The 113175-nt window shown below is 64.3% G+C and carries 107 protein-coding genes, 3 tRNA genes and 1 pseudogene (2 of these 111 only partly in view); 39 read left to right on the plus strand and 72 right to left on the minus strand.

All coding sequences use genetic code 11. From position 1 onward, the window contains the following. Window positions 1-2690, minus strand: the 5' portion of a protein-coding gene (gene dnaE / locus GGD66_RS05475; RefSeq protein WP_092257207.1) for a DNA polymerase III subunit alpha. Its footprint begins 814 nt before the window's first position; 2690 of the gene's 3504 nt are visible here — the first part of the coding sequence; its start codon is at window positions 2688-2690; its stop codon lies off the left edge, out of view. 487 nt (window positions 2691-3177) lie between these two features. Further along, window positions 3178-3900 (minus strand): outer membrane protein, encoded by a 723-nt coding sequence (locus tag GGD66_RS05480; RefSeq protein ID WP_018320197.1) that lies wholly within the window; start codon window positions 3898-3900, stop codon window positions 3178-3180. A 253-nt stretch (window positions 3901-4153) separates the two neighbouring features. On the opposite strand from GGD66_RS05480, the gene GGD66_RS05485 reads away from it, so the two are divergent. Further along, window positions 4154-4474, plus strand: a complete 321-nt coding sequence (locus GGD66_RS05485) for a DUF3551 domain-containing protein (RefSeq protein ID WP_183257043.1) — start codon at window positions 4154-4156, stop codon at window positions 4472-4474. A 1-nt stretch (window position 4475) separates the two neighbouring features. Next, window positions 4476-4742 (plus strand): DUF3551 domain-containing protein, encoded by a 267-nt coding sequence (locus tag GGD66_RS05490; protein WP_018320195.1) that lies wholly within the window; start codon window positions 4476-4478, stop codon window positions 4740-4742. A gap of 50 nt (window positions 4743-4792) precedes the next feature. Here the strand turns inward: GGD66_RS05490 and GGD66_RS05495 are convergent, their stop codons facing one another. Further along, window positions 4793-5431: an HD domain-containing protein gene (locus tag GGD66_RS05495; RefSeq protein WP_026202315.1), complete on the minus strand. Its 639-nt coding sequence runs from the start codon at window positions 5429-5431 to the stop codon at window positions 4793-4795. 44 nt (window positions 5432-5475) lie between these two features. Further along, window positions 5476-5937: a carboxymuconolactone decarboxylase family protein gene (locus tag GGD66_RS05500; protein WP_018320193.1), complete on the minus strand. Its 462-nt coding sequence runs from the start codon at window positions 5935-5937 to the stop codon at window positions 5476-5478. Window positions 5938-6045: 108 nt separating this feature from the next. Between GGD66_RS05500 and GGD66_RS05505 the strand changes: the two genes are divergently transcribed. Next, a complete protein-coding gene (locus GGD66_RS05505) occupies window positions 6046-7455 on the plus strand; it encodes a PLP-dependent aminotransferase family protein (RefSeq protein WP_183257044.1) in 1410 nt (469 codons plus the stop codon). Window positions 7456-7477: 22 nt separating this feature from the next. Here the strand turns inward: GGD66_RS05505 and map are convergent, their stop codons facing one another. The 3 genes from map to GGD66_RS05520 form a co-directional block, all read right to left on the minus strand. Continuing rightward, window positions 7478-8227 (minus strand): type I methionyl aminopeptidase, encoded by a 750-nt coding sequence (map, locus tag GGD66_RS05510; RefSeq protein ID WP_183257045.1) that lies wholly within the window; start codon window positions 8225-8227, stop codon window positions 7478-7480. Window positions 8228-8352: 125 nt separating this feature from the next. Next, complete coding sequence (locus GGD66_RS05515; protein ID WP_183257046.1) at window positions 8353-9252, minus strand: GNAT family N-acetyltransferase; 900 nt, start codon at window positions 9250-9252, stop codon at window positions 8353-8355. Window positions 9253-9305: 53 nt separating this feature from the next. After that, complete coding sequence (locus GGD66_RS05520) at window positions 9306-10682, minus strand: FAD-binding oxidoreductase (protein ID WP_183257047.1); 1377 nt, start codon at window positions 10680-10682, stop codon at window positions 9306-9308. Window positions 10683-10790: 108 nt separating this feature from the next. Here GGD66_RS05520 and GGD66_RS05525 point away from each other — a divergent pair, with 108 nt between their 5' ends. Both GGD66_RS05525 and GGD66_RS05530 read left to right on the plus strand, forming a co-directional pair. Then, a complete protein-coding gene (locus GGD66_RS05525) occupies window positions 10791-11699 on the plus strand; it encodes a LysR substrate-binding domain-containing protein (RefSeq protein WP_183257048.1) in 909 nt (302 codons plus the stop codon). A gap of 142 nt (window positions 11700-11841) precedes the next feature. After that, complete coding sequence (locus GGD66_RS05530; protein ID WP_183257049.1) at window positions 11842-13149, plus strand: hypothetical protein; 1308 nt, start codon at window positions 11842-11844, stop codon at window positions 13147-13149. 48 nt (window positions 13150-13197) lie between these two features. Here GGD66_RS05530 and GGD66_RS05535 read toward each other — a convergent pair whose 3' ends face one another. Continuing rightward, on the minus strand, window positions 13198-13977 hold the full coding sequence (locus tag GGD66_RS05535) for a helix-turn-helix transcriptional regulator (protein WP_183257050.1): 780 nt from the start codon (window positions 13975-13977) through the stop codon (window positions 13198-13200). A 110-nt stretch (window positions 13978-14087) separates the two neighbouring features. Between GGD66_RS05535 and GGD66_RS05540 the strand changes: the two genes are divergently transcribed. Continuing rightward, on the plus strand, window positions 14088-15167 hold the full coding sequence (locus GGD66_RS05540; RefSeq protein ID WP_183257051.1) for a zinc-binding alcohol dehydrogenase family protein: 1080 nt from the start codon (window positions 14088-14090) through the stop codon (window positions 15165-15167). 86 nt (window positions 15168-15253) lie between these two features. Here the strand turns inward: GGD66_RS05540 and GGD66_RS05545 are convergent, their stop codons facing one another. The 10 genes from GGD66_RS05545 to GGD66_RS05590 form a co-directional block, all read right to left on the minus strand. Beyond that, a complete protein-coding gene (locus GGD66_RS05545; protein ID WP_092257239.1) occupies window positions 15254-15958 on the minus strand; it encodes an ABC transporter ATP-binding protein in 705 nt (234 codons plus the stop codon). 7 nt (window positions 15959-15965) lie between these two features. Then, window positions 15966-17246 carry a lipoprotein-releasing ABC transporter permease subunit gene (locus tag GGD66_RS05550; RefSeq protein WP_018320183.1) on the minus strand — a complete coding sequence of 427 codons (1281 nt, stop codon included), beginning with the start codon at window positions 17244-17246 and terminating at the stop codon, window positions 15966-15968. 90 nt (window positions 17247-17336) lie between these two features. Then, window positions 17337-18656 (minus strand): proline--tRNA ligase, encoded by a 1320-nt coding sequence (proS, locus tag GGD66_RS05555; RefSeq protein WP_018320182.1) that lies wholly within the window; start codon window positions 18654-18656, stop codon window positions 17337-17339. A 144-nt stretch (window positions 18657-18800) separates the two neighbouring features. Continuing rightward, a complete protein-coding gene (locus GGD66_RS05560; RefSeq protein ID WP_183257052.1) occupies window positions 18801-20363 on the minus strand; it encodes a CopD family protein in 1563 nt (520 codons plus the stop codon). After that, window positions 20363-20893 (minus strand): YcnI family protein, encoded by a 531-nt coding sequence (locus GGD66_RS05565; RefSeq protein ID WP_183257053.1) that lies wholly within the window; start codon window positions 20891-20893, stop codon window positions 20363-20365. Before GGD66_RS05565 ends, GGD66_RS05560 begins: the two co-directional genes overlap by 1 nt. A gap of 29 nt (window positions 20894-20922) precedes the next feature. Next, window positions 20923-21459 carry a copper chaperone PCu(A)C gene (locus GGD66_RS05570; protein ID WP_092257248.1) on the minus strand — a complete coding sequence of 179 codons (537 nt, stop codon included), beginning with the start codon at window positions 21457-21459 and terminating at the stop codon, window positions 20923-20925. 27 nt (window positions 21460-21486) lie between these two features. Next, the gene (locus GGD66_RS05575) at window positions 21487-21984 is read right to left on the minus strand and encodes a TlpA disulfide reductase family protein (protein WP_092257251.1); all 498 of its coding nucleotides are present in this window, start codon (window positions 21982-21984) and stop codon (window positions 21487-21489) included. Then, entirely contained in the window at window positions 21981-23192 is a 1212-nt protein-coding gene (locus GGD66_RS05580; protein ID WP_092257255.1) for a sialidase family protein, read from the minus strand. Before GGD66_RS05580 ends, GGD66_RS05575 begins: the two co-directional genes overlap by 4 nt. A gap of 26 nt (window positions 23193-23218) precedes the next feature. After that, complete coding sequence (locus tag GGD66_RS05585; protein WP_092257258.1) at window positions 23219-25621, minus strand: TonB-dependent receptor; 2403 nt, start codon at window positions 25619-25621, stop codon at window positions 23219-23221. A 96-nt stretch (window positions 25622-25717) separates the two neighbouring features. Next, window positions 25718-26092 (minus strand): DUF2946 family protein, encoded by a 375-nt coding sequence (locus tag GGD66_RS05590; RefSeq protein WP_092257261.1) that lies wholly within the window; start codon window positions 26090-26092, stop codon window positions 25718-25720. Window positions 26093-26574: 482 nt separating this feature from the next. Here GGD66_RS05590 and GGD66_RS05595 point away from each other — a divergent pair, with 482 nt between their 5' ends. The 4 genes from GGD66_RS05595 (at window position 26575) to GGD66_RS05610 (ending at window position 30691) form a co-directional block, all read left to right on the plus strand. Continuing rightward, window positions 26575-26979 carry a globin gene (locus tag GGD66_RS05595; protein WP_183257054.1) on the plus strand — a complete coding sequence of 135 codons (405 nt, stop codon included), beginning with the start codon at window positions 26575-26577 and terminating at the stop codon, window positions 26977-26979. Window positions 26980-27118: 139 nt separating this feature from the next. Next, window positions 27119-28141, plus strand: coding sequence for a sugar ABC transporter substrate-binding protein (locus tag GGD66_RS05600; protein ID WP_183257055.1), 1023 nt, complete (start codon window positions 27119-27121; stop codon window positions 28139-28141). 6 nt (window positions 28142-28147) lie between these two features. Continuing rightward, window positions 28148-29650, plus strand: coding sequence for a sugar ABC transporter ATP-binding protein (locus tag GGD66_RS05605; protein WP_183257056.1), 1503 nt, complete (start codon window positions 28148-28150; stop codon window positions 29648-29650). Window positions 29651-29662: 12 nt separating this feature from the next. Beyond that, window positions 29663-30691, plus strand: a complete 1029-nt coding sequence (locus tag GGD66_RS05610; protein ID WP_092257272.1) for an ABC transporter permease — start codon at window positions 29663-29665, stop codon at window positions 30689-30691. 271 nt (window positions 30692-30962) lie between these two features. Here the strand turns inward: GGD66_RS05610 and GGD66_RS05615 are convergent. From GGD66_RS05615 to GGD66_RS05635, 5 genes and pseudogenes are all read right to left on the minus strand, one after another. Next, window positions 30963-32004, minus strand: a pseudogene (locus GGD66_RS05615) (ABC transporter ATP-binding protein). Next, window positions 31997-32977 carry an ABC transporter ATP-binding protein gene (locus GGD66_RS05620; RefSeq protein ID WP_183257057.1) on the minus strand — a complete coding sequence of 327 codons (981 nt, stop codon included), beginning with the start codon at window positions 32975-32977 and terminating at the stop codon, window positions 31997-31999. The pseudogene GGD66_RS05615 and the gene GGD66_RS05620 overlap by 8 nt, the downstream one beginning before the upstream one ends. Beyond that, entirely contained in the window at window positions 32974-33795 is an 822-nt protein-coding gene (locus tag GGD66_RS05625; protein ID WP_018320167.1) for an ABC transporter permease, read from the minus strand. Before GGD66_RS05625 ends, GGD66_RS05620 begins: the two co-directional genes overlap by 4 nt. Before the next feature lie 274 nt (window positions 33796-34069). Next, on the minus strand, window positions 34070-34993 hold the full coding sequence (locus GGD66_RS05630) for an ABC transporter permease (protein WP_183257160.1): 924 nt from the start codon (window positions 34991-34993) through the stop codon (window positions 34070-34072). 60 nt (window positions 34994-35053) lie between these two features. Then, entirely contained in the window at window positions 35054-36643 is a 1590-nt protein-coding gene (locus tag GGD66_RS05635) for an ABC transporter substrate-binding protein (RefSeq protein ID WP_183257161.1), read from the minus strand. Between the two features lie 281 nt (window positions 36644-36924). Here GGD66_RS05635 and GGD66_RS05640 point away from each other — a divergent pair, with 281 nt between their 5' ends. Next, window positions 36925-37809 carry a hypothetical protein gene (locus GGD66_RS05640; protein WP_183257058.1) on the plus strand — a complete coding sequence of 295 codons (885 nt, stop codon included), beginning with the start codon at window positions 36925-36927 and terminating at the stop codon, window positions 37807-37809. Between the two features lie 223 nt (window positions 37810-38032). Here the strand turns inward: GGD66_RS05640 and mtnK are convergent, their stop codons facing one another. Continuing rightward, the gene (mtnK, locus tag GGD66_RS05645) at window positions 38033-39322 is read right to left on the minus strand and encodes an S-methyl-5-thioribose kinase (RefSeq protein ID WP_183257059.1); all 1290 of its coding nucleotides are present in this window, start codon (window positions 39320-39322) and stop codon (window positions 38033-38035) included. Between the two features lie 35 nt (window positions 39323-39357). Then, window positions 39358-39615, minus strand: a complete 258-nt coding sequence (locus GGD66_RS05650; RefSeq protein WP_183257167.1) for a hypothetical protein — start codon at window positions 39613-39615, stop codon at window positions 39358-39360. Here GGD66_RS05650 and GGD66_RS05655 point away from each other — a divergent pair. Together GGD66_RS05655 and GGD66_RS05660 are read left to right on the plus strand one after the other, a co-directional pair. Further along, window positions 39593-40042 (plus strand): YidB family protein, encoded by a 450-nt coding sequence (locus tag GGD66_RS05655; protein ID WP_018320159.1) that lies wholly within the window; start codon window positions 39593-39595, stop codon window positions 40040-40042. The two genes, GGD66_RS05650 and GGD66_RS05655, sit on opposite strands and share 23 nt — an antisense overlap. A gap of 32 nt (window positions 40043-40074) precedes the next feature. Next, complete coding sequence (locus tag GGD66_RS05660) at window positions 40075-40338, plus strand: GlsB/YeaQ/YmgE family stress response membrane protein (RefSeq protein ID WP_183231712.1); 264 nt, start codon at window positions 40075-40077, stop codon at window positions 40336-40338. Between the two features lie 90 nt (window positions 40339-40428). On the opposite strand, the gene GGD66_RS05665 is transcribed toward GGD66_RS05660, so the two are convergent. From GGD66_RS05665 to GGD66_RS05775, 23 genes are all read right to left on the minus strand, one after another. Further along, window positions 40429-40776 (minus strand): hypothetical protein, encoded by a 348-nt coding sequence (locus GGD66_RS05665; RefSeq protein WP_028141470.1) that lies wholly within the window; start codon window positions 40774-40776, stop codon window positions 40429-40431. 47 nt (window positions 40777-40823) lie between these two features. Then, a complete protein-coding gene (locus GGD66_RS05670) occupies window positions 40824-41099 on the minus strand; it encodes a DUF1467 family protein (RefSeq protein WP_018320157.1) in 276 nt (91 codons plus the stop codon). A 9-nt stretch (window positions 41100-41108) separates the two neighbouring features. Then, window positions 41109-41513 (minus strand): methylmalonyl-CoA epimerase, encoded by a 405-nt coding sequence (gene mce, locus GGD66_RS05675; protein ID WP_018320156.1) that lies wholly within the window; start codon window positions 41511-41513, stop codon window positions 41109-41111. A gap of 13 nt (window positions 41514-41526) precedes the next feature. Beyond that, the gene (locus tag GGD66_RS05680; RefSeq protein ID WP_018320155.1) at window positions 41527-43197 is read right to left on the minus strand and encodes a ribonuclease J; all 1671 of its coding nucleotides are present in this window, start codon (window positions 43195-43197) and stop codon (window positions 41527-41529) included. Next, a complete protein-coding gene (locus GGD66_RS05685) occupies window positions 43197-44003 on the minus strand; it encodes a biotin--[acetyl-CoA-carboxylase] ligase (protein ID WP_183257060.1) in 807 nt (268 codons plus the stop codon). The genes GGD66_RS05680 and GGD66_RS05685 overlap by 1 nt, the downstream gene beginning before the upstream one ends. Before the next feature lies 1 nt (window position 44004). Beyond that, complete coding sequence (gene nuoN, locus GGD66_RS05690) at window positions 44005-45441, minus strand: NADH-quinone oxidoreductase subunit NuoN (RefSeq protein ID WP_092257304.1); 1437 nt, start codon at window positions 45439-45441, stop codon at window positions 44005-44007. A 22-nt stretch (window positions 45442-45463) separates the two neighbouring features. Beyond that, window positions 45464-46972, minus strand: coding sequence for an NADH-quinone oxidoreductase subunit M (locus GGD66_RS05695; RefSeq protein ID WP_179738791.1), 1509 nt, complete (start codon window positions 46970-46972; stop codon window positions 45464-45466). After that, the gene (nuoL, locus tag GGD66_RS05700; RefSeq protein WP_183257061.1) at window positions 46973-49069 is read right to left on the minus strand and encodes an NADH-quinone oxidoreductase subunit L; all 2097 of its coding nucleotides are present in this window, start codon (window positions 49067-49069) and stop codon (window positions 46973-46975) included. Window positions 49070-49077: 8 nt separating this feature from the next. Continuing rightward, complete coding sequence (nuoK, locus tag GGD66_RS05705; RefSeq protein ID WP_008547737.1) at window positions 49078-49386, minus strand: NADH-quinone oxidoreductase subunit NuoK; 309 nt, start codon at window positions 49384-49386, stop codon at window positions 49078-49080. After that, window positions 49383-50021 (minus strand): NADH-quinone oxidoreductase subunit J, encoded by a 639-nt coding sequence (locus GGD66_RS05710; RefSeq protein WP_018320150.1) that lies wholly within the window; start codon window positions 50019-50021, stop codon window positions 49383-49385. Before GGD66_RS05710 ends, nuoK begins: the two co-directional genes overlap by 4 nt. 9 nt (window positions 50022-50030) lie before the next feature. Beyond that, window positions 50031-50525 (minus strand): NADH-quinone oxidoreductase subunit NuoI, encoded by a 495-nt coding sequence (gene nuoI, locus GGD66_RS05715; protein WP_191093171.1) that lies wholly within the window; start codon window positions 50523-50525, stop codon window positions 50031-50033. An 8-nt stretch (window positions 50526-50533) separates the two neighbouring features. After that, window positions 50534-51601, minus strand: coding sequence for an NADH-quinone oxidoreductase subunit NuoH (gene nuoH / locus GGD66_RS05720; protein ID WP_092257313.1), 1068 nt, complete (start codon window positions 51599-51601; stop codon window positions 50534-50536). A gap of 10 nt (window positions 51602-51611) precedes the next feature. Then, window positions 51612-53687 carry an NADH-quinone oxidoreductase subunit NuoG gene (nuoG, locus tag GGD66_RS05725; protein WP_092257316.1) on the minus strand — a complete coding sequence of 692 codons (2076 nt, stop codon included), beginning with the start codon at window positions 53685-53687 and terminating at the stop codon, window positions 51612-51614. A gap of 5 nt (window positions 53688-53692) precedes the next feature. Continuing rightward, complete coding sequence (nuoF, locus tag GGD66_RS05730) at window positions 53693-55018, minus strand: NADH-quinone oxidoreductase subunit NuoF (protein ID WP_018320146.1); 1326 nt, start codon at window positions 55016-55018, stop codon at window positions 53693-53695. 15 nt (window positions 55019-55033) lie between these two features. Continuing rightward, complete coding sequence (locus GGD66_RS05735) at window positions 55034-55240, minus strand: hypothetical protein (RefSeq protein ID WP_092257322.1); 207 nt, start codon at window positions 55238-55240, stop codon at window positions 55034-55036. Next, window positions 55240-55851, minus strand: coding sequence for an NADH-quinone oxidoreductase subunit NuoE (gene nuoE, locus GGD66_RS05740; protein ID WP_018320144.1), 612 nt, complete (start codon window positions 55849-55851; stop codon window positions 55240-55242). The genes GGD66_RS05735 and nuoE overlap by 1 nt, the downstream gene beginning before the upstream one ends. A 12-nt stretch (window positions 55852-55863) precedes the next feature. Continuing rightward, entirely contained in the window at window positions 55864-56829 is a 966-nt protein-coding gene (locus tag GGD66_RS05745) for an FkbM family methyltransferase (protein ID WP_092257325.1), read from the minus strand. Continuing rightward, window positions 56829-58025, minus strand: coding sequence for an NADH-quinone oxidoreductase subunit D (locus GGD66_RS05750; protein ID WP_018320142.1), 1197 nt, complete (start codon window positions 58023-58025; stop codon window positions 56829-56831). Before GGD66_RS05750 ends, GGD66_RS05745 begins: the two co-directional genes overlap by 1 nt. Window positions 58026-58027: 2 nt before the next feature. Then, complete coding sequence (locus tag GGD66_RS05755) at window positions 58028-58642, minus strand: NADH-quinone oxidoreductase subunit C (protein WP_183231717.1); 615 nt, start codon at window positions 58640-58642, stop codon at window positions 58028-58030. An 11-nt stretch (window positions 58643-58653) separates the two neighbouring features. Beyond that, a complete protein-coding gene (locus GGD66_RS05760; RefSeq protein ID WP_026202310.1) occupies window positions 58654-59241 on the minus strand; it encodes an NADH-quinone oxidoreductase subunit B family protein in 588 nt (195 codons plus the stop codon). Then, window positions 59232-59597, minus strand: a complete 366-nt coding sequence (locus GGD66_RS05765; protein ID WP_018320139.1) for an NADH-quinone oxidoreductase subunit A — start codon at window positions 59595-59597, stop codon at window positions 59232-59234. The genes GGD66_RS05760 and GGD66_RS05765 overlap by 10 nt, the downstream gene beginning before the upstream one ends. Window positions 59598-60165: 568 nt before the next feature. Further along, window positions 60166-62421 carry a TonB-dependent siderophore receptor gene (locus tag GGD66_RS05770; protein ID WP_177237144.1) on the minus strand — a complete coding sequence of 752 codons (2256 nt, stop codon included), beginning with the start codon at window positions 62419-62421 and terminating at the stop codon, window positions 60166-60168. Window positions 62422-62598: 177 nt separating this feature from the next. Continuing rightward, on the minus strand, window positions 62599-63114 hold the full coding sequence (locus GGD66_RS05775) for a MarR family winged helix-turn-helix transcriptional regulator (RefSeq protein WP_092257331.1): 516 nt from the start codon (window positions 63112-63114) through the stop codon (window positions 62599-62601). Between the two features lie 215 nt (window positions 63115-63329). Here GGD66_RS05775 and GGD66_RS05780 point away from each other — a divergent pair, with 215 nt between their 5' ends. The 6 genes from GGD66_RS05780 to pepT all read left to right on the plus strand — a co-directional run bounded on the left by GGD66_RS05780 (window position 63330) and on the right by pepT (window position 68347). Further along, on the plus strand, window positions 63330-64520 hold the full coding sequence (locus tag GGD66_RS05780) for an aromatic ring-hydroxylating dioxygenase subunit alpha (protein ID WP_092257334.1): 1191 nt from the start codon (window positions 63330-63332) through the stop codon (window positions 64518-64520). A gap of 62 nt (window positions 64521-64582) precedes the next feature. Next, window positions 64583-65878 (plus strand): MFS transporter, encoded by a 1296-nt coding sequence (locus GGD66_RS05785; RefSeq protein ID WP_183257062.1) that lies wholly within the window; start codon window positions 64583-64585, stop codon window positions 65876-65878. A gap of 142 nt (window positions 65879-66020) precedes the next feature. Next, window positions 66021-66224 (plus strand): hypothetical protein, encoded by a 204-nt coding sequence (locus GGD66_RS05790; protein ID WP_018320134.1) that lies wholly within the window; start codon window positions 66021-66023, stop codon window positions 66222-66224. 160 nt (window positions 66225-66384) lie between these two features. Then, window positions 66385-66461: transfer RNA gene (locus GGD66_RS05795), tRNA-Asp, on the plus strand. A gap of 203 nt (window positions 66462-66664) precedes the next feature. Then, window positions 66665-66994: an HU family DNA-binding protein gene (locus tag GGD66_RS05800; protein WP_018320133.1), complete on the plus strand. Its 330-nt coding sequence runs from the start codon at window positions 66665-66667 to the stop codon at window positions 66992-66994. A gap of 102 nt (window positions 66995-67096) precedes the next feature. Continuing rightward, window positions 67097-68347: a peptidase T gene (gene pepT / locus GGD66_RS05805; protein ID WP_092257337.1), complete on the plus strand. Its 1251-nt coding sequence runs from the start codon at window positions 67097-67099 to the stop codon at window positions 68345-68347. A gap of 61 nt (window positions 68348-68408) precedes the next feature. Here the strand turns inward: pepT and GGD66_RS05810 are convergent, their stop codons facing one another. Next, on the minus strand, window positions 68409-69296 hold the full coding sequence (locus tag GGD66_RS05810) for a hypothetical protein (RefSeq protein ID WP_018320131.1): 888 nt from the start codon (window positions 69294-69296) through the stop codon (window positions 68409-68411). 350 nt (window positions 69297-69646) lie between these two features. Here GGD66_RS05810 and GGD66_RS05815 point away from each other — a divergent pair, with 350 nt between their 5' ends. The 6 genes from GGD66_RS05815 to GGD66_RS05840 all read left to right on the plus strand — a co-directional run bounded on the left by GGD66_RS05815 (window position 69647) and on the right by GGD66_RS05840 (window position 76828). Next, on the plus strand, window positions 69647-69868 hold the full coding sequence (locus tag GGD66_RS05815; RefSeq protein ID WP_018320129.1) for a hypothetical protein: 222 nt from the start codon (window positions 69647-69649) through the stop codon (window positions 69866-69868). Window positions 69869-69989: 121 nt separating this feature from the next. Further along, the gene (locus tag GGD66_RS05820; RefSeq protein WP_183257063.1) at window positions 69990-70352 is read left to right on the plus strand and encodes a hypothetical protein; all 363 of its coding nucleotides are present in this window, start codon (window positions 69990-69992) and stop codon (window positions 70350-70352) included. Window positions 70353-70406: 54 nt separating this feature from the next. Continuing rightward, window positions 70407-71681, plus strand: coding sequence for a divalent metal ion exporter subunit IhpA (gene ihpA / locus GGD66_RS05825; protein WP_092257350.1), 1275 nt, complete (start codon window positions 70407-70409; stop codon window positions 71679-71681). Beyond that, a complete protein-coding gene (gene ihpB, locus GGD66_RS05830; RefSeq protein WP_183257064.1) occupies window positions 71678-72652 on the plus strand; it encodes a divalent metal ion exporter adaptor subunit IhpB in 975 nt (324 codons plus the stop codon). The genes ihpA and ihpB overlap by 4 nt, the downstream gene beginning before the upstream one ends. Then, window positions 72645-75863: an efflux RND transporter permease subunit gene (locus GGD66_RS05835; RefSeq protein ID WP_183257065.1), complete on the plus strand. Its 3219-nt coding sequence runs from the start codon at window positions 72645-72647 to the stop codon at window positions 75861-75863. Before ihpB ends, GGD66_RS05835 begins: the two co-directional genes overlap by 8 nt. 2 nt (window positions 75864-75865) lie before the next feature. Further along, window positions 75866-76828, plus strand: coding sequence for a cation diffusion facilitator family transporter (locus tag GGD66_RS05840; protein WP_183257066.1), 963 nt, complete (start codon window positions 75866-75868; stop codon window positions 76826-76828). Between the two features lie 205 nt (window positions 76829-77033). On the opposite strand, the gene GGD66_RS05845 is transcribed toward GGD66_RS05840, so the two are convergent. After that, complete coding sequence (locus GGD66_RS05845; protein WP_183257162.1) at window positions 77034-77894, minus strand: class I SAM-dependent methyltransferase; 861 nt, start codon at window positions 77892-77894, stop codon at window positions 77034-77036. Between the two features lie 371 nt (window positions 77895-78265). Between GGD66_RS05845 and GGD66_RS05850 the strand changes: the two genes are divergently transcribed. The 3 genes from GGD66_RS05850 to GGD66_RS05860 all read left to right on the plus strand — a co-directional run bounded on the left by GGD66_RS05850 (window position 78266) and on the right by GGD66_RS05860 (window position 80825). Then, window positions 78266-80122, plus strand: coding sequence for a caspase family protein (locus GGD66_RS05850; protein WP_183257067.1), 1857 nt, complete (start codon window positions 78266-78268; stop codon window positions 80120-80122). A 145-nt stretch (window positions 80123-80267) separates the two neighbouring features. Continuing rightward, complete coding sequence (locus GGD66_RS05855) at window positions 80268-80630, plus strand: hypothetical protein (protein WP_018320121.1); 363 nt, start codon at window positions 80268-80270, stop codon at window positions 80628-80630. Window positions 80631-80748: 118 nt separating this feature from the next. After that, window positions 80749-80825 (plus strand) — tRNA-Val (locus GGD66_RS05860). A gap of 99 nt (window positions 80826-80924) precedes the next feature. Here GGD66_RS05860 and GGD66_RS05865 read toward each other — a convergent pair. The 3 genes from GGD66_RS05865 to clpX form a co-directional block, all read right to left on the minus strand. After that, complete coding sequence (locus GGD66_RS05865; RefSeq protein ID WP_092257367.1) at window positions 80925-81329, minus strand: GFA family protein; 405 nt, start codon at window positions 81327-81329, stop codon at window positions 80925-80927. A 72-nt stretch (window positions 81330-81401) separates the two neighbouring features. After that, window positions 81402-83825 (minus strand): endopeptidase La, encoded by a 2424-nt coding sequence (gene lon / locus GGD66_RS05870; protein WP_018320119.1) that lies wholly within the window; start codon window positions 83823-83825, stop codon window positions 81402-81404. Between the two features lie 326 nt (window positions 83826-84151). Further along, window positions 84152-85423: an ATP-dependent Clp protease ATP-binding subunit ClpX gene (clpX, locus tag GGD66_RS05875; protein ID WP_018320118.1), complete on the minus strand. Its 1272-nt coding sequence runs from the start codon at window positions 85421-85423 to the stop codon at window positions 84152-84154. A 178-nt stretch (window positions 85424-85601) separates the two neighbouring features. Here clpX and GGD66_RS05880 point away from each other — a divergent pair, with 178 nt between their 5' ends. Then, window positions 85602-85823, plus strand: a complete 222-nt coding sequence (locus tag GGD66_RS05880; protein WP_143109056.1) for a hypothetical protein — start codon at window positions 85602-85604, stop codon at window positions 85821-85823. Between the two features lie 68 nt (window positions 85824-85891). Here the strand turns inward: GGD66_RS05880 and GGD66_RS05885 are convergent, their stop codons facing one another. From GGD66_RS05885 to GGD66_RS05895, 3 genes are all read right to left on the minus strand, one after another. Then, window positions 85892-86527 carry an ATP-dependent Clp protease proteolytic subunit gene (locus tag GGD66_RS05885; protein WP_183257068.1) on the minus strand — a complete coding sequence of 212 codons (636 nt, stop codon included), beginning with the start codon at window positions 86525-86527 and terminating at the stop codon, window positions 85892-85894. A 305-nt stretch (window positions 86528-86832) separates the two neighbouring features. Continuing rightward, entirely contained in the window at window positions 86833-88194 is a 1362-nt protein-coding gene (gene tig / locus GGD66_RS05890; protein WP_092257370.1) for a trigger factor, read from the minus strand. Between the two features lie 172 nt (window positions 88195-88366). Beyond that, window positions 88367-88451: transfer RNA gene (locus GGD66_RS05895), tRNA-Leu, on the minus strand. Window positions 88452-88605: 154 nt separating this feature from the next. Here GGD66_RS05895 and GGD66_RS05900 point away from each other — a divergent pair. Continuing rightward, entirely contained in the window at window positions 88606-89934 is a 1329-nt protein-coding gene (locus GGD66_RS05900) for a multicopper oxidase family protein (protein WP_183257069.1), read from the plus strand. A 204-nt stretch (window positions 89935-90138) separates the two neighbouring features. Here GGD66_RS05900 and GGD66_RS05905 read toward each other — a convergent pair whose 3' ends face one another. Then, the gene (locus GGD66_RS05905) at window positions 90139-91638 is read right to left on the minus strand and encodes an NAD(P)H-hydrate dehydratase (RefSeq protein ID WP_183257070.1); all 1500 of its coding nucleotides are present in this window, start codon (window positions 91636-91638) and stop codon (window positions 90139-90141) included. 382 nt (window positions 91639-92020) lie between these two features. Here GGD66_RS05905 and GGD66_RS05910 point away from each other — a divergent pair, with 382 nt between their 5' ends. Next, window positions 92021-92359 (plus strand): P-II family nitrogen regulator, encoded by a 339-nt coding sequence (locus GGD66_RS05910; RefSeq protein ID WP_007603495.1) that lies wholly within the window; start codon window positions 92021-92023, stop codon window positions 92357-92359. A 151-nt stretch (window positions 92360-92510) separates the two neighbouring features. Then, window positions 92511-93920, plus strand: a complete 1410-nt coding sequence (gene glnA / locus GGD66_RS05915) for a type I glutamate--ammonia ligase (protein WP_018320110.1) — start codon at window positions 92511-92513, stop codon at window positions 93918-93920. Between the two features lie 83 nt (window positions 93921-94003). Here the strand turns inward: glnA and GGD66_RS05920 are convergent, their stop codons facing one another. From GGD66_RS05920 to GGD66_RS05930, 3 genes are all read right to left on the minus strand, one after another. Then, window positions 94004-95122 carry a type II asparaginase gene (locus GGD66_RS05920; protein WP_183257071.1) on the minus strand — a complete coding sequence of 373 codons (1119 nt, stop codon included), beginning with the start codon at window positions 95120-95122 and terminating at the stop codon, window positions 94004-94006. An 81-nt stretch (window positions 95123-95203) separates the two neighbouring features. After that, entirely contained in the window at window positions 95204-95965 is a 762-nt protein-coding gene (locus tag GGD66_RS05925; protein ID WP_018320108.1) for a slipin family protein, read from the minus strand. Then, window positions 95962-97383, minus strand: a complete 1422-nt coding sequence (locus GGD66_RS05930; RefSeq protein ID WP_183257072.1) for a nodulation protein NfeD — start codon at window positions 97381-97383, stop codon at window positions 95962-95964. The genes GGD66_RS05925 and GGD66_RS05930 overlap by 4 nt, the downstream gene beginning before the upstream one ends. A 237-nt stretch (window positions 97384-97620) precedes the next feature. Here GGD66_RS05930 and GGD66_RS41265 point away from each other — a divergent pair, with 237 nt between their 5' ends. Together GGD66_RS41265 and GGD66_RS05940 are read left to right on the plus strand one after the other, a co-directional pair. After that, window positions 97621-97881 carry a helix-turn-helix domain-containing protein gene (locus GGD66_RS41265; protein ID WP_246788767.1) on the plus strand — a complete coding sequence of 87 codons (261 nt, stop codon included), beginning with the start codon at window positions 97621-97623 and terminating at the stop codon, window positions 97879-97881. A gap of 267 nt (window positions 97882-98148) precedes the next feature. Further along, window positions 98149-98535, plus strand: a complete 387-nt coding sequence (locus GGD66_RS05940) for a hypothetical protein (protein ID WP_177237145.1) — start codon at window positions 98149-98151, stop codon at window positions 98533-98535. 151 nt (window positions 98536-98686) lie between these two features. Here the strand turns inward: GGD66_RS05940 and GGD66_RS05945 are convergent, their stop codons facing one another. The 5 genes from GGD66_RS05945 to GGD66_RS05965 form a co-directional block, all read right to left on the minus strand. After that, a complete protein-coding gene (locus tag GGD66_RS05945) occupies window positions 98687-100291 on the minus strand; it encodes a TRAP transporter large permease subunit (protein WP_183257073.1) in 1605 nt (534 codons plus the stop codon). After that, on the minus strand, window positions 100288-100827 hold the full coding sequence (locus tag GGD66_RS05950) for a TRAP transporter small permease subunit (RefSeq protein WP_092257388.1): 540 nt from the start codon (window positions 100825-100827) through the stop codon (window positions 100288-100290). Before GGD66_RS05950 ends, GGD66_RS05945 begins: the two co-directional genes overlap by 4 nt. A gap of 304 nt (window positions 100828-101131) precedes the next feature. Next, the gene (locus GGD66_RS05955) at window positions 101132-101368 is read right to left on the minus strand and encodes a hypothetical protein (protein ID WP_094892050.1); all 237 of its coding nucleotides are present in this window, start codon (window positions 101366-101368) and stop codon (window positions 101132-101134) included. Window positions 101369-102485: 1117 nt separating this feature from the next. After that, window positions 102486-103259 carry a gamma-glutamyl-gamma-aminobutyrate hydrolase family protein gene (locus tag GGD66_RS05960; protein WP_177237146.1) on the minus strand — a complete coding sequence of 258 codons (774 nt, stop codon included), beginning with the start codon at window positions 103257-103259 and terminating at the stop codon, window positions 102486-102488. Between the two features lie 91 nt (window positions 103260-103350). Then, window positions 103351-104061 carry a hypothetical protein gene (locus tag GGD66_RS05965; protein ID WP_183257074.1) on the minus strand — a complete coding sequence of 237 codons (711 nt, stop codon included), beginning with the start codon at window positions 104059-104061 and terminating at the stop codon, window positions 103351-103353. Between the two features lie 141 nt (window positions 104062-104202). On the opposite strand from GGD66_RS05965, the gene GGD66_RS05970 reads away from it, so the two are divergent. Beyond that, entirely contained in the window at window positions 104203-105339 is a 1137-nt protein-coding gene (locus GGD66_RS05970) for an AI-2E family transporter (RefSeq protein ID WP_210321465.1), read from the plus strand. 61 nt (window positions 105340-105400) lie between these two features. Here the strand turns inward: GGD66_RS05970 and GGD66_RS05975 are convergent, their stop codons facing one another. The 6 genes from GGD66_RS05975 to GGD66_RS06000 all read right to left on the minus strand — a co-directional run bounded on the left by GGD66_RS05975 (window position 105401) and on the right by GGD66_RS06000 (window position 109082). After that, window positions 105401-105697: an antibiotic biosynthesis monooxygenase gene (locus GGD66_RS05975; protein ID WP_035673823.1), complete on the minus strand. Its 297-nt coding sequence runs from the start codon at window positions 105695-105697 to the stop codon at window positions 105401-105403. 103 nt (window positions 105698-105800) lie between these two features. Next, window positions 105801-106040 (minus strand): hypothetical protein, encoded by a 240-nt coding sequence (locus GGD66_RS05980; protein ID WP_018320097.1) that lies wholly within the window; start codon window positions 106038-106040, stop codon window positions 105801-105803. A gap of 59 nt (window positions 106041-106099) precedes the next feature. Beyond that, window positions 106100-107320 (minus strand): diguanylate cyclase, encoded by a 1221-nt coding sequence (locus tag GGD66_RS05985; protein WP_018320096.1) that lies wholly within the window; start codon window positions 107318-107320, stop codon window positions 106100-106102. A 229-nt stretch (window positions 107321-107549) separates the two neighbouring features. After that, window positions 107550-108029 carry a 30S ribosomal protein S9 gene (gene rpsI / locus GGD66_RS05990; RefSeq protein ID WP_018320095.1) on the minus strand — a complete coding sequence of 160 codons (480 nt, stop codon included), beginning with the start codon at window positions 108027-108029 and terminating at the stop codon, window positions 107550-107552. A gap of 1 nt (window position 108030) precedes the next feature. Beyond that, the gene (rplM, locus tag GGD66_RS05995; RefSeq protein WP_011087726.1) at window positions 108031-108495 is read right to left on the minus strand and encodes a 50S ribosomal protein L13; all 465 of its coding nucleotides are present in this window, start codon (window positions 108493-108495) and stop codon (window positions 108031-108033) included. Between the two features lie 158 nt (window positions 108496-108653). Further along, window positions 108654-109082: a PaaI family thioesterase gene (locus GGD66_RS06000; RefSeq protein ID WP_018320094.1), complete on the minus strand. Its 429-nt coding sequence runs from the start codon at window positions 109080-109082 to the stop codon at window positions 108654-108656. An 85-nt stretch (window positions 109083-109167) separates the two neighbouring features. Between GGD66_RS06000 and GGD66_RS06005 the strand changes: the two genes are divergently transcribed. The 4 genes from GGD66_RS06005 (at window position 109168) to GGD66_RS06020 (ending at window position 112682) form a co-directional block, all read left to right on the plus strand. Then, complete coding sequence (locus GGD66_RS06005) at window positions 109168-109992, plus strand: enoyl-CoA hydratase (protein WP_183257076.1); 825 nt, start codon at window positions 109168-109170, stop codon at window positions 109990-109992. A gap of 123 nt (window positions 109993-110115) precedes the next feature. After that, the gene (locus GGD66_RS06010) at window positions 110116-110700 is read left to right on the plus strand and encodes a CoA-binding protein (RefSeq protein WP_038973477.1); all 585 of its coding nucleotides are present in this window, start codon (window positions 110116-110118) and stop codon (window positions 110698-110700) included. Window positions 110701-110849: 149 nt separating this feature from the next. Further along, window positions 110850-112130, plus strand: a complete 1281-nt coding sequence (locus GGD66_RS06015) for an O-acetylhomoserine aminocarboxypropyltransferase (RefSeq protein ID WP_104462877.1) — start codon at window positions 110850-110852, stop codon at window positions 112128-112130. Window positions 112131-112337: 207 nt separating this feature from the next. After that, on the plus strand, window positions 112338-112682 hold the full coding sequence (locus GGD66_RS06020) for a hypothetical protein (protein WP_183257077.1): 345 nt from the start codon (window positions 112338-112340) through the stop codon (window positions 112680-112682). On the opposite strand, the gene GGD66_RS06025 is transcribed toward GGD66_RS06020, so the two are convergent. Continuing rightward, window positions 112683-113175 carry the 3' end of a COX15/CtaA family protein gene (locus tag GGD66_RS06025; RefSeq protein WP_092257407.1) on the minus strand. It continues 590 nt past the right edge of the window, so 493 of the gene's 1083 nt are visible here — the last part of the coding sequence; its start codon lies beyond the right edge, outside the window; it ends in the stop codon at window positions 112683-112685.

Here is a 113175-nt window from a genome sequence, read left to right on the forward strand (position 1 = left end):
AAGACGCGGGCGCGGTTCGGCTCCAGCGTGTCGAACGCGCCGGCGGCGGCGAGACTTTCGATGATGCGCTTGTTGATCGCGCGCGGATTGACCCTTGCCGCGAAGTCCGCGAGCGAGGTGAACAGCCCGCGCTTGGTGCGCTCCTCGATGATCTGCTCGATCGCCTGGATGCCGACGCCCTTGAGCGCTGCGAGCGCATAGTAGATGACCTTGTCGCCGACCTCGAAGGTCGCGCCGGAGCGGTTGATGTTCGGCGGCTCGACCTTGATGCCGAGGCGCTGCGCCTCGGAGCGGAATTCGGAGAGCTTGTCGGTGTTGTTGAGATCGAGCGTCATCGACGCCGCGATGAACTCCACCGGATAATGCGCCTTCATATAGGCGGTGTGATAAGACACCAGCGCATAGGCCGCCGCGTGGCTCTTGTTGAAGCCGTAGTCGGCGAACTTCGCCAGGAGCTCGAAGATGGTCTCGGCCTGCCCCTTCGGCACGCCGTTCTTCACCGCGCCCGCGACGAAGATGTCGCGCTGCTTGTCCATCTCGGCGCGGATCTTCTTGCCCATGGCGCGGCGGAGCAGGTCGGCGTCGCCGAGCGAATAGCCCGACATCACCTGCGCGATCTGCATCACCTGTTCCTGGTAGATGATGACACCGAAGGTCTCCTTCAGGATCGGCTCCAGCACGGGATGCAGATACTCCGGCTCCTCGTCGCCGTGCTTGCGCGCGCAATAGGTCGGGATGTTCGCCATCGGACCCGGGCGATACAGCGCCACCAGCGCGATGATGTCCTCGAAACGGTCGGGGCGCATGTCGACGAGCGCGCGCCGCATGCCCTGGCTTTCAACCTGGAACACGCCGACCACCTCGCCGCGCGCCAGCATCTGGTAGCTCTCGGCATCGTCGATCGGCAGCGTCGCGAGATCGACGTCGATGTTGCGCGGCTTGAGCAGCTTGCAGGCGACGTCAAGCACCGTCAGCGTCTTCAGGCCGAGGAAGTCGAATTTGACGAGGCCCGCGGGCTCGACCCATTTCATGTTGAACTGGGTCACCGGCATGTCGGATTTGGGATCGCGGTAGAGCGGCACGAGCTCGCTCAAGGGACGATCGCCGATCACGATGCCGGCGGCATGGGTCGAGGCGTGGCGGGTGAGGCCTTCGAGCCGCTGGGCGATGTCGAAGGCGCGCGCCACGATCGGATCTTCGTCGCGGAACGCCTGGAGTTTTGGCTCGCTTTCGATTGCGGCCGCGAGCGTGACGGGCGCGGCCGGATTCTGCGGCACCAGCTTGGTCAGCTTGTCGACCTGGCCATAGGGCATCTGCAGCACGCGGCCGACGTCGCGCAGCACGCCGCGCGCCTGCAGCGTTCCGAAGGTGATGATCTGCGCGACCTGGTCGCGGCCGTAGCGCTCCTGGACGTACCTGATCACCTCGCCGCGGCGGTCCTGGCAGAAGTCGATGTCGAAGTCCGGCATCGAGACACGTTCGGGATTGAGGAAGCGCTCGAACAGCAGGCCGAACTTGATCGGGTCGAGGTCGGTGATGGTCAGCGCCCACGCCACCAGCGAGCCTGCGCCGGAACCGCGGCCCGGCCCGACCGGAATGCCCTGGCCCTTCGCCCATTTGATGAAGTCGGACACGATCAGGAAGTAGCCCGCGTATTTCATGCGCATGATGACGTCGAGCTCGAACGCCAGGCGCTTGCTGTAATCCTCGTCCGTCGTGCCCTGCGACAGGCCGTGGACCCGCAGGCGATTGGCGAGCCCCTCCTCCGCCTGGCGCTTCAGCTCCGCGGCCTCGACTGCGGCGGCATCCGAGCTCGAGGCGGCGCCGACGGTGAAGAACGGCAGGATCGGCTTGCGCGTCATTGGGCGGAACGAGCAGCGCTCGGCGATCTCCACCGTCGAGGCCAGCGCCTCCGGAATGTCGGCGAACAGCACCGCCATCTCGGCGCGGGTCTTGAAACGATGATCCGGCGTCAGCTGCTCGCGCTCGGTCTCGGCGATCAGCCGCCCGCCGGCAATGCACAGCAGCGCGTCATGCGCTTCGTAGTCGTCGGTCGCAGCGAAATACGGCTCGTTGGTCGCGACCAGCGGCAGTCCCTTGGCGTAGGCGATGTCGATCAGGCCGCTTTCGACGCGCCGCTCCTTCTCGGTGTTGTGGCGTTGCAATTCGATGTAGAGGCGATCGCCGAACAGGCCGGCCAGACGCTCGCAGCGCAGGGCGGCAAGCTCGGCATGACCGCCGGCAAGCGCCAGCGAGATCGGCCCGTCGGGTCCGCCCGTCAGCGCGATCAGCCCTTCGGTCTCGCCCTCGAACCAGTCGAGCTTGACGAACGGCGCGTGGCTATCCGGCGACTCGAGGAAGGCGCGCGAGTTGAGCCGCATCAGGCTGCGATAGCCGCGCTCCTGCGCGGCCAGCAGCACCACGCGCGACGGCCCCATCGCGTTGCGCGCATTCGGATCCTGGTCGCCGAAGTCGATGGCCAGCTCGCAGCCGACGATCGGCTGGATGCCGGAGCCCGCCATCTTGTCGGAGAACTCCAGCGCACCGAACAGATTGTCGGTGTCGGTCAGCGCCAGCGCCGGCTGGTGGTCCTTCTTGGCAAGCTCGGCGAGCTTGGCGATCTTGATCGAGCCCTTGAGCAGCGAATAGGCCGAGTGAACGTGAAGGTGAACAAATCCGGCGCTCGGCATGGTCGCGTGACGGCCTCTTGCAGATGGAATGGAGCGGTCGCCGGCTCCTCAAGGCATCATGCACTCGCCATCTGCCTTCGCTTGCCGACTCGCCTTGCAATGGTGAGGTGTCGCAGCTTCAGAGTCCACGCCGGAGCGGCCAATTGGCCGCGTCGTCCCGCTTTTCCCCAAGGGGGGCACCGGTCGGGAGAGCATCGGTTTACAAACCGCTGCCCCTAGAGCTGCGGTATGACCTGCGCCCAGATCGCGATCATCCCGACGAACAGCGTGATCGACGCCAGTGCGGCGGCCTCTTCCACGAAAACCCTGAACATGGCTTGCTCCCTTGTTGGAACGTATGCAGAACATTGTTCTCATTTCGTTCTCAAGAGTCAAGCGTGGCGGACGACCTCCAAAGGCAATGGTTAACTCGCTGAATTCACGCAATAAAAAAGCCCCGGCCTAAGCCGGGGCTTTTCGAGGACCGCTCGATGACGAGCGATCAGTCTCAGTAACGGCCGAGGATCGGGCCGCCGAACTTGTAGTTCAGGCGGACGAGACCCATGTCGACGTCCTGCTTGACGCGCTCGACAGCGCCGCTGGCAAAGGTGATGTCGTGGTCGCCGAGGAAGATGTGGTTGTACTCGACGCCGACCGTCCAGTTCGGAGCAAAGCCATACTCCAGGCCCGCGCCAACCGTGGCGCCCCAGCGGGTCTCGTCAGCCCGGTCGAGGTTCGCACCCGTAACAGTGCTGTAGACGTCGTACTTGTTGCTGACGACAGCCGCACCGCCCTTTGCGTAGAGCAGGACGTTGTTCCAGGCGTAGCCAACCTGGCCGGTGATCAGACCGAACGAGTCGACGCGCGTACGATTCCGGAATCCGGTGATGCCGCTGATGTTGTCACCCGAGAAGTCGGCCCAGTTGCCCTGGCCTTCGAGGCCGAACACGAACTGGCCGGACTGCCAGCGGTAACCGACCTGACCACCGACCGTGCCGCCGGTCGAGTTGTGCGAGCCTTCCGCACCGAAGTTAACCAGGTTCCACGACGTGTCCGCCGAACCGCCGCCGCCGTTGACGCCGATATAGAAGCCGCTCCAGTCATAGACCGCGGCGATCGCCGCCGGCGGTGCCTTGGTGTACGGCCGAGCTGCGAGGTCAGCAGCCAGCGCCGGCGCAGTCGCGCTCAGCGCGACAAGGCTCACAGCGGCAAGCAACAAATTCTTCTTCATTTGAGTCCCGTTCCAGTTTCGTCGTTAGGCCCCCTGGCCGCAGCGTGGTCATAACAGTGATCGACGGAATTGCTGTAACCTCGACGCAACAGTTCGCTCCAAAGGCCCGCGCTTCATTAATGAAGATTTATCAGCGCGTTCTGGAAACCCTTTGAAATAAGTGTTTTCTGTAGTTCCATTGTCGGCGACACGAGATAAATTGCATGCGCGCGTAACAACGTCGCGCGCACATTCGCGTGATGGAGAATTGAAGATGCGCAGACGAATTGCCCTCCCCATTGTCGCCACACTTTCGCTCGCACTCGCCACATTCGCATTCGTGTCGAGCGCATCAACACCCGCGCGCGCGTTCGGCACGCATCATCCATTCTGCCTCACCGGCGATGAATGGCCGGGCCTGAGCAATTGCAGGTTCGACACCTACGCGCAGTGTCAGGCGAGCGCATCGGGACGCGCGCTGACCTGCATCGCCAATCCGTATTTCGTCGGACAGAGCGACGACCCCTACGCCTATCAGAATCGTCCGCGCGCGCAGACGCAGGGCTATTCACCGGGCTACTTCCTGCCGCGCTGAGATGCGCTGCGCTCGACTCGCACTGGCCGTGATCGGCCTGCTTCTCGCGGGCGGATCTGCATGCGCGCAGACTTATGATCCGAGCTATCCCGTGTGCATGCAGATCTACGGCCAGGTCGGCTATTTCGACTGCCGCTACGGCTCGCTCGAGCAGTGCCGATATCTCGCCGTCGGGCGTTCGGCGACATGCGTGATGAACCCGTATTTTCCGCTGAAGAAACCAACGCGCCCTCGCCGCTCGAGCCCGCCGCCTCGCCCCGGATCCTAACCGTTTAGTTTCCGGCGGAGATAGGGCGGCGTAGGCGTGCGGCGATCGGCTCAGCTCTGCCAGGGCGTGCTGCGGATGCGCGTGCACGCATTCGGCTTGCGGAAGCTGGGATCGTGATCCTCGATGTAGTCGAAATTGACCGTCCCGAACGTCGTCTGCGGCTTCTTCAGCGCCGAGCAGGTCTGCACCTTCAGGAACTCGTTCTTGAAGTCACCGCGTGGAAACGCCGAGATCACCTGGCCGCGCTGCTCCGGCGTGTAGTCGTCATACCCAATGCCGACGACGTCCACCAGGACACCCGCGTTGGTGAGCGCGATTTCCGGCCGCATGAATTGCGGAATGCCGGGCGTGGTGTGCAGCGCGATTGCCTCCCACACCAGATCGGCTTGCGGCTCGGCGATGCCGCGCGCCCGCAAGAACTCACGCGCAGCGTCGGCTCCGTCAACCTCAAATCGCTTTGTCTGCGTGTGGTAATGGTCGACGAGGCCGAGATCGTGAAACAACGCCGCGACATAGAGAAGTTCGGGATCGAATTTCAGCTGCTGACGCAGCCCCTTCATGGCGCCGAAGACGTAGACCCGGACGGAATGGTTGAAAAGCATGTCGTCTTCGTAGCTGCGCACCAGTTCAGCCGCCTCGCGCGCCAGCTTGCTGTCGGGGATTTTGACGCCGGAAATCACACTCATCATCTTCAAGCTCCTGCTTTGCGTTTCGGCTGATGCCGCGCGATCCGTCAGGCCGCCTTCTCGAGCGCGGCCTGCGGAGTATTTCGGAAGCTGATCGACATGCGATTGTAGGCATTCATCAGGCTGATTGCGATCGTAAGATCGACAAGCTCGCGCTCGCTGAAGACCTTGCGGGCGGCTTGATAGGCCTCATCGGGCACGTTGGTCTCGGCGACGCGGGTGACAGTCTCGGCCCAGGCGAGAGCCGCGCGCTCGCGGTCGTCGAAGAGATCGCCGCCCTCGGCCCAAGCCTGCAGCAGCGCGAGCTTTTCGACCTTCACACCGCTCTTCAGCAGATCCCGCGTGTGCATGTCGAGGCAGTAGGCGCAGTTGTTGATCTGCGAGATGCGCAGGTAAGTGAGGGTCACCAGCGTCGCGGGAAGCCCGCTCTGCATCACGTAGCCATAGACGCCGCCCAGTGCCTTCGCGCCTGCCGGCGCAATGTGGTTGTAGTTGAGACGTTCACTCATCCGCTTTCTCCTTGATCATCGAGGAAGCCCCTCTTTCCTCCCTCAGATGCCCCTGTCGTGGTCTATAAAAAAGAACCAAGAACGCGAGAAAATCGTGTACCAAGGATCATGACCAGATCGCTGCGGTTGAAGCTCGACCGGTCGGCGAAGACGCCGCTGGCGGAGCAAATCCACAGGGGGATCAGGGCCGCCATCGAGCGCGGCGTGCTCGCCCCGGGCGCGCGCCTGCCCTCATGGCAGGATTTGGCGGCCCAGCTTGGCGTCGCGCGCGGCACCGTGCGCTCAGCCTATGAAAAGCTCTCATCGGCCCAACTGATCATCGCGGCCCGCGCGACAGGCACGCACGTCGCCGACCGACCGTCCATTCCCGTGCGGCGGGACAAGGCGCCGGACCCAGGCTCGTTCATGGAGATGTACCAGGAGCTCACGGCGGGGCCGGCGATCTTCCAGATGGGCGTGCCTTCGCAGGAGACCTTTCCTGCGACGCTGCTCGCGCGAATGCGCGCACGGGCAATTCGCGTCGAGATGAGCGCACCTGCGATCTACCCCGATCCGCGCGGCGAGCTGGACTTGCGCCGCGAGATCGCGGCCTACCTTGCGCTGGCGCGCGGGATCGAATGCGCACCGTCCCAGATCATCATCACCAGCGGCTTCAGCGGCGGCCTCGGCCTGGCGCTCCGTGTCCTCGACCTCGGGCAAAGGAAGAGAGTCTGGATGGAGGATCCCGGCTTTCCCTTCACCCGGCACGGCCTCGAACTTGCGGGATTGTCGATCGTGCCAATCAAGGTTGACGCAGATGGGATCGATGTCGATGACGGCCTGCAACAAGCGCCCGACGCCGCGCTGGTTGTCGTGACACCGGGGCAGCAGGCGCCGCTCGGATCCACGCTGTCACTGGCACGTCGATCGCGCCTGCTCGACTGGGCGACCCAAAACAACGCGTGGGTGATCGAGGATGACTATCTCAGCGAACTTCAGCTCAAGGGCCGGGCCACGCCGGCGCTCGCCTCGCTCGATCGCGCCGGCCGCGTCATTCACATTGGCTCCTTCAGCAAGACCGTAACCCCTGCCCTACGGCTTGGCTTTGTCGTTGCACCGGCCGCTCTGGCGTCGCGATTTGCCGAGACTGCGGCGTGCCTCGCGCCGGCACCCGGACCAGCGGTGCAGCTCGCCACGGCAGACTTCATCCGCGAGGGCCATTATCTGCGGCATCTGCGGCGCACCAAGCGCGCCTACACCGCGCAAGGCGATGCATTGCTGAAGCAGCTTCGAACGCGCACCACGAACGTTGCGATTGCAGGACTGGCCGCGGTCCTGCGCTTGCCGGACGGAGCGCCTGATCTCGCCATCGCCAGGCAAGCTGCATCGTTCGGACTGGCGCCCACGCCGCTCTCGCTCTGGTATGCCTCGAAGGCTTCGGCGCGTCCGGGACTGTTGCTGGGCGTCGCGACGTCTCCACTCAAAAGGATCGACGCGTCCTGCGACCGGCTCCTTCAGATCATCCACCGTCTGACATGATCCGACTCCGACCTCGGCGGCCTTAACCCGCCCTCGTCACGATCAAGGGTCCGTTGCGGGTGGCGACAACCGTGTGCTCGTATTGAACGGTCGGCGCCTCGGGGCTGCTGTAGAGCGTCCATGGGTCGTCGCCATTCTCCGCCCATTCGGCACCCATGGAGAGGAACGGCTCGATGGTGAACACGAGGCCATCCTTCATGATGCGGCGTTCGGAGCGGTCGGGCCAGGTTGCGATCTCCGTCGGCTCCTCATGGAGCGACAGGCCGACGCCGTGACTGGCCAGATTCCTGACCAGGCTGTAGCCGTTCTTTCGCGCAAATGTCCCGATCGCCTGGCCGATCCCGGCAATCGGCCTGCCGGCGCCAACCTGTTGCAGGCCGGTCCACATCGCCCGCCGGCCGTCCCGGCAAAGACGTTCGATCGCGCGGTTTACGGGGGGAACGGCGAACGAGGCTCCCGTATCGGCAAAGAAGCCGTTCTTCTCGGCTGACACGTCGATGTTCACGAGGTCGCCGCGCGCGATCCGCCGTTCGCCCGGAATGCCGTGAGCGATCTCCTCGTTCACGCTGATGCAGGTCGCCCCGGGAAAATCATAGGCCAGCTCCGGCGCCGAACGCGCGCCAGCGGCCTCCAGCAACTTTCGTCCGATCTGGTCGAGCTCGGAGGTGCTCATGCCCGGCTCAATCGCCTTCCCCATCGCCTCCAGCACATTGGCGACGATGCGACCGATCTCTTTCAGGCGCGTCAGGTCGTTGTCATCGGAGATTGTCATGTCAGGGCTCTTGTCCGGGAGGCCCGGACAGGCAAGGTCGGCTTGCAAACGCAGCAGGTACGCCAGAATCGTTCGCGCAGCCGCGTCAGCGTTCCGCCAACGCGGGATCGCAAGTCCTGCCAGACCTACATGAAGCCCGGATTGCGCGGAAGGTAACTAACCCAATCTCCGAACTGTCGATTGGACATCAGCAGCATCGGGAACGTCAGATGCATGCCGTGGTCGGTCGCCACCTTGAGCGCCGGCTCGCTCGAACCCGGCAGGAAGGCCGAGATGGTTGCAACATCGCTCCGCGCCGCCAACGAAAGCGCAGCCGCAAAGGCGGGGCCAACCAGATCCGGCCGGCGGACCGCGAGCGGGCCAATGTGTCCATCTGAAATATAGACATACCCGATTGACTCACGGCCGGCGTGAATGGTGAACCCGTTCGTCGTGCTGTCGCCGAGGAGATATCGATGATGCTTCGCTCTGGAGACGCCGAGAGCGCTGACATCGATCGGCACAAGGTCCTCGAACCGGGCCGTCGCGGCGGCAAGTGGTTCAAGACGGAGCAGCGGCTCGGCCAGCCGCGACGCCAAGCGCTTGCTGGGCACGCTGACCATGTAGATCAGACAGCGCGGAAATAGTCCGTGACGGATGTAGAGGCCCTGCGACACGTTGTTGAAGGCGAAGGTGATCAACGCTTTGACGGATGCTCCGCGCGTTACCGCGTGAGCGAATGACTTGCCGAGCAATTGATTGCCAATGCCGTCGCTCTGGCGATCAGGCGCCACGAACAGCTGCGCCAAGAACCAAAGCTCGCCACATACCCAACTCCACGCGAAGCCGACAATGTCTCCATCGTCCTCCGCAACCCATAGACCTTCGGGATCATCCGCAAGCGAGAAGGCTTGAAAATGCTGCGGGCGAGAGGAAGCCATCTTGCCGAACCCCCGCCGTTCCGTGAGTTCGTTGATGCTGGCGACCACGAGCTCGTCGGCTCTCGCCAAATCGTCGCTACAAGCGGGTCGGCACACGACAGCCATTCTCGAATTCTCCCGAAGACGGCCATGAGAGCGACGAAATCCTCAACCGGCCATCAGGCCAGGGGCCGGATGTTCTGGTTCATCCGGAAGAAGTTCGTCGGGTCGTATTTCGCCTTGATCCGCTGCAGGCGCCGGTAGTTCGGTCCATAGGCGGCCGCGACAGGATCGCCCGTCTCGTCATCGTCGAGATAATTGACATAGCGGCCGGAGGCGAAGAAAGGTCGCATCCTTTCGTAGGTGTCGCGCGCCCAGGACATGCAGCGGCTGGTATCGCTGGCCTGCATCCACTGCGCGAGAATCAGGAAATTATAGCCCTCCTGCCGATGCGGGAATGCCGTATCCTCGGCATCGACGCGGGCCGCCGCGCCGTGGACGTGTTCGACCAGGAACTGCCCCATGGGAGTCGGGCAGCGCGCGAAGCATTCGATCATGGTCGCAATCGCGCCATCACTGAGCTCCGCGAGGAAGTTCGATTTCCAATAGTTGAAGGCGCCTTTCGGATAGTTGGCGTCGAGCATGCGGTTGAGGTCGCAATAGGGAATCGGCCCGACTGCATCCAGGATCGGAGTCCCGAACTGTTTCAGCGGCCGCACCGCTCGTTCGGCATCCGCCAGCGGTCCGCAGTGACTGGTGACCAGGACCGCGACCTCCGTGCCGGAGCCGTCCGGCGCATGCGTCAGGGATGCAAACAGCATGTGCTCGTCCGCGAGCGACCGCGTGCTGGTCCGGAAGAATTCGAGCACCTCACGGGAGCGTTCGATGGGATGGACAATCGGACCGCCGGTGATGATTGGTCCGACCGGATGAAGATCGTATTCGAGACTGGTGGCGATCCCGAAGTTTCCGCCGCCGCCGCGGAGGGCCCAGAACAGATCGGGCTCCTCCTGCCTGCTGGCGCGCAAAACCTTGCCATCGGCGGTGACGAGTTCGACGGCCCGCAGATTATCCAGTGCCAGACCGTACTTGCCCATCAGCCAGCCCAGTCCTCCGCCAAGGGTCAGGCCGGCAATCCCGGTGGTCGAGACCACGCCGCCGGTGACCGCAAGTCCGTGAAGTTGCGTTTCGCGATTGACCTCGCCCCAGGTGGCCCCGCCCTGCGCCCAAACGGTCTTGCCAACAGGGTCGACCCGGACACCCTTCATGGGCGAGAGGTCAATCATGATCCCCCCGTCGATGGTCGCGCGTCCTGCTACATTGTGGCCGCCGCCGCGAACGGCGACCTCGAGGCCGAGCTTGGTCGCAAGAGCGACGGCGTCGACGACGTCGGCCACGCTGCGGCACCTGGCGATCAATGCCGGCCGCTTGTCGACCAGCCCGTTATGGACCTTTCGCGCTTCGTCATAGCCCTCGTCCGCCGGTTTGAGGAGTTGTCCTCCAAACGAGGTGCCAAGATCGGCGGCAGCGCTTGCGACAGATGCGATGGACGACATGACCTGATCTCCTCAGCTTGACCCGCCATATCCTTGACCGCGCACTATCTCCGCGCAAATCCGAAGAATTCAGGTGACGGTGAATTAGTTTCACCTAGACTGGACGGCATGCACAAGCTCCCGCCCCTGATCGAGCTTCGGGCTTTTGAAGCCGCCGCCCGCCATCTGAGCTTCAAGAAGGCAGCGGCAGAACTCGGCGTGACGCCAACGGCGATCAGCCACCAGATCGGGTTGCTCGAGCTTTATTGCGGTCGCGCTCTGTTCCGCCGCAGACCGAGGCCGCTCTCGTTGACCGATGCCGGAGCGCGGCTTTTCCCCGCCATACGCGGCGGGCTCGAGGTGTTTGCCGCGGCCATTGCGAGCGTCAAGCAGGAAGGCGCCCAACAGCCTCTCCGGGTGACGACGACCAACGCATTCGCCAGCCGCTGGCTCGTGCCCCGCCTGCCCCTGTGGCGCAAGTTGCATCCCGACGTGCCGCTGGAGGTCATCGGCACTGACACGGTGCTCGATCTGCAGGCCGGAGACGGCGACGTCGCCATTCGCTACGCGACCAGCCGAGTACGGCCGACAGACGGCATCGTCGAAGATCTCTTCACCGATACATTCTGGGCCGTCTGCAGTCCGCACCTGCTTGCAACGGGGCGCTTGATGCGACCGGTCGACCTCGCAAATCACGTCCTGATCCACTCTTATTGGTCGCCGGCCGATCGTGAGCCGCCCACCTGGCAGCGATGGCTCTCCGCGGCTCAGCGCAGATGGCGTGCTGTGCCCCCGTTCAAGGACATGCAGCATCTGAGTTTCCGCGAGGAATTGCACGCCATCGAGGCGGTGATCGCGGGACAAGGAATCGGAGTGTTCAGTGATGTGCTCACGGCACACGACCTCGCCGCCGGTACGCTCGTGAAGGCGTTCAAGTTGAGCTTGCCTGGCTACGGCTTCCATGTGGTCAGCAAGGCAGGCCATCCGCGCGAGAGAACCATCCGCGCCTTTTCGGAATGGTTACGGTCAAATCCTTGATCCGCGTCCCTGTGCCGTTCGAGATGTCCACTCCGGATCCCGGCGAAAAAAACGTGGACCGCCATGCCACCGCAAGTTGTGACCACGCCGATCGTCGTATAGCGTCAGTCACGGTCCCTCACCATACGTAGTCGATCGCTCCATGCTCGCCCGAATATTGCTTCTGCTGGCCTTGCTGTCGCTTCCCGGCGCATTGCGTGCCGAAGGAACCCCGGCCGAGAAACCCGGCTTTGCCTCCAGGCTGACGATCTATCTCGCCAAAGGCGCGCCCGACGCGTGCGGGCCGGGCTGCGACCACTGGATCGCGATCGAGGGCCAGATCGATCAGGACGCAGCGTCCCGCATTCGCCGCTTCCTCGCCGGCGTCAAGGACCTGCAGCGCCCGATCTACCTCCATTCGCCCGGTGGAAACGTTGAGCAGTCCTATGCCATCGCCCGGCTGCTGCGCAGCCGCAAGGCGATCGCCCGGGTTGGCCGGACGATCGCGACGGCGTGCGCCGCGGGCACGCAGATCGACGCCGCATGCCTGAAGATCAAGAATGCAACCGGCGAGGTCGAGGCCGAACTCAGCACCTATCACGCGATGTGCAACTCGGCCTGCGGCTACCTGTTTCTCGGAGCGACCTCTCGCGAGGTTGCGCCCGATGCCGCGCTGGCGGTCCATAACTCCAGGCTGATCCTCCGGTTTCGAGGCGATCCGCCTCCGGAAGTGGTCGCCGAAGCGCGGCGGCGGCGGATCGCCGGCGCCGACCGCGACCGCGCCGCGTTCATTGCGGCGATGGGAATCAGCCGCGAGCTCGATGCGCTGATCAGCACTGTGAAGTTCGAAAGCCTGCACGTGCTGACGCGGCCCGAGCTCTACCGGTTCGGGATCGACACGCGACCGTTGGCCGAGACGATGTGGCGGCTGGAAAAGGGAGCGCGACCGTTCATCAGCAAGATCGCCGCGGTGAAGAAGGAGAGCGACGCCTCGTTCCGGACCATGGAATGGCGCCTGTATTGCGAAAACAAGAAGCGCGTGCCGCTGATGTTCGCGGGTGAGATCGACGCATCGGCCGCCGGCAAGAAAACGATCCTGATCGCGGCCAGCGCCGACATGAGCAAGGAAGCCGGAGGGCCTCCGGTGCGGTTCGGGAAGTACGAGGTCTGGAACGGCGCCGTCGACCCCGACATGGTCAAGGCAGTGCTGGCCTCGCACTCCCTGCAGGTCCGGGAAACCACGCCGGAACTAGAGGGAAAGGCTGACGTCACGAGCTTCAACATCGACACGACCGGTTTGGCGTCGGTGTGGACGCAGCTCGGGACGTCGTGCACCTCAGTGGCGACAGGCCCGACAAAACCCTGGCCGGCGAATTCTCTGCAGCCGACACCCTGGACGGACAGTCCATGGACAGCAGGCGGTACCCTGCCGAACGCCAGCGCAACGCCCGCGGCCACGCAGTCGCCGTAGCGCGCAGGCTTGCAAAGCAGTCTTCAAGAGCTGGAGCCTGCCCCTCCCTCAGTTCTCGACCGGCGTGTAGATCACCAGCTTCAGTGCGGGATCGTCGTTGGCCTGGAAGCTGGTGTGCTCGAACCGGAGTACACCCCTGGTCGGATGGTTCATGGTCTTGAGACCCGCGGCGGTGTTGCGGATGTCGTGGGCTTCCCACCATTTGACGAATTCCGGACTGCCCTGGCGCAGCCGCGTCAGCAGTTCAGCGAATGCGGGATCGCCGGCCCAGACATCGTGATTGGCGCGGAACATCGCGACCATGCTCCTGGCGACGTCGGTCCAGCTCGCGCCGTAGAATTTTCGCGTCTGCTTGTTGGTCATCACCAGCAGCAGCGTATTGCGATCCTGCTCGGGCAACTGACCGAAGGCAAAGACCTCTTCGGCCGCCGCGTTCCAGGCCAGCACATCCCAGCGGCGCCCGGTGATATAGGCCGGCTGGGGCAGGCTCTCGATCATCCGCCGAATGGGCGACGGCACGATCTCGCGCGTGAACGCCCCCCTGGCGCCGTCGCGCGCCAGCGCCTTCAAATGCGCGTGCTCGGTCTTGCTGAGGCGCAGCGCGCGGGCCAGCGCGTCGACGGTGGTCACCGACGGGCTGACGGTGCGGCCCTGCTCGAGGCGGATGTACCAGTCGACGCCGATGCCGGCGAGCTGCGCGACCTCCTCGCGGCGCAGCCCCGCGGTGCGCCGGCGCCCGCCGATCGGAAGGCCGACCGTCTTCGGCGACAGCTTTTCGCGGCGAGACCTCAGGAAGTCGCCGAATTCAACGCGGCGCGGATCGGCCATGATGTCACTCCCACATGGAGGGCCCCGGGAATACTAGGATAATACCAGGCCTTCTTGCCCTCTCCAAGGCGGCGCATATGGGTTTCACCGCGACTTTGAGGTGAACATCCATGAAAGCAGCCGTACTCAAATCCTTTGGATCGCCGCTGGTGATCGAGCATGTCCCGGAGCCAATCATCGGAACCGGTGAGGTTGTCGTCGACGTCGTCGCCACGCGCGTGCTGTCCTACATGAACGAGGTATTTGACGGGACGCGCAATTACGCGCTCGATCTACCTGTTATCCCCGGTCCTGGCGGCATCGGCCGGGTGCGCGCGATCGGCCCGGATGCCACCAAGCTCAGCGTCGGCGACTGGGTGTTTTGCGACCCGACGGTGCGCTCGCGCGATGATGTCGTCGCGCCCGATATCGCCCTCCAGGGGCTCACGGCCGCCGGCCCCGGCGGCATGCTTCTGCAGAAGCATTTTCGCCACGGCTCCTTCGCCGAGCAAATGAGGGTGCCGACCGAGAATGTGAAGCGGCTCGGTGCGATCACGTCCGAGGAAGCGACGCGTTGGTGCGCGCTGGGCACGCTGCTGGTGCCTTACGGAGGCTTCCTCGCTGCGAACCTTAGACCAGGCGAGACCGCGCTGGTGAGCGGGGCCACCGGCAATTTCGGCAGCGCCGCCGTCTCGGTCGCGCTCGCGATGGGCGCAGCCGGCGTGGTCGCGCCCGGCCGCAACGAGAGAATCCTGGCCGACCTCGTCCGCCGCTTCGGCAACCGCGTGAGGCCGGTCAAGCTTACGGGCAACGAAGAGCACGACCGCGAGGCGATGAAGCGCGCAGCGCCCGGCCCGATCGATTGCGTGTTCGACATCATGCCGCCCTCCGTGAGCACCGAGGTTGTGCGTGCGGCGATCATGACGGTGCGCCCCTATGGACGCGTCGTGCTGATGGGCGGCGTCGGCATGGCCGGCGGCGCGGGCCTTGAGCTGCCCTACCCCTGGATCATGCGCAACTGCATCAGTATCCACGGCGTCTGGATGTACCCGCCCGAAGCCGCGAGCCGTCTGATCGCGCTGGTGCGCGCGGGGCTGCTCAGGCTGGAGGAATATGAGACGACGGCCTTCGACCTCGACCATGCCAACGAGGCGGTGGCGCACGCCGCGGCCAATGGCGGGCCATTCAAGCTGACGGTGATCCGGCCTTGAGTCTCAGGGTGCGGCGAAATGGCGATTTTTTTCGCGAGCCCCGCCAAGCACCTGGCTACTGTGCATGGGGTTGTTTTCGCGATTTTCTATTCGAGCTCGATCACCTGGCCGTTCGACAGCGAGACGCGCCGGTCCATGCGCCCGGCGAGCTCCATGTTGTGGGTCGCGATCAGCATCGAGACCTTGGTCGCCTTGACCAGCTGCATCAGCGCCTGGAACACATGATCTGCGGTGTGCGGATCGAGGTTGCCGGTCGGCTCGTCCGCGAACAGGACGCGTGGCGCGTTGGCCACCGCGCGCGCGATCGCGACGCGCTGCTGCTCGCCGCCGGACAGCTCGGCCGGGCGATGGGTGATGCGGTCGCCGAGGCCGAGATAGCCCAAAATCTCCTTGGCGCGCTTGACGCTCTCGGACTTTTTGAGGCCGCGGATCATCTGCGGCATCATCACGTTCTCGAGCGCCGAGAATTCCGGCAATAGCCGGTGCGACTGGTAGACGAAGCCGATATCGGTGCGGCGCAGCTGGGTGCGCTCGATGTCGGGCAGCTGCGAAGTCGGCGCGCCCGAGACATAGACCTCGCCGGAATCGGGCGCTTCCAATAGCCCCGCGATATGCAGCAGCGTCGATTTGCCCGAGCCTGACGGCGCCACCAGCGCCACCGACTGGCCGGCCCACAGCGCGAGCTTGGCGCCATCGAGGATCGTCAGCGGCACCTCGCCCTGCAAGTACTGCCGCTTTATCTCGTGGAGATAAATGACCGGAACGTCTTCCGCCCCCTGCTGCTGCTCCATCAACCCCTCACTCGTACCGCAGCGCTTCGACGGGATCGAGGCGCGCGGCGCGCCACGACGGATACAGCGTCGCCAGGAACGACAGCGTCAGCGCCATGATGACGACGGCCGTGGTCTCGCCGACGTCGATCTCGGCGGGCAGTTTCGACAGGAAATAGAGCTCTGGCGAGAACAGCTCGGTGCTGGTCAGCCATGACAGGAATTGCCGGATGGATTCGATGTTCAGGCAGATCACGAGGCCGACGACAAAGCCGACCAGCGTGCCGACCACGCCGATCGAGGCGCCCGTGATCAGAAAGATGCGCATGATCGAGCCTTGCGAGGCGCCCATTGTGCGCAGGATCGCGATGTCGCTGCCCTTGTCCTTCACCAGCATGATCAGGCCGGAGACGATGTTGAGCGCTGCGACCAGTACGATCATGGTCAGGATCAGGAACATCACGTTGCGCTCGACCTGGAGCGCGTTGAAGAAGGTCGAATTGCGCTGCCGCCAATCCACCAGGAACACCGGCCTGCCCGCAGCCTCCGTCACGGCCTGGCGAAAGGCGACGATCTGATCGGGATTGGTGGTGAAGACCTCGATCGAGGTGACGTCGTTGCTGCGGTTGAAATAGGCCTGCGCTTCCGCGAGCGGCATGAACACGAAGCCGAGATCGTATTCGGACATGCCGATCTCGAACACGGCGACGATCTTGTACGGCTTGATGCGCGGTGTCGTGCCCATCGGGGTGACCGCCCCCTTCGGCGCCACCAGCGTGATGCTGTCGCCGGCATGCAGTGACAGCTGATCGGCGAGGCGCCGGCCGATCGCGACGCCCTGCCCGTCGTCAAAGCCCTCGAGCGAGCCCTGCTTGATGTTCTTGGCGATCGAGGTGAGGTTGTTGAGGTCGTCGGAGCGGATGCCGCGCACCAGCACGCCCGAGGCGTTCCAGGGCGAGGACGCCAGCGCCTGGCCGTCGACCACGGGCGCTGCAAGCCGGATGCCTTTGACCTGGCTGAGGCGGTCGGCGACGTCCTTCCAGTCGGTCAGCGGCGATTCCAGCGGCTGCACCAGGATGTGCCCGTTCAGCCCCAGGATCTTGTCGAGCAGCTCTTTGCGGAAGCCGTTCATCACGGCCATGACGATGATCAGCGTCGCCACACCCAGCATGATGCCGAGAAAGGAGAACCCGGCGATGACCGAGATGAATCCCTCCTTGCGGCGCGCCCGCAAATAGCGCGCCGACAGCATCCACTCGAATGGCGCAAAAGGCGCGGTTTGCACGGTTTCGGTCATGGTCTCATCCATCGCTCGATAATCCCATGATTCGGGGTCAATTGTGGCCGGATTGGCGGCCGCGATATCGGGCGATGAACAATATTCAGCCGACCAGGCTTATCAGCCCACAAGTCTTGCGACCGCGTCCGCAGGCGACATGGTCTCGCGGGAGCCGTCGGCTCGCCGCTTGATCTCGACCTTGCCGTCAGCGAGCCCCTTCGGGCCGATCATGATCTGCCAGGGGATACCGATCAGGTCGGCGGCGGCGAATTTGGCGCCGGCGCGCTGGTCGGTGTCGTCGTAGAGCACGTCGACGCCCTTGGCGGTGAGCTCGGCATAAAGCTTCTCGCAGGCCGCATCGACGGCGGCATCGCCCTGCTTGAGATTGAGAATCGACACGCGGAACGGCGCGACAGCCTCCGGCCATTTGATGCCGGCATCGTCATGGCAGGCCTCGATGATCGCGCCGAGCAGGCGCGAGACGCCGACGCCGTAGGAACCACCATGGATCGGCACATCGACGCCGTCGGGACCCGCCACCAGGGCCTTCATCGCGTCGGAATATTTGGTCCCGAAATAGAAGATCTGGCCGACCTCGATGCCGCGGGTGTTCACCCGCTTGTCCGCCGGCACTTCCTGCTCGAAGCGCGCGGCGTCGTGGACGTCCTCCGTGGCGGCGTAGACCGAGGTCCATTGCTTGATGATCGGCGTCAGGTCGCTGTCGTAGTCGACGTCCTCGCCCGGCACCGGCAGGTCTAGCACATCGCGATTGATGAACACACCGGATTCGCCGGTTTCGGCCAGCACGATGAACTCGTGGCTGAGATCGCCGCCGATCGGGCCGGTCTCGGCGCGCATCGGGATCGCCTTCAGCCCCATCCGCGCAAAGGTGCGCAAATACGCCACGAACATCTTGTTGTAGGCGACGCGCGCCGCGGCTTCGTTGAGATCGAACGAATAAGCGTCCTTCATCAGGAACTCGCGGCCGCGCATCACGCCGAAACGCGGACGCTGCTCGTCGCGGAATTTCCATTGGATATGATAGAGATTCAGCGGCAGGTTCTTGTAGGACTTCACATAGGCGCGGAAGATCTCGGTGATCATTTCCTCGTTAGTCGGCCCGTACAAGAGCTCGCGCTTGTGGCGGTCGGCGATGCGCAACATCTCCGGACCATAGGCGTCATAGCGGCCGCTCTCGCGCCAGAGATCGGCAAGCTGGAGCGTCGGCATCAACAGTTCCAGCGCGCCGGAGCGGTCCTGCTCCTCGCGCACGATCTGCTCGATCTTCTTCAGCACGCGGAAGCCGAGCGGCAGCCAGGCATAGATACCGGCGGCCTCCTGCCGGATCATGCCGGCGCGCAGCATCAGCCGATGCGAGACGATCTCCGCCTCTTTCGGATTTTCCTTCAGGATGGGCAGAAAGAACCGCGACAACCGCATGGTAATACTCTGGGAATCAGTGATGGGTTGCAGTGAAACCGGATTGAGAGCGAAAACACAAGACCGGGAGTGAGGAAAAGCCGCTAACGCAACGGAATTCCTGTCATTTTTCCGTCGGACTTCAGGTTCAGCCCGAGCTGCGTCTCACGGCGGCGTGACGTCGAGTTCATCTTCGAGCGTGATCTGCTCGAAGTCGGTCACCAGCGCGTCGATCCGCACGTGCCAGCGGCCGGCAAAGGGCAGCTCGACCTTGCGCACATGCCAATAGCCATCGGGCCCGAGCGAGGCCCTTCGCTCCATCGGCTCGATGCCGCGCTCGGGCAGGCTCAGGGTCAACGTCGCCTCCTTGGCCGCCAGCGGCGTCCCCTCGCCGGTCATGAGCTGGAGCACGACATCATTGGCCCCCGCCTTGCCTGGCGAGACCAGGACCTGGAACATCGCCTTGTCGCTGTGGATGTGGATCCCCAAAGGCGTCTCCGGCACGATCGTCCGCGGCGGCGGCGTGAAGCGCCAGCCGGCGACCACCGCCAGGATGGCGAGAGCAATCGTACCTTCCAGCACGATCGAGCGCTTGAGCGCGGGCGTCCCTGTCTCGTTCCGGGCCAGGGCCGGAGTCAACCGGAACCGATTGAGCGCGGCCAGCGCCAGCAATCCCGTAACCAGAACTAGCTTGACCGAGAGGATCAGCCCGTAGCTAGTCTCGACCAGCGCTCCAGGCTTTTCGAGCTGCACGATCGCGAGTGCGAGGCCGGTCAAGGCCAACACGCCGACCGCGAGCGCAGCAATGCGGGAAAAGCGGTTCACAATCGCGAGCGTCGCAATCGTCGGCTTCGACACCAGCGCCACGAGCGGCGCGAGAGCACCGATCCAGATGGTGACACCGAGGCCATGAAGAAAGATTGCAGGCCGGGTCAACGCCTCAGGCGGGGCCGTTGCGGCGTGCCCGGTCATGGCGAGCGACAGACCGACGCCGACCAACGCCATGATCGCAAGCGCACGCGCGTACCACGCACTGCGCAGCGCCATCAACGCGAGTAGCATCGCAAGCAGGGCAACCAGCAGCGCAGGGCCGGCGCTGGTCGCGAGGGCGACTTTCCAGGGAGCAGCGGTCGCGAGGGCTGTCAGCGGCAGCCCGAGGAGACCGAGGCCCAAGGCGCCGACGGACGCCAGCGCGCTCGGGAGACCGAGGACGAGCGCCATGCGCGGGACAGCCATGCCGGTCATCGACCACGCAACCCAGCGCGCGAAGAACACGCCGCCGACGCCGACGAACAGCCCAACGTACAGGCCGACGCGCGCCAGCCAGATCAGCGCGTTCAACCCGCTATCCTCAGCGGCGGCAGGCTTCGTCGCGGTCGGCATGCCGATCGAGAAGATCATCGATCCGGTGACGGGATGGCCGTCCTGCGAGATCACGCGATAGCTGACGACCGCGGTCCCCTCAGGCAGATCCGCCGGCATCGCGACCGAAATCGTCTCGCCCGATGCGCTGACGCGCGCATCATCCCGCGCCCTGCCCGCACCATCGATCAGCCGGATCGCGCCCGGCGTTACCGCCTCGTTGAAACGCAGCTCCACCGCCTTGGGCGCGGCCGCGAGCATGCTGCCGCTCGCCGGTTCGACCGAGAGCAGCGCCGCATGCGCCGACGCACCGCTTGCGAAGCCGGCAACGAGGAGCAGCGTCGCAAGCGCGGCGAAGAGGCGCATCAGGGTTTTGGCAACAGTTTCACGCCCGGCGCCGGCGACTTGCCTTCGGACTTACCCTCATGTGAATGCCCTGCCCCCGCCGCCGGAATTTCGATCCAGCGGCTGACGCCAGCCTCGCATTCCTGAACGACGGGGAAGTACAGCACCGTGTTCGGCTTCAGGCTGTCGGTCAGGAACGTGCTGAGGACAAATTCGTCATAGTTCTTGTCCGGCAGCTTGCCGCCGGACCACGCCACCTCCTTGACGCCGGAGGAGAGCTTGTTGCCGTGATAGTCGTACTCCGCGGCATATTTGCCCTCGATGACATCGATGGTCCAACCGGCCTTCGGCATCGGCTTCACCGCGATCACCCCTTCTGGAATCTGCACCCGGATCTTCACCGTCGGCGAGCCCGCGCAGCCATGCGGCACGGTGAAGACGGCCTTGTAGGACGTGCCGACCGTGGCTTGCTTGGTCTCGATCGACACGTGCGCCGCCGCCGGCGAGGCGGCGAGCGCGGCAACCAGGATCAGGCAGGATTGCTTCGACATGTTCGGTCTCCCGAGAGTCCAGATCCGTCTCATTTCATCTTCATTCCCGAGTGATCCGGCATTTTCTTCATGTCCATATGACCTGAATGCCCGGCATCGCCAGGCGCCTGCGCGCCGACGCCCTGGACGTCGAGTGAGACCGCGACCTTGCCGGCCTTCTCGAATTGCAGCGTCACCGGCACCTTGTCGCCCTGCTTGAACGCGCCCTTCAGCTCCTGGAGCATCAAATGATTGCCGCCGGGCGCGAGCTTCACCGTCTTGCCGGCATCGATGGCGAGCCCCTTGTCGAGCGGGCGCATCTTCATCACGCCATTGTCCATCGCCATCTCGTGAATCTCGGCCTTGCCCGCGATATCGGCGGACACGCTGACCAGTCTGTCGGCCGCCGTGCCCTTGTTCTCGATGGTCAGATAGCCGCCGGCGACCTTCGCGCCGCCCGGCGTCGCCCGGCTCCAGGCCTGCGAGACGACGAGATCGCCGGCCTTGACGTCGTCGGCGACCGCCGGTGCTGCGGAGATCGCGAGAGCGAACGCAGCGAACAGCACGTTTTTCGAGATTGTCTTCATATCGGTATTCCCTTTGCAGACTGAACTTCAGTGTTTTGAGCGTTGTTGCGCTGACCATTTTTCGAGATCGGCAATTTCAGCCGAGCCTTCGATGGTCGTGACGGTCCCTTCCCGGGAGATGAGCATGGTCCTGGGGATGTCGCCCTGCCAAGCCGGATCGATCTCGAACCGCAAGCGCTCGACAAAGCCGTCGTTGAAGATGAAATTTTCGGTCGACGACAGACCCGCCTTGTCGAGCATCGATTGCGTGGCGGCCGGCAGGTTCGGCACGAGATCGGCGCTGACAGTGACGACGTCGACGTCAGGATGATCCTTGGCAAACTGGCCGAGCAGCGGCAGCTCGACCTTGCAGGGGCCACAGGTCACGCCCCAGAAATGCACGAGCACGGGGCGGCCGGCGTGCCCCCTAAGGACGCTTTGCCAAGTGCCGCGTTCGAATGGCTTCAAAGCGGGAGATGCGGCAAGCGCAGCCACTGAAGCGATCAGAACGACAAGACCCGCAATGCCTACAAATCGAAATCTCATGGTTGGTCCTCGATAGCCTTGAGCCGATAGCCATCCGCCTTCGTCATCCACGACAGGTAAGTCTGCTTGCCGTTGGAGACGAGCAAAGGATGGTCGGACGTGTCGGTCGTGCTCGATATCGTCTTCGGCGGCGACCACGTCTCGCCATCGTCGCGGGAGATCGTCATCTGGACGGAGGTCTTCTCGCCGTCGAACTCCTTCCAGACCATCACCGTTCCCGCCGCGCCCGCGAGCACGAAGGGGCGCGTCGGATTGCGATCCGGCCGCCCCAACGCCATCGGCGAAGAGAACGTGCGGCCTTCGTCGCGCGAGTGCGCGTAGAACAGTCCCTTCCGCGCCTTTCCGTTGGTGTACCAGGCGACGTGATAGGTGCCGTTCGGCGCAACGGTGAGGCTCGGCCCATGGTGTGGGCAGGCATTGATCTGCCAGTCGTCGTTGCTGACCCGGCGGACTTCGCCTGGCGTGGCGACGTCCGTGAAGGTCATCACCGCGTGGTCGCGCACGCCGCCCTCAAAAATGTTCCTGAAGATTGCGACCGGCCGCCCGGACGCAGCGAATGCCAGCCCCAACCGGCAGCATTCGCAGGTGCCCTCACGCGCCAGCTTCGCGTCTGCGTAGGTGGTACCGCCGTCGCTGGACGACGTGAAGAACAGCCCGGCCCCCTCGTACTTCTGTCCCGCTTCCTTCGCAAAAATGCGATTGCGCTTGTCCAGCCACGCCGCAAAGACCGTTCCATCCTGATCGAGCGCCAGCGCCTCGAAACGTTGGCTCTCGTTGCTGGCGGTGATCGGCTTCAGCTCCGCGAAGCTTTTCCCGCCGTCGGCCGAGCGCGTGGTGAACACCTGACCGTTGAAGGCCTCGTCCCTGAAGGTCGAGAACGCGAGCGCGATGCCCCCCTTGCGGTCGACCACGATCTTCGGCCGCGCATCCGGCCCCCAATCGAGGTTCAGCCGCTTCGTCGTGACTTGAGTGGGCGTCGAGAAACTTCGGCCCTCGTCCTGCGAACTTGCGACCGAGACCTGCCCTCCCGCCATCCAGACCAGCCACAGCGTCCCGTCCGGACCGAAGGCGGGCGTCGCCTTGGTCGCACAGCGCAGCGTCGGCTCCTCGCACGCAGCTTCGGACGCGTGCTTGCCGTGCATCTGCCCCAGCGCCGCACCTTGCAGGCATGCGAGAGCGGCTATCGCGAGCAAGCCAGTTCGGATCATGGCCCTATTCCCTTCGAGAGCCCGGATTATTTGAAGGCCACCTTCATACCTGCAACGAACAGGCGTGGCGAGCCCGCATAGATCGACCCCGGTGCCGTGCTTGCGAGCGTGTTCCCTGGAATTTGCAGGCCGGCCGCCGTCACGGTGTTTGCGATGTTGTTTGCCGACGCAACATAGGTGCGATCGAATACGTTCCTGACCTCAAGAAACAGATTGAGTGACTTGAAGGTGTCCGACACCAAGTCGGTCTTGTAATGGACGTTCACATTGACCAGTTCGTAGCCCGGCGCCTTCAGCAGATTCGCGTTGTCCATGTAGAAAGAGTCCTTCCACTGGACCTCGACGAAGCCACCGAGACCTGCCAGCGACCCGGCGAACTCGTCGTAGCCAATTCGAGCCGTCAGCTCGTTAGGCGAGATACCGGGAATTTTATTGCCGGCACGGTTGAAGCTGAAGACGGCGCCATTGGTGATGTTCTCGACATATTCGGTGTAGACCTCGTCGAGATAGGTGTACGCCGCCATGAACCGCCAGCCCGGAGAGAACTTCCAGTCGGCGGCAAGCTCGAGGCCCCGATGCTCCGATCGCGGCGCGTTGAACGAGTAGTTTACACCCGCGACCGACGTCGCCTGGTTGACGATCTCGTTACGGAAAAACTCGTAAAAGCCGGTCGCGCTGAGCTTGAACGCGCTGTTCGGCGTCCAATCGAAACCGAGATCGTAGCCAAGATTCTTCTGGGCCTGGAGCTGGGTATTGTTGCCCGGCAATCCCGTCTGAGCGACGAAAAGATTTGAGACCTGCGGTGTGCCATACCCCGTGGCAACGCGTGCCCGGAACAGCCATTCGTTGTTGAGGTTGTAGAGCAACGCCAACTCTGGCGCAGTATTTTGAAACTGCCGGTCCGCGGTCGTCGGCGTCGTCGTGGTGATGCCGGTGGGACCAGCATATGAATAGGCCGTGTTGGTGCCCTTGAGCAAGGTCGTCTCCCAACCGATGCCCGCAACGGCCGTTAGCGACGATGTAAGCTTGAGCTCTTCCCTGGCACGAACACCATAATTGGTCGTCTCGCTGTAGAGATTGCTCGACAGCCTGCCGAGCGTCGCGTTGCCTCCCGGCATCACGTTTCGCGTATCGCTCGATGCCGTCAGGGTGTTGTAGAAGGCGCCGAAGAACGCGGTGGACTCCAGGCCGAGAATCTCTCCTCGCTTGGTGAGATCACTCATGTAGTTGTAGGACGGGAAGTCGCCGATCGAGCTGGTGGAGCCAGTTGGCTGACTGATGTTCCGGTCGTCGAACACGAACTGGTTGCGCCAGGTCGTATTGTTGTCGAAATCGTGCTCCCACCGGCCCCCGACGATGGTGCGGCGGTCGTTGCGGCCGAGCCCGGCCTGTACGGCCGTCTCCGTATCGGTCCCGGCGGTCGCGTTGAAGCCATTGTTGAACAGCCTGACCGTACCGCATCCGGGCGCCGCCGTGGCACCGGTCGCACAGCCCTGCTGGAAGGGATTGGTGTAGAATTGGTTCAGCGACTGTCGAAGCGGCAGCCGCGCGCTGAGATCGTTGTTGATGATCTTGACCGTGAAGCGGTCGTCCGGCGTCGCCTTGAGCGTGCCGAGGAAGTTGACGGTCTGCGTATTGAACCAACTATTGCCGATATAGCCGTCGCCTCGGGTGTCGCTCGCAAACAGAGAACCCTCGAAATTCCCGACCTTCTTGCCGGCCGCAAGGTAATTGTTGAGGTAGCCATAGCTGCCGCCGTCGACGCCGTATTCGACGCCGTCGATCGTGCCGCCCGGCCGTGTGCGGAAATTGAGCGCGCCGCCGGTCGCATAATTGCCGTAGAGCGCCGATGAGGGGCCGCGGATCACGTCGATCGCGCCATAGGCATGGGGATCGATCAGGTCGCTACGCGACAGTCCGTCCGGCTGCGTGACGGGGAAACCGTCGTCGAAGATCACGAGATTGCGGATGCCGAAACCGTTTCGGGCGTTGGATCCGCGAATCGAGATGCCGAAATCGCGCGGACCATTACCCTGCTTGATCGAAATGCCCGGACTGTCCCGCAAGACGTCGCTGACCGAAAACGAGGGCCGGTTGTCGAACTGGCTGCGATCGATGGTCGTCGCGGTCTGACCGGCCGGCGCCTGATTGAGACCGGCCCGCACTGCGCCGGCGGACATTGTGTTGTTCTGCCCCTGGGCGCCATCGGTCGCGTTCGGCGCGACCGGCCTCGCTGCGCGCGCCGCCGAAGTGGAGCGCTGCCGCGTTGACCGGGTGATTGGCTTGGGACGGGACGTCTTGGGCGCCTCGACCGTCACCGCGGGAATCGCTTCCGAGGCAGCCTGGGCGAGCGCGTCTGAACCGATCGGGGACACCAGTCCGAAAAGCACGGGCAAGCCCGCGCGCCCGATCGCACGAATGCGTAACATCTCTTGAATTCCTGACATCCGGCACCTCGACCGGTCCATTGAGCACGCCCATCGGCACAGCAACGGCGCGCGCCAATGGTTCGGTTTGTCGCTACGTCAGGAAAATTGAGGTGGGGCGCGGGCCTGGGCGCTCGACCCCCTGGGAGCGGCGATGGCGGACGCATCCGCCGGCTGCCACACCACGCGCGCGGCATGGCGGAAGGGAATCGAGAGTGCCGCGTGCGTCGGCGAATCCAGCGACGCGCCCGCCTGGGCCAGGCAACACAGGGCGCACGCACCCGCATGCGCGGTCGGGGTCCCCGTCCGTTCGTCGAGGCCACCCTCCTCGCTCACGCTGTGGCAGATGACGGCGGCAGACAGCGGATCGGCGATGGCTTGGCCCGTCGCCCAGCACGCGGCAATCGGCGCCAGCACCTGCATCACCAAGGCGAGCAGGACCAGGGGTAGGAATTTCTGTAACCGCGCGCGCATCCGCCGAACCGTTCGTTCGTCTGCTAACTAAACACCGCGCCGGGCCCAAGTCGAGATCAGTTCCGCCGCCTTCTTGGCCCAGCGCAAATTTGTCGGAAAAGCGTGGTCCGGACGACCTCACCATGGGCTCGGGGGCCGGCATTTGAGCCAAATCAAACGGCCCGACATCCACAGATTTCTTATATTTGTCATATACTTGCGGGGAAAAAAGCCCGATCATTTCGTCTATTGCTCGAATTTTGAACATTCGTTGCCGAAAATGATGACAAGTGAGAAAAGTTGATCTAGCATCCCCCTTGCTCAGGCTGGCCGTGAGGTCGAAGTCTGGTGGTCCAAGTCTCGGGAGGAGCCCCTGGCGCGCAAAACGCAGCGTCGCCCCGTCAATCAAGAGCAAATCTTAGAATCGGGGATAATAGGGTCGACACAATTTTTGAGCGGGGCCAGGGCCCCGCTCTTTTTTTGTCCGCATGGCACTTCCGCCGATGAATATGCCCTCCAATCCAGTCGAACTCAGCTTTGAACTCGCGGCCTCGCGCTGCGCGGATCTCACGCCCCTCGTCTACCAGCGCCTGTTCGACGAGCATCCCGAAACGCAGGCGATGTTCCGCTCGGAGGGCTCTGACCTCGTGAAGGGATCGATGCTCGCGCTGACGATCGAGGCGATTCTCGATTTCGCCGGGATGCGTCATGGGCATTTCCGGCTGATCGCCTGCGAGGTCGCCTCACACGACGCCTATGGCACGTCGCCCCAGCTGTTCACCACCTTCTTCACCATTATCAGGGATACGCTGCGCGATCTGCTCGGCGATGAATGGTCGATCGAGATCGCGCAAGCCTGGGACAAATTGCTCGTCGACATCGACGCACTCGCCGGCACGACGGCCTGACGCTTTGCGCTGCACCAACGCGGCGTGCTGCGATGGCGCGTGTGATTGCAGATTGAGTGGCATCAACTCTTGTGAGACACTTTCGACATCGGTTGCGCAATCAATGACGCGCCGACGATAAAATTTATGGGAGCGAGCGATGTCCGGGACGAAAGATTTCTCGACGACGAGGCGCGATCTTCTTCAGGCGGCTGCGGCCGCCGGCGCCGGAGCTGCCCTCCTCGGCAGCATGGGCATAAACCCCGCATTGGCCGCCGAGGTCGGGCGAAGCGAGAAGCCGCTGAAGGCGGCGTTCTCCAATGCGGGCCTGCAGGCCACATGGTGCGCGCAAGGAAAGCAGGCCGCCGAATTCTGGGGCAAGCTATTCAACGTCGAGGTCACCTGGTTCGACGGCCAGCTCGACGCCGTGAAGCAGCGCGCGGCCATCGACAACATGGCCTCGCAGAAATGGGACTTCGTCGCTATCCAGGCGTTCGGTATCGGCACCCTCACCCAGCCCGTGCAAAAGATGATCGACGCCGGCACGGCCGTGATCGACATGGACACGCTGATTGCGCCGCTCGACCAGATCAACGTCCACTCCTTCCTCGCCCCCGACAACGAGTTCATGGGCGCCTCGGTGACCCAGGCGCTGTGCAACGCGATGGGCGGCAAGGGCAAGATCATCATGACGCAGGGCGCGCTCGGCCACACCGGCGCGCAAGGGCGCGCAAAGGGCTTCACCAACACGGTGAAGCAATTCCCCGGGATCGAGGTGCTCGACACCCAGCCGGCCGACTGGGACGTCTCCAAGACCGCGCGCCTCTGGGAAACATATCTGACCAAGTATCCGCAGATCGATGCGGCGTTCTTCCACAATGACGACATGGCGCTCGCCGCCGCCAACATCATGAAGGCACGCGGCCGCACCAACATCCTGATCGGCGGCGTCGATGCCATGCCGCCGGCGATTCAGGCGGTGAGCGAAGGACGCATGTTCGCGACCGTCCGCAATCCGTCCTGCCGCATCCATGGCGGCGCCATCATCGCGGGCGTCTCGGCCGTGGTCGGCGGCGAGAAGAGCGGACAGGGCATTCCCAAGAACGTCGTCACCGACGGCCCGGTCGTGACCAAGGCCAATGCCGCCGGGATGCAGTGGATGCAGGATCACTTCCTGATCTGAGCTTTCATGCCCGAGGTGCGTTCGCCCATCCTTGAACTGCAGGGCATCACGAAGAGCTTCGGCGGCGTCGAAGCGCTTCGTGGTGTCGACTTCGCGCTCCATCCCGGCGAGATTCACGGTCTCGTCGGCGAGAACGGCGCTGGAAAAAGCACGCTGATGAAGATCATCGCCGGCGTGCATACCGAATTCTCCGGCCGCTTCCTGATCGACAGTCAGGAGACGCATTTCCGTTCGGCGCGCGATGCGCACGCGGCCGGCATTGCCATGGTGCACCAGGAGCTCAGTGTCGCGCCTGATCTCACGGTCGCCGAGAACGTCTTCCTGGGCAACCAGCCAACCAACGCCCTTGGCCTCGTGCAATGGCGGCGCATGGCGCGCGAGGCCGGCGAGCAGCTCGCCCGCTTCGGCATCGACGTCGATCCGATGAGTAGGCTGGGTGATTTGCCCATCGGGCTGCAGCAGCTGATCGAGATCGCGCGCGTGCTGTTCTCCGGCGCCCGCATCGTGATCCTGGACGAGCCGACCTCCGCCCTCTCCCCGCCCGAGGTCGAGCGGCTGTTCGCAACGCTGCGGCGGCTGCGCGAAGAAGGCACCAGCATCGTCTTCATCTCGCATTTCATCGAGGACATCCTGCGCGTGTCCGACACAGTGACTGTGTTCCGCAACGGGCGGAAGGTCGCCGAGACGGCCAGCGCCGCCACCAGCAAGGGCGCGCTGATCGAGGCCATGATCGGCCGCGGCGGCGAAGCGCTCGAGCACAGCTACACCGACGACCTGATGCTGCCGCAGCCGAGCGACAGCGCGGTGGTTCTGAAGGTCGACCAGCTGACGCTCGCCCGCAGCCTGAAGGACATCTCCTTCGAGGCCCGCGCCGGGGAGGTGCTCGGCATCTACGGCTTCATGGGCTGCGGCCAGCAGGAGCTGTCGCGCATCCTGTTCGGCAAGCTGAAGCCTGATAGCGGCACGCTTCTCGTCGAGGGTCAGCCAAAAACCTTTGCCAGCACGGCGGCGGCGCGACGCGCCGGCGTGGCGCTGGTGCCCGAGAGCCGCCGCGACATGCTGTTCCACCAGGAGCCGGTCTACAAGAACATCTCGATCAGCATTTTGGACCGCATCTCCTCCCTGCTGCTCAAGCCGGCGCAGGAGCGCGATATCGCGAAGCGTCAGGTCGAGCAATTGCAGATCCGGCCGCCGGTGGTCGGCCTCGATCTCGGCATGCTCTCCGGCGGCAACCAGCAGAAGGTGGCGCTGGCAAAATGGCTGACCTATCCGCCCAAGCTCCTGGTGCTGTGCGAGCCAACCCGCGGCATGGACGTCGGCGCCAAGAACGACGTCATCAACATCGTTCGCGACCTCCGCGCCAAGGGGCTTGCGATCATTGTGCTGTCGACCGAGCCGGAAACGGTGCTGTCGCTGGCCGACCGCATCCTCGTGCTCAAGCGCGGCGCACTGGTGCGGGAATTCAGGAACGAGCCGGTCAGCAAGGACCGCCTGCTGGAAGCGGCGTGACGGAGAAGCACAATGACGAGCAGTGAGACGGCTTTGGCGGCGGGGCAGCGGGCGCGCGGGCTGGCGCCCTTCCTGCGCTCGCAGATGCGCAACATCGCCCCGTTCCTCACCCTGATCTTCCTGTCCGGCTTCTTCGCCTTTGCCAGCCCCTCCTTCGCGACGCTCGACAATCTCGGCAACATCCTCACGCAAGTGTCGGTCACCGGCATCATCGCCGTCGGCCTCACCTTCGTGATCCTGTGCGCCGAGATCGACCTCTCGATCGCCAGCATCGCCAATGTCACGGGCATCGCGGTCGCCTACTTCACGCTGCAGGAATCCTACGTCAACATCGCCAACATTCCCCTCCCCGGCGCGGTCGCCATCTTGCTATCGATCCTGCTCTGCGCCTTGCTCGGCCTCGTCAATGCGCTGGGGCTGACCGTGATCGGCATCCCCTCCTTCATCATGACGCTGGCGATGATGCAGATCGCGGCCGGCATCTCGGCGCTGCTGGTGCGCGGCCAGATCGCCTACAAGGTTCCGAGCCTGATCACCACGCTCGGCTCAGGCTCGATCGGCGGCATCCCCTGGCTCGTCATCATCGCCGCGCTGATGCTGCTCGGCGGGCATCTGGTGCTGACCTACACGCGCTTCGGCCGCTACGTCTACATGGTCGGGGGCAACCGCGAGGCGGCCGAATATTCCGGCCTCAACGTCAAGCTCATCCTAGGCGCGGTGATGGTGATCTCGGCGGTGTGCTCGGGCATCGGCGGCATGCTCGGCGTCGCCCATTTCGGCAGCGCGCAGCAGAACGAGTTCGACACCTATCTGCTCGACTCCATCGCCGCCGTCGTGGTCGGCGGCACCAGCCTGTTCGGCGGCCGCGGCGGTATCGGCAACACCATCGTCGGGCTGTTCGTTCTCGGTGTTCTCAATAACGGCCTCGACCACGTCAACATTGACAGCTTCCTGAAGATCCTGATCCGCGGCCTGATCCTGCTGGCAGCGCTGGTGATCAACGTCTACGCGCAGCGGCTGAGGGAAAAGGCGGCGGACTAGACAGCCCTCAAAACAAAAAACGCGAAAACAACCCCATGCACAGTAGAAACTGTAAGAAAATTCAGCTGCTTATCGAAGCCGCAAGTGCGTGAGCCCACCGCACCGGGATTGACCCGTCGGGCAAAACAGAAGCAGAAGCGACAATGACCCCGTCATCCCTAAGGTGCGGAGCAGGCGATGCGACAGCATCGCATGCGGAGCCTCGAAGGATGAACGGCCACGCTGCCAGCCGGGCCGTCGCCCTTCGAGGGCCGCTGAAGAAGCGGCCACCTCAGGGTGAAGGTGATAGGGCAAGGCTCGCTGCCCCGATCTCGTCTGCCCGCCAGCACCTCACCGCGTGTCCATCGGCTCGCGTCTCCAGCAGCGGCCCCGGCTCGCGGCGGCACACCGCCTCCGCATAACGGCATCTTGGGCTGAAGGCGCAGCCGTTCGGCGGATTGAGCGGGTTGGGAAGGTCGCCGCCTGTGGTCGCCAGCGGGGCATGATGTAGCGGATCAGGAATCGCGGCGATCAGGGCCTGCGTATAGGGATGCGCCGGGCGCTCGAAGATCTCGCGCCAGTGGCCGTTCTCGACGATGCGGCCGAGATACATCACGGCGACGCGGTCGCTCATGTGCTCGACGACGCCGAGATCGTGGCTGATCATGATGTAGGACAGGCCGAGCGTGTCCTTCAATTCCAGCAGCAGATTGATGATCTGGGCGCGGATCGAGACGTCGAGCGCCGAGACCGGCTCGTCGCAGATGACGATTTTGGGGTTGAGGATCAGCGCGCGGGCAATGCCGATGCGCTGGCGCTGACCGCCGGAGAATTCATGCGGGTAGCGGCCCGACTGTTCGGGCCGCAAGCCGACATGCCGCAGCATGGTCGCGACGCGATCCTCGATCTCGCTTTTCGCGGTGACGCCGTGCACACGCAGCGGATCCTCTAACGTGCGGCGAACGGTCTGACGCGGATTGAGCGAGGCGTAGGGATCCTGAAACACCATCTGCACGGTGCGCGCCAACGCCTTGCGATCGCCGGATTGCCTGCTCCTCACGACCTGCCCGTCCAGCACGATGCGGCCGCGCGTCGGCGTCAGCAGGCCAAGGATCGAATGCGACCGTCGACTTGCCGGAGCCGGACTCGCCGACGAGGCCGAGGCATTCGCCGCGCTTCAGCTTGAGATCGACGCCATCGACGGCCCGGAGCATCCGCTTGCCGCGGCCCAGCAGGCCGCCGCCGAGCGGAAAGTGAACCGCGAGATCCTCGACGCTGAGGATGAGGTCATCGTCCGGCCTTCGCTCACCCAGCATGTTTTGCGGCTCATGCATGGTGATGACACCTGACCAGACCGCCCGCCGCCAGCAGATCGGTCTCCGGCGCGACTCTTCGGCAAATATCCGTCGCCTGCGCGCAGCGCGGATTGAACCGGCAGCCATCAGGGAAATTCGTGATCGCCGGGACGACGCCGGCGATCTCCTTGAGCCTGGTGCGGCCGAGCGCAGCGCGGCTGCCGAGCCGCGGCAGCGAGGCGACCAGGCCTTGCGTATAGGGGTGCGAGGGCGCTCGAAAAATATCGGCCGAGCCGCGCTCCTCGACGATCCGGCCGGCATACATCACGGCGACGCGGCGGCAGACGTTTGCGACCAGGCCGAGGTCGTGGCTGATCATCAGGATCGCCGTTCCCCGCTCGGCGCACAAATTCCGCATCAGCTCGATGATCTCGGCCTGCACGGTCACGTCGAGCGCGGTGGTTGGCTCGTCGGCGATCAGGAGATCCGGACCGCAGGCGAGCGCGATGGCGATCATCACGCGCTGGCGCATGCCGCCGGAGAGCTGGTGCGGGTAATCGTTGACGCGGCGCTCGGGCGCAGGGACGCGGACGCTCGACAGCGCCTCGACCGCCAGCCGATTGGCTTCCCGCCAGCTCTTGGCCTTGTGGAGCACGAACATCTCGGCGATCTGCCGGCCCACGGGCGAGACCGGGTTCAGCGCCGTCATCGGCTCCTGGAAGATCATGGCAATGCGGTTGCCGCGCAGCTCCCGCTGCCTGGCGGCGGAGAGGTGCTGGATCTCCTGCCCCTCGAACCGGATGACGCCGCCGCCGATCGAGAGCGGCGGCCGCAACAGCCCGATCAAGGCGAGCGCCGTGATGCTCTTGCCGCAGCCGGATTCGCCGACGAGGCCGAACGTCTCGCCGCGCGAGATGCGGAACGAAACGCCCTCGGCCGCCGCGACGCGCCTCGATCCGTCGTCGAGATCGATGCGCAGGTCCTCGACTTCGATCAGCGGTGCGCCGGTCATGTCCGCCGGCTCCGCGATTGGGGATCGAGAATGTCGCGCAGGCCATCGCCGAGCAGGTTGAGGCCAAGCACCGTCAGGAAGATGGCGAGGCCCGGAAATACCGAGAGCCACGGCGCCGTCGTGATCTGCTCGCGGGCTTCCGACAGCATGCTGCCCCAGCTTGGAAACGGCGGGCGAACGCCGAGGCCGAGGAACGACAATGCGGCTTCGGACAACACCGCGCTGCCCATGCCCAGCGTGCCGATAACGATGATGGGGCCCAGCATGTTCGGCAGCAGCTGGGTGATCATGATGCGCAAATCGCCGTAGCCGAGCACGGTCGCAGCCTGCACATAGCCCTGGCTCCGCAGCGACAGTGCCGAGGCCCGCGCAATCCGGCACGTGAAGGACCAGTTGGTCAGCCCGAGTGCGATCAACAGGCTGGTCAGGCCGGGTCCGAGCACCGCCATGATCGCCAGCGCGAAGATCAGCGAGGGGATCGCGAGCATGAGATTGGTCAGGGCGTTGACGACATCGTCCCACCAGCCGCCAAAATAGCCGGCGCTCAGCCCCAAGGCCACGCCGATGACGCTGTTGATGAGCTGCGAGATGATACCGACCGTCAGCGAGACCCGCGCGCCATACACGACGCGGGAATAGATGTCGCGGCCCTGGTCGTCGGTCCCGAACCACCAGGTCCAGCTCGGGGGCTCCTCCGCATTCATCAGATTGGCGTCCATGACAGGATCGGTGTGCGCCAGCCAGGGCGCGAGCAAACCGACCAGGATCGCCAGCGCGAACAACACCCCACCGATGACGAGATTGGCGCGGAGCTTCATTGCAAGCGCTCCACCGCGAAAAGGATAATCGTGTGTGGCTTTAGCGAGAACTCGCCGCGGGCGCGTTTGGCCTCTCCCGCTTGCGGGGGAGGCCGACGCGCTCGGAGAGCGCGGCGGGTGGGGGCTCTCGCCACACAGGGAACCCCGATGCGGAGACACCCCCACCCCAACCCTCCCCCGCAAGCGGGAGAGGCGGCGCAGCACCCGTGACGCCACACCGCGCGCCTCGTATGCGATTGCCTTCCCGTCCAAGCGTGATGGAGCCCGCCCGCGCTCATGCGTATCTGATCCTGGGATCGATCACGCCGTAGAGTACGTCGATCAGCAGATTGATCGCGAGAAAGGCCAGCACGACGACGAGAATGGAGCCCTGGACCGCCGGAATGTCGCGCTGCAAGACACTGTCGACCAGCAATGAGCCGATGCCCGGCCATGAGAACAGTTTCTCGACCACGACCGCCTGCCCCATCAGGCCACCGAATTGCAGGCCGACGGTGGTGAGAATGATGACGAGCGCGTTGCGCATCACATGCCACTTCACCACCCGCGTCTCGCTCATGCCCTTGGATCGCGCGGTGCGGACGAAATCGGCGGTCATGATCTCGAGGACCGCGGCGCGCGTCGTCCGGGCAAACAGCGCCATCGGCGAGACGCCGAGCGTCACCGCCGGCAGGAGCAGATATTTCAGTCCGCCATCGCCATAGCCGAAACTCGGCAGCCAGCCGAGCTTCAACGCGAACAGGTACATCAGAACCAGTCCGAGCCAGAATTTTGCGATGGAAAGGCCCGATACCGCGACGACCATGGCAAGCGTATCGACGATTCCGCCCGGTCGCAGTGCCGCGATGAAGCCAAGCGGCACGCCGATCACGACCGAGAACGCCATGGCTGCGAAGATCAGTTGCAGCGTCGGCCATGCCCGCTTGGCGATCATGGTGGTGACAGGCTCGCGGGTCCGGAACGAGGTTCCGAAATCACCGGTCGCGAGCTTGGCAATGTAGGCGCCGAAACGCACGTAAACGGGATCGTCGAGGCCGAGCTGCTTCTTCATGCGCAGCTCGACCTGCGGATCGCTGTCGTCACTCATGGAGGAGACGATGCTGCCGGGAACCACGCTGAACAACACGAAGACCAGCAGCACGACGGCAAGCACGGTCGGAACGGTTTGCAGCAGGCGACGGAACAGGAAGGAGAGCATCGGCACTTTTCCTCTCTCCCTCCATCGTCTGTGGCGACGGAGGGAGCGCGAGAGCGCATGTCACTTCGCGGGCGAGGTCTCGTCGACCCAGAGGTCTTCGACGTTCTGATGGGTCAGCTCCGTCGCGTTGAGCTGAATCCCCTTGAGCCACGGCTGCACCGCCATGACCGCCTTGTTGTAGTTGAAGAACCAGACCGGTGCCTCCTCATAGAGCAGCGCATTGGCCTTTTGCAGCAGCTGGGCGCGCTTTGCTGGGTCGTCGGCCTGCCCGGCCTCGTCGACGATCTTGTCGAAATCGGCGTTCTTGAAGATCATGTAGTTGCAGGCTGGCTGCGGCGTCGACGAGTGGAAGCATTTGAGGGCCGCCTGCGGATCCGGACCGCTCGCCTGGGAATAGATAAAGGCCTGGTAGTCGCCGGTGCGAACCACCTCCGCCAGCACCGCGGTCTCGACCTGCTTGACCTTCGCCTTGATGCCGACCTTGTCCAGCATCGGAATCACGGCCGAGACGATCGGCAAGCCCCAGCTCTCGTTCTGGCTGGTGGTCCATTCGAACTCGAAGCCGTTGGGATAGCCGGCCTCGTTAAGCAGCTGCTTGGCCTTGGCGGGATCGTAAGCGTACGGCTTCATCGCCTTGTCGTAGGCGGGCGAGGTCAGCGGCAGCCAACTGGTGGCCCGATAGGCCTTGCCCTTGACCAACTTGTTGATGATCAGGTCGGTATCGATCGCGTAGTTGATCGCCTGTCTCACGCGCTTGTCGGCGAACGGCTTGAATGACGGATTCATCCCCATGTAGCGGGTGAAGACCTCGGCGACCTCGACGATGGTGCCCTTGAGATTGGCGTCGGACTGATAGGCCACATATTGCGCGGGCCCGAGCACCGAGGTGTCGACCTCCTTGTTGCGGAAGGCGACATCGCGCGCCGCGGCCTCGCCCATGATCGACACGACGATCTTGTCGGCGTAGGGCTTGCCGGGCTTGTAGAACCGGTCCCACCGCTCCAGGACAATGCGCGATCCCGGTACGTGCTCGACGAATTTGAAGGGCCCGAGACCGATCGGCTTCTGGATAAAACTCTCCTTGGCGCCCTCGTCGGCGGGATAGATCGAGGTCAGCGCGGTGAAGAAGTAGAAGCCGGGATCGACCTTCTCGGTCAGCTTCATCTCGACGGTGAAGTCGTCGATCTTCTTCAGCCCGGAGATTTCCTTGGCCTGGCCCTTCTCGACCGCGGCCGCGCCCTCGATCACGCGGACAAACCGCGCGCCGGGATAGGCCTTGGTGCCGTCCATGATGCGGGTGTAGGACCAGATGATATCGTCGGCCGTCATCTTCCGGCCATTGTGGAAATAGGCGTCGTCGCGCAGCTTGAAGGTGTGAACGAGACCGCCGCCCGAGACCACATCCTCCTTGGCAAGCTCCAGGACCGGCTTGCCCTCCGCGGAATTCCAGATGTACAGCGAGCGGTGCAGCGCCTTGGCGTAGATCTCGTCCTGGGCGCGCTGCGTGGTGTGAATGTCGAGGCTGGTGAAACTCGAGCCATAGGGCGCGGTCATCCGGATGGTTCCGCCCTTGCGCGGCGTCTGGGCCTCCGCAGATCCAGCGAGCGCCAGTCCCAAGCCCGCGACGATCGCCATCATCCTGAACATCATGTGTGTCCCCACCAGCGCAGGTATTCCGATCAGGGATTTGATCATTCGTAGCCCGTCGAATGCAAGCTTCGTTTTTGATGGAGACCAATGTCAGTTCCGGACGGCGGCCGTTCGGCGATGCCTTCGGGGCCGGTTGCATCCGGCCGGCGATGCAAGCCCTCGATTGACGCGGTGCGTCATCGAGCAACGGGAATAGTGAACATTTTCCGTAATCGACGCGACCAAGCTCAGGATCGTTATCTGAGCCCCAGGGATCGCGGAAAACAAGGATCGCGCAAAAAATGACCCGCCGAACGCTAGGTATCCTACTCGCCGGCAGTCTGGTCGCCGCGACAGCGGCGATGGCGATCCCCGTCACGCCGGACCCTGCCCGCGACGGCCCGACGAAAAACATTCAAATCAATTGGTCCCACACCAAGCGGTCAAACGGGTTTGTCGACGATACATGGTGGGCACTCAGGGGCCGTTGCGCCCCGGACTATCTTGGCGAGCGCCTGCTCTGCGACACTGTCGGGCTTCTGACACAAGCCACGAGCCGGACATTCGAGGCCAAGATGTCCGACGACATGGGCCTGCCGCTGGTCGACCGTTGGACCCTGATGACCGCGAAGAATTCGCCTTTCATGAGGTCGGCTCACGTCGAGACGCCGCTCGGTCTCGAGGCCGTGCTCGGCTTCTATCGCGCTGCACTCGAAAAGCGCGGCTGGACCGAGAACGACGGTGCCGTCGTCGCGCCCGACAGGGCCGTCGTCGTCTTCACGACGTCGGACGGGCCGGCGCTGCTCCGGCTCGTCCGTCAGGACAACACAACGATCGCCGACCTTGCGCTACGCAAGCCGTTGGCCGCCACGGCCAAAATCCGGCCGGCGCCGGGACAAGTGATGTTGTTGCTCGGCAACAAGACGGATGAAGCGGCCGACATCACCGTCAATGAGCGAACCATCCGACTGGCGGCTCACGCCGGAGAAAAACTGATCGATTTCGACGCCGCCGCGGATGAGTTGCCTGATAGCCAGAAAATTGATCTGCCGCCGGGCCAGTACAAGGTCACCCTGAAGCTCAAGGGCAGCGCGGCCCAGACGCGTGAGTTCGAGGTCGCGGTCAACGAGACCTGGGGTCTGCTGGTCGGCCCCGAAGGCGCGCCGCTGCCGATGCGAATGTATTGAGCGCGCGCTGGCGTGTTGGACCGTCATCCTGAGGTGCGAAGCATGCGATGCGAACGCAGCGCGTGCTGAGCCTCGAAGGATGAACGGCCGCGATGCAGCCGGGCTGTCGCCCTTCGAGGCCTTCGCTACGCTCCGGCACCTCAGGGTGACGATGAAACATTTGCGCCTGTTGCACCGCTTTGTCATTGCGAGCGCGGAGGCGCGCTCCTCGCCATGAACTCTCTCAACCCGTTAGCTCGGGCTTCCAGTCCCGCAGTTTTCGCGCCGCACCCGTCACATCGCTAATCGTCCGAAACGTCTCCGTCTCCACCATCATCGCCCGTGCGAGCCGCACCGCGCGGGCTTCGCTGACGGCGCGCTTTTTCGGATCTTCGATCAACTCGAAATCGATGTTGTGGGCGAGGCCGAAGATGCGGCGGATGGTCTTAGCGGCCGCGAAGCCGACGGTGTCGGCGAACAGGCGTTGCATGTAGACCTGCCGCTCGGCCTCCAGGCGCGCAGCGCCCTGCGCGCCGGCAAAGAGTGAGACCGGATAGGCATCGCCAGTGCCATTCGCCCGCCAGAGGTCGAGGAATTTGCCGGCGAACTCGTTCCAGACCTGCTCGATCGTCTCCAGCACCCAGGCCTCGAACGCGGCCCGCTCGCCCGGTGCGCGCTCGTGGCCGGCGGAGGCAAAATAGGCCATCACAAGGTTGGCCAGCACGGCGCCGACGTCGAACCCCATCGGGCCATAGAATGCGAATTCCGGATCGATCACCCGCGTCTGTTTGCCCGTCACCATGATCGAGCCGGTGTGGAGGTCGCCGTGGAGCAGCGCCTCGGGGCTTGCCATGAACTTCAGCTTCAGCCGGGAGATCGCGACATGCAGCTCCATGTCATCGCGCAGGCTTGCAGCGAGCGCATCGAGATACGGCGCAGTCCAGCGGTTTTGCTCGGCGATGCGGTAGGGATCGGTGAAGATCAGATCCTCGGTGATCTTGCAGAGCGCATGATTGCCGGCGAAGGCCGCAATGCCCTCCTTCTTCTCGGCCGCGGACAGCGCGAGGTCGGAGGTGAAGAACAGCGTTCGCGCCATGAAGGTGGTGATGTCACCGACGAAGCCCGGATATTGCGTTCCCGCAACCAGCCCCTTGCGCATGATGATGTGGGGTTCGAGCAGCTCCATCACCGTCAGCGCCAGGGCCTCGTTGTGATGCAGCAAAGCCGGCACGAGGCCGGGCGCGAGCTGGGCCTGTCGGGACAGAGCCAGATATTCGTAATGGGCCCGCGACAGCGGCAGCGGCCAGCTTTCGCCGACGAGGCGGACATAAGGCAGCGCCTGCTTGACGGCGACGCCGCCGCGCCCGCCCTTCATGATGAAGACGAGATTGAGATTGCCGTCGCCGACCTCGGTAATCTCCCATGAGGCCGGCTCGCCGCCGAGGAGTGCGGCGATATCGGGAAGGCCTGCGAGATAATCCCGCAGCGCCGCTTCATGCAGAATTCGATAGTCCCCCGCCCGGTCCCCGGTCATGACGATCCCACCCCATGCTTGGCATGGCCTGGTCGTTACTCCCGCTTCTGGCAAGCTTGGGCGATCCCGGCCATTCTTTTGGTCGGATCGTAATCGCAATCAAAGCGGTCCGCCACCCGTGTATCGCCGGCACACCCCGGGACCAGTTGCACCGAAAGTTCTTCGTGTCGGACGACCAAGCCGGACGTCGCGAGCCCACCATTTGCCGATTTTTGGAACACAAGCGGGCTGAGGCAGTTTTGCGTGTCTGAGATTTTGAAGGAGTTAGCGATGAGCCGCGGAATGCCCTCCATGACTGCCCTTCTGGCGATGCTGGCCATGGCCGGCTATCAGAACCGCGACAAGTTGGCAGAGCTGCTGAAAGGTGCGACCGGCGGCTCATCCGCGGGCGGTCAGCAGCCGCCTGGGGGAGTGCTTGGTAATCTCGGCGGCATGCTCGGCGCGGGCGGGATCGGGGGCCTGCTCAATGGCGGCATTGGCGAGCTCCTGGAGCGGTTCAACCAGAACGGCCAGGGCGAGGTCGCCGATTCATGGGTGAAGCCCGGACCCAACAAGGAGATCTCGTCGCCTGAGCTGAGGAATGCGATCGGCTCCGACGTTCTGGAGAAGCTCGAACAGCAGACGGGACTCTCGCAAGACGAGATCCTCACAAGGCTATCCCGGGAATTGCCCTCGGCGGTCGACAAGTACACGCCGGACGGACGTCTGCCTGAGGCATAGCTGTTGCCGCTTAACCTGGAAGAGGTGTGGAAATGGGTATTCTCTGGACAATCATCATCGGCTTCGTCGCCGGCGTGATCGCCAAGTTCATCATGCCTGGCGACAACGAGCCGTCCGGCTTCATCCTGACGACCATCTTGGGGATCGTCGGCGCCTTCGTTGCGACTTACCTCGGACAGGCGCTCGGATGGTATCGTGCCGAGGAAGGTGCCGGACTGATCGGTGCGGTCGTCGGCGCGATCATCGTGCTGTTCGTCTACGGGCTCTTCGCCGGCCGACAACGCCGAGCGATCTAGCCCGCCTGCGCGAGCGGCTGATCGGGCGTGCGCGAACTCGCGCCGCATCGAGCAGGCGGCGGCGCGCTCATGCCTGCCAGCGCCGGATCGTTACTCCCGCTCCAGGAAGCTCGACCCGATCTCGGCCTTTCTTTTGATCGGATCGTAATCGCAATAGACGCTGTCCGCCACCAGCGTGTAGCTGGCGCTGACCGTGTATTTGTCGAGCTTGGCCGAGTTCAAGCCGATCACCGAGGTGCTCTTGCCTCCGTTCCATTTGAACGGCGTCGAGCTTTTGGCCTGCTCGCAGGCCATCACCGCCTCGTTGAAGACATAGCCCTCGACGAACGCCTTCAGGGTGCGCACCTGCGCGGCCATCCGCCATTCGAAATAGCCGATGGCACCGATGCCGGCGACGATCAGCACCAGAAGTGCAATGACGATCCTCTGAAAAGTCATTCGGTCCCCCAAACAATGTCGTCAGCAAAAACGTCTAGCAAGAACGTCTAGAAAGGCATTCCCATCAATTTCGACAGGCGCTCGATCGAGAGATAGCCGGCGTGATAGGCGACCATGCCGAGGCCGTAGATGATCGCCGAGATGATGGTGGTCCAGATCAGCTTGCGGCCCATCCGCGTCAGGATCGGCGCACCGGGGTCGGTGCCGGGCGCCCCGACGCCATCCTCGTGCTGGCTGCGTACGCCGAACGGCAGCGTCAGGAACAGCGCGACCCACCAGATGACGAAGTAGATTGCGATCGCGGTTGAGATCTGGATGGCCATGGTTCGGCCTTATGCCTGCTCGATCTCGACCAGCGCGCCGGAAAAATCCTTCGGGTGCAGGAACAGCACCGGCTTGCCATGGGCGCCGATCTTCGGCACGCCGTCGCCGAGCACCCGCGCGCCCTCCTTCACCAGCGTGTCGCGCGAGGCGATGATGTCGACGACCTCGTAGCAGACATGGTGGATGCCGCCGTCGGGGTTACGCTCGACGAATTTTGCGATCGGCGAGGCCTCGCCGAGCGGTTCGATGAATTCGATCTTGGTGTTGGGCAGCGTCGCGAACACGGTGATGACGCCGTGCTCGGGCAGCGGCACGGCTTCCGAGATCTGAGCGCCGAACGCGGCGCCATAGATCCTGGCGGCCTTGACGGCGTCCTTGGTCGCGATCGCGACATGGTTGAGCCGGCCCAGCATGTGTCTTCTCCCCTTACACTGTCAGTACGTGTACCAGACAGGGGGGCTTTTTGCCCCAATGTTCGTTGATCACGGCCCGGACAGCACGTCGCACCGACTCGCCCAATGCGTCGGGGTCGCGGCGGCGCGCCTTCGGCAGGCCCTCGATGGTGGAGACCACGGCATCGAAGACGAGGTCGTCGAAGGGCTCGCCTGCCCTGTTCTTCTCGGGGATGCCGACCAGATCGACCTCGGGATCGTCGGCCAGCTCGCCCTGCTCGGTCATGGCAATGGCGACGAAGGCACAGCCGGAAAACGCCATGCGCCGCCGCTCGACCACGGCGCGGGACTTGGAGTCCTCCAGGATCGTGCCGTCCTTGTAGAGGCGGCCGGAAGGCACTTCGCCAATGATGCCGGGATCACCCGGGCCGAGCTTGATCAGGTCGCCGTTGCGGACCACCAGCACGCGCGGCACGCCGGCGGCGCGCGCGAGCTTGGCGTGCTCGTTCAGGTGCAGCGCCTCGCCGTGGACGGGGATCAGGAGCTGCGGCTTCACCCAGCCAATCATGTCGCGCAATTCGTCGCGGCGGGGATGGCCGGAGACGTGGACCAGATGGTCGCGGTCGGTGATGATCTCGACGCCCTGCAGCACGAGGTTGTTGATGATCGAACCGACCGCCTTCTCGTTGCCCGGGATGGTCCGCGAGGAAAAGATGACGCTGTCGCCGCGGTTGAGCGTGATCTCGGGATGGTCGTCATTGGCGATGCGCGCCAGCGCCGCGCGCGGCTCGCCCTGGCTGCCGGTGCACAGCGCCAGCACCTTGTCCTGCGGCAGATGGCCGTAAACCTCGGGCGAGCGGAAATTCTGCACGCCATCGAGATAGCCGCATTCGCGCGCGACCTGCACCACGCGCTCCATGGCGCGGCCAACCACGACGACCTCGCGGTCGGCGGCCCTGGCAGCGGCAGCGACGGCCTTGATGCGCGCGACGTTGGAGGCGAAGGTCGTGACCGCGACGCGGCCCTTGGCCGATTTCACCAGGTCGATGATGGTGCGGGCGACCTCGGCTTCCGAGGGCGAACGGCCGTCGCGCACCGCGTTGGTGGAATCGCCGATCAAGGCGAGCACGCCTTCCTCACCGAGCTCGCGCAGCCGCTTCTCGTCGGTGGGCGCGCCAAGCGTCGGGGTCGGGTCGATCTTCCAGTCGCCGGTGTGCAGCACCGTGCCGGCTTCGGTGTGGATCGCCAGCGCATGCGCCTCCGGAATCGAATGCGCGACGGGGATGAACTCGACATTGAACGGGCCGACGTCGACGCGGCCCCCGGACGGCACCACCGTCACCGGGATCTTCGGCGCGTTGCGCTCGGCGGCACATTTGGCCTCGAACAGCGCAGCACTGAACTGCGTCGCATAGATCGGGCATTTCAGCTTCGGCCAGAGATCGATGATGGCGCCGAAATGGTCCTCATGGGCGTGGGTCAGCACCAGGCCCATCAAGTTCTTGCGCTCCTTCTCCAGGAAGCTGATGTCGGGCATGATCAGGTCGATGCCCGGCAGATGCTCTTCGTCTCCGAAGGAGACGCCGAGATCGACCGCCATCCAGGCGCGCTGCTGGCGGTTGCCGAGGCCGTAGATCGACAGGTTCATGCCGATCTCGCCGACACCGCCGAGCGGCGCAAACACCAGTTCGTCGGGCTTGGCCATCACGCAGCTCCCACGGAGGCGGCCGAGCCGAAGAACACCTCACCCGCGGCGACCGGTACCCGGCGGCCCTCCGCGGTACGGACGATCAGGCAGCCGGTGTCGTCGATGGTGTCAAAAATGCCTTCCAGCGTCATCGTCCCCGTGTGGATTGCGACCCGCTCGCCGAGGCCGGCGGCGCGCTCCAGCCACAGCTTGCGGATCTCGGCAAAGCCGCTTCCATTGTCCCAGATGCCGCGGAACTCGACCCAGGCGTCGGATAGTGCCGAGAACAGCTCCTCGGCACTGATCTGCACCCCGAGCGCCGCCAACGACACCGCGGGCGTCGGCACGCCCTCGGGCGCTGCAACGACATTGGTGCCGATGCCGACGACGACGGCAAGGCGGTCGCCGATGGCTTCGGCTTCGAGGCCGATGCCGACGAGCTTCTTGCCCCCGGCCAAGACGTCGTTCGGCCATTTCAGGGCGTAGCGCGGACGATCAGGGCCGAGGCGGATTGCGGCCTCGAGGCTGACCTTCTCCAGCGCGGCCTCCTCGGCCAGCCCGGCGGCAAAGCCGAGGGTGGCGGCGACGGCCGGCGCGACGTCTATGACCTCGAGGATGCTGGCGGCGAGATTGCCGCGGGGCGCGATCCAGGCGCGTTGACGGCGGCCGCGGCCGGCGGTCTGCTCCGACGTGACGAACCACATCGGGCCGAGCTCTCCGGCCCTCGCACGTTCGATCGCCTCGGTATTGGTCGAGCCGGTCCGCTCGAACGCCGCGAGCCTGTAGCCCGCGGACGATGCGCGAGGACCGAGCGCGAAATTCATCCTAGAACAGCGACTTTGCCGCGGCGGAGGCGACGCTCACCACGGGACCTGCGAACAGCGCGAACAGGATGTTGAACAGGCCGAAAACCGCCAGCACCGTCTTCACCTCGACGCGCACCGGATCGACCTGGCCGGCCGGCTCGTCGAAATACATCGTCTTGACGATGGCGAGGTAGTAGTAGGCGCCGACCACGCTGGTCAGCACGCCGACGACCGCGAGCGTGAACAGGTTCGCCTTGATGGCGGCGACGAAGACGTACCATTTGGCAAAGAAGCCGGCGAGCGGCGGAATGCCCGCGAGCGAGAACAGCAGCATCGCGAACATGAAGGCGAGCAGCGGATTGGTGCGCGACAGGCCGGCGAAATCGCTGATCTGCTCGACCGCCTGGCCGTTGCGGCGCATGGCGAGGATGATCGAGAACGAGCCCAGCGTCATCGCGACATAGATCACGATGTACATCAGGACGCCTTGCGCGCCCTCGACGGTGCCGGAGGCAAGGCCGACCAGCGCGAAACCCATGTGGCCGATCGAGGAATAGGCCATCAGGCGCTTGATGTTGCTCTGGCCGATCGCGGCGAAGGAGCCGAGCGCCATCGAGGCGATCGCCACGAACACCAGGATCTGCTGCCACTGCGAGACGATGCCCGGGAAAGCGGTGAGCGTGACGCGGGTGAACACGGCAAGCGCGGCGACCTTGGGCGCCGACGCGAAGAAGGCAGTGACCGGGGTCGGCGCGCCCTCATACACATCAGGCGTCCACATGTGGAACGGCACGGCCGAAACCTTGAAGCAGAGGCCGACGAGCAGGAAGACCAGACCGAAGACGAGGCCGACATTCGAGATCGTCGCGGCCGCCGCGATGCCGGTGAAGCTGACCGTGCCAGTGAAGCCGTAGATCAGCGAGGCGCCGTACAGCAGCATGCCCGAGGACAGTGCGCCGAGCACGAAATACTTCAGGCCGGCTTCGGTCGACTTGGCGTTGTCGCGGTTCGAGGCCGCGACGACATAGAGCGCCAGCGACATCAGTTCGAGGCCGAGATAGAGCGAGATCAGGTCGCCGGCCGAGATCAGCACCATCATGCCGAGCGTCGAGAGCAGCACCAGGATGGCGTATTCGAAGATCCGGCGCGACGGGTCGGACAGGAATTCGGTCGACAGCACCAGCGTCACCGCCGAGCCGATCAGGGCCAGGATCTTCATGAAGCGGGCGAAGTCGTCGACGATGAAGCTGCCGCCGAAGGTCACCTGCTTGCCCGCGGGCAGCATGTATTCGAGCACGCCGACCACGACCAGGAGCACGACCGCCAGCGAGGTGACGGCACCGGTCGTCCCCTGCCCGCGATAGGCGCCCAGCATCAGCAGAGCCATGGCGCCGACCGCGAGCACGATCTCGGGCAGCACCGGCGCCAGTTGATAACCTGCAGTCTCAAAGCTCATGGCGATATCCTGACCTGCCCGATCACTGGAGCAGTGCGGCGGCCTTCACGGCCGTCACAGCGGTGTTGTAGTTGTTGACGAGTTGCTGGACCGAAGCGGCCGACATGTCGAGCACCGGCTTCGGATAGACGCCGAACAGGATCGTCAGCGCGATCATCGGGAACAGCGTCAGGCACTCCCGGAAGGTGAGATCCTTCATGCTCGCCAGCGATGGCTTGACCAGCGCCCCGAACACGACCTTGCGGTAGAGCCACAGCGCGTAGCCGGCCGAGAGGATCACGCCGAAAGTGGCGAAGAACGCGGTCGGGATCGAGACCTTGAAGGTGCCGAGCAACGTCATGAACTCGCCGACGAAGCCTGATGTGCCGGGCAGACCGACATTGGCCATGGTGAAGACCATGAAGGTCAGCGCGTAGAGCGGCATCCGGTTGACGAGGCCGCCATAGGCCGCGATCTCGCGGGTGTGCAGGCGGTCGTAGACGACGCCGACGCAGAGGAACAGCGCCCCGGAGACGATGCCGTGCGAGATCATCTGGAACATGCCGCCGGCGACGCCCTGCATGGTGCCGGCGAAGATGCCCATGGTGACGAAGCCCATATGCGCGACCGAGGAGTACGCGATCAGCTTCTTCATGTCCTCCTGCATCAGGGCCACCAGCGAGGTGTAGATGATGGCGATGGCCGAGAGTGTGAAGATCAGCGGCGCGAAGTCGTGCGAGGCCAGCGGGAACATCGGCAGCGAGAAACGCAGGAAGCCGTAGCCGCCCATCTTCAGCAGGATCGCGGCGAGGACCACGGAGCCCGCCGTCGGCGCTTCGACGTGCGCGTCGGGGAGCCAGGTGTGCACCGGCCACATCGGCATCTTCACCGCGAAGGAAGCGAAGAAGGCGAGCCAGGCCCAGGTCTGCAGCGACCGCGGCACGGCAGTGTGCATCAGCGTCGGAATGTCGGTGGTGCCGCCGTTCCAGTACAGCGCCATGATGGCGAGCAGCATCAGGACCGAGCCGAGCAGCGTGTAAAGGAAGAACTTGAACGATGCGTAGACCCGGCGCGGACCGCCCCAGACGCCGATGATCAGGAACATCGGGATCAGGCCGCCTTCGAAGAACAGGTAGAACAGCACGAGATCGAGCGCCGAGAAGGTGCCGACCATCAGCGTTTCCAGGATCAGGAACGCCATCATGTATTCGCGGACGCGGTTGGTGATCGCCTTCCAGCTCGCGATGATGCAGAACGGCATCACGGCGGTGGTGAGGATCACCAGCGGCAGCGAGATGCCGTCGACGCCCATGTGGTAGGTGATGCCGGTGGCGAGCCAGTTTGCCTTCTCGACGAACTGGAAGTCGGGATTGGCCGGGTCGAACCGCATGACCAGGATCACCGACACCGCGAAGGTGATCAGCGTGGTCCAGAGCGCGATCCAGCGCGAGTTGCGCTTGGCCGCCTCGTCATCGCCGCGGCTGAGATAGACGATCAGCGCGCCGACCAGCGGCAGGAACGTCGTGACCGATAGGATGGGCCAGGTTGTCATTTACTGGCCTCCAAAGCCGAACATGAACCAGGTGATCAGGCCGGCGGCGCCGATCAGCATGGCGAATGCGTAGTGATAGAGATAGCCGGTCTGGATCTTCACGACGTTGCGGGTGACGTCCAGGACGCGAGCCGAGACGCCGTCGGGACCGAGGCCGTCGATGATGAAGCCGTCGCCCTTCTTCCAGAGCTGATAGCCGATCCACTTCGCCGGACGGACGAAGATGATGTCGTAGAGCTCGTCGAAGTACCATTTGTTGAGCAGGAACTGGTACAGCATCGGCTGCTCTTTAGCGAGCTGCACAGGGATGTACGGCCGGCGGATGTAGAACAGGTACGAGACGAGGAAGCCCAGCACCATCATCACCGTCGGCAGGAAGGCGATGGTCTCGGGGATGTGGTGCATCTCCTCGATGATCTGCGGGTTCATCTTCACGGATTCGCGGAAGAACTCCTCGATGCCGTGACCGGCGAACAGCTCCTTGAACGGGAAACCGGCGACGATGGAGCCGACTGCGAGCACGCCGATCGGGATCAGCATCCAGATCGGAGCCTCATGCGCGGCCTCATAGTGATGCTCGTCATGCGGCTCGCCATGGAAGGTCTTGAAGATCAGGCGCCAGGAGTAGAACGAGGTCAGGCCGGCGGCGACGACCGTCATCAGGAAGCCGTACATCGCAAATGGAATGTGCGAGGCGTAGGCGGACTCGATGATCGCGTCCTTGGAGAAGTAGCCGGCGGTGAGCGGGAATCCGGTGAGCGCCAGCGTGCCGACCACCATCACCGCATAGGTGTAGGGGATCTTCTTCCAGAGCCCGCCCATGTTGCGGATGTCCTGCTCGTGGTGCATCGCGTAGATCACCGAGCCGGAGCCCAAGAACAACAGCGCCTTGAAGAAGGCGTGCGTGAACAGATGGAACATGCCGACCGAATAGGCCCCTGCTCCCATCGCCACGAACATGTAGCCGAGCTGCGAACAGGTCGAATAGGCGACGATGCGCTTGATGTCGTTCTGCACGAGGCCGATGGTCGCGGCGAAGAACGCGGTGGTCGCGCCGAAGAACATCACGACGGCCTGCGCATTCGGGGCGAGCTCGAACAGCGGCGACAGGCGCGCCACCATGAAGACGCCGGCGGTGACCATGGTCGCGGCGTGGATCAGCGCCGACACAGGCGTCGGGCCTTCCATCGCGTCCGGCAACCAGGTGTGCAGCAGGAACTGCGCCGACTTGCCCATCGCGCCCATGAACAGCAACAGGCAGGTCAGGGTCAGCGCATCGGCGTGCCAGCCGAGGAAGTTGATGGTCTTGCCGGTGAGGCCGGGCGCGGCATGGAAGATCGTCTCGAAATCGGTCGAGCTGGTCAGCATGAAGATCGCGAAGATGCCGAGCGCGAAACCAAAGTCGCCGACGCGGTTGACCACGAAGGCCTTGATCGCCGCCGCATTCGCCGACGGCTTCTGGTACCAGAATCCGATCAGCAGATAGCTCGCCAGACCCACGCCTTCCCAGCCGAAGAACAGCTGCACAAGGTTGTCCGCCGTCACCAGCATCAGCATGGCGAAGGTGAACAGGCTGAGATAGCCGAAGAAGCGCGGCCGGTTCGGGTCCTCGTCCATGTAGCCGATGGAATAGAGGTGCACGAGCGAGGACACGGTCGTCACCACCACCAGCATCACGGCGGTGAGCGTGTCGACCCGCAAGGTCCACCAGACCTGAAGATCGCCGGAGAAGATCCAGGGCAGCAGCTGGACCCTGATGTCGTGGTGCATGAAGCCGACATCGACCAGCGTCATCCAGGACAGCGCGGCCGAGACGAACAGCAACGCGGTGGTGATCAGCTCGGCACCGCGCGACCCTGCCGCGGCCGGCTCGGTCGGGCCGTGGCCGTGATCATCGTGGGCGTCGTCGTGATGGCTCTCGTGGATGACGGACGCATCCTCGTTGATCGTATCGGACGCATGGGCGTGCGCGTGGCCGTGGTCGCCATGATGCTCGACCTCGTCGCCCGACGGGTTGCGGGCATGCGCGCCGAACAGCGCGATCAGGCCAGCCAGAATGGCGCCCAGCAGAGGCAGAAAGACAATTGCCTGAACCATGACTGAGCTCAGCCCTTCATCAGATTGACGTCCTCAACCGCGATCGAGCCGCGGTTGCGGAAATAGACCACCAGGATGGCGAGACCGATCGCGGCTTCAGCGGCAGCGACGGTGAGCACCAGAAGCGCGAAGACCTGGCCGACGATGTCGCCGAGGAAGGTCGAGAACGCGACGAGGTTGATGTTGACCGAGAGCAGGATCAGCTCGATCGACATCAGGATGACGATGATGTTCTTGCGGTTCAGGAAGATGCCGAGGATGCCGAGCGTGAACAGGATCGCGCCGACCGCCAGATAGTGTCCGAGCCCGATCGTCATTTCACCCACTCCGCCGCGTCAGAGTCCTGGAGCCCCTGCCCCGGCGCCACCTTGCGCATCGCCATCGCCATATCGGGCGTGCGCGCGTTCTGAACGTTGATGTCCTGCCGCTTCACGCTCGCCTTGTGCCGCAGCGTCAGCACGATGGCGCCGATCATGGCGACCAGCAGCACCATGCCCGAGAGCTGGAAGTAGTGGATGTACTTCGTATAGAGCACCAGCCCGAGCGCCTCGGTGTTCGATACGTTGGCCGGGATCGCCGCCGTGATCGTCTTGGCGACGCCGGGGTTGATGACCCAGAAGCCGACGGTGAGCAGCAGCTCGAACAGGAAGATGCCGCCGATCACCAGGCCGACCGGCAGGTACTCGATGAAGCCCTCGCGCAGCTCGGTGAAGTCCACGTCGAGCATCATGATCACGAACAGGAACAGCACCGCGACGGCGCCGACATAGACGACGATCAGGATCATCGCCAGGAATTCGGCGCCCATCAGCACGAACAGGCCGGAGGCGTTGACGAAGGCCAGGATCAGGTACAGCACGGAGTGCACGGGATTGCGCGAGACAATCACCATCACGGCCGAGGCGACACAGACGCCGGCGAAGAGATAGAAGAACAGCGCGGGAAGGATCATGCCCTCACCTCACCGGTACGGCGCGTCGAGCTCGATCGCTTTCGCGATCTCGCGTTCCCAGCGGTCGCCGTTGGCGAGCAGCTTGGCCTTGTCATAGAACAGTTCCTCGCGGGTCTCGGTCGCGAACTCGAAGTTCGGACCTTCGACGATGGCGTCGACCGGGCAGGCCTCCTGGCAGAGGCCGCAATAGATGCACTTCACCATGTCGATGTCGTAGCGCACGGTGCGGCGGGTGCCGTCGTTGCGGCGCGGGCCGGCCTCGATGGTGATGGCCTGTGCCGGGCAGACGGCTTCGCACAGCTTGCAGGCGATGCAGCGCTCTTCGCCGTTCGGATAGCGGCGCAGCGCATGCTCGCCGCGGAAGCGCGGCGAGATCGGGCCCTTCTCGAACGGATAGTTCAGGGTCGGCTTCGGCTGGAAGAAATAGCGCATGGCGAGGAAGAACGCCGAGACGAATTCCGACAGCAGAAGCGAGCGTGCAGTGGCGTTGACGTTGATACCCATGACGGCCCTCACTTCGGCGCGATGCCGGCGAAATGCAGCACGCCGGCCACCACGATCACCATCGCCAGCGACAGCGGCAGGAACACCTTCCAGCCGAGGCGCATCAATTGATCGTAGCGGTAGCGCGGCACGATCGCCTTTGCCATCGCGAACAGGAAGAACATGAAGAAGACTTTGAGCGAGAACCAGATGATCCCCGGCACCCAGTTGAAGGGCGGCAGGTCGACCGGCGGCAGCCAGCCTCCGAGGAACAGGATCGTCGCCATCGCGCACATCGTGACGATCGCGACATACTCGCCGAGCATGAACAGCAGATACGGCGTCGAGCCGTACTCGACCATGAAGCCGGCGACGAGCTCGGATTCGGCTTCCACGAGGTCGAACGGCGGGCGGTTGGTCTCCGCCAGCGCCGAGACGTAGAACACCACGAACATCGGGAACAGCGGCCAGACGTACCAGTTCAGGATGGTGAGCTGCGGCAGTCCGATCAGGCTGGCGAGCCCGCGGACATGCTGGGCCTCGACCACGGCCGACAGGTTCAGCGTGCCGGCGCAGAGCAGCACGGTGATGATGACGAAGCCGATCGAGACTTCATAAGACACCATCTGCGCCGCCGAGCGCAGCGCGGCCAGGAACGGGTATTTCGAGTTCGACGACCAGCCGGCCATGATGATGCCGTAGATCGACAGCGACGAGATCGCGAAGATGAAGAGGATGCCGACATTGATGTCGGAGATCGCCCAGCCGAGATTGGTCGGGATCACCGCCCAGGCGGCGAGCGCGAGCACGCACGACACCAGCGGGGCCAGCAGGAACACGCCCTTGTTGGCGCCGGCCGGAATGATCGGCTCCTTCAGCACGAACTTCAGAAGGTCGGCGAAGGATTGCAGCAGGCCCCAGGGGCCGACCACGTTCGGGCCGCGCCGGATCTGCACCGCCGCCCAGATCTTGCGGTCGGCGAGCAGGATGTAGGCGATCGCCACGAGCAGGACGACGAGCACCAGGACGCTCTGCGCGACCATGATGATCAGCGGCCAGAGGAACCCGGTCCAGAATGCGCTTTCGAAGAATTCCATCAGATCACGCTCACTCCGCTGCGGTCAGCATGTGCCCGGAGGCGAGGCGCGAACATTCCGCCATTACGGCGGACGCACGCGCGATTGGGTTGGTCAAATAGAAGTCCTCGACCAGCGGCTTGAACGGCGCCTTCTCGGGCGAACCGCCCTTCCCCGCCAGCTTTTTGATCTGGTCGGCCGAGCCGGGCTCGATCTGGTCGAGGCGGATCAGGTGCGGCACGGCCTTGAAGATCGCCTGGCGCAAGGCGGCCAGCGAGTCATAGCCGAGCTTCTTGCCGAGCGCCTCCGACAGCGCGCGGACGATCGCCCAGTCCTCGCGGGCTTCGCCCGGCGGGAACGCGGCGCGGCCCGTCATCTGCACGCGGCCTTCGGTGTTGACGTAGATCGCGGACTTCTCGGTATAGGCAGCCGCCGGCAGGATCACGTCGGCGCGATGCGCGCCGCGGTCGCCATGGGTGCCGATATAGACAACGAAGGTACCATCAGGCGCGTTGATCTCGTCGGCGCCGAGCAGGAACAGCAAGTCCAGCGTGCCGAACGTCGTCATCTGCGCGGCGTTCAGGCCCCCGCCGGTTGCGGAGAAGCCGATATCGAGCGCGCCGACGCGCGAAGCGCTCTCGTGCAGCACGCCAAAGCCGTTCCAGCCGTCCTTGACCGCACCGACATCGAGCGCGAGCTTGGCGGCGGCGGCGAGAATGGCGGCGCCGTCGTGACGCGAGGCCGCGCCCGCGCCGACCAGGATGATCGGATTCTTGGCGTTCTTCAGCACGTCCATGAACGAGTGCTTGCCGGCCGCGAGCTCACCGAGCGTATCGGTGCCCGCGCCGAGATGGTCATAGTCGTAGGTCAGATCGACCTTCGGGCCGATCACGCCGACCTTGAAGCCGCCGGCACGCCAGCGCTTGCGGATGCGGGCGTTGAATACGGCCGCCTCTTTCCGCGGGTTCGCGCCGATGATGAGCAGCGCATCCGCCTGCTCCACACCCGCCAGCGTCGGGTTGAAGATGTAGGAGCCGCGACCGAGCGCGGGGTCAAAGGCGTCGCCGCCCTGCACCGCCAGATTGCCCGAGCCGTACTTGGCGAGAAGATCCTTCAGCGCGAACATCTCCTCGACGCCGGCGAGGTCGCCGGCGATCGCGCCGATGCGCTTGCCGTCGGTGCGTGCTGCCTTGGCGGCGATCGCGGCGAAAGCCTCGGTCCAGCTCGCCGCGCGCAGCTTGCCGGCCTCGCGGATGTAGGGCCGGTCCAGGCGCTGGGTGCGCAGGCCGTCGACGACGTGGCGGGTCTTGTCGGAGATCCACTCCTCGTTGACGGCCTCGTTGATGCGCGGCAGCACGCGCATGACTTCGCGGCCGCGGGTGTCGACGCGGATCGCCGACCCGACGCCGTCCATCACGTCGATCGACTGGGTCTTGCCCAGCTCCCAGGGACGCGCCGCAAAGGCATAAGGCTTCGAGGTCAGCGCGCCGACCGGGCAGATGTCGACGAGATTACCTTGAAGCTCCGAGGTCAGCGCGTGCTCGAGATAGGTCGTGATCTCCATGTCCTCGCCGCGCCCCGTCGCGCCCATCTCGGGGGCGCCTGCGACTTCCGCCGAGAAGCGGACGCAGCGCGTGCACTGGATGCAGCGGTTCATCGAGGTCTTGACCAGCGCACCGAGATATTTGTCCTCGACCGCGCGCTTGTTCTCGGCGAAGCGGCTGGTGTCGACACCATAGCCCATCGCCTGGTCCTGCAGGTCGCACTCGCCGCCCTGGTCGCAGATCGGGCAATCCAGCGGATGGTTGATCAGAAGGAACTCCATCACGCCTTCGCGTGCCTTCTTCACCATCGGCGAACGCGTCGAGATCTCCGGCGGCTCGCCCTTGGGGCCCGGACGACAATCGCGCACGCCCCAGGCGCAGCTCGCGACCGGCTTCGGGCCGCCCTTCACCTCGACGAGGCACATCCGGCAATTGCCGGCGATCGACAGCCGCTCGTGATAGCAGAAGCGCGGAATCTCGGCGCCGGCCGCCTCGCACGCCTGAAGCAGCGTGTACTCGGCGGGGACATCGATCTCTTTGCCGTCGATGATGAGCTTGGTCATTCTTCTTACTCCGCCGCGACCATGTTCACGGGATCGCGGACGCCGATATCGTCGACATCGGCCTTATGCGAATACTGGTCGATGCGCGCTTCGATCTCGTGACGGAAATGCGCGATCAGGCCCTGGATCGGCCATGCCGCGGCATCGCCGAGCGCGCAGATGGTGTGGCCTTCGACCTGCTTGGTGACTTCGAGCAGCATGTCGATCTCGCGCTTGTGGGCGCGGCCTTCGGCCATGCGGGTGAGCACGCGCCACATCCAGCCCGTACCCTCGCGGCACGGCGTGCACTGGCCGCAGCTCTCGTGCTTGTAGAAATAGGAGATGCGGGCAATGGCGCGGATCAGGTCGGTGGACTTGTCCATCACGATCACGGCCGCGGTGCCGAGGCCCGAGCGCAGCTTGCTCAGGCTGTCGAAATCCATCGGCGTGTCGATGATCTGCTCGGCCGGCACCATGCGCACCGACGAACCGCCGGGGATCACGGCCTTGAGGTTGTCCCAGCCGCCGCGGATGCCGCCGCAATGCTTGTCGATCAGCTCACGGAACGGGATGCCCATGGCCTCTTCGACGTTGCAGGGCCGCTCGACATGGCCGGAGATGCAGAAGAGCTTGGTGCCGACATTGTTCGGACGACCGATGCCGGCGAACCAGGCCGCGCCGCGGCGCAGGATGTCCGGCGCGACCGCGATGGACTCGACGTTGTTGACGGTGGTCGGACAGCCGAACAAGCCGACATTGGCCGGGAACGGCGGCTTCAGGCGCGGCTGGCCCTTCTTGCCTTCGAGGCTTTCGAGCAGCGCGGTCTCTTCGCCGCAGATATAGGCGCCGGCGCCGTGGGCGACGTAGATGTCGAACGGCCAGCCGTTGACGTTGTCCTTGCCGACCAGCTTGGCTTCATAGGCCTGGTCGATCGCGGCCTGCAGGTGCTCGCGCTCGCGGATGAACTCGCCGCGGACATAGATGTAGCAGGCATGCGCGTTCATCGCGCAGCTCGCGATCAGGCAGCCCTCGATCAGGAGATGCGGATCGTGCCGCATGATCTCACGATCCTTGCAGGTGCCGGGCTCGGATTCGTCGGCGTTGACGACGAGATAGCTCGGCCGGCCGTCGGTCGATTCCTTCGGCATGAACGACCATTTCAAACCGGTCGGGAAGCCGGCGCCGCCGCGGCCGCGCAGGCCTGACGCCTTCATCTCATTGATGATCCAGTCGCGGCCCTTGTCGATGATGTTCTTGGTGCCATCCCAGGCGCCGCGGCGCCGCGCACCCTCGAGCCCCCAATCGTGGAGGCCGTAGAGGTTCTTGAAGATGCGGTCCTTGTCCTCGAGCATATCAGTGCTTTCCGATCAACGAATGGTCTGCTTGTAGGCAAGTCCGGCGGCGCAGACGGCGAAGGTCAGCGCCCAGAGCAGACTGGATTCCAGCGACGCGTTCAGGCCGAAACGCTGCAGCAGGAAAATGAAAGCGGCCGCCACGGCGGCGTGCAACGCGATGAAGCCCCACTTTTTCATGGCATCGCTCTCCTGCACGGAAGGCTGCGAGAGATCACCCATCAGGTGCTCTCCTTCAGCGTGGTCGGCCCGGTGATCGGCGCCGAAAACTGGCGGCCGTTCTGCGGACCGGGCTTGGGCGGATTGCCCGAGGCGAAACCGTCGAGCACCTTGCCGAAGCTTTCCTTGGTCAGGTCCTCATAAGTGTCCTTGCCGATCAGCACCATCGGCGCGTTCACGCAGGCGCCCAGGCACTCGACCTCTTCCCAGCTGAAATTGCCGTCCTTGGAGAGATGGAAGGGCTCGTGATGGATGCGGTGCTCGCAGACGTGGATCAGATCCTCGGCGCCGCGCAGCCGGCACGGCGTGGTGCCGCAAACCTGGACATGGGCCTTCTTGCCGACGGGGGCGAGCTGGAACATGGTGTAGAAGGTCGCCACCTCCAGCACGCGGATGTAGGGCATGTCGAGCATGTCGGCGATGACGCGGATCGCGGCTTCCGAGACCCAGCCGTCGTGCTGCTCCTGGGCCCGCCAGAGGATGGCGATGACGGCGGAGGCCTGACGTCCCGCCGGATATTTCGCGATCTGCTGCTTGGCGAATGCGAGGTTCTCCTCCGTGAACGCAAAGCTCGCGGGCTGGACTTCCTTCGGTGCTAATCGGCGAACGGACATCTCTTCAATCTCTCACTGCATGCGGCGCGCTGTTTTCGCATTCAGGGCTTCGATCCTGTCCTGCCAAAATGCGCTTGCGGTGCCGAAAACGTTGTAGCCGACATGGGTCGAGACCTTGATGCGGTCGAGGATCGACAGCTCGGTCACGGTCTCCATCCGGTTGCTGCGCGGATCGAACACGATCAGCTTCAGCGGGGTCTGTTCGAGGATGAAGCGCGACACTGCATGAGAGCGGTCGCTGCCGTGCTCCTCGCACATGATGACGCTGTCGGCCTGGAGCAGACGCGCGCCGCCCTTGATCGCCTCGATCTCGACGCCCTCGACGTCGAGCTTGATCAGGTATTTGCCGGCGCTTGCCACCTTGCCGTCCTCGATCAGATTGTCGAGTGCGATGACCGGCACGTCCTCACCGCCCGCGGAGGGATCGCCGGCGATGCTGAAGGCCTCGTGCTTGGTGCCTGAGAGACGCGCGGTGCCGCGGGTGGCGCCGATCGCGCATTTCATGGTCTCGAAGCGATTGCCGTTGACGCGGGCGTTGTTGGCGAGCTTCGGATAGTTCTGCCCCGACGGCTCGATCGCGATCGCCTTGTGCGAGCCGAACGGCTTGCTCGACACCAGCACCGACCAGTAGCCGTAATTGGCACCGCAATCGAGCAACGTGTAGTCGACGTCGACGCTATCGGCGAACAGCAGCTCGAGCTCGTCTTCGTAGTTGTAGGAGCGGTTGAGCAGCTTGCTCCAATAGCCGTCGCCGTAAGGGAACTCGAACACGGCGTCGGGATTGAGCCTGATCGCGATGTTCCGCTCGGGCAGCGTCTTCCGCAGCAAATTCGCGCAGGCGATGTAGCCCATATGCGAGAAGTGCGAGGAGATCTTCGATCCCGTCACCAGCGCCAAGGCAGCCGTCCGCTCCCACAGGTTGGCCCCTTCAAGGGCCCCTGAGGCGCGGTCAAACTGGATTGGCGCCTGCTGCCCCATCACCGATCGACCTCTCCGAACACGATGTCGAGCGAGCCGAGGATCGCCGAGACGTCGGCGAGCAGATGGCCGCGGCAGATGTGATCCATCGCCTGCAGATGCGCAAAGCCCGGCGCGCGGATCTTGCACTTGTACGGCTTGTTGGTGCCGTCGGAGATCAGATAGACGCCGAACTCGCCCTTGGGCGCCTCGACCGCGGCGTAGACTTCGCCGGCCGGCACGTGAACGCCTTCGGTGTAGAGCTTGAAGTGGTGGATCAGCGCTTCCATCGAGCGCTTCATCTCGCCACGGCGCGGCGGCGCAACCTTGTTGTCGGCGACGACAACGGGGCCCTTCCCGTCGGGCGCGTTCAGCTTCTGGATGCACTGCTTCATGATGCGGATGGACTGACGCATCTCTTCCATGCGGATCAGATAACGGTCGTAGCAGTCGCCGTTCTTGCCGATCGGAATGTCGAAATCCATCTCGGCATAGCATTCATAGGGCTGCGACTTGCGCAGGTCCCAGGCCGCGCCCGAGCCGCGCACCATCACGCCCGAGAAGCCCCACTCCCAGGCCTCCTTCAGCGGCACCACGCCGATGTCGACGTTGCGCTGCTTGAAGATGCGGTTGGCGGTGAGCAGGCGGTCGAGATCGTCCACGACTTTCAGGAACGGATCGCACCAGGCCTCGATGTCGTCGACCAGCTTCTGCGGCAAATCCTGATGCACGCCACCGACGCGGAAGTAAGCCGCATGCATGCGGCTGCCCGAGGCGCGCTCGTAGAACACCATCAGCTTCTCGCGCTCTTCGAAGCCCCACAGCGGCGGGGTCAGCGCGCCGACGTCCATCGCCTGCGTGGTGACGTTGAGCAGATGCGACAGGATGCGGCCGATCTCGCAATAGAGCACGCGGATCAGCTGGCCGCGGCGCGGCACCTCGATGCCGAGCAGCTTTTCGGCCGCCATGCAGAAGGCGTGTTCCTGGTTCATCGGCGCGACGTAGTCGAGCCGGTCGAAATACGGGATCGCCTGGAGGTAGGTCTTCTGCTCGATCAGCTTCTCGGTGCCGCGGTGAAGCAGGCCGATATGCGGATCGACGCGCGCGACGACTTCGCCGTCCAGCTCCAGCACCAGACGCAGCACGCCGTGCGCGGCCGGATGTTGCGGACCGAAATTGATGGTGAAGTTGCGGAGATTTTCAGGTTGCTCGTTCATGATCAGACCTTCGGTCCCGCTTTTTCATCCCCCGGAAGCACCGGATAATCGGCCCCCTCCCACGGAGACAAAAAGTCGAACTTGCGGAATTCCTGGTTGAGCCGGACGGGCTCGTACACCACCCGCTTCTCCTGGTCGTCGTAGCGGACCTCGACGAAACCCGTGGTCGGGAAGTCCTTGCGCAGCGGATGGCCCTCGAACCCGTAATCGGTGAGGATGCGGCGCATGTCGGGATGGCCGACGAAGAACACGCCGTAGAGGTCGTAGGCCTCGCGCTCGAACCAGTCGGCGCCGGGGAACAATTCAATCAGCGACGGCACCTGGGTGGTCTCGTCGGCCTGGGCCTTGAGGCGGATCCGCGCGTTCAGGGTCGGTGACAGGAAGTGATAAATCACGTCGAAGCGCTTCTCGCGCGAGGGATAGTCCGCGGCCGTGATGTCGGTGAAGTTGACGAAGCGACAGTTCGGATCGTCGCGGAGGTACTTGACCACCTCGACGATCTTGCTGGCCTCGACATCAACCGTGAGCTGGTTGAAGGCCACCGAATGACCGATGGCGGCGCCCGGAAGCGCGCTAACGATCGTCTGCCCCAGTGCGTCGAGCTTGGCGTCGTCCATGACGTAAAACCTTAGCGTTCGATGGTGCCGGTGCGCCGGATCTTCTTCTGCAGCAGCAGCACGCCGTAAAGCAGCGCTTCCGCCGTGGGCGGGCAGCCCGGCACATAGATGTCGATCGGCACGATGCGGTCGCAGCCGCGCACGACCGAGTAGGAATAGTGATAGTAGCCGCCGCCGTTGGCGCAGGAGCCCATCGAGATGACGTAGCGCGGCTCGGGCATCTGGTCGTAGACCTTGCGCAGCGCAGGCGCCATCTTGTTGGTCAGCGTGCCGGCGACGATCATCACGTCGGACTGGCGCGGCGAGGCACGCGGCGCGAAGCCGAAGCGCTCGACGTCGTAGCGCGGCATCGACACCTGCATCATCTCGACCGCGCAACAGGCGAGACCGAAGGTCATCCACATCAAGGAGCCGGTGCGGGCCCAGGTGATGAGGTCGTCGGTCGCAGCCACGAAGAAGCCCTTGTCGGACAGCTCGGAATTGACCTCGAGAAAGAACGGATCATTGGCCCCGACCGGCCGGCCGGTCGACGGATCCAGGATGCCCTTGGGGGCCGGCGCGATAGCCGGACCTGTGGACGACACGGGGTTCAATCCCATTCGAGTGCTCCCTTCTTCCATTCATAGGCGAACCCGACCGTCAGCACGGCGAGGAACACCACCATGGACCAGAAGCCGGTCGCGCCAAGCTTGCCGAACGCCACCGCCCAGGGAAACAGGAACGCCACCTCGAGATCGAAGATGATGAAGAGAATGGCGACCAGATAGAAGCGGACGTCGAACTTCATGCGCGCGTCGTCGAAGGCGTTGAAACCGCACTCATACGCCGACAGCTTTTCCGGGTCCGGCTGCTGGAACGCCACGACGAAGGGCGCGATCAGCAGCACGAGGCCAATGAGGCCCGCTACCCCTATAAAGACGACGAGTGGAAGGTAGTTCTGCAGAATGCCGCTCATGGCGAGCCCTTTTTCCCGCAGCCTCGGGACAGCCACGGATTCGTCCGATTTGGAATTATTCTGAGCCTTAGCGCAGTGCACCAATGGGCGCAAGACACGCTCTTTTCAGGCCCTTTGCCGCCCCCAGAACGGTGAAAATCCCGGAATCACCCCGCGTTGGTATGGAGCAGATCGTCAGGGCCAGCAAGGGCGGTTCGGGCCCGCGGCCGTGGCGTCTGCTGTTTGGGAAGGCCCACTTTATGTAGGCCGCGGCGCGGCAAAATACACATTAAAACGACGATTGCCGCTGGTCGGCCGCATTCCCACCCACCAAGCCCGCAGCCGCTCCGAGCAGCCTATCCACAGGCAAGGCAGGCACGAGCCATGCATCGCGCGGGGGGCGAGCCCCGCCTCAGGCGATATATTGCAGTCCGGCCGGGGTCCAGCCGCGAGCGCGGCGACGGCGACATCCTGGGCCGTCGCGCGCGCCGCGCTCGGATGAGCTTCGGGCTGGGGGGCATAGCCCGGGAGCTCATCTATCTCGTGAGGAAGAGCGGCGGCGCCAGATGGCGCTGCCCTTTTCCCGCCCTCACCATTTGTAGGAGACGCTGGCGGTGACACGCCGGCGATCGCCGTAGAAGCACGACGTGGCCGACGCGCAGCTCGCGACATAGATCTTGTCGGTCAGGTTGATCACGTTCAGCGCCGTACGCCAGTTCTGCCATTCATAGTGGAGCGCGAGATCGCCGAGCACGACTGCGGGAACTTCGAGGGTGTTTGCAGCATCCGCCCAGGACGGGCCGATGTAACGCACGCCACCGCCAAAGCCGAACCCTTCCAACGGTCCATCCTTGAAGGTGTAGTCGGCCCATCCCGATACCAGAAGCTGGGGCGTATTGGTCGGCGTCTTGCCGACGAGGGTCGGGTCGAGGTCTTTGCTGTTGAAGAGATGATAGGACGTGAAGGCGCCGATGAACTTCAGCTCCTTCGTGGCATTGGCCACCGCTTCCAGCTCGATGCCGCGCGAGGTCACCTCGCCGGTCTGGTTCTGCAAGACCGGAACGCTGCCCGGTAATGTCGTCGCGACGTTTTGACGGACCAAATCGAAAGCCGAAACCGTGAAATAGCCATCGAAGCCTTTTGGCGCGACCTTCACGCCGATTTCGGCCTGCTTGCCGGTCTCCGGCAGGAACAGCTGGTTCGTCGCATTGAGGCCGATGATCGGATTGTAGCTCGTCGAATACGAGACGTAGGGCGCGATGCCGTTGTCGAAATTGTAGATCAGTCCGGCGCGGCCGCTGAACCTGCTGTCGTCACGGCTGGCAACGGTTGCGCCGGTGTCCCGCGCTTCTTGCGTCGTTTCGACCCAGTCATTGCGGCCGCTCAGCACCAGCGTGAAGTTGCCGAGCTTCATCTGGTCCTGGAGATAGGTGCCGGCCTGCTTCTGTGTGATGAGGAAGTTACGGAACGGCGCGCTCGGCAACGCAACCTCGGCTCCCCCATAGGCCGGATTGAAAACGTTGATCGAGGGTACGCCGAATCCGAAGGCTTGATAATCGTCGATCTGGTAGCCTCTCAGATCGACGCCGAACAGCATTGTGTGTCTGACCGGACCGGTGTTGAAGCGATACTCGAGCTGATTATCGAGATTGGCCTGGTTGGCGGTGTTCTTCGCGTACCAATTATATCGTCCCATCGTGGCGGTGTTGATGCTGTCCCAACCGTTGCCGACATAGCCGCGGTAGCTGATGTCGACATGCGCAAAGCGGGCGTTCTGGCGGAACGTCAGGTCGTCGGTAAGATTGCGCTCGAACTGATAGCCCAGCATCTCCTGCTCGCGCGTGAATTTGTCGACGGTTGGATCTCCGACGAAGAAGCTCGTGGGAATCTTGCCGAACGGCGCGTTCGTCACCGTGCCCTGGTAGGGCAGGAAGTTGATGCCGCGGGTGTCCTGCTTCGAGGCAGACGCAAGCACCGTGAAGCTCGTGTCGGCATCCGGCTTCCACGTGAACGACGGTGCGATGAAGTAGTTGTTGTCCGGCGTGAAGTTGACCTGCGTGCCGCCGTTCTGGACCTGGCCGACCACGCGCGCGAACAGTTTGCCGTTCTCGGGGCTCGTCGCGACCGGACCGCCCATGTCGAAACTGACATAGGCATTGCCGAAATTATTGACGCCGGCCTCGATGTAGCGGATCGGCTCGGCCGGCGGCATCTTGCTGATGACGTTGACGATGCCGCTCGGGCTTGATCCCCCGTAAAGCACCGCCGACGGACCGCGCAATACCTCGACCCGCTCCATGTTGGGGGTCTGCAGTTTCCAGCTGGCATAGGACGTGTAGAACAGCTGCATGCCGTCGAGAAACAGTCCGATGTCCTCGGACTTGAAGCCGCGGATCAACCACCAGTCGTTGCGGGTATCCGTGCCGAAAGTCCCTGCGCGCACGCCGGCAGTGTAGCGCAGGACCTCATCGAGCTTGTTGGGCTTCTGGTCGCGGATCTGCTCGGCGCCGATGACGGACACTGACTGCGGCGTCTCGATGATCGGCGTGTTGGTCTTGGTGCCGGACGAACTGCGACCCGCGACGTAGCCGTTCACTGGGCCGCGCGGCGTCTCGACGAAGCCGACGTTGCGCTGCGGCTGCGGCCTGTTCCTGTTGGCGATCTGCTCCGACGACCGCGGCGCACGGCGCTGAGGGGTCGTGGTCGCGCGGCGGCGCGCTTCCGGCGCGGTGACGGTCACCGGCGGCAGGCTCGCTGCGCCACCCTGCGCGGACGATTGTGCAAGCGATGCCTGCGGCATCAAAACCCAAGCGGATGCGGTCGCCAGCACGGCCGACCGCAGCATTCCAAGACTGTTCAACGCGCCACCCCAAAGCTGCATGTTCGATGCGTCATGCCGCCTGTCCCCGGACGGCATGCGCTTGGAGGTGACGCTTATGGGAGCGCGCGAGAATTCCCTAATTGAAAGCTTCTTAGAAAGACTCTTAGAAGCGATCCAACATGTTCAGAGATTGCTGGATGATCAGCGCGCGTTCTTCTCGCTCTCGAGCATCTCGGCGGCGATCGCCGTGAGCTGGTCGACCTGCCCCAGCAGCGTGTGGAACTCGGCTTCGCTCAGCTGTTCCAGCAGGCGCCGATTGCGCTCCTGCGCGCCCTCGACGATCGCATCATGCGCGGCGAGCCCCGCTGGGGTCAGCGAGATCAGCACCTCGCGGCTATCTTTCGGATTCGCGGTCTTTGCGATCAGCTTGCGCGAGAGCAGATTGGCCAGCGCGCGGCTGATCTGTCCCTTGTCCTGGCCGACGGCTTCAGCGAGCCGCGCCACGCTCATCGGCGGCCGGCGGCCCAGCGAGGCGACGAGACCGAACTCGACCGAGGACAATCCGGTGAGGCGCTTGTAGCGCAGGATCGCGCCGCGCTTGAGCAGATTGGCAAGCACCATCAGTCGCGACGACAGCATCACGGTGATCGGGGCCGACGGTTCGCTCTCGTCCGCTGCGGGCGACGTCGCCCCGCCCCTGCTCTCGGTCTGGCTCATGATTCACCTCTGCCAAGAAAGCCCAAGCCTGCCAAGCCCGACGCTGCCAAGTCCGGGCCTGCCAAGTCCGAGCCTGCCAAGCCCGGCCGGACGCTTCATCAAATGCGATTAAGAGGCATTTGGAAGATCGTTGACATTGTCATCGAATTATCTTTCACTGGATCCAAGGTGCCGAAAAGGCCCGGCCATCACGGCCAAAGCGGGAGGAACCAGGTATGACCATCACCCAGCGGGATCGTGACCTCGGCACGGCCTACGCGATGAAGCCGGCGCATACCCGCACTGAGCTCACCTCGGTCGCGCGCGGCACGCCGATGGGCGAGCTGCTGCGCCGTTACTGGCACCCGGTCGGGCTCGTCGGTGACGCCACCGACACACCTAAGAAGGTGCGCGCGCTCGGCGAGGATCTGGTGCTGTTCCGCGACAGGCATGGCCGCGCCGGCCTGTTGCACGCCCGATGCTGCCACCGCGGCACCACGCTCTACTATGGCAAGGTCGAGGAGGACGGCATCCGTTGCTGCTATCACGGCTGGAAGTTCGACACCGAGGGCCACTGCCTGGAGCAGCCCTGCGAGCCCGACGGCGGCCAGTTCAAGGACAAGGTGCGCCAGCCCTGGTATCCGGTCGAGGAACGCTACGGCCTGATCTTCGCCTATATGGGCCCGGCCGAGAAACGCCCGGTGCTGCCGGCTTACGAATGCCTGGAGACAATGGACGACGGTGAGCTGGTCGAGGCCGATGATTCCTCGATCGGCGGCGGTGGCCCCGCCATCATCCCCTGCAACTGGCTGCAGCATTTCGAGAACGTGGTCGATCCCTATCACGTGCCGGTGCTGCACGGCTCGTTCTCGGGACCGCAATTCACCAACATGATGGCGTCGATCCCTGAGGTGAAGTTCGAGAAATCACCGCGCGGCGTCCTCGTGCGCTCCGAGCGCAAGCAGGACGACGGCAAGGTGTTCTATCGCGTCAGCGAGGCTGCGCTGCCGACGCTGCGCGTCGTGCCGAACCCGCGCGTCGCGCAGTTCGCGCGCGTCGAGTCGATCGGCTGGGTGCTTCCGATCGACGATGGCTCCTTCCGGATCTACGTCGCCGGCCGCGTCAAGAACTCCGGCGACATCAGCCGCATGCGCTCGAAGTTCAACGGCAAGTTCTGGTGGGACATGACCGAGCAAGAGCACCAGCAATTTCCGGGCGACTATGAGGCCCAGGTCGGCCAGGGCGAGGTGACGATCCATTCCGAGGAACATTTCGGCCAAAGCGACCGCGGGATCCTCATGATCCGGCGCATGCTGAGCGACCAGCTCGACGCACTCGCCGCAGGCCGCGACCCGATCGGCGTCTCGTTCGATGCCAGCGCGCCGCCGGTCGACTTCGAAGCGGGGAATTACATCCGCGAAGGCTGACCTTCCAGCCGCTACTTCCGGGCTGGACCATTAACGACAATAAACACAAATTGGGGGAAGCGATGGTCGATGTGACGTCACAGATGTCGGTGCAAACGGCTGCCGCGGCAAAGCCCCCGGCGCGGCGCTATTACGTGCTGGGGCTGCTCACCATCATCTACGCGCTGAACTTTCTCGACCGCACGATCTTCAACGTCCTGATCGAGCCGATCAAGAAGGAGTTTGCGCTCAGCGACACCATGATGGGCCTGCTCGCGGGCTTCGGCTTTGCGCTGTTCTATTCCCTGCTCGGCATTCCCATCGCGCGCGTCGCCGACCGGCTCAACCGGCGCAACATCGTGGCCGTCGCCTTTGCATTCTGGAGCGCGATGACGGCGCTGTGCGGCGCGGCCACCAGCGTAACCTCGCTGGCACTGGCGCGCATCGGCGTCGGCATCGGCGAATCCGCCGGCTCTCCCGCCTCGCAGTCGATCGTCGCCGATCTCTTCGCCAAGAACGAGCGCCCGCGCGCGCTCGGCATCTACGCCATCGGCACCTATCTCGGCGTCTTCCTCGGCTATTTCGTCGGCGGCTACGTCAACCAGCACTATGGCTGGCGGATGGCCTTCTATATCGCCGGCCTGCCCGGCATCCTGCTCGCACTGGTGCTGTGGCTGACGATCTCCGAGCCGAAGCGCGGCGCGATGCAGGAGAGCTTCGTGCCCGAGCCGCTCGGGCCAACGCTACGTTTCCTGGCGTCGCAGCGCAGCTTCATCATCGTCCTGATCGGCTTCTGCCTCACCACCTACACGAACTACGCCACCGCGGCCTGGATCCCGCCGTTCCTGGCGCGCGTGCACCATCTGTCGAGCGCGGAGATCGGCACCTATGCCGGCACCTTCAAGGGCCTCGCCGGCATGGCCGGTACCCTGCTCGGCGGCTTCGTGGTGGCGCAAGTCAGCCGCCGCGACGACCGCTGGAAGCTGTGGGCGCCTGCGATCACCTCGGGCCTCGCGGGCCCGGTGTTCGCGCTGTGCATGCTGACGCAGGATTTTGCGATGATGGTCGGCATGCTGGCGCTGACCTCGTTCCTGGTCGGCTTCCATCTCGGCCCGATCTTCGCGATCGCGCAGACGGTGGCCAAGCCCAGCATGCGCGCGCTCGCTTCCGCGCTGATTGCGCTCACCGCCACCTGCTTCGGCCAGGGCGTCGGCCCGCTCGCGGTCGGCATGGTCAATGACGCGCTGAAGGGCAGTTATGGCGCAGAGGCCGTGCGCTATTCCCTGCTCTCGGCGGCGGTCACGACCACGCTCGGCGCCCTCTTGTTCATCTGGGCCGCCCGCGCGATCCGGGACGACATCGGCCGGGCCGCGGCCTGAGATCGACCCGGTGGGCCCGCCCGGCAAAACCAGCCGGGCGGCGAGATGAAACCATTTTGCGGAACCCGCGAAACCATCCGGAAACAGATGGTCCTTAAGACATGAGCCTACAGACGGCGGCAAAGCCCGTCGGGAGGCTCAGATGAACCACTCAATTCACTCTGCTGATCGTGCGACCCACCTGAAGATCGTGGTGGTGGCGCTGGTGGCTGGCATCACAGTGGCGGCCTTCGGCATCGCAGCCCGCACCAATGCCGATTACAGTCAGACCGCCCAGTCCACCCACGTCATCAAGGCCGGCAAGCCGGTGGTGGTGACGAGCGCGGGCACGTCCGAGATTCGCTGATACGTCCTCTTCCGGGCTGACCGATGGCCGCCTCCGGGCGGCCTTTTTCGTTTTCCAGAGCAATGCTTAGCCGAGTTGCACCGGTGAAGCGCAACGTCCTTGACTTCACTCAGCCCCGCCTTTAATTCCCCCCTCGTTCCGCGCGCATCGAGCGAACCACGCGGGAGTAGCTCAGTTGGTTAGAGCGCCGGCCTGTCACGCCGGAGGTCGCGGGTTCGAGCCCCGTCTCTCGCGCCATTTTGGCAATCCCTTCATAGTCTTAGCTTGAACTTCTAGACTTCCGCCGCATCTGCGCCGGCGATTGCCTGCCGCTGGCGGGAACTCTCGGCATAGTCAGCCCGCGCCCGAATCATCTACGTCTCAAAGGACTTAGAGGGATCCCCACCCATTCTCGGCTTTTCCAGGGATACCCTGTCATTGGACAACCGAGGAGGCCAGTCATGGCTAAGAAGGATCCGGCCAAGAAGGATTCGACAAAGAAGGCAGCCGCTCCCGCCACCATTACGCTCAAGCACCTCGCCGCCGATATCGCCGAGAGCCAGGAGCTGTCGAAAAAGCGCGCCGAGGCGGTCCTGACCGACATGGTCGATTTGATCGCCAAGCACCTTAGGAAGGGCGACCGGGTCCGCATCGTCGGGCTCGGCATCCTCCAGGTCCGCAAGCGCGCCGCCCGCACCGGCCGCAATCCCGCCACCGGCGAGCCGATCCACATCAAGGCCAGCAAGAAGGTTACCTTCCGTCCGGTCAAGGAACTGAAAGAGGCAATCTGAGGCTACCCTTCGTTAAGCCTGATCCCACCTCCTTCCTGCCGCAACGCGGCCCGCTTTTCTGGTATACCGGCTGCTTCCCTGACCCCGGCGGTTTGACCAGAAATGTCCTCCCTCACCTTTTCGCATACCGTGACCGAGCGCTTCCTGCGCTACGTCACCATCGACACCCAGTCCGATCCGGAATCCCCTCGCTCGCCCTCGACCGAGAAGCAGAAGGATCTCGGCCGCGTGCTCGCCGCCGAGCTCAAGGCCATGGGCGTCGCCGACGCGCATCTCGACGATTACGGCTACGTCTACGGAACGATCCCGGCCACCACGGACAAGAAGGTGCCGGTGATCTGCTTCTGCTCGCACATGGACACTTCGCCCGACGTCACCGGCAAGGACGTCAAGCCGCAAGTTCTGAAGAACTATCGCGGCGGTGACATCACCCTGCCAGGCGATGCCAGCCAGGTGATCCGCTTCACTGAGCACCCTGCGCTGAAGAACCAGATCGGCAACGACATCATCACCACCGACGGCACCACGCTGCTGGGCGCCGACAACAAGGCGGGCGTTGCCGAGATCATGGATGCCGCGCACTTCTTCATCAACAACCCCGATGTGAAGCACGGCACCATCAAGATCCTGTTCACGCCGGACGAGGAGATCGGCCGCGGCGTCGACAATGTCGATCTGAAGAAGCTCGGCGCCGATTTCGGTTACACCATGGACGGCGAAAGCGCCGGCTGCGTCGAGGACGAGACCTTCTCGGCCGACGGCGCCACCATCACCATCAACGGCGTCAGCGCCCATCCCGGCTACGCCAAGGGCAAGATGGAGCACGCGATCAAGATCGCGGCCGCCATCGTCGAACGGCTGCCGAAGGAAGGCTGCTCGCCGGAGACGACCTCGGGCAAGCAGGGCTTTTTGCATCCGATCGGCATCGAGGGCGCGCTGGAGCAGGCAAGACTCTCTTTCATCGTCCGCGACTTCACCGAGGAAGGACTGAAGGAGAAGGAGGTCCTGCTCGAGACCATCGTCAAGGACGTGATGAAAGACTATCCGCGCTCGACCTACACGTTCGAGGTGCGGGAGCAGTACCGCAACATGAAGCAGGTGATCGACCGTCACCCGCACGTGCTCGAATACGCCATCGAGGCGATCCGCCGCGCCGGCCTGCGCCCGATGCGCACCGCGATCCGCGGCGGCACCGACGGCTCGCGCCTGTCCTTCATGGGCCTGCCCTGCCCCAACATCTTTGCCGGCGAGCACGCGTTTCATTCGCGGCTCGAATGGGTCAGCCGGCAGGACATGGAAAAGGCCGTGCAGACCATCGTGCATCTGGCGATGATCTGGGAGGAGAAGGCCTGACGCCCCCCATGGTTATGCATGCCGAAATGGCCGGGCTTGCCGCTCGGCCATTGCTTTGGAGCTACGGCACCGGCATTGCGCGCGGATTGCGATGGAAGCGATTTGAGCTCGCCATCCAATTCGGCAATGGTTCTCCATCGCGGTGTCGTCCGCCGGCCACCGCCGCCGCCCACGCCACCGCGGCACCGATCAGGGTCGCGGCCGCGACCGAGAACGCCACGATGATCGAGTTGCGCCGCGCACGGTTGATGGCGGTCTTGGAGTCCGCGATCAGCGCATCGACCCGCCGTTCGGCGTCGGGGGCCTGCAGCCCCGTCAGACCAGCAACCTGCTGCACCAGATAGGCTCGGTCGTCGGTGCTGACTCCGCTATGGCTGGACGACGTCATCAGAATCCGTCCCGCCTCAGCGCGTGCCTCCCTCAGATCGATGTTTGGGGCGCGACGCGGCGCGCGGAACAGCTTGTCGAGCTCATAGCTGAGCAGCGGCTCGGCCGCGGACGTATTGCTTGCCGAGCTGCGCATCGGCGAACGGTCGATCGCGGCAGCGCCGAGCAGCGCGAGCAGAGCCGCGCCAGCCAGCACGGCCAGGGCCCAGGAGGTCAGCCCGTGCAGGCCGTCCCGTCGTTCGCCATCGTCTTCGATCGTCGCCAGCGCGGGCGCCGGTCGCGTCGTCCGGCCGGCGATGTAGCCGCCGAAGCCGAAGCTGATGATCGCCTGGATGATCAGGTACAGCCCGGACAGCAGCGCCAGCGCCGCCGAGGCATCGCGCCATGTCGGCGAGGCTGAACTGACACCCAGGCCGACCGCGACGCCAAAGCCGATCAGGATGAACGACATTGCACCGGCGGCGAGAGCGCCTGCGAACACCGAGCTCCACTGGATGGTCCGGCGGTTGTCGGACGCCGCCCCGCCGCCCTCCATCATGTCTTCCCGTACGAGCGTTTCCATTGCCGTTCTCTCAGCGCAGGCCGAAGAACGACAGGATCGCCATGATCACGACGATCAGGCCGATCAGATAAATCAGTCCGTCCATAGTCCCATCCTCCTCAAACATTCCTGATCGCTAATCGGGACGAATGAGGAACGTTCCTAATTCGGCATCGAAGTGCGGAACGAACCGGCCCGATGCGCATTGTCTGCTCAAGTCCCAAGGATGAAGATTGTGAGCACGAAGGCCTCAGCCGGTCAGCCCCGGGCTGGGGCCTTCCTTTTGCGTTTCCTGTCCTATGTTAACGACGCCGGCTCTGCGATCATGAAGGATGCCACCGGGGCGGAACCTCCGGATCGGGGAGAGCCGCGTGGACCGCAGAACGGCGTGCCTTCATCAGGCAGATGCATTTCGGGAAAAGGCGATCGCCGATCCCGAACAGCACGACAGATGGATCGATGAAGCCATCAAATGGCTGGAGCGGGCGATGGAAGCCGGCCGTTGCGCAATCGTCCCGGCCGAGGACGGCGACACCGGCGATGTTCCAGAAGCGGCAGCCGACGCTCAACTGGGCCTGATCACGCGCCAATGAGAAGCGCTGGTATTTGCGGCCAGCACTGCGGCAATTCTTCAAGGGACGTAACAATGTTGCGGGTCGACACTGTTCCCGCCCCCATGCTAGGCCGGCCACAGACCGCAACCAGAGTGACGTCGTGCCCGCGAACCGCCAGCCCTCAGGAACTTGCCGCCGGCGCAATTGGCGCGGGCTCCTGTCTGTGCTGATCGCGGTCGTCTATCTGCTCGCGGGCGCGCTGCATGGCTCGCACGACATCGACGTCACCACGCCCGGCGGCGGCTCGGAGATCGCCGCGGTCCTTGATGGCCCTACGGGCCATGGTGACCACAAGGCCATCGGCGGACATCATTGCCATGGCTGCTTCTCGCTGACCGTGACACAGCCGGCGCCTGCGACCGCATCGGTCGCGCTTGCAGCTGCATCGAGCCCGCAGCATGCGCCCCGGCTCGCCGGAATTACCCCCGATACCGATTCTCCGCCTCCCAAACATATTGCCTGAACGGATTGGTCGGGCGTCCGCGCCCATTAGGTTCATCCTTCACAGGTCGGTTTTATGTTTCGCAGGAGAATGGCCGCGCGCCTGGCGTGCGCGGTGGCGTGTCTGATTGCCGGATCGGCGATTGCGCCATCGCACGCCCAGACTTTGACGATGCGAAGCGCGCTGTCGCGCGCGCTGGCCGCGAGCCCACGGCTGACGGCGGCGGAGCGCGACGTCGGCATCGCCACGGGCCAACGGATCCAGGCCGGCGCCCTGTTCAATCCGGAGCTGTCTTACGAGCAGGACGATTCATTCGGTTCCGGCAAGTACCGCGGGACGCGATCGGCCGAGACCACGCTCCAGATCAGCCAGGCCTTCGAGCTGTTCGGCAAGCGCGACGCGCGGATCGCCGCCGGCGCGGCCGGTATCGAGGTCGCCGCGATCCAGCGCAAGGCGGTCAGGCTGGAGGTGCTGTCGGAGACTGCGATCGCCTTCCTCAGCGTGCTCGGCGCGCAGCGGCGCATCCAGATCCTCGACGAGCAGATTGCCGCGATCGACCGCTTGACGCCGCTCTTGCGCCGTCGCGTCGAGGCCGGCGCCTCCTCGCCGGCCGAGACCGGCCGCGCTGAAGTCGCCTCCGCTTTGGTGAAGGCCGACCGCGAGCGCTTCAAGGCAACGCTGGCCAGCGCCCGGCGCGAGCTTGCGGTGCTGATGGGCGAGGCATCCGCGAAATTCGGCGAGGTCTCCGGCCGGCTCGACACCATGGGCAAGCCGCCAACGTTCCAGTCGGTGGTCGCCGCCATCGACGCCAATCCGCAGCTGGTGCGCTGGACCGCGGTCTTCGCCCAGCGCAATGCCGAGCTCTTGCTGGCGCGGCTCAAGCCCTATCCGGACGTGCGGATCGCGGCCGGATGGCGTCACTATAACGAGACCAATGACGATGCGGTGCGGCTCTCCCTCTCGGTGCCGATCCCCGTGTTCGACCAGAACCAGGGCAATATCCTCTCGGCGCAGGAAAGCCTCGCCAAGACCAAGGCCGAGCGCGAGGCCAACCGCAACGCGCTGATCGTGATTGCCGGCCGCGCCTACGACTCGCTCCAGGGCTCGCTGCGCGAGCTCGCGGTGCTGCGCGAGACCGCGATCCCCAAGGCCGTCGAGGCGTCCGAGGCGATCTCGCAAGGCTACGGCCAGGGCCGCTTCACCCTGCTCGAGGTGCTCGACGCGCAGGCGAGCGTCACCCAGGCGCGGCTGCGCGAGCAGGAGGCGCTTCAGAATTTCCACGCAGGCGTTGCGACCATCGAAGGCCTCGTCGGCAATCCCTTCACGCTGGCGCGGGAGAGCGCACGATGAAGACGTCCTCCACCATTCTCGTCGCCATCGTTGCCGCCGCGCTCGGCGCTTACGGCTATTCCGTGCTCGCGCCGGCCACGCCCGCGTATACCGAGCACACTGAGCATTCCGAAAAGAAGCCGAACGACCATGTCGAGCAGGATGAGCACGGCGCCGACCGCATCCGCATCTCCGACGTCAAGCTGGCAGCCGCAGGCGTCACGCTGGCCGAAGCCGCGAGCGCGACCCTGACCGACACGCTCGCCTTCAACGGCATTCTGCGCGCCAACCAGGAAGCCGTGGTGCAGGTGACGCCGCGCTTTCCGGGCCTCGCCAAATCGATCCAGAAGCGCATCGGCGACAAGGTCGGCAAGGACGATCTGCTCGCCGCGATCGAGAGCAACCAGAGCCTCACCGTCTACGAGCTGAAGGCGCCTATAGCCGGAACCATCATCGAGCGGCAGATCTCGCTCGGCGAATACGCCTCCGAGCAGAAGCCGGCCTTCGTCGTCGCCGACCTCTCCACCATCTGGGTCGACCTGTCGATCTACCGGCAGGACCTCCGGCGCGTCCACCTCAACGACGAGGTGCTGATCGATCCCGACGATGGCCGCGGCGAAATCAAGGGCACGATCTCCTACATGGCGCCGATCGGCTCGAGCGAGACCCAGACCGCGCTTGCACGCGTGGTGCTGCAAAATCCGGACGGCCGCCTGCGGCCCGGCCTGTTCGTCACGGCACGGCTGATCCTCGCCGCACGCAACGTCGCGGTCGCCGTGCGCCGCAGCGCGATCCAGACGCTGGAGAACCGGACCATCGTGTTCGTCCGCGAGGACGGCGACAAGATCGAGGCACGCCCGGTCGAAACAGGCGATTCCGATCTGCGCCATGTCGAGATCAAGGCGGGCCTGTCGGCCGGCGAGCACTACGTTGCCGAGAACAGCTTCGTCGTGAAGGCGGAGATGGGCAAGGGTGAGGCCGAACATGATTGAGCGCCTGATCGCCGTCTCGCTGCATCAGCGCTGGCTGATCCTGCTGTTCGCGCTCGGCGCCATCGCTTTCGGGACCTGGAATTTCCAGCGCCTCCCGATCGACGCGGTGCCTGACATCACCAACGTCCAGGTCCAGATCAACACCCGCGCGCCCGGCTATTCGCCGCTCGAAACCGAGCAGCGCATCACCTTCCCGGTCGAGACCGCGATGGGCGGCCTGCCCAAGCTCGACTACACCCGCTCGCTGTCGCGCTACGGCCTCAGCCAGGTGACGGTCGTCTTCAAGGACGGCACCGACATCTTTTTCGCCCGCCAGCTCGTCGGCGAACGCATCCAGCAGGTCAAGGACCAGCTGCCGGCCGGCGTCGAGGTCGCGATGGGTCCGGTCTCGACCGGGCTCGGCGAGATCTTCATGTACACCGTCGAAGCGAAAGCGGGCGCCAAGACGCAAAGCGGTCACGACTATTCGTTGACCGATTTGCGCACGGTGCAGGACTGGATCATCAAGCCGCAGCTTCGCAACGTGCCAGGGGTGATCGAGGTCAACACCATCGGCGGCTTCGAGCGGCAATTCCACGTGCTGCCGGACCCGGGCAAGCTGATGGCCTACCGGCTCGGCTTTCGCGACGTCATGACGGCGCTCGCCGCCAACAACGCCAATGTCGGCGCCGGCTATATCGAGCGCAACGGCGAGCAATATCTGGTTCGTTCGCCGGGCCAGGTCGGCAATATCAGCGAAATTCAGAACATCGTCATCGGCTCGCGCGGCGGCAATCCCGTCCGGATCAGGGACGTCGCGACCGTCACGGAAGGCCGCGATCTGCGCACGGGCGCCGCGACGCGCGATGGCGAGGAGACCGTGCTCGGCACCGCCATGCTGCTGATCGGCGAGAACAGCCGCACCGTGGCCCGCCGCGTCGCGACCCGTCTGGAGGACATCGCCAAATCGCTGCCCGATGGCGTCGTAACGCGAACCGTCTATGACCGCACCGATCTGGTCGAAGCCACCATCCGCACGGTCAAGAACAACCTCCTCGAGGGCGCGGCGCTGGTGGTGGCCGTGCTGTTCCTGATCCTCGGCAACATCCGCGCCGCGCTCGTGGTGGCCTGCGTCATTCCGCTGTCCATGGCGATGACGATCACCGGCATGGTCGAGACAAAGGTCAGCGCGAACCTGATGAGCCTCGGGGCGATCGACTTCGGTATCATCGTCGACGGTGCCGTGATCATCGTCGAGAATTGCCTGCGCATGCTGGCCGCGGCCCAACGCGAGAAAGGCGGCCTGCTCACGACCTCCGAGCGGCTGCGCGCGATCCTGCGCGGGTCGAGCGAGGTGATCAAGCCGAGCCTGTTCGGAACGCTGATCATCGCCGTGGTCTATCTGCCCGTGCTGACGCTGACGGGCGTCGAGGGCAAGATGTTCACGCCGATGGCGTTGACCGTGCTGATGGCGCTGGGCGCAGCCGTGCTGTTCTCGATCACCTTCGTGCCGGCGGCCGTAGCCATCTTCGTCACCGGCAAGGTGTCCGAGCACGAAAACCTGTTCATGCGGATCGCCAAGCGCGCCTATCTCCCCCTGCTACGCTTTGCCGTCGACAACCGGCTCGCGGTCGCCGTCATGGCTGCATTCATCGTGGTGGCAAGCGGCATCGCCGCTTCGCGGATGGGCGGCGAGTTCATTCCAAGCCTGGACGAAGGCGACGTGGCGCTGGCCTCGATCCGGATTCCCGGCACCAGTCTGACGCAATCGCTGGACCTGCAGAAGGCGCTGGAAAAGCGCATCACGCAGATTCCGGAGGTGAAGGAGTTCTTCACCCGCATCGGCACCGCCGAGATTGCCACCGACCCGATGTCACCGGCGCAGACCGACGGCTACATCATGCTGAAGCCGCGCAGCGAATGGCCCGACCCGGAGAAATCGAAATCGGAGGTGATCGAAGCCATCGACAAGGCCGCCGACGACATTCCCGGCAGCGCCTATGAGATCTCCCAGCCGATCCAGTTCCGCGTCAACGAGCTGATCTCGGGGGTGCGCAGCGACGTCGGCGTCAAGATCTTCGGCGACGACCTCGACATCCTGCAGGGCGCAGCCAAGCAGGTCGAGGCCGCGATCCGCGGCATCCGGGGCGCCAGCGACGTCAAGATCGAGCAGGTCGCAGGGCTTCCGATCCTCACCGTCCGTCTCGATCGCCAGGCGCTCGCCCGCTACGGCCTCAGCGTCGGTGAGGTGCAGGGCATCGTCGAGATCGCGGTCGGCGGCAAATCGGCCGGCAAGCTGTTCGAGGGCGATCGCCGCTTCGACATCGTGGTTCGCCTGCCGGAGCATTTGCGTGGCAATCTCGAGGCGATCCGGGCGATCCCGATCCCGCTGCCGCCCGGCGAGGACGCAGCAACCGGCACGGCCGTTCGCACCGCGCTGTCCGCCTCCCCGCTCACCCAGATGCGCTATGTGCCGCTGTCGTCGGTCGCAACCGTCGATGCGACGCCCGGCCCGAACCAGATCAGCCGCGAGAACGGCAAGCGGCGCATCGTCGTCACCGCCAATGTCCGCGCGCGCGACCTCGGCTCCTTCGTCACCGAAGCCGAGACGGCCGTCGCCGAGAAGGTCAAGCTACCTCCGGGCTACTGGATCGGCTGGGGCGGCCAATTCGAGCAATTGGTCTCCGCGACAAAACGACTGATGATCGTGGTGCCGGTGGCGCTTCTGCTGGTGTTCCTGCTGCTGTTCATGGGCATGGGATCGGCGGCGGACGCGGCGCTGGTGTTTTCCGGCGTGCCGCTGGCGCTGACCGGCGGCGTCGCCGCGCTCTTGCTGCGCGGCATTCCCCTGTCCATCAGCGCCGGTGTCGGCTTCATCGCGCTGTCGGGCGTCGCCGTCCTCAACGGCCTCGTCATCATCGCCTTCATCGAGCGGCTGCGCAGCGAGGGGCGGCCCCTCGTGGAGGCCGTGCGCGAAGGCGCGTTGACGCGGCTGCGTCCGGTGCTGATGACGGCGCTGGTCGCCTCGCTCGGCTTCGTGCCGATGGCGCTTGCGACCGGTGCCGGCGCCGAGGTGCAGCGGCCGCTGGCGACGGTGGTGATCGGCGGCATCATCTCCTCGACCGTGCTGACATTGCTGGTGCTGCCGGCGCTCTACGTGCTGTTCCGCCGTGACGCCGCAAACGAAACGCCTACAATGGCGCCTGATTTGGCGACGTCCGGGGAGCGCTAGAATTGGGCAGCCACGACCATCACGGTCATCACCACCATGATCATGGCGACCATGGTCATGGTCACGACCACGGTCACGGCCATGTCCATGCCCCCGCCAATTTCGGCAAGGCATTCGCGCTCGGTATCACGCTCAACACCGCGCTGGTCGTGGCCGAGGCGGTCTACGGCTATCTCGGCAACTCCACCGCCCTGCTCGCGGACGCCGGCCATAATCTGTCCGACGTCCTCGGTCTGGTCGTGGCCTGGGGCGCCTCGATCGCGGCACGGCGCGCGCCGAGCGGCCGCTTCACCTACGGTTTTCGCGCCTCCACCATCTTGGCGGCGCTGGCCAACGCGGTGTTCCTGCTGGTCGCGACCGGCGCAATCGGCTGGGAGGCGATCCTGCGCCTGCGCGAGCCGGAGCCGGTCGCGGGCGTCACCGTGATGGTGGTCGCCGGCATCGGCATCCTCATCAATGGTTTTACCGCCCTGCTGTTCGCAAGCGGCCGCAAGGACGATATCAACATCGAAGGCGCCTATCTGCACATGGCCGCCGACGCTGCGGTCTCGCTCGGCGTCGTGGTCTCGGCCGCGCTGATCATCTGGACCGGCTGGCTCTGGCTCGACCCCGTCACCAGCCTCGCCATCTGCGCCACCATCCTGTGGAGCACGACGAGCCTTTTGCGCGGCTCCATCGACATGTCGATGGCGGCCGCGCCCAAGGGCACCGACCTCGCCGCGATCAGAGCCTTCCTGCTCGCGCGTCCCGGCGTGTCGGCGATCCATGATCTCCACGTCTGGCCGATCTCGACCACCGAGACGGCGCTGACCTGCCACCTCGTCATGCCCGCTGGGGCCGGCGATGCCTTCCTGATGGAGACGGCGCAGCTCCTGAAGGCGACCCATCGCATCGGCCACACCACGCTTCAGATCGAGACCCATCCGGACAATGGCTGCGCGCTGGCGCCGGATGATGTGGTGTGAGAGGGGTGCGTAGCCGCTCCAGTCTCCGCTGTCGTCCTGGACAAACGAAGCGCAATCCGGGATCCGTAACCACAGTGCGTGGTTTGGCGAAGACTCTGAGTGACCAGCTTCGCGCCAAAGTTCTCCCTGCGTTATGGGTTCACGCGCGCGGGAACGACACGGAGTGTGTGGCAGTACGCCACACGACGTCGCGAGGCGGCGAATCCTACCCCGCCTTCGCGGTCACGATCCAGATCGCGCCCTGCAGCGAAACCGATTGCCCCTTCAGGAACGGCGCGAGCATCTCGCGGATCGACGCCTTCGCGGCTGCGTACGTCTCCGGCGGATGTCCCTGCAGCGCGCGGCTGGCGGGGCCGATCTGCAAGGCGCCATCAACCGCGGCATCGAGGCCGCCGCCGATCGCCACATCCATAGCCAGATTGCGCGGCTCCATCGCCATGTCGACGAAACCCGCTCCTTTCAGGATGCGCATCACGCGCTCTTCCGAGGCGAAAGCGAACGGGCCCGGCTCCTCCGGCCCGACCGGCGGCATCTTCGGCACGTGTTTGTAGACCGCCATCAGCGGCGCCATCATCCACGGATTTTCCTTCGGCTCGCGCCAGCATACGAAGGCGAGCCGCCCGGTCGGCTTCAGCGCGCGCCGCAAGTTGGTGAAGGAGGCAATGGGATCGGCAAAGAACATCACGCCGAAGCGCGAGGCCAAGAGATCGAAGCTCGCCGGCTCGAACCGATGCACGGTGGCGTCGGCCAGCACGAAATCGAGCGGCAGGCCCTTTGGCGCAAACGCGCGCGCCTGTGACAGCATCGGCTCGGACACGTCGAGGCCGAGCGCGAACCCATCGGGCGCCACCGCTTGGGCGAACGCGAACGTCGTCGCGCCGGAGCCGCAGCCGACATCGAGAACGCGCTCACCGGGCCTTGGCTTGGCGCGGTCGATCAGCGCGTCGGCAATCGGTCCGAGCAGGCTCTCCTGCGCCGCGTGGCGATCGGCCCAGCGCTGGCCGCTCGGGCCGTTCCAATAGGCGATCTGGTCGGCGTTTTGCTCGTGGCCGCTTGGCTGCTGCATGGTGTTCCCGGTCATTCCCATTCGCGATGCCCATCCCGTCGCGGTTTTGCAACCACTCAGGGGCGATACCACGTCGGGATGGCGGGCGCACCCTTCAAGGAGTTAAGGCTGGTCGCGCTCCGGGCCCGGAATTACGAGATTACGCTGGTCGAACGGTCCTGGCTGATGCGTCGCGCTTGCCGCAGACAAGCCCGGCAGACATGTCGGTAGATGAGATCGAGCAGAGCACACATTGGCCAACCCTCCGTTGTGACTTGCGGGCGGACATTGGCCGATGCCGGTACGGGCGCCTGTGATGTTCGTCACATTAGGCGCCTTTGCCTCCAGGGCACACTGCGACTACTCTGATCACATTGCGATTTGGGGCTGCAATGGGCGCGATTCGGATTTTTCTATTTTTTCTGACGATATTCTGCCTGGGCTGCGGATCGGCGCACGCTGAAAAGCGCGTCGCCTTGGTGATGGGCAATTCCGCCTACAAGAGCGCGCCTCGGTTGACCAACCCGGTCAACGATGCCTCGGCGGTCGGCGGCATGTTGAAGAAGGCCGGGTTCGACCTCGTCGACATCAAGCTCGATCTCAACGCTGCCGAGATGCGGCGCGCGCTGCGCGACTTCGGTGGCAAAGCGCGTGAGGCCGACGTCGCCGTCGTCTACTATGCCGGCCACGGCATCGAGCTCGACGGCACCAACTATCTGATCCCCACCGATGCCACGCTCGAGACCGACAGCGACGTCCTCGACGAGACGCTGCCGCTGGACCGCGCGCTGTTCGCGGTCGAACCGGCCAAGCAGCTCCGCCTCGTCATCCTCGATGCCTGCCGCGACAATCCCTTTGCCAAGACCATGAAGCGCACGATCGCCGCGCGCGCCATCGGCCGCGGCCTTGCCAAGGTCGAGCCGACCAGCCCGAACACCATGATCGCCTTCGCCGCCAAGGCCGGCTCGACGGCCTCGGACGGCGACTCCAAGAACAGCCCGTTTGCCGCAGCCCTGGTGGAGCGGCTGCCGACGCCGGGGCTCGACCTGCGCAAGGCGTTCGGCTTCGTCCGTGACGACGTGCTCAAGAGCACCGGTTACAAGCAGGAGCCCTATGTCTACGGCTCGCTCGGCGGCGACGACATGCCGCTGATCGCGGCGAAGCCTGTCGTCGCCGGGCCCCAAGCAAATCCCGATAGCGAGATTCGGCGCGACTACGAATTGGCGCTTCAGCTTGGGACACGCGACGGATGGACCGCCTTCCTCAACCGCTTTCCGAGCGGCTTCTATACCGATCTCGCCAAAGGCCAGTTGAACAAGATCGCCGCCGAGGAAACCCGTGCGACCACGGCAGACAAGGCCCGGCAGGCGGAAGAGGAGAAGGCCCGCCTCGCCGCCGAGCGCGCCAACAAGGCCGAACAGGAGAAGGCGGCAGCCGCGGCCAAGGCGGCCGAGGAGAAGCGTCTCGCTGCCGAGAAGGCCAAGCAGATCGAGGAGGCCAAGGCCGCGGCTGCGGAGCAACGACGGAAGGACGCCGAGGCGGCAGTCGCGAAGGCAATGGCCGAAAAGCAAGCCGCGGAGAAGGCGCTCGCCGAGAAGCTGGCGAACGACAAGGCCGCCGCCGAGACGGCCGCAAAGCTGGCCGCGGAGAAACAGGCCTCTGCCAGCGCGGACCAGAAGGTCGCAGCGATAGCGCCCTCTTCGACCCCGCCGACAATGTCGCCGCAGGAAACGACGAAGCTGGTTCAGTCGGAGCTGCGCCGCGTCGGCTGTCTCTCCGCCTCCGCGGATGGCGACTGGAACGCTTCGTCTCAACGTTCGCTGACGCTGTTCAACAAATACGCCGGCACGAAGTTCGATGCCAAGCTCGCGAGCTTCGATGCGCTGGATGCGATCAAGGCTAAGCCGGGACGCGTCTGCCCGCTGGTCTGCGACCATGGCTTCAAGGCCGATGGCGATGCCTGCGTGAAGATCACCTGTCGCGCTGGCTACCGCGTCAATGACGACAACGAATGCGAGAAGGTGCAGGACAAGAAGCCGGTCGCCAAGCGCGACGACGCGCCCGCACGGGACACGGAACGCAAGAAGACCGAAGCTGCTCCGTCCAAACCGCAATCGAGCGGGCAGATCGTGTGCGGACAGGCCGGCTGCCGTCCGGTCCGGCCCGGCTGCCGCCTCGAAGGCAATTCGCCGGCGCTCTTTGCGAAGGGGAATATGGGCGGATACACAAACGTGGAAGTCTGCAACTGAGTTTCGCTTTGGGCTCCGGACCCGACGTAGCCGGTCTCATCCGCGCGCATTACGGCCGCATTGGTTTCACCGAATGGCCACATCGGAATCAGATGCCAACCAGATTTCGTCGATAGGTTTCGCCATTCCTCAAACTGGAAAAGGCATGACCATGCGCAGCTTCACGGCATCCGTCATCGTTGCAGCTCTCTGTCTCGGAACACCGGCTCTGGTGCAGGCACAGGGCGCATCGTCGCAACCGGGCGCGGAACAGCCGTCCACGCAGTCCAGCACGGAAATCCGGAGCATACAGGTTGTGGACGTCAAGGAATTGCAGCCGGCCGTGCGCGCGAAGGTCGATGAACTCGTGGCGCACACAAGCGACAAGGACATCCAGTCGCTCCGGCAGTCCATCGACGCCACACCGCAAGCAGCCTCCGTGCTCAAGGCCAAGGGCTTGAGCTCGTCACAAGTCGTCGCGATCAACATCGCCGATGGTGTCCTGACGATGTTCACCAAGACAGCCTGACAATCAGGCGGGGTTCCGGGCCGAGGCGTTGCGCAGCGGCGGCGAGCACGATCGCCGCCTCCTCGGGCGCGCTCGGCCCTTGCTCCGACACCCGCCGAGGCGCTAAAGAGGCGCCGTGGGGCGGTTAGCTCAGCTGGTTAGAGCATCTCGTTTACACCGAGAGGGTCCGCGGTTCGAATCCGTGACCGCCCACCAGCCTTCGCCCGCTTCGCGAGCTTCGGCTCGGCAGGCCGGCATTGGTGCTCGTGGTGAAGGCGGGCTCTGAGCCGCGAGCTTCGGCTCGGCAAGCCAACCTCAATCCTGCGGCCTCCCCGGCAGCAGCGGCACCGCGTCGATCCACACCGCCGCCGACTGGCACCAGATCTGCCTGACGGGGCGCAATTTGTCGCGCTGACGGATAGAGCCCCAACGGATGCCCCAATCATCGGCCTGGTCGCCCTCGCCGCTGGTGAACAGCGGGGAACCGCAATCGGCACAGAAGTGCTGGAAGCGCATCCGGCCGTTGTCGCCGCGCTTGCCGTAGATCTTGGGTGTGCCGCCGGTCAGGCGGACATCAGCGCCGGCACAGACGGCGGTCACCCGGAACGGCGAGCCGGTCAGCGTCTGGCAATCGGTGCAGTGACAGACCGAGACGGCCTCCGGATCGACCTCTGCCTCAAAGGTGATTGTCCCGCAATGGCATTGCCCGTCGACCTGCATCGGCCTCCTCCCCCTGCCCCCAAAACAAAAACGGCGCCCGAAGGCGCCGTTCTATCATCTTTTCGCTGAGCCTCAGTGAGCGGTCAGGCCGCCGGCGGCTTCATCGCCGTCCGGCTTCACCGTCACCTTGGTGTCCTCTTCCCAGACGATCGGCACCGGCTTCTTCACCAGCGCCTTGGCGACGACATCGTCGAGGCGCGAGACCGGGATGATCTCCATGCCGCCCTTGATCGCATCGGAAATCTCCGTGAGATCCTTGGCGTTGTCCTCGGGGATCAGCACCGTCTTGATGCCGCCGCGGGCCGCAGCCAGCAGCTTCTCCTTGAGGCCGCCGATCGGCAGCACCCGGCCGCGCAGCGTGATCTCGCCGGTCATCGCGACATCGTGGCGGACCGGGATGCCGGTCATGACCGAGATGATCGCGGTGGCCATGGCGACGCCCGCGGACGGACCGTCCTTCGGCGTCGCGCCCTCCGGCACGTGCACGTGGATGTCGCGGCGATCGAACATCGGCGGCTCGATGCCGTAATTGATCGCGCGCGAGCGGACGTAGGACGCCGCCGCCGAGATCGACTCCTTCATCACGTCACGTAGATTGCCCGTGACCGTCATCTTGCCCTTGCCGGGCATCATGACGCCTTCGATGGTCAGCAACTCGCCGCCGACATCGGTCCAGGCAAGGCCGGTGACGATGCCGACCTGCGGCTCGCTCTCGATCTCGCCGAAGCGGTACTTCGGCACGCCGAGCAACTCTTCCAGAGTCTTCTCGGTGACCTTGACCGACTTCTTCTTGGAGATCATCAGTTCCTTCACCGCCTTGCGGGCGAGTGTGGAGAGCTCACGCTCCAGGTTACGCACGCCCGCTTCGCGGGTGTAGCGGCGGATCAGAAGCAGCAGCGCGTCGTCGTCGATCGAGAACTCCTTGGAGTCCAGGCCGTGCTTGGACACCGCGTTCGGGATCAGATGCTTGCGCGCGATCTCGACCTTCTCGTTCTCGGTGTAGCCGGCGATCCGGATGATCTCCATGCGGTCCATCAGCGGGCCTGGAATATTGAGCGTATTCGCGGTCGTGATGAACATCACGTTGGACAGATCGTAGTCGACCTCGAGATAGTGGTCGTTGAAGGTCCCGTTCTGCTCGGGGTCGAGGACCTCGAGTAGAGCCGAGGACGGATCGCCGCGGAAATCGGCGCCCATCTTGTCGATCTCGTCCAGCAGGAACAGCGGATTGGACGACTTCGCCTTGCGCATCGACTGGATGATCTTGCCGGGCATCGAGCCGATATAGGTGCGGCGGTGACCGCGGATCTCGGCCTCGTCACGCACGCCGCCAAGCGAGACGCGCACGAACTCACGCCCCGTCGCCTTCGCGATCGACTTGCCGAGCGAGGTCTTGCCGACGCCGGGAGGACCGACGAGGCACAGGATCGGGCCCGTGAGCTTGTTGGCGCGCGACTGCACCGCCAGGTACTCGACGATACGTTCCTTGACCTTCTCCAGCCCGTAGTGATCGGAGTCCAGGATGGCTTGCGCCGCTTCCAGATCCTTCTTCACCTTGGACTTCTTGTTCCACGGGATCGACAGCAGCCAATCCAGATAGTTGCGCACGACGGTCGCTTCCGCGGACATCGGCGACATCTGGCGCAGCTTCTTCAATTCATGCTGCGCCTTCTCGCGCGCTTCCTTGGAGAGCTTGGTCTTGGCGATCTTCTCTTCGAGATCGGCGAGCTCGTCGCGACCGTCGTCGTCGCCGAGTTCCTTCTGGATCGCCTTCATCTGCTCGTTGAGATAATACTCGCGCTGGGTCTTCTCCATCTGGCGCTTGACGCGTGAGCGGATGCGCTTCTCGACCTGCAGCACCGAGATCTCGCTCTCCATCAGACCCAGCACCTTCTCCAGGCGCGTGGTGACGGACAGAGTCTCCAGGATACCCTGGCGATCGGCGATCTTGACCGCGAGATGCGAGGCAACGGTGTCGGCGAGCTTGGCGAAATCGGTGATCGCCTGCACGACGCCGACGACCTCGGCCGAGATCTTCTTGTTGAGCTTCACATAGCTCTCGAAGTCGGACACGACCGAGCGCGCCAGCGCTTCCGCCTCGACCGACTTCGCATCGGTATCGGCCAGCGCAATGGCGGTCGCTTCGTAATAGTCGGCGCGATCGGTGTATTTCTGCACGCGCGCACGCTCGAGCCCTTCGACCAGCACCTTCACGGTGCCGTCGGGAAGCTTCAAGAGCTGCAGCACGCTGGCAAGCGTACCGGTCTCGTAAATGGCGTCGGGCGCCGGATCATCGTCGGACGCGTTCTTCTGCGTCGCGAGCATGATCAGCGCGTCGTTCTTCATCACCTCTTCGAGCGCGCGGATCGACTTCTCGCGACCGACGAAGAGCGGAACGATCATGTGCGGGAAGACGACGATGTCGCGCAGCGGCAGCACGGGATAGGCGTGCGTTTCGCCATGAACGATGGTTGGCCGGGGTTTTGGATTAGTCATGGCCTTTTCCTTTTGCTTTGCCCCCTTGCACGCAGCCCGCCATGCTCATGCGCAACCGCCACAAGGTGCCGAGGTGATCCGCAAAACCGATCGGTCCGTTTATCGCGTTGGACCGGCTCGCCGGATCGGAACTGAGGCGAATCTGGAAGAGAATTTTCGCTCGCCGCCGACATTAGGTGGCTATCGACCCGGGGGGTGTCAAGTCATTGAAAAACGCGCGCCATCAGGCGCTTACGCAACGCGGTAAGCGACGCAACACCGGCTGCGGAGATACATTTCCGCAGCCCAGTTTGAGGATACAATTGGAGCGTTCCAGCGCCGAAAGATCAGGCGCTGGCGTTCTCGACGGCGCGATCGGACCGATCGGCGTAGATGTAGAGCGGACGCGCCGTTCCTTCCACGACTTCGCGCGAAATCACGACCTCTTCCACACCTTCCAGGCCCGGCAGATCGAACATGGTCTCGAGCAGGATCGCCTCGAGGATCGAACGAAGGCCCCGCGCACCGGTCTTGCGCTCGATCGCCTTGCGGGCAACCGCGCCAAGCGCCTCGTCGGCGAAGGTCAGCTCGATGTTCTCCATCTCGAACAGCCGCTGGTACTGTTTCACCAGCGCGTTCTTCGGCTCGGTGAGGATCTTCTTCAGCGAGGTCTCATCGAGGTCCTCGAGCGTCGCCACGACCGGCAGACGGCCGACGAACTCGGGGATGAGGCCGTACTTCAGGAGGTCTTCAGGCTCGACGTGACGGAAGATCTCGCCGGTACGGCGGTCTTCCGGCGCCATCACCTGGGCCGCGAAGCCGATCGAGGTCGACCGTCCGCGCGCCGAGATGATCTTCTCGAGGCCGGCGAAGGCACCGCCGCAGATGAACAGGATGTTGGTGGTATCCACCTGCAGGAATTCCTGCTGCGGATGCTTGCGGCCGCCCTGCGGCGGGACCGAAGCCACCGTACCTTCCATGATCTTGAGCAGCGCCTGCTGCACGCCCTCACCCGACACGTCGCGCGTGATCGAGGGATTGTCGGACTTGCGGCTGATCTTGTCGATTTCGTCGATGTAGACGATGCCGCGCTGGGCGCGCTCGACGTTGTAGTCGGCGGCCTGGAGCAGCTTCAGGATGATGTTCTCGACGTCCTCGCCGACATAGCCGGCCTCGGTCAGCGTCGTCGCATCGGCCATGGTGAACGGCACGTCCAGGATGCGGGCGAGCGTCTGCGCGAGCAGCGTCTTACCCGAGCCGGTCGGACCGATCAGCAGGATGTTCGACTTCGCGAGCTCGACGTCGTTGTGCTTGGTCTGGTGGTTGAGGCGCTTGTAGTGGTTGTGCACCGCGACCGACAGGACCTTCTTCGCATGGCTCTGGCCGATCACGTAGTCGTCCAGGACCTTGCAGATTTCCTTCGGCGTCGGAATGCCGTCGCGCGACTTGACCAGCGAGGATTTGTTTTCCTCGCGGATGATGTCCATGCAGAGCTCGACGCACTCGTCGCAGATGAAGACCGTGGGACCCGCGATCAGTTTGCGGACTTCGTGCTGGCTCTTGCCGCAGAACGAGCAATATAGCGTGTTCTTGGAGTCGCTCGTGCCGACCTTACTCATTCATGTCTCCGTCCGCGGTTCGATCCCGTTCCGCTCGATCGCTCCATTCCGACACGGTGGTCGGCATGAAGCTTAAGTAGAGCAAATTCCGTACCAAAAAAGACCCTACGCGTTACATCCCGTGCGAATCACGGTCACTCGATTCTCCGCGATCATAGCCGATCAATCGTAGCCAACCATGCTGTCACCCGACTATCAAGAATTCGCTAATCGGGGGTCGCCGGCTACCCGTGACAATACCGTGATTTCCGGTCTTGGCACGGGCGAAGTGATCGAAATCACCCCGGCGTTGCTGGATTACCACGAAAAACAAGCACGAAAGCGGAACTTTCTGCTTGTCGCAGGGCGCAAATACCGTTTTGCGACGCGCGCACGCGTCCATAGCGTGAACGCCAACTGACAGTATGAGGCGATCCCAAGGAGTTGCCCAAGGGCCTGACAAGGGATCGCCGCAGAGCCCCAGTAGTGCTACGGGGCCTTCGCCGCCGCCGGTTCCTCGGCACGCTTGTCGATGACCTTGTCGACCAGGCCGAACTCCTTGGCGTCGCTTGCGGTCAGGAACTTGTCGCGTTCCAGCGCGTCCTCAATCGCCTTGTAGGTCTGGCCGGTGTGCTTCACGTAGATCTCGTTGAGCCGCTTCTTCAGGTTCAGGATTTCCTGCGCGTGCAGCATGATGTCGGTGGCCTGGCCCTGGAAGCCGCCGGAGGGTTGATGCACCATGATGCGCGCGTTCGGCAGCGAGAAGCGCATGTCCTTCTCGCCGGCGGCGAGCAGCAGCGAGCCCATCGAGGCCGCCTGCCCCGTGCACAGCGTCGAGACCGGCGGGCGGATGAACTGCATGGTGTCGTAGATCGCAAGGCCCGACGTCACCACGCCGCCCGGCGAATTGATGTACATCGAGATTTCCTTCTTCGGATTTTCCGCCTCGAGGAACAACAGCTGTGCGACGACCAGCGTCGACATGCCATCCTCGACCGGACCGGTCAGGAAGATGATGCGCTCCTTCAAGAGGCGCGAGAAGATGTCGTAGGCGCGCTCGCCACGGTTGGTCTGCTCGACCACCATGGGCACGAGGTTCATGTAGGTTTCAACCGGATCGCGCATGAGTCACCTAGGGTTTTTAAGAGGCGGACATCGCCAGGCTTGACTGCCAGTTTGAGCTGGATCTGCTGAAGGCCGATGGACGTCCCGTGATGCAGGAACTTGGTAGAGGTAGAAGGCGTACCGACAGATATAGCCCAATTCGCGCCTGACAAGTGCGGAGCGCATTAAGGCTTAATCCGTCGGGCAGTTGAAGCTGATTCGCACAAAGAGGCCCAGCCGGCCATCTGGCTAGCTGGGCCTCTTCGCTGATCATCCTTAATGGATGGCTGCCTCAGAGCCCCATTCCGATGGTATCGGAACGGGCCTCAGGCCGCGGTCTTTTCCGCTTCGTCGTCCTTGTAGAGGTCCTCGCGCGAGACCTTCTTCTCGGTCACGTTGGCGAGCTCGAGGATGAAGTCGACGACCTTGTCCTCATAGATCGGTGCACGGAGCTGGGCCAACGCCTGGGCGTTGCTGCGGTAATAGTCCCAGACCTCCTTCTCGCGGCCGGGCATCGAGCGGGCGCGCTCGATCACGGCGCGGCCGACCTCGTCGTCGGTCACGGTGATCTTGTTCTTCTCGCCGATCTCGGAGAGCACGAGACCGAGCCGCACGCGGCGGTCGGCGATCTTGCGGTACTCCTCCTTGGCCTTGTCTTCAGTGGTGTCCTCGTCGGCAAAGGTCTTGCCGGCGGAGTCCATCTCGGCCTTGACCGAGTTCCACATCAGATTGAACTCCTCGTCGACCAGCGAGGGCGGCGCCTCGAAGCGATGGGCTTCGTCGAGGCGGTCGAGCAGCGCGCGCTTGACGCGCTGGCGCGTCGCGCCGGCGAACTCGACGTTCAGACGCTCGCGCGCGGCTTCCTTGAGCTTGTCCAGCGATTCCAGGCCAAGCGTCTTGGCGAACTCGTCGTCGATCGCGATGTCCTGCGGCGCCTCGATCGAGGTCGCGGTGGTCTCGAACTCGGCCGGCTGGCCGGCGAGCTTGTCGTTCATGTAGTTCTTCGGGAACGACACCTTCAGCGTGCGGGTCTCGCCCGCGCCGATGCCGATCAGTTGCTCCTCGAAGCCGGGAATGAAGGTGTTGGAGCCGATCACGACCTGGATGCCTTCGCCGGTGCCGCCCTCGAAGACTTCGCCGTTGATGGAGCCCTTGAAGTTGATGGTGACGCGGTCGCCGGAGGCGGCCTTTTCGCCCTCGGCCTTCGCGGCATAGCCGCGGTTGGTGTCGGCGATGCGCTTGATCGCCTCGTCGACATCGGCGTCGGTGACGTCGGCGACGGGCTTCTCGACCTGGAAGGACTTGAAGTCGGCGAGCGCGATCGCCGGCACCACCTCGATCGCAACCGTGTAGGTCAGATCGGTCTTGCCGCTCAGCAGCTCCTCGACCTCGGCCTGCTCGCTCGGCATGGTGATCTTGGGCTCGGTCGCAAGGCGGAAGCCGCGCTCGGAGAACAGCTGCGTGTTGGTGTCGCGGATGGTCTGGTCGATGGTCTCGGCCATCACCGAGCGGCCGTAGACCTTCTTCAGGTGAGCAACCGGCACCTTGCCGGGACGGAAGCCGTTGATGCGGACCTTGTCCTTGAGGTCAACGAGCTTGGCACCAGCCTTGGCGTCGAGATCAGACGCGGGAACGCTGATCTTGAACTCGTGCTTCAAACCTTCCGAGAGGGTCTCTGTGACCTGCATGGCGTCCAATCTTCTTCTCGTTCGGTCCCGGCGCGCATGCATCGGGACGCTGTCATCAATCGATCCAGCGCGAGGCAAACGCCTCAACGCCGGTGCTTCATCGAACCGGCTCCCGGCGGACAAACTCCGCGCGAAAGCAGGTCTCGTAATCCGTGCAAACGCGATAAGCGCTTGGTGCGGGCGGAGGGACTCGAACCCCCACAACTTTCGTCACTGGAACCTAAATCCAGCGCGTCTACCAGTTCCGCCACGCCCGCGTGAATTTGCATCCAAACCGGCCGCGATGCCGCGGGCGGCCGGGCTTATAACATGTGCCTGACTGTTCGCAGCAAAAAAATGGCCCGATGGAGGCAGGCTTTACGTAGGCACGATGGCTGGACTTATCCAGCGTGGCGTGGTCCGGATCGGCCCATGAAAACGCGGTTCTTTGACCCGACCCGACGTGAGCTTTTGGCCGGCCTTGCCGCCGGGCTTGGCACCGGCCTTGGCACCTCGGCGGCCGGGTTGGTCGCCAGCAGTGCCGCGCCGGCCCTGACCGCCCAGCTTTCCCTTCAGGCAAGGCCGCAAACCCTGGCTCTCAGGCCGGGTCAGCCCGCTACACCAATCTGGGAGCTGGCCGCCGTAAGCCACCTCGGAAACGTCCGTCTCAAGCGCGGAGATCGCTGCGAGGTGGTGTTTCGCAACGACCTGCCTGTCCCGCTTGCCCCAACCTGGTACGGCCTCAATGGCCCAGCCGCGGCCGACCCGCTGCGCGGGCGCGCGCCCGCCCCGCCGGGGACGACCGAAACCTCAATTATTTCAGTACCAAGCGCGGGAACCCTGCTGGCGGACTTCCGCCTGTTCGAGGACGTCCTGACGCGGCCTGCGCGCCCGCTTCCGGTCATCGCGCAGGAGGCAAACACGGGCATCGTCGATCGCGACGAGGTCCTGCTGATCGAGGAGTGGCGGCTGCGGTCAGACGGCACCGCACTCCCCCCGGGACGCGCTCCAAAGGACGCGACGCCGCTCTATACGCTTAATGGACAGACTTCATTTGAACTCTCAGCTGCAGCTGGTGAGCGTTTGCGGCTGCGCTTTATCAACGGCTCCCAACGCACTGTTCTGGCGATCAAATTAGAAAACCACGACGTCCGGGTGATGGCCCTGGACGGACAACCAGCCGAACCGTTTCCGGCGCGCAATGGCGCTCTGATCCTGGCCCCGGGCGGGCGTGCCGATGCCATCGTGGATGCGGCCAGCTCGGCCCCGATTCTGCTCCATGACGGCAAGGAGGCGCATCCGATCGGCTCGCTTGCCGTCTCCGGCAGGCTGGAGCGCCGCGCGCCGCTGTTGCCGCCGCAGGCGCTCCCTTCCAACGACCTGCCCGACAAGCTCGATCTCAGAGGCGCCCTGCGGTTCGATGTCGCGCTCGGCGCAGCCGATGCTGGGTGGGCACGGTGTGCCGACTTCTCCAGATCCTCCGCCCCGGCCTTCCGCGCTAAGCCCGGCCGCACCGTCGTGCTGGCCCTCAAGAACCCCGGCCCAATGTCGACCGTCTTCCATCTGCACGGCCACCACTTCCGCCTGCTCGACAAGCTCGACGACGGCTGGAAGCCCTACTGGCTCGACACGCTCGCGGTCGAGCCCGGCCAGACCCAGCGCATCGCCTTCGCGGCGACCGCATCCGGACAATGGCTGCTCGAATCCGTCGTCACGGACTGGGCCGCGCCGCGGCTGGTGCGCTGGTATGGGGTGGAGTGAGCTAAGCGCACTCAACGCTCGGCTCCGTAGGGTGGGCAAAGGCGCTCTTCGCGCCGTGCCCACCATTTTTAATTTTTCGGCAGGCACGTGGGCACGCTTCGCTTTGCCCACCCTACGGGACGCTGCGGTGGTAAGGGGTGGAGTGATCTCTTGTAGGATCGGTCTCGCTGCGCACTACCCAGCCTACCCGCCGTAGCGAACAGCTCAGTACTCCACCCCCAGCGCATCATAAATCCGCCGGTGCACGGCCGGCAGCGTCTCGGTCAGGTCCTCCGCGATCAGGCCCGGCCCGGCTTCGCGTCCCGCCTCGCCATGCATCCAGACGCCGATGCTGGCGGCCTCGAACGCCGGCACGCCTTGCGCTAGCAGCCCTGCGATGATGCCGGCGAGGACGTCGCCGGCGCCCGCGGTGGCGAGCCAGGGCGGCGCGTTGGCCGCGATGGTGGCGCGGCCGTCGGGGGCGGCGATCGTGGTGTCGGGTCCCTTCAGGAGCACGACGGCGCCGGAGCGCTCGGCGGCATCGCGCACGCGCTCCAGCTTGGAGCGGCCCGGAAATTTGTTGCTGAGGTCGGAGAACAGGCGCGGGAATTCGCCCTCGTGCGGGGTCAGCACCACCGCATTGTCTTTTGATGACTTGATCGATTCGAACAGGCGCTCGGGGGTTGCGGCAAAGCTCGTCAGGGCATCGGCATCGAGCACCAGACGACGCTGCGCACTGAGCGCGGTGTGAACGAGATCGCAGGTGCGCTCTCCGATACCCGCGCCGGGACCGATCATGCAGGTGTTGTAGCGCTTGTCGCCGAGCAGCTCGCCGAACTCGACGACGGTATCGACGGGGCGAATCATGACGGCCGTGAGCGCGGCCGCGTTGATCGCGAGCGCTTCGCGCGGGCTTGCCAGCGTCACCAGGCCTGCCCCTGCCCGCAGTGCCCCGCGCGCGGCCAGCCGCGCAGCGCCGGTCGCCGCCGCATCGCCGGAGACCGCCAACACATGCCCCCGCGCGTATTTGTGGCCGTCGATACGCGGCACCGGAAAAGCGGCGCCCCAGACATCCGGATCGTCCTCGAACGTCTGCGGCGCGATCTCGTCGAGCACCTGCGCGTCGATGCCGATGTCGGCGACGCGCACGCGGCCGCAATGCATCCGGCCGGGGAGCAAGAGATGCGCCGGCTTCTTGCGAAAGAAGGTGACGGTCTCGGTGGCGTTCACCGCCGCGCCCATCACCCCCGCGCTGGTGCCGTTGATGCCGCTCGGCAGGTCGACCGCGAGCACGGGGGCGCCGTTGGCGTTGATCGCCTCGATCATCGCGCGCGCCTCGCCATCGACGGGACGGCTGAGGCCTGCGCCGAACAGCGCATCGATGATCAGCGCCGGCCGTCCGATCGCCTGCGGATTGAACGGGAGCACCGGGTGCTTCCAGCCGCGCGCGGCGGAGGCCGCGTCGCCCTGGAGCTGGTCGCGCTCGCACATCAGGATGACTGAGACCTCCCGCCCCTGCGCGGCGAGCTCGGCGGCTGCGACAAACCCATCACCGCCATTGTTGCCGGGGCCGGCCACGATCAGAATCGGCCCCTCCTCCACCAGCGCCTGGGCGGCATCAGTGACGGCCTGGCCCGCGCTCAGCATCAACTTGAAACCGGGCGTGCCGGCCGCGATGGTGAGCTGGTCGGCGCGCTGCATTTCAGCGGTGGTCAGAACTTCCATGCCACTTCCCTGGTCCAAACGCCTTTTCAACAGGCACGTTCCGTGCCGCCCCACCCTCGGGAACATCGATCTGCACACATATTGAACCGTTTGCCTATTTCGTAGTCTTCGGTATTTTGTGCAGGTCGGCACCACTACTCAGAGATGCTCGTTAAAAGGCTGATAACGCTCCAATAATCAGGGCATTTGCAACTTGGCATAGACCCTGCTTTCGAGGAAGCCGCTTCGGTTCGTCGTGCTCACTGGCATTTATCAAAGTGTGGCCGGCCGTTGTTGCCGGATTGGTCAGGGATCCCGGCATAGCGAAGACAAGATCGTGCGTTAAGAAAAGCGCATCCTGACGAAGACGTTGCTATTTGATCGAAAGGCCGGGAGGCGCGCAGTGAAGAAAATCGAAGCCATCATCAAGCCATTCAAGCTCGACGAGGTGAAGGAAGCGCTTCAGGAAGTCGGCCTTCAGGGCATCACCGTCACCGAAGCCAAGGGCTTTGGCCGGCAGAAGGGGCACGCCGAGCTCTACCGCGGCGCAGAATACATCGTCGACTTCCTGCCCAAGGTGAAGATCGAGATCGTGATCGGCGACGATCTGGTCGAGCGCGCCATCGACGCCATCCGTCGTGCAGCGCAGACCGGTCGCATCGGCGATGGTAAGATCTTCGTCTCCAACATCGAAGAGGCGATCCGCATCCGAACCGGCGAATCCGGGCTGGACGCTATCTGAGCCGGGTGCTATCCCGAATTTTGCGACACTCCGACTAGAAAGAAGGCTGCTTCGGCGGCCTGATTTCGTTTGTGCGGTCGCGCAAAACTCGCCCGAGCGAGAATAATTTTGCTCATCTGGAAACCGACCCGCAGAGCCAAAAGGGGTATGCATGAAGACCGCCAAAGACGTCCTGAAATCGATCAAGGACAACGACGTCAAGTACGTCGACCTGCGCTTCACCGATCCGCGCGGCAAGTGGCAGCATGTGACGTTCGACGTCAGCATGATCGACGATGACATCTTCGCCGAAGGAACGATGTTCGACGGCTCCTCGATCGCCGGCTGGAAGGCGATCAACGAGTCCGACATGTGCCTGATGCCCGATCCGGTCACCGCGACGATCGACCCGTTCTTCGCCGAGACCACCATGGTCATCACCTGCGACGTGCTCGAGCCGACCACCGGCGAGCCCTACAACCGCGACCCCCGCGGCATCGCCAAGAAGGCCGAGGCCATGGTGAAGTCGATGGGCGTGGGCGACAGCGTGTTCGTCGGCCCCGAAGCCGAGTTCTTCGTGTTCGACGACGTGCGCTATTCGGCAGAGCCCTACAAGACCGGTTTCCGGCTCGACTCCTCGGAGCTGCCGACCAACTCCGACACCGAATATGAAGGCGGCAATCTCGGCCACCGCATCCGCACCAAGGGCGGCTACTTCCCCGTGCCGCCGCAGGACTCGGTGCAGGACATGCGCTCGGAGATGCTCGGCGCCATGGCCAAGATGGGCGTCAAGGTCGAGAAGCATCACCACGAGGTCGCGTCCGCCCAGCACGAGCTCGGCATGAAGTTCGACACGCTGACGCTGATGGCCGACCACATGCAGATCTACAAGTACTGCATCCACCAGGTCGCGCACATCTACGGCAAGACCGCCACCTTCATGCCGAAGCCGATCTTCGGCGACAACGGCTCGGGCATGCACGTGCACCAGTCGATCTGGAAGGACGGCAAGCCGGTGTTCGCCGGCAACAAATACGCCGACCTGTCGGAGACCTGCCTGCATTACATCGGCGGCATCATCAAGCACGCCAAGGCGATCAACGCCTTCACCAACCCGTCGACCAACTCCTACAAGCGTCTGGTCCCGGGCTATGAGGCGCCGGTGCTGCTCGCCTACTCCGCGCGCAACCGCTCGGCCTCCTGCCGCATCCCCTACACCGCTTCGCCGAAGGCCAAGCGCGTCGAGGTGCGCTTCCCCGATCCGATGGCCAACCCGTATCTCGGCTTCGCCGCGATGCTGATGGCCGGCCTCGACGGCATCAAGAACAAGATCGATCCGGGTCCGGCGATGGACAAGGACCTCTACGACCTGCCGAAGGAAGAGCTGAAGCAGATCCCGACCGTGTGCGGTAGCTTGCGCGAGGCGCTGGAAAACCTCGACAAGGACCGCGGCTTCCTCAAGGCCGGCGGCGTGTTCGACGACGACTTCATCGACGCCTATATCGAGCTGAAGATGACCGAAGTCGCCCGCTTCGAAATGACCCCGCATCCGGTCGAGTTCGAGATGTACTATTCGGGCTAAGCAGCCCGGACGTCTGCGACAAGCAAAAGGCGCTCCGCAAGGAGCGCCTTTTCGTTTGAATCGTAGCGTGTACGACCTGCCCGCTACCAGGTCGCCGTAAAAGCCTTCTGCAGCTCGGCCGGCGCCGTCACGCCGCCCGCGATCAGCAATTGCGTGAGCACGCGCGCCTTCTGCGGATTGAGGTCCTCGGACACGACGAAGCCGTTCTTGTCGTCGTCGACCTCGACGTTCCTCGTGACGAAACCCGAGCGAACCCGCGTCGAGCGAACCACGATGACGCCCTTCTTGGCCGCCGCTTCGAGCGCATCGAGCGCCGGCTTCGAGGTGTTGCCGTCGCCGACGCCGGCCAGCACGATGCCCTTGGCGCCGTGCGCAATGGCATCCTCGATCGGAACGGCGTCCATGTTGGCGTGCGAGTAGATTATCGCGACGCGCGGCAATTGCTCGCCGGCCGGAAGCTGGTAGGTCGCGCGCTTGAAGCCGGGAGCCTGCGCCATGAAGCGAATGCCGCCGGCGGTGTCGACATAGCCGACCGGCCCGTCATTGGCGGAACTGAACGTCTCGATGCTGGTGGTGTTGGTCTTGGTGACCGAGCGCGCGCCCTGAATCTTGTCGTTCAGCACCGCCAGCACACCGCGGCCGCGCGAGCGCGGGTCGGCCGCCACCTGCACCGCTTCGTAGAGATTGCCGGGACCGTCGGCGCTCACCGCCGTCGCCGGCCGCATCGAGCCGACGATCACCACCGGCTTGTCGCCGCGCACCACGTTGTCGAGAAAGAACGCGGTCTCCTCCAGCGTGTCGGTGCCGTGGGTGATGACGATTGCATCGGCCTCGTTCTTGTCGAAGGCCTCTTGGATGCGACGGGCCAGCGCAAACCAGACCTTGTCGTTCATGTCCTGGGATCCGATCGACGAGATCTGCTCGGCATTCAGCTTCGCGAGCTTGTCCAGCCCCGGCACCGATTGCATCAGTTGCTCGCCCGAGATCTGGCCGGATTTGTAGGCGCCGGTCGCTCGCGCGTCGGCCTGGCCTGCGATGGTGCCGCCGGTCGCAAGCACAAGAATGCGCGGCAGGCTGCCCGATTCCGCGGCCTGCGCCGTGGCAATCCCCCACGACCAAAGTGCGAGGGCGATCAGCGGAACGGCGAGGATTAATGGCCGATTTCGGCGGTGGATTGCAGGTCTTGAGGCATGCTTCGTCATCGAATTCTCCTCCCGTTCAAGTTGGGAGCGATATTCGACACGCCCAATGGGGCCGAAGATGGGTCAGCCCAATGCTTGTCGCTAAGGATTATCCCGCCGCGGCATAAAATGGTCGAGCAAGCCCGTCGGCAGCGGAAAGACCACGGTCGACGACCGTTCGCCCGCGATATCGTGCAGGGCCGCGAAGTAACGCAGCTGCATCGCCTGCGGCTCCTGCGCGAGAATCCGGCCGGCCTCGACGAGCTTTTCGGCAGCCTGCTGCTCGCCCATCGCATTGATCACCTTGGCACGCCGCAGGCGCTCCGCCTCGGCCTGTTTGGCAATCGCGCGCACCATGGTTTCGTTGATATCGACGTCCTTGATCTCGATGCCGGTCACCTTGATGCCCCAGACGTCGGTCTGCTTGTCGAGGATCTCCTGGATGTCGGCGTTCAACCTGTCGCGCTCGGCAAGCATCTCGTCGAGCTCGTGCTTGCCGAGCACCGAGCGCAACGTCGTCTGCGCGAGCTGGCTGGTGGCGGCCATGTAATCGCCGACCTTGATGATGGCACGTTCGGGATCGACGATGCGGAAGTACAGAACGGCGTTGACCTTGACGGACACGTTGTCCCGCGAAATCACGTCCTGCGGCGGCACGACCTGCACCATCACCCGGAGGTCGACCTTGACGAGTTGCTGCACGACCGGAATGAGGATGATGAGGCCCGGGCCCTTCACGCCGGTGAAACGGCCGAGCGTGAAGATGACGCCACGCTCGTATTCGCGCAGGATCCGAATGGCCTGGGATAGAAACATGATGACAAGCAGCAGAAGCGCCGCATAAGTCAGATATTCCAGCATCATGATGTACCTCCCTCACCGGTCCTGGCCGGTGCGCGCCGTATCAGCAGCGTCAGGTCGACGACGTTCGCGACTTCGACCGTCTCTCCGGGCTTGAACGTTTCGGCGCCGCGCGCCTGCCAGCGTTCACCATGGGCGAAGACGTGACCTTCGCTCCCACTCCAGTCGAGAACCTCGGCGGGCAAGCCTCGCATCGCCTGCGCGCCGACCCGCTCCGGAGCCCGGGCGGCACGCCGAAGCGAACCAAGCACGACCAGAGCAAAGCCGGCGAACACGGCTGCCGTGATGCCGATCACCCACCACGACAGGTGGTAACCGGGCGCCTCGACCCTGAAGAGCATCAGCGCTCCCAGCACGAAAGCGATGATCCCCCCGAGACCGATCACTACCGTCGGATTGAAGGCTTCGACGGTGAGAAGCACGATGCCAACCAGCATCAGGGCAAGGCCGGCATAGCTGATCGGCAGCAAATTGAGCGCATAGAGACCGATCAGCAGGCAGATCGCGCCGACCACGCCGGGAGCGACGGCCCCGGGAGACATGAACTCGAAGATCAGGCCGTAGATGCCGACCATCAGGAGAATGAACGCCACATTCGGATCGGTGATGACCGCCAGGAAGCGGGATATCCATCCGGGGTCGATGGCTTCGACGACGGCATCCTTCGTCGCGAGACGCTGCGTCTTGCCGCCCGCAACCTCGACCTCGCGGCCATCGAGCTGCCTCAGCAACTCAGCCTGATCGCGCGCGACGAGTTCGATGGCATGGGACTGCAGCGCGCCGTTGGCAGAGAGAGTGGCGGCCTCACGGACCGCCTTCTCCGCCCAGTCCGCATTGCGGCCACGCAGCTCCGCAAGGCTGCGGATGAAGGCAACCGCGTCATTGGTCACCTTTGCCGTCATCGCATCCTTGAACTGATCCTTGGACTGATCCTTGGGCTCGCTCTGCTGGTCGCCGTCCTTCTTGTCCTTGCTGCCCTTGTCCGGTGTACCGCTCGGCAGCCCCGGCAGCGGTCCGCCAATCTGCACCGGCGTTGCCGCACCGATATTGGTGCCCGGCGCCATCGCCGCGATATGGGTCGCATAGAGGATATAGGTCCCCGCGCTCGCCGCGTGGGCGCCGGAGGGAGCGACGTAACCGACGACAGGGACGGGCGAGGCCAGCACATCCGCAATGATCTCGCGCATGCTGGAATTGAGACCGCCGGGTGTGTTGATTCTCAGAAGCACGACCTCGGCGCGCCGTTCGCTTGCCTTGGCCAAGGCCTCCTTCACGTAACTGGCCGACGCAGGGCCAATGGCCCCCTCGATCGACACAATCAGTGCAAGGCGGCTGTTCTCCTCCGCTGAGCTGGGAAGGAGGCAGCAGATCAAAGCAACGACGCCAATCGCCGCAACGAGGGCCGCCTTCATGGTCTGCACGGCAGGGCTCCCTTGCAGAGCATATGGTGTTGGTCTCTCGAACCTCAATGCAGCCGTGTGCTGGTGCAGGCCCCTGTCGTGATTGTGCGATGCAATGGAAACCGCCCCGCAGATCGGTTGAGCAACGGGGCGGCGGCTGGCGGACCATGCCTTGAGCTGATCCGCCCACGCATTCCGCGCTGCTAGCGCCGCGCGATCCGCACCCCGTCCGTCCCGATCGCGCCGAACGTGCTCGCGATGATCTCAGCTGTCGGCTGCATGCCGCCGAGCGACCAGTGCGTGGGCTCCTGCTCCTCGATCCTGACCCAGACGTTGCGGCGGAAATCCGGGCTGCCCTGCCCTTCGACCTCGACCAGGAGGTCGACGACGCAGCCGATCAAGGCGATCGCGCGCACGACCGGCTATGAGGACGAGAGCAGCTTTCGCAAGGCGTTCCGCAAGCTCACCTTGATGTCGCCGCAGGCCTATCGCGCGCGACGGATGGAGCGGACGATGTGAGGCGGCTTCGAGCCATCCACTTTCGTTCCGCATCTGACTCCACTTCGTTCTCAAAGAACAAATCAGAGCCGCAAAAATCGGGGCGGACCAATTCCTACTGATTGGTTTACGCAGGGCGGATTAGCCGAAGGCGTAATCCGCCGACTGCTGGTGACGCTCACGCACGTTCGCCAAAGGCACCGTCCGTGCTGCTATCTCCTGCCCAGTCCTCCGGAAATAATCCGGACTGTACGTCTCGGGGCATTGAAGCTGCCCCATCAAGACAAGATGGCGGATTACGCCAATCCGCCCTACGGCGCGCTTTGGGCCAATGCGGCGGATGCGAGCAGGAAAAGGACGGCGACGGTAGCGCTGCGCTTCATCGCGAGGCCATCCCGTCGCGGGAGAGATTCGGCCATTGAGCTGCCCTTAGCGAACAACGCCAGCCGCGTCGTCGCCGCTCGGAATCAGCCAATCGAGCCCGATCAAGCACGCTTCGAGGATAACGAACGCGACAATGCCACCGACCCAGCCGAAGAAGACGATGGAAAAGGTCCCGAGCAAGATTGCGCAAAACAGGTCGGAAAGCACCTTGCAGACGCGGAAGTCTCGGTCATGTCCAGATGGGAGATACGGCATCGGGCTCCCCTTTCGCTGCTCTGGACCTGGACTTAGCCACAGCGCGACGCGACCGTCTACTCCGCCAGCCTGCTGATCAGTTGCGCCGTCGCAATCGAGGTCCGCGGCTCCCTGCGCAAGGGCAGCGTTCGCAGGTCACCGACAGCCCTGCAATATTTTGGGATCAATCCCCGGGCGGGGACCTTTCTCAATTCTTCGGCTGGCCGAAATCGAGCGGCGGCGGCAGCTCGACGTCGGGAATTTCGATCTTGATCTTGTCCAGATCCACCTTGATGGGAGCATCCAGCAGCCCGGTGACCGTGATCGGGAATGCGATGACGACCGCAACCATGATCGCCTGCAGGCCGATCCAAGGCATCGCGCCCCAATAGATGTCCGAGCTCTTGACCTCTTTCGGCGCCACGCCCCGCAGGTAGAACAAGGCAAAGCCGAACGGAGGATGCAGGAAGGAGGTCTGCATGTTGACGCAGAGCATGACACCGAACCAGATCAAGGCGGCATCCGCCCCCACCACGGGGGTGAGCAGCTTCTGCGCGATCGGCGCGATCATCGGGATGATGATGAAGGCGATCTCGAAGAAGTCGAGGAAGAAGGCGATGAAGAAGATGAACAGGTTCATGAAGATCAGGAAGCCCCAGACCCCGCCCGGCAGCGATGTCAGCATGTGCTCCAGCCAGACCCCACCGTTGCAACCGAGAAAGACGATTGAGAAGCAGGTCGATCCGATCAGGATGAACGTCACCATGCAGGTGATGCGCATCGTGGTCTCGTAGCCCTGCTTGACCAGCATGCGCAGGTCCGGAATCCTGATGGCCTCGATGCAAACCCAGGCGACGGCGAGATAGGCAATCGCGAACGCGATCTTGAACGGCAGATTCGGCGTGAGGTAGATGCCGATGATCGTGCCGACGCCCGCCGCCGCAACGCCGACCAGCAGCACCTTGTGACCAGCCGAGCTGAAATCCTTGTGATGGATGACTGCAAGGACGATCGCGCCGACGGCGCCCATCGCGCCCGCTTCGGTCGGGGTGGCAAGGCCAAGCATCATCGTGCCGAGCACCACGAAGATCAGAACGGCGGACGGGATGATGCCCAGAAGGCATTTGCGCCAGAGCGCCCAGCCCGTGAGCGTCCTTGCTTCCTTGGGCACCGCCGGGACGTGGCCCGGCTTGATCACGCTCAGCGCAAACGTGTAGCCGGCGAAGAGTGCGATCTGGAGGATCGATGGGCCCCAGGCGCCCAGATACATGTCGCCGACCGACTTCCCGAGCTGGTCCGCGAGCACGATCAGAACCAGCGAGGGAGGCACCAGCTGGGTAATGGTGCCGGAGGCTGCGAGCACGCCGGTGACGTAGCGCATGTTGTAGCCGTAGCGGATCATCACCGGCATCGAGATCAGCGCCATCGCAATGACCTGCGCCGCCACCGTCCCCGTGATCGCACCGAGGATGAAGCCGACGATAATCACGGAATAGCCAAGACCGCCGCGAACCGGGCCGAACAGCTGCCCCATTGAATCCAGCATATCCTCGGCGAGGCCGCATCGTTCGAGGATCGCGCCCATGAACGTGAAGAACGGAATTGCCAGCAGCAGCTCGTTGGCGAGAACGCTGCCGTAGATGCGCTCCGGAATGGCCTGGAGAAAGCTGAATCCGAAAAATCCCTCGTGGATCGCGAGGAATCCAAACGAAAGCCCGAGGGCAGCCAGCGTGAACGCGACCGGAAATCCGATCAGCATGGCCAGGACCAGCCCGCCGAACATCAGCGGCGGCATCATCTCAATCGTGATCATTGGGTCGGCCGCTCATATTTTGCGTCGATCGTGACTTCACCGCGCAAGGCGGCGGCGCGTTTGATGGCCTCCGAGACGCCCTGCAGAGCGACCATGAAGAACCCGGCCGGCAGCACGAACTTGATCGGCCACCGCAGGAGGCCGCCCGCGTTGTTGGACATCTCTCCGATGATGAACGAGTTGTAGAACATCGCCCATGAGAGGTAGCTGAGGAGCAGGCACGCCGGGACGAGGAAGACCAATGTCCCGATCAGGTCGAGCCACAGCTGGCCACGCTCGGACAGCATGAGGTAGAGGATTTCGACGCGCACATGCTCGTTGCGCTTGAAAGTATAGGACGAGCCGAACATCACGATGACGGCGAACATGTACCACTGCGTCTCGAGCCAGCTGTTGGAGCTGTAGCTGAAGGCATACCGGATCATCGCATTTGCGGCGCTGACCACGCAGGCCGCGAGCACCAGAATATTGCAGACGCTACCGACCTTTTCGTTCAGCCAGTCGATAGCCGTACTCACCGCCAACAATGGGCGCATCGATGCCTTGTCCCCCTTGCTGAGTGCTACCCCCGAACGCGCAGGACCATGGCGCTGTATCAGCGACCATCCAGGTCTGCGCGGGAGCTAGTTCACCCTCCTGATGCTTCCGCTCGTTCTTGTTGTCGGTTTTCGCCGAGATGTGTTCGGGTCTCGGCCGCGCGTGAAGCACGGCACCTTTACCGTCAGCAATTTCGTGGTCAACTGGAAAATGGACAGTTTGCCGCAGCGATCGCAAAAATGGGTCACTGTGCCTAATTTGGTCGATGCACGGGGCAGCCGGCAATCCGGCTCTCGGACCCGCCTAACCCTCGACGTCGTACTGCTTGCAGAGGTGATCGCCGATCTGGACAAGCATGGCGACGCATTCGGGGTAGCCGGGCCGATCCGAGGTGGCCCGATCTGCGCTGGCCCGAAACTCCCAGGAACGACCATCGCGGAGGATCGAAATCGTCATTCCATCGGGACAGTCGGCATGAACCTTCAACTCGGCCTTGGCCATGGCGATCAGCTCGCTTTCGGTCTTCACAGGTCTGCTCATGAAAGTCATCCTCCGTCGCGGGACAGAACTTAAGGTGTATCTGCCGAACCCACCAAGCAAGTCTTTCCGATAAAGCGGCTCCCGGCATTGGGATAGCGCAATGCGTCCCTGCCATGGCCAATCCCGCGAAGCGTCGGGCAAAACACCCGGTCAAGCCCTCCGCGTAAAAATATTCCACTTTCCCGAATTTCGGATTTGTGGCATAAGCGCCTCATCCCGGCCTGCCAAAGGGGCGCTTCGCGATCGTCACGAGATGCGGGCCGGGTGGCGGTGGACGCGGTAGCGCCGGCGCGGCTCGGCATGATGACAGGGCGGGCAACCGTGAGTCCTCAGGCGACGCGATACGACCCGGCGCGGTCACAGCGGTTTCGTCGATGCCTGGGGGCGAGCACACGCAAGCTTCCGGATATTCCGGCGGGATCGTCCGCGGACGGAGAAGTCGTGTGGTCCTGACGCCCGGGGTCTGTGCGTCAAGGCTTGCGGTGATGCGGCGGCCCGACCGGGCACGCGCATCGATCATTCCCGCAAGGCGACGGGGGCAATAGTGCATCGCTCCCCGGGGAGAGCACGAAGGACACCGTTAAAAACCAGCCGCGCAGGGAAGGCCGGGCGACCGGCATCACCTGCGGTCCACCCCGTGTGCATCTTCGTCGCGCACGGACTTGCGGGTGCCGCCGGCGCCCGGCCTTCCCTGCGCCCTTTGGCTTTCAAAGAGCGCGACGACAGCAAGCCTCGGGCGAAATGCGCCGCGAGACTGCGAAGGCGTGTCTGCACACTCACTCACCGTCATCGCCCGGCCAGTGCGCAATTGCGCACTAGGACCGCACGATCCAGTATTCCAGAGACCGTTGTGATAGAACCGATAAGCTGCGGCGTACCGGATTCCCCGCTCCAGTGCGCAATTGCGCACAAGGCGGGGAATGACAGCGTCCCCGGAGAAGCAAGCTGTCACCTCATACTCCGTCATTGCGAGGAGCTCTTGCGACGAAGCATTCCAGAATCCCACCGCGGAAAGACTCTGGATTGCTTCCGCCTTCGCCAAGGCTTCGGCGAACAAGTCGCTGCGCTCGCAATGATGAGCTTGACGCAGCTGTGCGCCAGATTTCGCTCTCGTGCCCTACGCCGCCGCGCGCTGCCGCGCGACCAGCGCTTCGCCGAAGGCTTCGAACAGCTTGCGGTTGACCGGATTGCGCTGGGGATCGTATTCGGCGTGCCATTGCACGCCGAGCGCGAAGGTCGGGGCTTCCGCGATCCGGATCGCCTCGATGGTGCCGTCCTCGGCAACACCCTCGATCAGCACGCGCTTGCCGGGCTCGAGGATGCCCTGGCCATGCAGCGAATTGACCCTGATCTTCTCGCAGCCGAGCAGTTTTGCGAACGCCCCGCCCGGCGTCAGCTCGACGTCGTGACGGTCGGCGAACACCACGGTCGGATCGGGGTGGATCTCGCCGTTCTCGAGCCGGGGCATGCGATGGTTCATGCGGCCGGGAATTTCGCGGATCTCGGGATGCAGCGAGCCGCCGAAGGCGACGTTCATCTCCTGCAGGCCGCGGCAGATGCCGAACAGCGGCACACCGCGGGCGACGCAGGCGACCGAAAGCGCCAGCGCCACCTCGTCACGATGGATATCGTACGGCTCGTGGCGCTCACACGGGTCGACATTGAAGCGGGTCGGATGGACATTGGCGCGCGCGCCGGTGAGCACGATCCCGTCGACCACGTCGAGCAGCGCGCCGATATCGGTGATATCGGGCGCACCTGCGAACATCATCGGCAGGCCACCGGAAACCTCGGCCACGGCGCGCAAATTGCGCTCGCCGACCATCTGGACCTGAAATCGATTTTCGACGCGATGGGCATTCCCGATCACGCCGACGACCGGCTTTCTCATCTGTCGTTCCGCGCCTCTCCGATAAGAAGATTCTCCAAACATGCCCTTGGGCTGGAACAAATTCAACAGAAGGGATCGCGGGACGGCAATGCTATTTTCGCGCAAATGCCTCCCGGGCCTCGCCCCCGGCGGGCAGCCCGGCGGCCTGCAGTGCGGTCGCGGCCGGATCGCCCGGCGCGGCCAGCCATGGCAGTTTCGCGTCGATGCCGCGCGTCACGGGCTCTCCGAGCGCCCCACCGAAATCAACCGGCCAGAACCCGGTGGGCACGACTTCGACCGTGATGCCACGGATCGCATAACCCTCGCCCAGAACCGCCTCCGCGTGGTCGGCGGCGACAAGGCGCGCCGTCTTGGGATCCTTGGGATCGCCAAAGCTGACGAGCACCGGCACGAGGTCTCCCTGCACCGGGACAACGCCGGTCTGCCGGTGGATATCGTTGAACGAGACGCGGTTGCCGCGCGCGGCGCCATAGGCACGGAGCGCGACATAATTGATGTCGTCGAAGTCCAGCTTCGCGTCCTGCCGGTGCGCCAACAATGCCACCAGATTCTTGCCTTTGGCGCCGGCCTGGCCGAGGTCGACGAACACGGCCTCCCCGCGCGTGGTGGTGCGGCCGCCGCGGTTATAGTTGCGATCGGGCACGACGGCCAGAACGCCGGATCCGGTCTTGATGCCGTCAGGTGTCGTGACCTCGACCGTGAGACGAAATTTGTGGCCGGGCCGGTTGATCCGGATCTGGTCGCCGACCACGATCACGGCCAGAAGCCCGAGCAGACCGGCCCATTTGCTGATGAAGCTCAAACCGCCCCCATTGTTCTTTCCTCATCGCTCTGCACCGTCGGCGCGCCGACGTCAAACCAGCGCGTTGACGCGGTCTTGATCCGAAGCGCGTTTGTCGAGAGAGTGCAGCGCGCATTGCGCTGAAAAGGACCCGATGTGACCATGTCGTCCAAAGATGAACGCTCCCGGACCCGCGGCGACCTCGCTTGGGCGATCTCGGTCGGGGGCATCGGCGTCGTGCTGTTCACCGCGCTGCTCGCCTTCACCTGGTATTTCGCCGCCACCCTGCTGCTGATCTTCACCGGCATGCTGCTCGGTCTCGGCCTCAACGCGCTGACGGGCGCGCTCGGCCGCCGCGTGCCCCTGCCGCATCCGGTGCGGCTCGCGATCGTCTGCACCGCGCTCGCTTTGATGCTCGCCGGCATCGCCTATCTCGGCGGCGCCACCATTGCCGAACAGGCTTCGCTGCTGAGCAAGACCATCAAGTCGCAGATCGGGAACGTGAAGTCGTTCCTGGACAACCACGGCATCGACACCAGCTTCTTCGATTTCGGCAACGGCGCGACCGACGCCTCGGCCACTGCGCCCTCGGACACGGCGCCCGCACCAGCAGCGCCCTCGCGCGGTCCCCTGCCCGGCGCCGGCGCGCTGGCCTCGAGCGGCGGGGCGATCGTGAGCCAGACTTTCAAGCTGCTGCTCGGCACCATCCACGGTGTCGGCAACATCTTCATCGTGCTGTTCCTGGGCTTCGCCTTCGCCGCCCAGCCGGCCGTCTATCACGACGGCCTGCTGTTCCTGGCGCCGGCGAGGCACCGCACCCGCGTCGCCCTGATCATCGACCGCACAGCCGAGACGCTGGAGCGCTGGCTGATCGCGCAGATCATCGTCATGCTCGCGGTCGGCGTGGTGACCTGGATCGGGCTTGCCGTCATCGGCATCCCCAGCTCGTTCATCCTGGGAATTCAGGCCGGCCTGCTCGCCTTCATCCCGACCATCGGGGCCATCATCGCCGGCGTCGTCGTGGTGCTGGCGAGCCTCGCCTCGGGCTGGATCCCGGCGCTATCGGCCTTTCTGCTCTTCATGGGCGTGCACGCCATGGAGAGCTACGTGCTGACGCCGATCCTGCAGCGGCAGGCGCTGGACATCCCGCCGGCCACGCTGTTCGCGTTCCAGATCCTGCTCGGCGTCGTGTTCGGCATCTGGGGCCTGGCGCTGGCGCTGCCGCTAGTGGCCATCGCCAAGGTCATGATCGACCATTTCAAGACCTATGAGGCGGCGCCTCTGGCAGAAGCGGCGTAGAGCATGATCCGGAAAAGTGTGCAGCGGTTTTCCGATTAGATCATGCTCCAGAAATAAGCCCTCAGGTCGTGAGCACAGTCTCGGTGTGCTCGACCTCGGGCGGCGAGGCAAAGTACTGGCCAACGAGGCCGCGCCATTCGGTGAAATTCTCCGAGCCGCGGAAATCGACGGTGTGGTTTTCCAGCGTCGCCCATTTCACCATCAGCCGGTAGCGCTGCGGCTTTTCGATCGATTTGTGCAGCTCGAAGCCGTGAAAGCCCTTGGAGCGGCCGAAGGCGGCCTTGGCCTTGGCGACGGCGGCCTCAAAATCCTTCTCGCTGCCCGGCTTGACGTCGATTTGCGCGATCTCGGTGATCATCGGTTTCCACCCGTTTTTTGTTCGATAGGCGTGTCTAGCGCAGCCGGCGAAAAAGAAAAAGGCGCCGAAACGGCGCCCTGGTCGGTCCAAAAATGCAGGTCTCTCAGATGAGCAGCAGAACGCTGCCCGCCACGATCAGGGCGCAGCCGATGAACAGCGCGAGCGGCCAGTAGCTGCGGCGGCCTTGCGTGTAACGCCCCTGCGCGCGGCGCTCGGTGATCAGCGCGCTCTCGTATTCATCCGCAGTGGAGAACAGACAGGCGAAACCGCTGCGTGCCGAGGCTGCAGCGGCTTCGAGCGACATCAGGGCAGCTTGCGGATTCTGTCGACGGATCGATTCCATGACCGCAATGGTAGGGATCGAATGGTAAACAGAGGATTACCGCGATGCTGCCTTGCGTCTCAGGCGGTGGCCGGACGCGGCTGCGGCGCACTGATCCGCGCGGCGCTCTGGCGGCGCCAGTTCTCCAGCGACAGCGGCAGCTCCTCCGCCGCCTCGACGCGGTTACGGCCGCCGCGCTTGGCCTGGTAGAGCGCGGTGTCGGCGGATGCCAGCAGCACCTCGAGCTCGGTGCCGGCGGGCCCGCCGGCGACGCCGATGCTGACGGTGGTGTCCACCGGACCCTCGTCGACCACGACGCCAGAGGTCTCGAACGCCTCGCGCACGCGCTCGGCGACCAGCACGCCCTCCTCCAGCGAACACGGCAGCAGTGCTGCGAATTCCTCGCCGCCGATGCGGCCCGACATGTCGGTGATACGCAGATTACTGACGACGACGGTCGAGAACAGTTTCAGCATCTCGTCGCCGGCGGGGTGGCCGAAGCGGTCGTTGATCGACTTGAAGTGATCGATGTCGAAGATCATCACGGTCACGGGACGTCCGGCCTTGGCCTCGCGCTCGATCACGCGGCCACAGGCTTCCGAGAAGCCGCGGCGGTTGAGCATGCCGGTCAGGGGATCGGTCGACGCAGCGGTGCGGTGCGCGGTCACGGTGCGCTCGGACACCAGCATGAAGATCACGAACACGGTGCCGACGGCATAGAGGATCAGTTCGACCGCGAACACCTTGACCCAGATGCTCTGGGAGAAGCCGGCATCGTGCGGACGCAGGAAGCTGCCGATCAGGACCGGCAGCATCAACACGCAGCCATGCATCACCGGCATCACGAAGGCGGGCCAGCGCCGCTGCAGGCTCTTGCGCCGTTCGGTCCAGAGCTCGCTGGCGGTCAGTGCCGCATAAACCGAGACGATGCCGGCGCCGACGATCATCCGCAACATGGATGCCTCGGGGGCGAGCAGCGTGACGGCGGCGACCCAGGCGAGCGCACCGAGCACGAGGCCCGGCCAGTTCGGCTTGCGACCGTGGAAGACGCGCGCCGCATTCCACACCATGCCGCAGGCGACGAAGCCGACCGCGTTCAGCGCAAGGTAAAGATGCGGGCCCAGCCTGTCGCCGGCTGCGGTCCACAGCGCGACGGAGGCGGCACCGAGCAGATACGCGGTGCCCCACCATTTCAGTGCAGGGCTGTTCTCCTGCCTGCCGAAAAACACCATCATGGCGCCGAGCAGTGCGGCAACCATGGTGGCGACCAAATAGAGCGTGATGCTATCGAGCGACATCATGTCGGCCCCCTTTAAGACATAGCAGTTACGCGACCGGCCCCAGCCGTTTGCGCGCCCTTCCGAATGCGACGCTAGGTCGCGCGAGTTCCATTCAGGTTTTCGCGGGAGGCCAAGTTTTCGGGAAACACGCCATCAATTTGCATACAAACGAACAACAAAAAGGGCGCTGAAATCAGCGCCCTTTTGCATCTCATTGAAGCCGCTTTCGCAGCGAATGTGACCGAAGCGATTAACGCTTCGAGAACTGGAAGGACCGGCGGGCCTTGGCCTTGCCGTACTTCTTGCGCTCGACCACGCGGGAGTCGCGGGTCAGGAAGCCGCCCTTCTTGAGCACGGAGCGCAGCTCCGGCTCGAAATAGGTGAGCGCCTTGGAGATGCCGTGACGGACCGCGCCGGCCTGGCCGGACAGGCCGCCGCCGGCAACCGTGCAGATCACGTCGTACTGGCCGGAACGCTGGGCCACCGAGAACGGCTGCTCGATCATCATGCGCAGCACGGGACGGGCGAAATAGACCTCGACCTCGCGCGAGTTGACGGTGACCTTGCCGGCGCCCGGCTTGATCCAGACGCGGGCGACCGCGTCCTTGCGCTTGCCGGTGGCATAGGCGCGGTTGAACTTGTCGACCTTCTTCTCGTGCTTGGGGGCGTCGGGCGCCGCCGCCGTCTTGAGCTGCGAGAGCTGGTCGAGCGACTGGATGGATTCGGCCATGTTATGCGGCCCTCGTGTTCTTGCGGTTCAACTTGGCGATGTCGATCTTCTCGGGCTGCTGCGCCTCGTGCGGATGATCGGCGCCGCCGTAGACACGGAGGTTGCCCATCTGCACGCGACCGAGCGGGCCCCGCGGGATCATGCGCTCGACGGCCTTCTCGAGCACGCGCTCGGGATGCTTGCCCTCGAGGATCTGGCGCGCGGTGCGCTCCTTGACGTGGCCGACATAGCCGGTGTGCTTGTAATAGGTCTTCTGCTCGCGCTTGCGCCCCGTGAGGACCGCATGCTGCGCATTGATGATGATGACGTTGTCGCCGCAATCAACGTGCGGGGTGTAGGTCGGGAGGTGCTTGCCGCGCAGGCGCATGGCGACGATGGTGGCGAGGCGGCCGACAACCAGACCCTTGGCGTCGATCAGCACCCACTTCTTCGTCACCTCAGCCGGCTTTGCCGAAAAGGTTTTCATGTCAGAGTTTCCGTGGACGGGGAGCATCGGCGCGAACACCGCGCCGGACTGCGCGGTTTTCTAGAGAAGAGACGCGCAACGGTCAATGCCCATGGACCGAAATTAGCATCGCAATATCAATTACTTAAAAATATGGTGCCATATTACCTGCGAAAAGCTCAAACATTTGGAATGGAATAGGTCGAGGTGACATGGGCGATCGGATCGGGCGAGCTGCCGGACAGCAGTTTCACCTCACCGACCGCCAGCCGCTTGCCGAGCTTGAGCAGCCGCGCCTCCGCCAGCACGTCCTGCCCCGGCTGGCCCTTGCGCAGGAAATTGATGTTGAGATTGGTGGTGACAGCGAGCCCGACCGGCCCGATCGCGGACAGCAGCACCACGTACATCGCGAAATCGGCCAGCGCCATCAGCGTCGGGCCGGACACGGTTCCCCCCGGTCGCAGCATCCTTTCGCTGTAGCGCTGGCGCAAAAGGCAGGTCTGGCCGTCCGCGCTTTCTATCGTGATGTCGTCGCCGCTGAACGCCTGGGGAAACTCGTGACGGAGGAACTGCTCGACCTCTGCCACGCTCATTTTCGCTGACGCCATGCTGTTCCCCACCCTCGCTTCGCTTCCCCTGTTACATTAAGTTATCTGCGTCATTCAAATGCAATAATCCAACGGAAACGCTTCGATGTCCGCCCAGGCTGCCCGCGCCCCCTCCCCGCAACCGCCGATCCTGCTGCGCGAGACCGTAGGCCCGATCGCCGTGCTGACGCTGAACCGCCCCGCCGCGCGCAACAGCCTGTCGGCGGCGATGATCGCCAGCCTGCATGCGGAGCTCAACGAGATCCGCGATGACAAGGCCGTCCGCGGCGTCGTGATCGCGGCCAACGGTCCGGCCTTCTCCGCCGGCCACGACATGAAGGAGCTGACCGCGCGCCGCACTGACGCCGATCGCGGCCGCGCCTTCTTTGCCGAGATGATGACCGCCTGCAGCGCGATGATGCAGGCGGTCGTGCACCTGCCAAAGCCTGTGGTCGCTGCCGTCCAGGGCATCGCGACCGCGGCCGGCTGCCAGCTCGTGGCAAGCTGCGATCTCGCCATCGCCTCGGAGGTAGCACACTTCGCCACGCCCGGCGTCGACATCGGCCTGTTCTGCTCGACGCCGATGGTGGCGCTGTCGCGCAACGTGCCGCGCAAGCAGGCGATGGAGATGTTGCTGACGGGCGAGCCCATCCCGGCGACCCGCGCCCGCGAGATCGGGCTCATCAACCGCGTGGTGCCCGCCGGCACTGAACGCGACGCCGCGATCGAGCTCGCGCAACAGGTCGCGCTGAAATCCGCCTACACCGTCAAGCTCGGCAAGGAAGCATTCTACCGCCAGGCCGAGATGAGCCTTGCGGATGCCTATCGCTATGCCGCAGAGGTGATGACCGAGAACATGATGGCGCGCGACGCCGAGGAAGGCATCGGCGCCTTCATCGAGAAGCGCGCGCCGACATGGCGGGACGAATAGTCAACTCCTCATCCTGAGGAGCCGCGGAACGCGGCGTCTCGAAGGATAGAGGCCCGACTGTGGCTTGATGGTTCGAGACGCGCGTGCCGCGCTCCTCACCATGAGGGTCAGAGAAAGAAAAAGATGAACCACGACGCCTATTCCGACAATTACATCCGCGCCATCCTCAACAGCGTGAAGTCGATCGCGATGGTCGGCGCCTCGCCGGTCAACGTGCGACCGAGCTATTTCGCGTTCAAATATCTGGCGCAGCGCGGCTACGACATGATCCCGGTCAATCCCGGCCATGTCGGCAAGGAGCTGCTCGGCAAACCCTTTATCGCCTCGCTCTCCGACATCGGCCGTCCCATCGACATGATCGACATCTTCCGCAATTCCAGCCACATCATGCCTGTCGTCGAAGAGGCGCTCACGCTCGACCCGCTGCCGAAGGTGATCTGGATGCAGCTCGGCGCGCGCGATGACGTAGCGGCGGCGAAGGCGGAATCGGTCGGTATCAAGGTGGTGATGAATCGCTGCCCCAAGATCGAATATGGCCGCCTGTCATCCGAGATCTCCTGGATGGGCGTGAATTCGCGCACGCTCAGCTCCAAGCGCGCGCCGGCACCGACGCAAGGCATGCGGCTATCCCTCAATCGGATGAGTGTCGGCGGCGGCGACACTGCGGCCTCCGATCGCGCGGCCAAAAACAAGACCGAGCAAAGCTGACGCAATTGCGAGGGATTCATTTTGCCAACGCGACAATGCGTAGCAAGATCATTCCCAAATGGTCTTGACGTGAAGCGGCGCCTTGACGGCGAGCGCGGCGCCCATCAGCATGCCGCGCGATTTCAGACCAAGAGAACAGGACGCCCTCAATGAGCGATCGCCTTCCGGGATTTTCAACCCTCGCCGTGCATGCCGGTGCACAGCCCGACCCCACCACCGGTGCGCGCGCGACGCCGATTTATCAAACCACCTCGTTCGTGTTCAACGATGCCGACCACGCCGCCTCGCTGTTCGGTCTGCAGGCGTTCGGCAACATTTATACCCGCATCGGCAATCCCACCAACGCCGTGCTGGAAGAGCGCGTCGCCGCGCTTGAAGGCGGCACGGCCGCGCTTGCGGTGGCTTCGGGCCATGCCGCACAGGTCGTGGTGTTGCAACAATTGATGCAGCCCGGCGACGAGTTCATCGCCGCGCGAAAACTCTATGGCGGCTCGATCAACCAGTTCACGCACGCCTTCAAGAGTTTTGGCTGGAACGTGGTGTGGGCCGATCCCGACGACGTCGCGAGCTTCGAGCGCGCGGTGACGCCGCGCACCAAGGCGATCTTCATCGAATCCATCGCCAATCCGGCCGGCAGCATCACCGACATCGAGGCGATCTCGACGGTGGCGCGGAAGGCGGGCGTGCCGCTGATCGTCGACAACACGCTGGCCTCGCCCTACCTGATCCGCCCGATCGACCACGGCGCCGACATCGTCGTGCACTCGCTGACGAAGTTTCTGGGCGGCCACGGCAATTCGCTCGGCGGCATCATCGTCGATGCCGGCACCTTCGACTGGTCGACCGGGGGCAAATATCCGATGCTGTCGGAGCCGCGGCCGGAATATCACGGCATCCGCCTGCAGGAGACCTTTGGCAATTTCGCCTTCGCGATCGCCTGCCGCGTGCTGGGCTTGCGCGACCTCGGCCCCGCGCTGTCGCCGTTCAACGCCTTCATGATCCTGACCGGCATCGAGACGCTGCCGCTGCGCATGCAGAAGCAATGCGACAATGCGAAAGCGATCGCCGAATTCCTCGCCGGCCATCCGGCGGTGGCGTCGGTCAGCTATGCCGGCCTTGCGAGCGACAAGTACAACCAGCTCGCGCGCAAATACGCGCCGAAGGGCGCGGGCGCCGTGTTCACCTTCAGCCTGAAGGGCGGCTATGACGCCGGCGTCAGCCTGGTGTCGAAACTGCAGCTGTTCTCGCACTTGGCCAATGTCGGCGACACCCGCTCACTGGTGATCCACCCGGCCTCGACCACGCACAGCCAACTCGACGACGCCGCCAAGGTAAAGTCCGGCGCCGGCCCCGACGTGGTGCGGCTCTCGATCGGCATCGAGGACAAGGAAGACCTGATCGCCGATCTGGAACAGGCGCTGGGGGCGTAGTCACCGCCGTCATTCCGGGGCGCGCGGCAGCGCGAGCCCGGAATCTCGACGTAGCATCAGACGTAGCATCATAATCTCTAGATTCCGGGTTCGGTGCTTTGCACCGCCCCGGAATGACGGTCGCTTTGGCGACCGCCAGTTAACGATCATTAACCATATCTGCCCCATACATCGTCTTTGGATCGCCCCTTTGATTCGGAGCCGACGATGCTGCGCTGGATGGTGCCTGCCCTTGCGGCGATGCTGACGGTTTCAGCCGCCGTTGCCGCCGACTTGCCGGCCACGCCGAAGCGGCGGGCCGCAGCTCCCCCACAGGAGCCGCCGCAGGTCTATGTCGATACCGATCCGGATGCGCTGATCTCGCCGGCCTATGGCATCGGCAGCTACATCCGTAACCTGCCGGGCACACCGCTGCTGCCGGGCTCGCACACCCTGCCGGGCTATTACGGCCGCCCCTGGAGCTACGACTATCAGGGCGCGTATTATGGCGGGAAGCAGGTCGATTATTTCTGGCGCCTGCCCTATTCGTGCGGCATCTACGGCTATTGCTGATCAGCCGGGCTGGCCAACTGGAACCGCGCGCGGCTGCGCCTCCGCAGGTCGCCGCGAAGCGAGCCGCTCCACCTGCATCACCGCAAGCGTCAACACGACGATTGCGACCGCCTGGTGCGACAGCGCGAGATCAATCGGCACCTGGTTGAGCAGCGTGAGAATGCCGAGCACCGCCTGCAGGCTCACCGCCGCGAGCAGCCAGAGCGCGCCGCTTGCCGCCGCACCTGCGCGCGAGCGCACCGCGTCGACCGCGTGGAGCGCGGCCAGCGCGAACAGCGCATAGGCGGTCATGCGGTGCTCGAACTGCACCGTCAGCACATTGTCGAACATGTTGCGCCACCACGGCGTCTCGAACCACAGCCGCTCGGCCGAGGGAATGAACGCGCCGTCGATCTGCGGCCAGGTGTTGTAGGCGCGCCCGGCGCGCAGGCCCGCAACCAGTGCGCCGAAATAGATCTGAACGAAGGTCACGACGAGCAGCAGCGCGCTCGTG

Origin of the sequence: Bradyrhizobium sp. CIR48, assembly GCF_014198315.1 — a bacterium.
In the GTDB taxonomy this organism is placed as follows: Bacteria; Pseudomonadota; Alphaproteobacteria; order Rhizobiales; family Xanthobacteraceae; genus Bradyrhizobium.

Bases quoted from the DNA above. Each gene is read 5' to 3' on its own strand.
- GGD66_RS05480 (WP_018320197.1), bottom strand. From the start codon at position 3,900: ATGAAGAAGAATTTGTTGCTTGCCGCTGTGAGCCTTGTCGCGCTGAGC.
- GGD66_RS05485 (WP_183257043.1), top strand. From the start codon at position 4,154: ATGCGCAGACGAATTGCCCTCCCCATTGTCGCCACACTTTCGCTCGCA.
- GGD66_RS05490 (WP_018320195.1), top strand. From the start codon at position 4,476: ATGCGCTGCGCTCGACTCGCACTGGCCGTGATCGGCCTGCTTCTCGCG.
- GGD66_RS05495 (WP_026202315.1), bottom strand. From the start codon at position 5,431: ATGATGAGTGTGATTTCCGGCGTCAAAATCCCCGACAGCAAGCTGGCG.
- GGD66_RS05500 (WP_018320193.1), bottom strand. From the start codon at position 5,937: ATGAGTGAACGTCTCAACTACAACCACATTGCGCCGGCAGGCGCGAAG.
- GGD66_RS05505 (WP_183257044.1), top strand. From the start codon at position 6,046: ATGACCAGATCGCTGCGGTTGAAGCTCGACCGGTCGGCGAAGACGCCG.
- map (WP_183257045.1), bottom strand. From the start codon at position 8,227: ATGACAATCTCCGATGACAACGACCTGACGCGCCTGAAAGAGATCGGT.
- GGD66_RS05515 (WP_183257046.1), bottom strand. From the start codon at position 9,252: ATGGCTGTCGTGTGCCGACCCGCTTGTAGCGACGATTTGGCGAGAGCC.
- GGD66_RS05520 (WP_183257047.1), bottom strand. From the start codon at position 10,682: ATGTCGTCCATCGCATCTGTCGCAAGCGCTGCCGCCGATCTTGGCACC.
- GGD66_RS05525 (WP_183257048.1), top strand. From the start codon at position 10,791: ATGCACAAGCTCCCGCCCCTGATCGAGCTTCGGGCTTTTGAAGCCGCC.
- GGD66_RS05530 (WP_183257049.1), top strand. From the start codon at position 11,842: ATGCTCGCCCGAATATTGCTTCTGCTGGCCTTGCTGTCGCTTCCCGGC.
- GGD66_RS05535 (WP_183257050.1), bottom strand. From the start codon at position 13,977: ATGGCCGATCCGCGCCGCGTTGAATTCGGCGACTTCCTGAGGTCTCGC.
- GGD66_RS05540 (WP_183257051.1), top strand. From the start codon at position 14,088: ATGAAAGCAGCCGTACTCAAATCCTTTGGATCGCCGCTGGTGATCGAG.
- GGD66_RS05545 (WP_092257239.1), bottom strand. From the start codon at position 15,958: ATGGAGCAGCAGCAGGGGGCGGAAGACGTTCCGGTCATTTATCTCCAC.
- GGD66_RS05550 (WP_018320183.1), bottom strand. From the start codon at position 17,246: ATGGATGAGACCATGACCGAAACCGTGCAAACCGCGCCTTTTGCGCCA.
- proS (WP_018320182.1), bottom strand. From the start codon at position 18,656: ATGCGGTTGTCGCGGTTCTTTCTGCCCATCCTGAAGGAAAATCCGAAA.
- GGD66_RS05560 (WP_183257052.1), bottom strand. From the start codon at position 20,363: ATGCGCCTCTTCGCCGCGCTTGCGACGCTGCTCCTCGTTGCCGGCTTC.
- GGD66_RS05565 (WP_183257053.1), bottom strand. From the start codon at position 20,893: ATGTCGAAGCAATCCTGCCTGATCCTGGTTGCCGCGCTCGCCGCCTCG.
- GGD66_RS05570 (WP_092257248.1), bottom strand. From the start codon at position 21,459: ATGAAGACAATCTCGAAAAACGTGCTGTTCGCTGCGTTCGCTCTCGCG.
- GGD66_RS05575 (WP_092257251.1), bottom strand. From the start codon at position 21,984: ATGAGATTTCGATTTGTAGGCATTGCGGGTCTTGTCGTTCTGATCGCT.
- GGD66_RS05580 (WP_092257255.1), bottom strand. From the start codon at position 23,192: ATGATCCGAACTGGCTTGCTCGCGATAGCCGCTCTCGCATGCCTGCAA.
- GGD66_RS05585 (WP_092257258.1), bottom strand. From the start codon at position 25,621: ATGTTACGCATTCGTGCGATCGGGCGCGCGGGCTTGCCCGTGCTTTTC.
- GGD66_RS05590 (WP_092257261.1), bottom strand. From the start codon at position 26,092: ATGCGCGCGCGGTTACAGAAATTCCTACCCCTGGTCCTGCTCGCCTTG.
- GGD66_RS05595 (WP_183257054.1), top strand. From the start codon at position 26,575: ATGAATATGCCCTCCAATCCAGTCGAACTCAGCTTTGAACTCGCGGCC.
- GGD66_RS05600 (WP_183257055.1), top strand. From the start codon at position 27,119: ATGTCCGGGACGAAAGATTTCTCGACGACGAGGCGCGATCTTCTTCAG.
- GGD66_RS05605 (WP_183257056.1), top strand. From the start codon at position 28,148: ATGCCCGAGGTGCGTTCGCCCATCCTTGAACTGCAGGGCATCACGAAG.
- GGD66_RS05610 (WP_092257272.1), top strand. From the start codon at position 29,663: ATGACGAGCAGTGAGACGGCTTTGGCGGCGGGGCAGCGGGCGCGCGGG.
- GGD66_RS05620 (WP_183257057.1), bottom strand. From the start codon at position 32,977: ATGACCGGCGCACCGCTGATCGAAGTCGAGGACCTGCGCATCGATCTC.
- GGD66_RS05625 (WP_018320167.1), bottom strand. From the start codon at position 33,795: ATGAAGCTCCGCGCCAATCTCGTCATCGGTGGGGTGTTGTTCGCGCTG.
- GGD66_RS05630 (WP_183257160.1), bottom strand. From the start codon at position 34,993: ATGCTCTCCTTCCTGTTCCGTCGCCTGCTGCAAACCGTTCCGACCGTG.
- GGD66_RS05635 (WP_183257161.1), bottom strand. From the start codon at position 36,643: ATGATGTTCAGGATGATGGCGATCGTCGCGGGCTTGGGACTGGCGCTC.
- GGD66_RS05640 (WP_183257058.1), top strand. From the start codon at position 36,925: ATGACCCGCCGAACGCTAGGTATCCTACTCGCCGGCAGTCTGGTCGCC.
- mtnK (WP_183257059.1), bottom strand. From the start codon at position 39,322: ATGACCGGGGACCGGGCGGGGGACTATCGAATTCTGCATGAAGCGGCG.
- GGD66_RS05655 (WP_018320159.1), top strand. From the start codon at position 39,593: ATGAGCCGCGGAATGCCCTCCATGACTGCCCTTCTGGCGATGCTGGCC.
- GGD66_RS05650 (WP_183257167.1), bottom strand. From the start codon at position 39,615: ATGGAGGGCATTCCGCGGCTCATCGCTAACTCCTTCAAAATCTCAGAC.
- GGD66_RS05660 (WP_183231712.1), top strand. From the start codon at position 40,075: ATGGGTATTCTCTGGACAATCATCATCGGCTTCGTCGCCGGCGTGATC.
- GGD66_RS05665 (WP_028141470.1), bottom strand. From the start codon at position 40,776: ATGACTTTTCAGAGGATCGTCATTGCACTTCTGGTGCTGATCGTCGCC.
- GGD66_RS05670 (WP_018320157.1), bottom strand. From the start codon at position 41,099: ATGGCCATCCAGATCTCAACCGCGATCGCAATCTACTTCGTCATCTGG.
- mce (WP_018320156.1), bottom strand. From the start codon at position 41,513: ATGCTGGGCCGGCTCAACCATGTCGCGATCGCGACCAAGGACGCCGTC.
- GGD66_RS05680 (WP_018320155.1), bottom strand. From the start codon at position 43,197: ATGGCCAAGCCCGACGAACTGGTGTTTGCGCCGCTCGGCGGTGTCGGC.
- GGD66_RS05685 (WP_183257060.1), bottom strand. From the start codon at position 44,003: ATGAATTTCGCGCTCGGTCCTCGCGCATCGTCCGCGGGCTACAGGCTC.
- nuoN (WP_092257304.1), bottom strand. From the start codon at position 45,441: ATGAGCTTTGAGACTGCAGGTTATCAACTGGCGCCGGTGCTGCCCGAG.
- GGD66_RS05695 (WP_179738791.1), bottom strand. From the start codon at position 46,972: ATGACAACCTGGCCCATCCTATCGGTCACGACGTTCCTGCCGCTGGTC.
- nuoL (WP_183257061.1), bottom strand. From the start codon at position 49,069: ATGGTTCAGGCAATTGTCTTTCTGCCTCTGCTGGGCGCCATTCTGGCT.
- nuoK (WP_008547737.1), bottom strand. From the start codon at position 49,386: ATGACGATCGGGCTCGGACACTATCTGGCGGTCGGCGCGATCCTGTTC.
- GGD66_RS05710 (WP_018320150.1), bottom strand. From the start codon at position 50,021: ATGATCCTTCCCGCGCTGTTCTTCTATCTCTTCGCCGGCGTCTGTGTC.
- nuoI (WP_191093171.1), bottom strand. From the start codon at position 50,525: ATGGGTATCAACGTCAACGCCACTGCACGCTCGCTTCTGCTGTCGGAA.
- nuoH (WP_092257313.1), bottom strand. From the start codon at position 51,601: ATGGAATTCTTCGAAAGCGCATTCTGGACCGGGTTCCTCTGGCCGCTG.
- nuoG (WP_092257316.1), bottom strand. From the start codon at position 53,687: ATGACCAAGCTCATCATCGACGGCAAAGAGATCGATGTCCCCGCCGAG.
- nuoF (WP_018320146.1), bottom strand. From the start codon at position 55,018: ATGCTCGAGGACAAGGACCGCATCTTCAAGAACCTCTACGGCCTCCAC.
- GGD66_RS05735 (WP_092257322.1), bottom strand. From the start codon at position 55,240: ATGGGTGATCTCTCGCAGCCTTCCGTGCAGGAGAGCGATGCCATGAAA.
- nuoE (WP_018320144.1), bottom strand. From the start codon at position 55,851: ATGTCCGTTCGCCGATTAGCACCGAAGGAAGTCCAGCCCGCGAGCTTT.
- GGD66_RS05745 (WP_092257325.1), bottom strand. From the start codon at position 56,829: ATGGGGCAGCAGGCGCCAATCCAGTTTGACCGCGCCTCAGGGGCCCTT.
- GGD66_RS05750 (WP_018320142.1), bottom strand. From the start codon at position 58,025: ATGAACGAGCAACCTGAAAATCTCCGCAACTTCACCATCAATTTCGGT.
- GGD66_RS05755 (WP_183231717.1), bottom strand. From the start codon at position 58,642: ATGGACGACGCCAAGCTCGACGCACTGGGGCAGACGATCGTTAGCGCG.
- GGD66_RS05760 (WP_026202310.1), bottom strand. From the start codon at position 59,241: ATGGGATTGAACCCCGTGTCGTCCACAGGTCCGGCTATCGCGCCGGCC.
- GGD66_RS05765 (WP_018320139.1), bottom strand. From the start codon at position 59,597: ATGAGCGGCATTCTGCAGAACTACCTTCCACTCGTCGTCTTTATAGGG.
- GGD66_RS05770 (WP_177237144.1), bottom strand. From the start codon at position 62,421: ATGCTGCGGTCGGCCGTGCTGGCGACCGCATCCGCTTGGGTTTTGATG.
- GGD66_RS05775 (WP_092257331.1), bottom strand. From the start codon at position 63,114: ATGAGCCAGACCGAGAGCAGGGGCGGGGCGACGTCGCCCGCAGCGGAC.
- GGD66_RS05780 (WP_092257334.1), top strand. From the start codon at position 63,330: ATGACCATCACCCAGCGGGATCGTGACCTCGGCACGGCCTACGCGATG.
- GGD66_RS05785 (WP_183257062.1), top strand. From the start codon at position 64,583: ATGGTCGATGTGACGTCACAGATGTCGGTGCAAACGGCTGCCGCGGCA.
- GGD66_RS05790 (WP_018320134.1), top strand. From the start codon at position 66,021: ATGAACCACTCAATTCACTCTGCTGATCGTGCGACCCACCTGAAGATC.
- GGD66_RS05800 (WP_018320133.1), top strand. From the start codon at position 66,665: ATGGCTAAGAAGGATCCGGCCAAGAAGGATTCGACAAAGAAGGCAGCC.
- pepT (WP_092257337.1), top strand. From the start codon at position 67,097: ATGTCCTCCCTCACCTTTTCGCATACCGTGACCGAGCGCTTCCTGCGC.
- GGD66_RS05810 (WP_018320131.1), bottom strand. From the start codon at position 69,296: ATGGAAACGCTCGTACGGGAAGACATGATGGAGGGCGGCGGGGCGGCG.
- ihpA (WP_092257350.1), top strand. From the start codon at position 70,407: ATGTTTCGCAGGAGAATGGCCGCGCGCCTGGCGTGCGCGGTGGCGTGT.
- ihpB (WP_183257064.1), top strand. From the start codon at position 71,678: ATGAAGACGTCCTCCACCATTCTCGTCGCCATCGTTGCCGCCGCGCTC.
- GGD66_RS05835 (WP_183257065.1), top strand. From the start codon at position 72,645: ATGATTGAGCGCCTGATCGCCGTCTCGCTGCATCAGCGCTGGCTGATC.
- GGD66_RS05845 (WP_183257162.1), bottom strand. From the start codon at position 77,894: ATGCAGCAGCCAAGCGGCCACGAGCAAAACGCCGACCAGATCGCCTAT.
- GGD66_RS05850 (WP_183257067.1), top strand. From the start codon at position 78,266: ATGGGCGCGATTCGGATTTTTCTATTTTTTCTGACGATATTCTGCCTG.
- GGD66_RS05855 (WP_018320121.1), top strand. From the start codon at position 80,268: ATGACCATGCGCAGCTTCACGGCATCCGTCATCGTTGCAGCTCTCTGT.
- GGD66_RS05865 (WP_092257367.1), bottom strand. From the start codon at position 81,329: ATGCAGGTCGACGGGCAATGCCATTGCGGGACAATCACCTTTGAGGCA.
- lon (WP_018320119.1), bottom strand. From the start codon at position 83,825: ATGACTAATCCAAAACCCCGGCCAACCATCGTTCATGGCGAAACGCAC.
- clpX (WP_018320118.1), bottom strand. From the start codon at position 85,423: ATGAGTAAGGTCGGCACGAGCGACTCCAAGAACACGCTATATTGCTCG.
- GGD66_RS05880 (WP_143109056.1), top strand. From the start codon at position 85,602: ATGCTGTCACCCGACTATCAAGAATTCGCTAATCGGGGGTCGCCGGCT.
- GGD66_RS05885 (WP_183257068.1), bottom strand. From the start codon at position 86,527: ATGCGCGATCCGGTTGAAACCTACATGAACCTCGTGCCCATGGTGGTC.
- tig (WP_092257370.1), bottom strand. From the start codon at position 88,194: ATGCAGGTCACAGAGACCCTCTCGGAAGGTTTGAAGCACGAGTTCAAG.
- GGD66_RS05900 (WP_183257069.1), top strand. From the start codon at position 88,606: ATGAAAACGCGGTTCTTTGACCCGACCCGACGTGAGCTTTTGGCCGGC.
- GGD66_RS05905 (WP_183257070.1), bottom strand. From the start codon at position 91,638: ATGGAAGTTCTGACCACCGCTGAAATGCAGCGCGCCGACCAGCTCACC.
- glnA (WP_018320110.1), top strand. From the start codon at position 92,511: ATGAAGACCGCCAAAGACGTCCTGAAATCGATCAAGGACAACGACGTC.
- GGD66_RS05920 (WP_183257071.1), bottom strand. From the start codon at position 95,122: ATGACGAAGCATGCCTCAAGACCTGCAATCCACCGCCGAAATCGGCCA.
- GGD66_RS05925 (WP_018320108.1), bottom strand. From the start codon at position 95,965: ATGATGCTGGAATATCTGACTTATGCGGCGCTTCTGCTGCTTGTCATC.
- GGD66_RS41265 (WP_246788767.1), top strand. From the start codon at position 97,621: ATGATCTCAGCTGTCGGCTGCATGCCGCCGAGCGACCAGTGCGTGGGC.
- GGD66_RS05940 (WP_177237145.1), top strand. From the start codon at position 98,149: ATGGCGGATTACGCCAATCCGCCCTACGGCGCGCTTTGGGCCAATGCG.
- GGD66_RS05945 (WP_183257073.1), bottom strand. From the start codon at position 100,291: ATGATCACGATTGAGATGATGCCGCCGCTGATGTTCGGCGGGCTGGTC.
- GGD66_RS05950 (WP_092257388.1), bottom strand. From the start codon at position 100,827: ATGCGCCCATTGTTGGCGGTGAGTACGGCTATCGACTGGCTGAACGAA.
- GGD66_RS05955 (WP_094892050.1), bottom strand. From the start codon at position 101,368: ATGAGCAGACCTGTGAAGACCGAAAGCGAGCTGATCGCCATGGCCAAG.
- GGD66_RS05960 (WP_177237146.1), bottom strand. From the start codon at position 103,259: ATGAGAAAGCCGGTCGTCGGCGTGATCGGGAATGCCCATCGCGTCGAA.
- GGD66_RS05970 (WP_210321465.1), top strand. From the start codon at position 104,203: ATGTCGTCCAAAGATGAACGCTCCCGGACCCGCGGCGACCTCGCTTGG.
- GGD66_RS05975 (WP_035673823.1), bottom strand. From the start codon at position 105,697: ATGATCACCGAGATCGCGCAAATCGACGTCAAGCCGGGCAGCGAGAAG.
- GGD66_RS05980 (WP_018320097.1), bottom strand. From the start codon at position 106,040: ATGGAATCGATCCGTCGACAGAATCCGCAAGCTGCCCTGATGTCGCTC.
- GGD66_RS05985 (WP_018320096.1), bottom strand. From the start codon at position 107,320: ATGATGTCGCTCGATAGCATCACGCTCTATTTGGTCGCCACCATGGTT.
- rpsI (WP_018320095.1), bottom strand. From the start codon at position 108,029: ATGGCCGAATCCATCCAGTCGCTCGACCAGCTCTCGCAGCTCAAGACG.
- rplM (WP_011087726.1), bottom strand. From the start codon at position 108,495: ATGAAAACCTTTTCGGCAAAGCCGGCTGAGGTGACGAAGAAGTGGGTG.
- GGD66_RS06000 (WP_018320094.1), bottom strand. From the start codon at position 109,082: ATGGCGTCAGCGAAAATGAGCGTGGCAGAGGTCGAGCAGTTCCTCCGT.
- GGD66_RS06005 (WP_183257076.1), top strand. From the start codon at position 109,168: ATGTCCGCCCAGGCTGCCCGCGCCCCCTCCCCGCAACCGCCGATCCTG.
- GGD66_RS06010 (WP_038973477.1), top strand. From the start codon at position 110,116: ATGAACCACGACGCCTATTCCGACAATTACATCCGCGCCATCCTCAAC.
- GGD66_RS06015 (WP_104462877.1), top strand. From the start codon at position 110,850: ATGAGCGATCGCCTTCCGGGATTTTCAACCCTCGCCGTGCATGCCGGT.
- GGD66_RS06020 (WP_183257077.1), top strand. From the start codon at position 112,338: ATGCTGCGCTGGATGGTGCCTGCCCTTGCGGCGATGCTGACGGTTTCA.